Raw genomic sequence first — 115,343 nt, forward strand, 5'->3', positions numbered from 1 at the left:
TGCTGCGGAGCGTTGTGTCCGTCAGCGAAGAAGAAAGAGTATGAAGCGTTTAGACCGTTTCGTCAACCCCTACTTTTCCAGCTCCCCGCTCTTCTCTGCATTTGCATGCACCGTTTTGCGGGGAGGCGAACTATATCAAAGACCGTCGAAGTTAGGCAAGCGCTTTTCGAGGAAAGCATGCATGCCTTCTTTCTGCGCAGGCGTACCAAAGGCAGACTGGAACAGACGGCGTTCATAATTGACACCTTCCGTCAGCGTGGTCTCGAAGGCGCGGTTGACGGAGTCCTTGATCATCATCGCGACCGAAGTCGGCATCGATGCGATCTGCTTCGCCGCGGTCAGCACTTCATCGATCAGCTTGTCAGCCGGGACGACGCGCGACACCAGGCCGATGCGCTCAGCTTCCGCCGCGTCGATGGTGCGCGCGGTCAGCAGCATATCCATCGCCTTGGCCTTACCGATGGTGCGCGGCAGGCGCTGCGTGCCGCCCGCGCCCGGCGTGACGCCAACCTTGATTTCCGGCTGGCCGAACTTGGCGGTATCGGCCGCGATCAGGAAATCGCACATCATCGCCAGCTCGCAGCCGCCGCCCAGCACGTAGCCGGCCACAGCGCCCACCACCGGCTTGCGGATGCGCAGGATGTGCTCCCAGTTGCGGGTAATGTAGTTGTCCCGATAAGTATCCACATAAGTGTAGTCCGCCATGGCGGCGATGTCGGCGCCGGCGGCGAAGGCTTTCTCGCTGCCGGTCAGCACGATGCAGCCGATGACAGGATCGGCGTCGAACTTATATAAGGCATCGCCCAGCTCGTTCATCATGCGGTCGTTCAGCGCATTCAGCGCCTTCGGACGGTTCAGGCGGATCAGGGCAACTTTGTCGTGCACTTCAACGATCAGATCTTCATATTGCATAAGGTGTCTCCTTCATAGTGAAATATTCCTGAAGGATTGTAGCGCCTAACTCCCGCGCTGGTATCATTGATGCATAGCAACCTGCTTTAAAGAGCCTCCTATTTTTACCGCCTTACGCCGCCACCTGAGCAACAAGCTGAGCAACAAGCTCAACGACGACGCCCTGCTGCGCAACGGCGACTTCATGCGCTACTGGTCCAGCTCCATCCTCAACGGCTTCGGCAGCTATATCAGTGCGCTGGCCCTGCCGCTGTGTTCCGTCCTGCTGCTGCACGCGACGCCGGCGCAGATGGGCATGCTGGGCGCGTCGGCGGCGATTCCGTTTGCGCTGCTGGCCCTGCCGGCCGGCGTTTTCCTCGACCGCAACCGCAAACTGCCGGTACTACTGGGCAGCAAGGCGGTCATGGCCGTGACGCTGGGCAGCATCCCGCTGGCCTACTGGCTGGGCCTGCTGTCCATCGAATGGATGTATGTGGTCTCCTTTATCAGCGGCGCCTGCTCGGTGGTGGGCGGCGGCGCGGAGCAGATCTTCCTCACCAACCTGATCGGGCGCGACCGCCTGACCGACGCGCAATCCAAGTTCGCCGCTACCGATTCGGCCGCGCGGCTGATCGCGCCCGGCATCGCGGGCATCCTGATCCAGTGGCTGACCGCCCCCTTCGCGGTGCTGCTCAACGCCGTCGGCTTTGTCGTCTCCATCCTGCTGCTGCGCAACCTGAAAGCCACCGATCCCAAGCCGGCGCCGTCCCACAAGCACCCGCTGCGCGACATCCACGACGGCCTGCTGTTCATCTGGGGCCAGCCGCTGCTGCGCACGCTGGCCTGGGGAGCGGGCGTCTGGCACATGTTGTTCTACGGCTTTAGCGCCCTCAGCGTGCTGTTCGCCACGCGCGAGCTGGGCATGACGGCCGGCATGCTGGGCGTGGCCCAGATGGTCGGCGGTATCGGCGTGCTGATGAGCTCCCTGTTGCTGAAACCGCTGAACACGCGCTTCGGCGCCGGTGTCACCATGCAGATCGGCCTGGGCCTGACCGCGTTCGCGTTCGCCGCCATGCCGATGATCCCGGCCAATCTGTTCGGCAGCCCGACCGCCAGCGCGGTGGTGTGCGGCGGCCTGTCGCTATTCCTCGATTGCGGCGTGATGCTGTTCTTTATGCCTTACATGACGATGCGCCAGAAGGTCACGCCCGATGCCTACCTGGGCCGCATGGTGTCGACCATGCGCTTCCTGACGGTGGCGACGGCGCCGCTCGGCGCGCTGACGGCCGGCTATATCGGCGAGCACTTCAGCATCCGCACCGGCATGGCCTGCGTGGCGGTGGGCGGCATCGCGCTGTCGGTGGCGATGGCGATGTCCTCGGCGATGCGCAACGCGCAGCATCAGACGGCGCCGGCCACCTCCTAACGTGCGCCGCCGATTCGGCTAAATCATTAGGCTGGATTCAGTGTCCCATCATTGGAGTGCGCCATGTTCAAGTCCATCCTGCTGCCCACCGACGGCTCGGAGCTGTCGGACAAAGCGACCGCGATGGCGGTCCAGTTTGCCAAACTCAATCACGCCCGCATCGTCGCCATCACGGTCATCACGCCGTTGCCGTTTACGTCCATGGGCGACAGCGGCGCGGTGATCGACTCCGGCCAGTTCGCCACGCAGATGCAGAACGCCGCGCGCCACCATATCGACAAGGCGGCCGCCGCCGCGCATGCGGCCGAAATTCCGTTCGAGGGAGTAATCACGATGTCGCCCAGCCCCTACGAAGAGATCGTCGAGGCGGCGAAGAAGTTTGAATGCGACATCATCATGATGGCGTCGCATGGACGGCGCGGCCTGAACCGGCTGTTTTTGGGCAGCGAGACACAGAAGGTGCTCGCCCATACCACGCTGCCCGTGATGGTGCTGCGTTAAAGCGGCTGCTTCGGCAGCAGCACCCAGACATTGCCGCGCTGCTTCATGCGGCCGGCGTTCTCCGAAGCCTCGGTGCCGAAGCCGAAGAAGTAGTCGACGCGGATCGCGCCACGGATCGCGCCGCCGGTATCCTGCGCCATGACCAGGCGCTGCAAGGGGATGTCGCTGTTCGGCATCGTGGTCGACAGGAACACCGGCGCGCCCAGCGGCAGCTGCGACGCGTCGATCGCCACCGACCGCGACGGCGTCAACGGCACGCCCAGCGCGCCCTTCGGCCCCACCTTCGGATCCGGCAGCCGCTCCTCCTTGAAGAACACATAGCTCGGATTCACATTGAACAGCTCCTGCATGCGAGTCGGGTGGCCGGCGATCCACGCCTTGATGCCCTGCGCCGATGCCTGCTCCAGCGTCAGCTCGCCCTTCTCCACCAGGTATTTGCCGATCGACTTATAAGGATGGCCGTTCTGGTCCGCATACGCCACGCGCACGGTTTCCTGGCTGTCGGTCAGCTGCACGCGGCCCGACCCCTGCACTTGCAGGAAGAAGGACTCCACCGGATCATCCACCCACAGCAGTTCCTTGCCGCCGAAATCGGCCTTCTCGATATCGGCGCGGGTAGCATACGGCACCACTTTCTTGCCAACCAGCTTGCCGCGCAGGCGCATGCCCTTCAGCTCCGGATACACGCTGGCCAGATCGACGGTGAGCATATCGTCCGGCACCTTATAGAGAGGGGTCTGATACGGACCGCCCTTTTTGCGCGCGCCGCGCAGCAGCGGCTCGTAGTAGCCGGTGACCAGGCCGTCGGTGGCGCCGTCCGGCGCGATCACCTGGTTCGGCTCCATGAAGGCCTCGAAGAAGGTACGGATCGCCTGCTCGTCGCTGCTGTTGACGGTTCGCGCGATACTGCACGACTCCTTCCAGCTCGGCTGCTTGACCAGCACCGAGCACGAGGACATGAACGCCGGCCAGGCCGCGCGCACATCATCCTTGTCCCAGCCCGGCAGCGACGCGAAGGTGGTCGGCACCATTTGCAGCGCGGTCGGCTTGGGCGGGACCGGTGTCGGCGTTGGCGTCGGCGGAACCGGCGGCACCACCGGCGCCGGCGGCGTCACGGTCGGCGCCGGCGTTTTATCGGGTGGCAGCGGCGTGGTGGTGCAGGCGGCCAGCGAAACCGCGACGACGGTCAGCGGAACGAGTAGACTACGGCGTGTTAATGACATAAGGATGGCTATGTGGGTATTGATGATAGAAGCATGCGTGGCGTTTTTCCTGTTGGTGTTCATCGTCTGGTGGACCATGTACCAAGGCAAGGGCAAAGCTAAGAAGCTGCCCCCGCCGGCCAAGGAAAACGAACAAGAGTAATCAATGCAGCGTGCGCGGCAGCGACAGCACGAACTCCGGGATCTTGGTTTCGAACTGGTGGCCGTCCTCGGCCACGCAGAAGTACTCCCCGACCATCGAGCCCTGCTGGGTTTGCATCGCCGTGCCGCTGGTGTATTCGAAATGCTCGCCGGGTTGCAGCAGCGGCTGATGGCCGACCACGCCCAGTCCGCGCACTTCTTCCACATGATTGTTGGCGTCGGTGATCACCCAGTGGCGCGAGATCAGCTGCGCCGCCACCGTGCCGGTGTTCTTGATCGTGATTGAATAGGTAAACACAAAGTTGGTGCGTTCCGGGTCCGACTGATCCGGCAGGTACTGAGTTCTGACCGACACAGTAAATTCGTAAGTGGCCATCGAGATTCCTTAAAGCTTGGTAAAAGCGTAATCGCTCTATGCAAAATTGGCGATTGTATATCGTCAGACCCTCATTGCACCGCAAATCCGCCCCGCATGCAAGGACGGCGCGGCTGAAAACCACCGCAAAACCGGTACAGTCGCGCCGGGCAGCGTAAAATAGCGCATCTTTTTCTTGCCAGCCCACAGCCATGACCACTTTCCGCATCGCTCCCAGCATTCTGTCCGCCGATTTCGCCCGCCTGGGTGAAGAGGTCCGCAACGTCGTCACCGCCGGTGCAGACATCATTCACTTTGACGTGATGGACAACCATTACGTTCCCAACCTGACCATCGGCCCGCTGGTGTGCGAAGCGATCCGCCCGCACGTGCAAGTGCCGATCGACGTGCACCTGATGGTCAAGCCGGTCGACCGCATCATCCCGGACTTCGCCAAGGCTGGCGCCAACATCATCACCTTCCACCCGGAAGCGTCGGACCACATCGACCGTTCACTGCAACTGATCCGCGACCACGGCTGCAAGGCCGGCCTGGTGTTCAACCCGGGCACGCCGCTGAGCTACCTGGAACACGTGATGGACAAGATCGACATGATCCTGATTATGTCGGTCAATCCAGGCTTCGGCGGCCAGTCCTTCATCCCGCAGGCGCTGAAGAAGATCGCCGAAGCGCGCCGCCTGATCAACGAATCCGGCCGCGACATCCTGCTGGAAGTGGACGGCGGCATCAAGATCGACAACATCGCCGCCGCCGCGGCGGCAGGCGCGGACACCTTCGTGGCCGGCTCCGCCATCTTCGGCAAGCCGGACTACAAGGCCGTCATCGACGCCATGCGCGCCCAACTGGCGACGGTGTAAATATGAGCGTGCTGGCAGGCGTACGCGCCGCAATCATCGATCTCGACGGCACCATGCTGGATACGATTCCCGACTTCCACGTCGCCCTCAACGGCATGCGCGCGGAACTGGACCTGCAACCGATCTCGCAAGAGCAGATCGCGCTGATGGTCGGTAAGGGCTCAGAAAACCTGGTCCGCTCCGTGCTGGGGCTGGACTGGGACGCAGCCCGCGTGGAAGCGCATTTCGAGGCCGCGATGGACGCCTACCAGCGCCACTACCTGAGCATCAACGGCAATTACAGCGCCCTGTATCCGGACGTGATCGAAGGCCTGACGGCGATGAAAGCGCAGGGCCTGCGCCTGGCCTGTGTAACCAACAAGCCAATTTCCTTCACCACGCCGCTGCTCAAGCTCAAAGGCCTGGACGGTTTCTTCGAGGTGGTCTACGGCGGCGATTCGCTGCCGCGCAAGAAGCCCGATCCGCTGCCGCTGCAAACGGTGTGCGCCGATTTCGGCCTGGCGCCGGCGCAGGTGGTGGCCATCGGCGACTCCTCGAACGACGCGCAAGCCGCGCGGGCAGCGGGTTGCCCGGTGCTGACAGTGCCTTATGGTTACAATCACGGAGAGGCTATACACAAAACCGATTCCGATGGTATAGTAGCCACATTGCTAGAAGCGTCTAGCCTGATTCGTTCGCAAAACTAACCCTTAGCTGAACTAACCTGCCCAAAATGTCTCTCTCCAAAAAACACAATGTCAACCAAACCGGCTCGATTGAGGCCTGGCTTTGGCGACGCTGGCAATCCTGGCAAACTCAGCCAAACTGATTGCTGTCGTCGGTGCGCGCGCACCCGACAGGTTTTTTGACAACTCACCGCCAAACCCACACCCACAGCCTTGGCGGCATGGAGAGAAGACATGACCGAATTCGAATTCAAATCGTTGGCCACCGACGGCTACAACCGCGTTCCACTGATCGCTGAAGCCTTTGCCGATCTCGAAACCCCGCTCACGCTGTACCTGAAACTGGCCCAGACCCAGAACGGTGGCAAGAACACCTTCCTGCTTGAATCGGTGGTGGGCGGCGAACGTTTCGGCCGCTTCTCCTTCATCGGCCTGCCGGCGACGACCGTGCTGCGCAACTTCGGCACGCGCACCGAGATCGTCAAGAACGGCGCCGTGATCGAGACCCACGAAGGCAATCCGCTCGACTTCATCGAGGCTTACCAGAAGCGCTTCAAGGTCGCGCTGCGTCCCGGCATGCCGCGCTTCTGCGGCGGCCTGGCCGGCTACTTCGGCTACGACACCGTGCGCCACATCGAAAAAACGCTGGCCAACACCCAGCCCAAGGATGACCTGGGCCTGCCCGACATCCAGCTGATGGTGACCGAAGAACTGGCCGTCATCGATAACCTGAGCGGCAAGCTGTATCTGATCGTCTACGCCGACACCACGCAGCCGGAATCGTATTCCAAAGCGCGCCAGCGCCTGAAAGACCTGCGCATGATGCTGCGCCGCGGCGTCGACGCGCCGGTGACCAGCGCCTCGGTACGCACCGACATCACGCGCGACTTCCCGAAAGAGGAATACCTGAAGGCCGTCGCCAAGGCCCACGAATACGTGATGGCCGGCGACTTGATGCAGGTGCAGATCGGCCAGCGCCTGCGCAAGCCTTACGTCGATTCGCCGCTGACGCTGTACCGCGCGCTGCGTTCGCTGAACCCGTCGCCGTATATGTACTTCTACAATTTCGGCGACACGCAGATCGTCGGCGCCTCGCCGGAGATTTTGGTCCGCAACGAGACGCTGCCGGACGGCGAGAAGAAAGTCACGCTGCGCCCTATCGCCGGCACCCGCCCGCGCGGCGCCACGCCGGAGCGCGACGCAGAACTGGCCAAGGAACTACTGGCCGATCCGAAAGAGATCGCCGAACACGTGATGCTGATCGACCTGGCGCGCAATGACCTGGGCCGCATCTCCGAGATCGGCAGCGTCAAGGTCACCGACCGCCTGGTCATCGAAAAATACTCGCATGTGCAGCACATCGTCTCCAACGTCGAGGGCAAGCTGAAATCCGGCCTGTCCAACCTGGACGTGCTGCGCGCCACCTTCCCGGCCGGCACGCTGACCGGCGCGCCGAAAGTACGCGCGATGGAAGTCATCGACGAACTGGAAATCTCCAAACGCGGCATCTACGGCGGCGCCTGCGGCTACCTGTCCTTCGGCGGCGAGATGGACGTGGCGATCGCGATCCGCACCGGCGTGATCAAGGACGGCATGCTGTACGTGCAGGCCGCGGCCGGCATCGTCGCCGACTCGATACCGGAGATGGAATGGCAGGAAACTGAAAACAAGGCGCGCGCCGTGCTGCGCGCCGCTGAACAAGTGCAAGATGGCCTGGATGGGGAGTTCTGAGATGCTGCTAATGATCGACAACTACGACTCCTTCACCTACAACATCGTGCAGTACTTCGGCGAACTGGGTGAGGATGTACGCGTGTACCGCAACGATGAAATCACGATTGCGGAAATCGAAGCACTGAACCCGGACCACATCTGCATATCGCCAGGTCCGAAAGATCCGTCGCAAGCCGGTATCTCGATCGAAGTGCTCAAGCACTTCGCCGGCAAGAAGCCGATACTGGGCGTGTGCCTTGGCCACCAGGCCATCGGCGAAGCGTTCGGCGGCAAGGTCATACGCGCCAAGCAGGTCATGCATGGCAAAACTTCTTTAATCGCGCATACGGGCGTGGGCGTCTTCAAGGATCTGCCCTCCCCCTTCACAGTGATCCGTTATCACTCGTTGGCTATCGAGCGCAGCTCGCTGCCGTCCTGCCTGGAAGTGACGGCATGGACGGACGACGGTGAAATCATGGGCGTGCGCCACAAGGAATACGACATCGAGGGCGTGCAGTTCCACCCCGAGTCCATCCTGTCTGAGCACGGTCACGCACTGTTGAAGAACTTCCTGGTCCGCTAAAGACACCGGTGCGCCCTGCGCGCGCCTCCTTTAGCAGCGATCCGCGTCCAAATTGAAGAAGGAATTGCCATGCCTATCACCCATCAAGAAGCACTGCTGCGCTGCATCGAACACCGCGAGATCTTCCACGACGAGATGCTGCACCTGTTCCGCCAGATCATGTCCGGCGAAATGTCGCCGACCATGATCGCCGCCCTGACCATGGGCCTGCGCGTGAAAAAAGAAACCATCGGCGAAATCGCCGCCGCTGCGCAAGTAATGCGCGAGTTCTCCACCAAGGTGCCGATGGCCGACACCACCGGCCTGCTCGACATCGTCGGCACCGGCGGCGACGGCGCGCATACCTTCAACATCTCCACCGCTTCGATGTTTGTCGCCGCCGCCGCCGGCGCGCGCGTGGCCAAGCATGGCGGCCGCAGCGTGTCATCGTCGTCCGGCAGTGCCGACGTGATCGAATCGCTGGGCGCCAACATCAACCTGAAGCCGGAGCAGATCGCGCAATCGATCGCGCAGACCGGCATCGGCTTCATGTTCGCGCCTAACCACCACGCGGCGATGAAGCATGCGGCGCCGGTGCGCAAAGAACTCGGCGTGCGCACCATCTTCAACATCCTGGGACCGCTGACCAATCCGGCCGGCGCGCCGAATATTCTGATGGGCGTGTTCCACGGCGACTTGGTGGGTATCCAGGTGCGCGTGCTGCAACGCCTAGGCGCGCAGCATGCCATCGTGGTCTATGGCCGCGACAATATGGATGAAGTCTCGCTCGGCGCCGGCACCATGGTCGGCGAACTGGTGAACGGCGAGATCCGCGAATACGAAATCCATCCCGAAGACTTCGGCCTGCAGATGATCGCCAGCCGCAACCTGAAGGTGGCCGATGCGGCGGAATCGAAAGCCAAGATGATGGAAGCGCTGCGCGGAGAACCCGGCGCGCCCTACGACATCGTCGCGCTCAACGCCGGCACCGCGCTGTACGCGGCCGGCGTGGCCAGCTCGATCGAGGACGGCCTGGCGCGCGCGCGCGTGGCCATCACCTCCGGCGATGCGATGCGCAAGGTCGAGCAGTTCGTCGAGGTCACGCAAAGCCTCGGCAAAACCAATTAAGGGAGGCCAGCATGTTCGGCATCCACGATCTGACCTTGTTTGTAATCTCCGGGCTGCTGCTGAATATCATGCCCGGTCCCGATACGCTGCTGATCATGACGCGCAGCGCCACCCAGGGCTGGCGCGCCGGTTCGGCCGCCGCGTTGGGCATAGGCGCCGGCACCATGATCCACATCTTCGCTGCGGCGCTGGGCTTGTCGGCGCTGCTGGCGACGTCCGCCGCCGCGTTCACGGTCGTCAAGTGGGTCGGTGCTGCCTACATCGTCTACGTCGGCATCGGCATGCTGCGCGCGAAGCTGCGGGCGCAAGCCGATGACGCGGCGGCCGCCGAAACGGCTGCGCGCGCCGCGGCCCAACCGCTGGAGTATCGCAAAATCTTCTTCCAGGGCTTCCTGACCAATGTGCTGAATCCGAAGGTGGCCTTGTTCTTCCTGGCGTTCGTGCCGCAGTTTATTTCGGTCGATTCCACCAGCAAGCCGCTGGCCTTCATCGTCCTGGGCTGCATTTTCAATTTCAACGGTATGTTGTGGTGTAACGGCCTGGCCGTCTTCACCGCCTTTGCCAGCGCGCGCCTGAAGGTCAAGCCGCTGGTGGCGCTGTGGCTGAACCGCGTGACGGGCGGCCTGTTCCTGGCACTCGGCCTGCGCCTGGCGCTGGCCGAACAACATTCATCTTAGGCTTATCATGTCCGACATCCTGAACAAAATCCTCGCAGTCAAAGCCGACGAAGTCGCCGCCGCCAAAAAATACCGCGACCTGGCCAGCCTGCGCGCCGACGTGGAAAGCAACGCCGAACTGCGCGCCGGCCTGCGCGGCTTCGAAGCCAGCCTGCGCGGCAAGATCGCCGCCGGCCACGCCGGCGTGATCACCGAAGTGAAAAAGGCCTCGCCGTCGAAAGGCGTGCTGCGCGCCGACTTCCGCCCCGCCGACATCGCCGCCAGCTATGAGGCCAACGGCTCCGCCTGCCTGTCGGTGCTGACGGACGAGCAGTTCTTCCAGGGTTCGGTGGCGTATTTGCAGCAGGCGCGCGCCGCCTGCACGCTGCCGGTGCTGCGTAAAGATTTCATGATCGACATGTACCAGATCTACGAAGCGCGCGCGATGGGCGCCGACGCGATCCTGCTGATCGTCTCGGCGCTGGATCACGGCCTGATGGCGGAAATGGAAGCCTGCGCCCACGAACTGGGCATGGGCGTGCTGGTGGAAACCCACGACGGCGACGAACTGACCGCCGCGCTGCGCCTGAAAACCGCGCTGCTGGGCATCAATAACCGCAATTTGCGGACTTTCGAGGTCTCGCTGGAGAACACGCTGGTCCTGCTGGACCGCATTCCGGAGGAAAAACTGGTGATCACCGAATCCGGCATCATGGTGCCGGACGACGTCAAACGCATGCGCGAAGCCAATGTCCACGCCTTCCTGGTCGGCGAAGCCTTCATGCGCGCGGCCGATCCAGGCGCCGAACTGGCGCGCCTGTTCAACTAGGCCAGCACCGCCTGCAACGGCGGCACCGGCCCGGACGCGATCTCGATACGGTCGCGTCCACGTTCCTTGGCGCGATAAAGCGCCTCATCCGCCCGCATCAGAATGGCGTCCAGATCCTCGTCGGCACTTGCCTGGCAAGCAATGCCAATGCTGACGGTGTAAGCCGGCAACCCTGGTCGACCGGGGTCACGCACGGCGCTCAGGATGCGCTCCGCGATATGGTGCGCCCGGTCCAGCCCGGTAACTGGAAGCAAGACAATAAACTCTTCTCCACCGAATCGCGCCACGTGATCCGATACCCGCAGCGCTTTGCCGATCACGGCCGCCACGTCGATTAAAACCCGGTCGCCGGTGGCGTGGCCGTGGCAGTCGTTAATCTTCTTAAAATAATCCAGGTCGATGCTGAGCATGGTCATGGCGGTGGATTCACGCCGCATCAACGCATGCTCTTTGGCATAAATATCGGCGAAACCACGGCGGTTTAATACCTGGGTCAGCGGATCGAGTGTGGAGCGGCGTTCCAAGATAGTTTGCAAGCGGCGGGTGGCAACCGCCTTAAAACTTACCGCCAGCAGCAAGACCATGAAATGGCCGGCAGCCAGGTAAAGACTCTGGAACGGCCCCATGCTCATTAAATTCACCTGGGCGCCGCCATATAATACCGCCAGCAAGCCGCGCGTTAATACCACCAGCGCCTGCAACAACAGTAATACCCCGAAGAATTTAGTGGAAAAATGGCGTTCGCCATAACGCCATACCGTTACCACCTGGTTTATATAAAAAGTGGAAATCAGGAAAGAGAATACGGCGACACGGGCGGCGAAATGCGGCTGAATAATTAACCAATAGCCGACACCCAACATAGTCAGCGCCCAAATCAGGTGGAATAACCACCACGTCGGCGCCCGGCCATAAAATATCTGCGTGCCGATCATTCCGAAACCCACGCCCCAGATCAGGGTGGAATTGGCGCTGAGCAGGGCAAAGGTTTCACCCAGCGCGCTATATCTCAGGCTAAACAAGCCTGCTCCACATGCCAGCGATATCAATCCCGCCGCCCAATAATTCAGCCCTTTAATCTCCGTGGGGAAACTCAAATGGGCTGTATAGAGGACAACACTCATCGCGCCGGCCATCAGCGTCGACATCAGGATAATCGTGGTGGGATCAAGCAGTATCACTTGCGGGTCTATCCTCTGGCAGAAAACTCAGCCAAATTCTAAACCAGAACAAGAGCAGCGCGTAAATTTAAACCGCCGCCAACACCGCAGCGCCTCAATACATGCCGGAATCTGGTTAGTACATGCCAAAATCTGGCATGGACAGGGCAAAAAAATCCGGGGACTCACCCCGGACTCAGGAATTAACGCGCCGCGCTGGGGCGCAACGGGCCTGCGGACTTCTTGCCGGCCGGGTCCAGCGACAGGCTAATGCCGGGAACCCGGTCGCCTTGTAATGTCGCGGTGAATGTCATCAACTCGTCGCGGCGGAATGCGTGCACCTCTATTTCCGAACCAACGCCGTAACGCGAAAGCAGCGTTTCCAGATTGGTAGCCGTGACACGCAATCCATCTACCGCCATCAATATATCGCCGGCCGACAATCCAGCCTGGTGCGCGGCGCCGTTCTCATGCACGCTGGACAGTTTGCAATCATTACCGTCCTTGCCGAGATTAACATCCAGGCCCGGCTTGGTCGATTTACGCTCATCGCCATATTTAACGCCGAATGGTGCCAGCATTTTAGCCAGTGGCAAATCCTCGGTACCACGGATATATTTATCGAAGAACGGCTTGAATCGTCCGCCGCTGATTTCATCGAATAATGCTTCCACTTCGACCGGAGTAACTCCGCGTCCGCCGCCCTGATAAAAATCGCGGCCATAGCGTTGCCATAATGCGCGCATCACATCATCCAGCGATTTTTTACCGCCGGTTTTAGCGCGTATGCTCAAATCCAAAGCCAAAGCGATCAAAGAACCCTTGGTGTAATAGCTGATGATCGAATTCGGCGCATTTTCATCCTGGCGATAATATTTACCCCAGGCGTCGAAACTGGAATCTGCCACGCTTTGCTTGGTACGGCCACTGCCGCGCAATACGCTGCCTATGGTTTTACCCAGTAATTTGAAATAAGCCGGTTCGGCGATCACCCCGGCACGTACCAGCATCAAATCGTCGTAGTAACTGGTAAAGCCTTCAAACAACCACAGCAACGGCGAATAATTCTCGACTTGCAGGTTATACGGCGCGAATGCCGCCGGCTTGATGCGCTTCACATTCCACGTGTGGAAATATTCATGGCTGCACAGGCCGAGGTATTGCAGATAACCGTCGCTGATATCTTTACTGGCCGCCGCCGTACTCGGCAGGTCGGCGCGGGCGCAGATCAATGCCGTCGAGGCGCGGTGTTCCAGGCCGCCGTAACCGTCGCCGACGGCCAGCGTCATGAACACGTAGCGGTCCATCGGCGCTTTTTTGGCCTTCGGTTCGAAGAAGGCGATCTGGGTTTCACAGATCTTTTTCAGGTCGGCGCTCAGGCGTGGCAGGTCCAGGTTGGGCACCCGGCCGCTGATGACGATGTCGTGCGGGATGCCATGCGCCTTGAAGGTGGCCAGCGCGAAGTCGCCCTGCTCCACCGGGTGGTCAATCAACTCGTCGTAGTTGGACGCGATGTAGGTGCCAAAACCATAACGTTTCGCTTTCAGCTCCGGCAGCGAGGTCGCCACGCGCCAGGTCTTGGCCGCTTCGTCGTCCGGCCGCTGGATGTCCACCACGTGCGGCTGGTCTTCCTGCCCCAGCACGCGCAGGAACACGCTGGTGCCGTTGTAGAAGGCGTGATTCTGGTCCAGATGCGCGGCGCGCACCGACATATCCCAGGCATAGACTTCGTAATGCACCGTCAGCGATGCCGCGTGGTCCTTCAGCGGGGCGGCCTGCCACGAGTGTTTATCCAGCTTGGCCAGCGCCACCGGCTGGCCGTCCGACTCGGCGCGGATGCGCACAATATTGCGCGAAAACTCACGGATCATGTAACTGCCCGGTATCCAGGCCGGCAGCGCGAACACCTGGCCGCCTTCGGCCGGCGCGTCCACCGTCAGTGTGACGTGGAACAGGTGGGCGGCCAAATCGTGTCCGACGATGCTGTAGGCGATCGCCGGATTGTTCTTGTTCGATTTCTTCATCTCTATCCTTGTTTTACAAATCGCCCGGCGTATCGATATCGCGCACCACGCCGACATCGTCGACTATCAGCTCGCTCACCGCATGGCTTTTTAATATGTCGCGCGCACCCTGGTCGCCTTCCAGCGCCAGCAGCAACGGCAAATGATAACTGCTGAAGGCGACCGGATTGCCGCGTCGCCCTTCAAAAACGGGCGCCGCGATGCGCGCGCCCCGTTCGATCGTCGCGGCCAGGGAGCGCATGGTCTCCGGCTGCACATGGGGCATGTCGCCCAGGCCAACCAGCCAGCCCTCCGCACCTTTGGTGTAGTCGACCGCCGTCGTCAGCGAGGCGGCGATGCCCAGATCGGCATCCGCGCAGACCCGCACTTCACATCCCAGCTTGCCCAGCAGCGCCGCCACCTGGTCGTCGCCGGAGCGGACCACGGCAATGACGCGCGGCAGCACCGCCAGCATATTCCTGGCGCTGGCGGCGACCACGGCATCGCCGTCCTTCAACGGTTGCAGCAATTTGTTTTGTACGCCGGACGGGTCGAACCGCTTACCCCGCCCGGCTGCCAGCAATATCCCTACCAGTGCCATTCAGCTCAGGCGCTGGCCAGATCGAACGGCAGCTTGCGCAGACGCTTGCCGGTCAATTTGAACAGCGCGTTGGCGAAGGCCGGCGCCAGCGGCGGCAGGCCAGGTTCGCCCATGCCGGTCGGCGGATCGTTCGACGGCACGATGTGGACGTCGATCACCGGCATGTCCGTCATGCGCGCCACCGTGTAGTCGCTGAAGTTCTGCTGATCCACCACGCCGTCCTTGAGCGTGATGGCGGCGCCCGGCAGGGTCATGCCGAGGCCCATCAAGGCCGCGCCCTGGATCTGCGCTTCAATCGTCAGCGGGTTGACCGGCTGGTTGCAATGCACGCCGGCCGTGACCCGGTGCAGCTTGGGCGTGCCATTCTTCACGGACGCCACCACCACATACGCGATCACGGTGTTGAACGATTCATGCACCGCCACGCCCCAAGCCTGGCCTTTAGGTAAAGCCTTCTTGCCGTAGCCGGACTTGGCGACCGCCAGCTCCAGCGCGGCGATATGGCGCTTGCCCTTCTCGCCCAACAGCTTCTTGCGATAAGCGACCGGATCCATCTTGGCCGCATGCGCGGCTTCGTCGATCAGCGTCTCCATGACAAAAGCGGTGTGGGTGGAACCGACCGAACGCCACCACAGCACCGGCACGTTGGCCTTGACGGAGTGCGCGCTCAGGTTCAGCGGCACTTCGTACGGCTCGCCCATGCCTTCAACCATGGTCACGTCGATGCCGTTCTTGACCATCATCGGCTCGAACGCCGTGCCGGTGATAATGGACTGGCCGACGATGACGTGATCCCACGCCACGATATTGCCCTTGTCGTCGATGCCGATATCGGCGCGGTGCACATGCGACGGGCGATAGTAGCCGCCCTTGATGTCATCCTCGCGGCTCCAGACCACCTTGACCGGATCCTTCTTGCCGGTGGCCTGCCATACCTTGGCGATGTTGACCGCTTCGACCAGATAGTCGGAAGTCGGCACGGCGCGGCGGCCGAAACCGCCGCCGGCCATCATCGTGTTCAGCACCACCTGTTCCGGCTTCAGGCCGGCGGTGGCGGCGATGGCGCCTTGATCCATCGTCTGGAACTGCGAACCGGCCCACACCGTGCAGCCGTCCGCGCGCAGATCGACCACGCAGTTCAGCGGCTCCATCGGCGCGTGCGCCAGGTAAGGGAATTCATACACGGCGGAGATCTTCTTCGCCGCGCCGGCCAGCTTGGAGGTATCGGCTTTGTGCACCGGCAGGCCGGGCTTCTGCGACAGCGCCTTGTACTCGGCCAGCTGCTTGTCGCTGCTGACCTTTTCGACGCCGCTGGTATCCCAGTCGATGACCAACGCTTCGCGGCCCATCTTGGCGGGCCAGTAGCCGTCGGCCACCACCACCACGCCGCTGCCGCCGCGATCCGTCTTCACTTCCAGCACTTCGATCACGCCCTTGATCGCCTTGGCTTTCGAGGCGTCGAACTTGGCGACCTTGGCGCCGAACACCGGCGGCCGCGCCACTACAGCGACCTTGCTGTGCGGCGCCTTGTAGTCCATACCGAAGACCTGCTTGCCGGTCGATTTGAGTTTCGCGTCCAGGCGCTTGGTCGGCTTGCCGATGAAGTTGAAGTCCTTCGGATCCTTCAGCTTCACGCTGGCGGGCACCGGCTGCTTCATCGCCGCATCGGCCATGGCGCCGTAGGTGGCCTTCTGGCCGGTGGGTCCGATCAGCGTGCCTTTCGAGGTCTTGATCTGGTCCGGCGCCACCTTCCACTCCTGGGCCGCAGCACCGATCAGCATCGCGCGCGCCTTGGCGCCGATCTCACGGTACTGGGTGTAGGAGTGGGCGATACTGCCCGAGCCGCCGGTGATCTGGATGCCGAACGCCGGGTCCTTGTATTGGTCGCCGGCCGGCGCCAGCGCGCCGTTCACCTTCGACCAGTCCGCGTCCAGCTCTTCCGCGATCAGCATCGGCAGCGACGTCTGCACGCCCTGGCCGAACTCCAGCCGGTTGACCTGCACCGTCACGCTGTTGTCCGGCGCGATATGCAGGAAGGCGTTCGGTTCATACACCTTGGCCGGAGGCTGCTGCGCATTGGCGAAGCGTCCCGCGCCGGGCATGAAGAAGCCCAGCACCAAACCGCCGCCCGCCACCGCGCCAGCCTTCATGAAGCTGCGGCGCGACACGCCGCCGGAAGTCCCTACATCCGCCATCGATTCCTGATTAAGCCATTCGATACGCATGACGTTCTCCTTTAGGCGATGGTTTTGGCTGCGTCTTTGATGGCTGCGCGGATGCGCTGGTAGGTCCCGCATCGACAGATATTACCGCTCATGGCGTTGTCGATATCGGCGTCGGATGGGGCTTTGTTGGTGCGCAGCAGAGCGGTCGCGCTCATGATCTGGCCACTCTGGCAGTAGCCGCACTGCGGCACGTCCAGCTTGACCCACGCCTCCTGCACGGCCTTGCCGACTTTATCGGACTCCATCGCTTCGATGGTGGTGATCTTCTGGCCGGCGGCGGCCGAAATCGGCGTCACGCACGAGCGGATAGGCTGGCCGCCCAAGTGCACGGTGCAGGCGCCGCACAGCGCCGCGCCGCAACCGAACTTGGTGCCGGTCATATTCAGGTTGTCGCGCAAGGCCCACAGTATCGGCGTCGAAGGATCGGCGTCTACCTGCATGTCTTTACCGTTGATATTTAATGTAATCATTCAGTTCTCCCGTGGACGATGCGCTGGATTGGTACGACTTACTGCTTGATCTTGGCGAGCTTCTCTTCAAGCGCCTTGGTGTCGATCGCTCCCGGCACGCGGGTGCCGTCGGCGAAGAAGATGGCCGGGGTGCCGGAGACGCTCAGCTTGTGGCCCAGTTCCAGCACTTCCTGGTTCGGCGATTCGCACTTCTCCGCCGCGTCAGGCGCCGCCTTGTTGTTGACCATCCAGTCTTCCCAGGCCTTGCTGCGGTCCGGCGAACACCAGATGTTCTTCGACTTGGTGAACGAATCATCGGCCAGGATGTTGTACATGAAGGTGTAGACCGTGATGTTGTCGGTTTCCTTGAGCGTGGTCTGGCGGAAGCGTTTGCAGTAGCCGCAGTTCGGATCTTCGAACACCGCGATCACGCGCTTGCCGTCGCCCTTGACGGTCTTGATGGCTTTGTCCAGCGGCAGGTCGGAGAACTTGATCTTGTTGATCTCTTCCAGGCGTTCCTTGGTCAGGTCGGTGCTGGTGGTCAGGTTGAACACGTGGCCGGAGAACAGATAAGTGCCGGTCTTGTCGGTGTAGAGGATATCGTTGCCGACGCGGATTTCATACAGGCCGGCGTACGGCGTTTCCTTGATCGAATCGACCTTGACGTTCGATCCCAGGCGCGGCTCGACCAGCTTCTTGATCGCATCCGTGGACGGGGTTTCCGCGCCCACGCAGGACGCCATCAGCGCCGACAACAACAGCAAAACGGTCTTACTCATTCTCATAACATCTCCAATGACTACAGACGAACCGATAGACGCCAGCCTATTTTCCCATCGCGTGGGAGATCAGGCGGCGCTTCAGCACCGGTAATTTATCCAACAAGTTTAATCCCAAATTGCGAACCACGCGCAGCGGCTCCATATCCGCGCCGAACAGGCGCGCCAGGCCGTCGGTGGTGAGCTGCATCAGCAGCACGTCTTCCTTGCGGGCGCGCTCGTAGCGGGCCAGCACGCGGGTGTCGCCGATGCTGCGCTGTGCTTCGCGCTCGCCCAGGGTTTTGATCAGCTGCGCCACGTCGGCGAAGCCCAGGTTCATGCCGTGGCCCGCCAGCGGGTGCACCACGTGGGCGGCGTCGCCCACCAGCGCCACGCGCGGCGCGCTCATGGCGTGCGGGCGCAGCAAACGCAATGGGAAATCGCGCACCAGCTCCGGCTGCAAAGGCGTCAGCGCGCCCAGACGGTCGGCGGCGTAGACGGCCAGTCGGTCGGCGATCTGCTGCGCCGATTCGGCGCGCAGCGTATCGGCCAGCGCTTCCGGCGCCGACCACACCAGCGAAACCTGGTTGCCGGGCAGCGGCAGCAGCGCGACGATGCCTTCGGCGCCGGTGAACCATTGGCAGGCGGCGCCATGGTGCGGCTTTTCGCAGGCGAAGTTGGAAACCACCGCGCGCTGGTTGTAGCTGCGGTAATCGAGGCCGATGTCGCACTGGCCGCGCACCCAGGACTGGGCGCCGTCGGCGCCGACCACCAACTCGGACTTGATGCAGGTGCCGTCGTCCAGGTGCACGGTGGCGCTGTCGTCGGCGCGCAGCAAACCGGTGGCGCGGCCTTCGACGAAGCGCACGTTCTGCGCGAACTTGAGGGCGGCATCCAGCGCCTGCCCCAGGTTGCGGTCTTCCATGATCCAGGCCAGCGTGCCGGTGTGGGCGCCGTAGGCGTCGAAGGCCAGGCCGCCGGCGTTGGCGCCGTCGCCGTGGACGATCATCGCGTCCACCGGCGCCACGCGCGCCTGGTCCAGCGCATGCCATACCTTCAGCGAGGACAGCAGATTGTGGGCGGTGTGGTTCAGCGCGTAGACCCGCGCATCCCAGCCGAGATCGGCGGTATTGGCGGCCGGGCCGGCCGGATGCGACGGCGGACCGAGCAGGGTTACACTAAAACCGGCCTGGGCCAGGCCCAGCGCGGCGGTCTTGGCAATAGCGCCATTGCCAACAATGCAAATATCACTCTCGATAACGCGCAGCGCGGCGGGGGAGGATGGATTAGTCATCCGACCATTATAGCGTTTGTGCGCAGGAAAAATTGGCCCTGCGACAATTGTCCTGCGCGGCCCGCTAGGATCTACCTTGAGAAGAACAGCAGCCGGCCGTCGGCGGTGGCGGCGATCAGTTGGCCGTCGTGCCACAGCGGCGTGGCGATGAACGCCCCCAGCCGCTTCACATGCTCGATCGACGCCATCACCGTGTGGTCGCCTTCGAACAGGCGCTTGCTGTCAAATTTGCCAGTGGCGGCATCCAGCAGGCGGAATTCGTCCGCCATGCTTTCCGGCGTGCGCCATGACCATTGCGGCTTGCCGCCCACCGCGTCCAGCGCGAACAGTTCGCCGCGCATGGTCGCGCCGATGACGGCTCCCTCGGCCAGCACCGGCGTCGCGTAAGTCCACACCTTGGTATCGTGTTCGTACGCCACCTTGCCGGTGCGCTTGTCCAGCGCGACCAGCAGATTGGTGTCGGAGGTGCCGAAATACACCCGTTCGGCGTCCACCACGGCGCCGGAGATGATCCACGAACCACGGCCGGGATAACGCCATTTCAACTTGCCGCTTGCAAGCTCCAACGCATAGAAGTAAGCGTCGCGCGAGCCGATGAAGACCGTGTCGCCGTCGATCAAAGGCGGCGCCTGCACGCCGAACAGGGTGCTGGTCTTTTGCTCGGTCTCGGTCTGGTAGCGCCACAACTGGCTGCCGGTGGCCGTGTCCAGCGCATACACCGCGCCGTCCCAGCTGCCGAACACGATCGCCTTGCCGGCGACGGTGGGACGCGCATGGATCATGCCGCCGCTCTTGAAGGCCCAGACGACGGCGCCGGTCTTGGCGTCGAGCGCGTACAGCCGCTCGTCGCTGCTGCCGATGTACACCCTACCCTCGTGCACCAGCGGCGACGACAGCCAGAAGTCCCACGGATCGGCCGACGGCGCGGCGCCCTTCGCCATGCCATACAGCCCGTAGGCGGCAAAGCGCGCCTCGCCCTGGGTGGAGAAACTCCAGCGCTGCACGCCGGTGCGCGCATCGACCGCGTGCAGCCGGCCATCGCGCGCCAGGAAATAGACGACGCCGTCATCGACCGCCGGTGTCGACGCGATGCCGACGCCGGCATGATGCAGCCATGCCAGCTTGCGGGTCGCCACATCGAACGCATACAGATTGCCGTCCTCGGCGCCGATGAACAAACGCCCCTGCGCAACGACGGGGCTGGACACCGTTTGCGCATGCAGGTCTATCGTCGCCCGCAGGCGCAGGGACGAAAGGTCGGCGGCCGTCGCATGCAGCGCGGCCAGCAGGGCAAACATCGAAATCAGGAATCGCATCAATCGTACCTCCAGGTGGGCCAGCGGCGATTGTAGCGGCGCCGCGCCGGCCCAAGCTTCAGGCTTTCTATAGACCGCAGCAAAGCCGCCGCTGTTATACTTTCGGCATGAATATCCTGCTCGTGGAAGATGACCTGGAACTGGGCCGCGCACTGCGGGCGGTGCTGCATGACGACGGCTACGCGGCCACGTGGGTGCGGCTGGCGGCCGACGCCCAGCGCCAGCTGGACAGCGGTGCATACGCCGCCGTGGTGCTGGACCTGAACCTGCCGGACGGCGACGGCATGACGCTGATGCGCCAACTGCGCGCCGCCGGCCAGCAAATCCCGGTGGTGCTGATCACGGCGCGCGACAGCCTGGGCGACCGCCTGTCCGGCTTTGCGGACGGCGCCGACGACTACCTCGTCAAACCTTTCGACATGGCGGAACTGCTGGCGCGCCTGCGCGCGGTGCTGCGCCGCGCGCGCCCGGAGGCGGCCGGACAGGGCCTGTGGTCGCGCGCTGGCCTGTCGCTCGACGAGCGGCGCCAGGCCGTCAGCTGCGAAGGACGCCCACTGGCCTTGTCACCCACCGAATTCAACCTGCTGCTGGCGTTGATGCAGGACGCCGACCGCGTACTGACCCGCGGCGAACTGGAAGACCGCGCGCTGGCCGGCAGCGAAAGCGTGACGCTGGACGTGCACATGTCCAACCTGCGCAAGAAGATCGGCGAGCACCGCGTGCGCACCGTGCGCGGCGTCGGCTACATGATCGCGCCATGACGGCGCAGCGCTCGCTGTTTGGCCGCCTGCTGGGCGGCTTCCTCGCCGTGGTGATCCTGGTGTGGCTGGCCGTCGTCGCCATGGCGATCTACGAGAACACGGTGCTGCAGGCCCGCCACACGGCGGCCGAGAACCGGGGCTGGACGCGCCAGATCCTGCTGAACCTGCGCTCGGTGGCGCACGCCCCGACCGAAGTGGCACGGGTCGCCGCGCAAGTGGAAACGCTGCGCGCCGACATGCTGCGCGAAGTGAACTACTGGCCCAAGCCCGTGATGCTGCAAGTGTGGCTGCACGGGCAGCGCGTCTACCGTTCCGCTGGCGAGCTGCCGGGCGCGCGCGCCCTGCCGGCGCCGCACGATCCCGCGCTGGGCGCAAACTGGTCGAGCGCCACCGCCACCGACGCGGCGAGCGGTGTCGTCGTCCGGCGCGACGCCATGCACGACACAAGCTGGCTGCTGACCAGTTCCGGCGCGGCCTACTACCTGACGCCGCTGCTCTACAGCCTGCCCTTGCTGGCGCTGCCCGCGTGGCTCATCGTGCGGCGCGGCCTGCGTCCCGTGCAAACCATGGTGGCGGAGATCGAAAGGCGCTCCGGCAGCGACCTGCAACCCCTGCCGCCATCCGGCTATCGCGAACTGGCGCCGCTGGCCGCCTCCGTCAACGGCTTGATGCAGCGCCTGACGGAGCGCGTGGAACGCGACCGCGAATTCCTGTCCGACGCGGCGCACGCCTTGAAAACGCCGCTGTCCGTGATCAGCGCCAACGCCCACCTGCTGCTCAACCATCGCCACGACGCCGAGCAGCTGCGGGATGCGGACCACGGCTTGCGCCTGGGCGTGGACCGCGCCACGCACACGGTGCACCAGTTGCTTGCGCTGGAACGCGCCCGCAGCGACGACGCCGGCGTCGGCGACGATGAGCACTCGATCGAACTGCGTCACCTGCTGCGCGAACGCCTCGCCCATGCGGCGCCGTTGGCGATGCAGCGCGGCGTGGAGATCGAACTGGAGGCCGAGGCGCCCTGCGTCATGCCGCTGCACCGGGAAAGCCTGGTCGCCATGCTGGACAACTTGATCGACAACGCCATCAAATACTCGCCCGACGGCGGCCGGATCGCGGTAACGCTGGCGCGCATGGACGGTGCGACACAGTTGGCGATCGCCGACCAGGGGCCGGGCATCGCGCCGGAACTGCGCAACAAAGTGTTCGAACGCTTCTACCGGATTCCCGGCCAGGAGCAGCCGGGCAGCGGCCTGGGACTGGCGATCGCCGAACGCGCGGCGGCCCGCAACGGCGCGCGCATCGCTCTGGAAAACGGCGGCGCCGGCAGCGGTTTGAGGGTAAATGTTACGTTCACCGCCCCGCCCCCGCTATCCAGCGAAAAACCGGCCTGAAAAATACGCCCTTGCAATTCCACTCAAGCCTGCTATAATTCTGCTCCTTGGCCTGGTAGCTCAGTTGGTAGAGCAGAGGATTGAAAATCCTTGTGTCGGTGGTTCGATTCCGCCCCGGGCCACCAAGAACAGTGTCAAACAGAACGCCAACCCATGCAGGTTGGCGTTTTTGTTTGTGGAATTAAAATGGAAATCCAGCAAATACTGACCAGCATCAGCCTCTGCACCGCCGTGCTCGGCCTGTTTTTTTCCTTTCCGCTCTTGTCAATGGCAAGCAAGCGGCCCGGCAACGCCTGGCTGGCCCTGTTCCTGTTCGAATTTGCCTGGCTCGCCCTGGCCGACTTCGTCTTTTCCGACCCCGCGATGAGCGCGCACCCCGGCTGGGTCGTCGCCTTCCATTGGGCGATCGCCGGACTGGGACCTGCCTTCTATTGCTACGTACGCGCGCTCACTGGCCAGAGTAATGGTGTGCGCCAGCTGTGGCATTTCATCCCGCAACTTCTGCTGATCGCTTCGATGTTATGGGACCTGCTCGCCATGTCCGAAAGCGCCTGGCGGGTTTCCGCCAAGGGTTGCGTGCCTTGCTCAGGCGGTCCCAGTCTCTTGATTTTCCAGTTGCTGGCAGCGGTCTACGGTATTGCAGTGTCATATCGATTGCGCCGGTTCCGTGCCACGCTGCGCGAGAATTACTCGTCCCTGGCCGGACGCGACCTGCGCTGGCTATCGCAAAGCACGGCGCTCCTGCTACTGCTGCTGGCGCTTTGGATACCGGCGGTCGCACTGGGCGGATACTGGCAAGCGGTCCTGGCAGCCGGTCGCCTGGCCTTGCTCATCGCGCTGGGGTGGTATGGCCTGAGCCGGCCGGGACTGTTCATGCGCAAGCATGACGATGCCGAACTGTCCGCTGCGATCCCGGCAAGCGAAACACCCCCGATCGCTGAACCAACCGCCACCGATAGCGGCGAAAAATATGCCCGTTCGGGCATGAATACGGCGACCGAATCACTCATCGGCAAGCGGCTGGCGCAGCGCATGGAACAACAGCGCGACTACCTCGAACCCGACCTCAAGCTCGGCGAGCTGGCCGAGCGCATCGGCACTTCACCGCAACTACTGTCGCAGTACCTGAACGAGGCTCTCGGGCAGAGTTTCTTCGAATACATCAATGCGCAACGCTCGCTCGAAGTGCAAAGCCTGATGCGGGACCAGTCGCATGCCGGCGCCACGCTGCTCGAACTGGCCATCGCCGCCGGCTTCAACAGCAAGACCACTTTCAACGCCAGTTTCAAGAAATGCACGGGAATGGCGCCGTCCGCGTGGCGAAAACTGCAGGCGGAGACGTTCGCGCCGATCGGCTGAGGCGCTTTCAGCCCGGGAAATTCCGATAATCGCTGTCGATGGAGCCCAAGGCTGCCATCCAAACATCTCTTATAGGACTGCCCGCAATGAAAATAAGTTATCTGCTGTTTCCACTCGTGGCCACCTGCGCGCCACTCCACGCTGCCGCCGGCCCCATCGAACCGCCCATGGTCACGATCAAGGCCGGCACCTTTATCATGGGAAGCGACACCGACATCATGCAAGGCCGATTGGACCGCGAGTCGCCGATCAAGGACATCAAACCCGCACACAAGGTGAGCGTGCCCAGTTTCAAACTGGGGAAATATGAAGTCACGGTCAAGGAATTTGCCGAGTTCGTCCACGCGAGCGGATATCCGATGCCGACCAAATGCGTCCAAATGAATAGCAAGAAATGGTTCGACGATGTCCCCGGCACTTGGCAAAAGCATACGACTTCATCCAGCCAATTTGAACCCGTCAGCTGCATCGGATGGAACGAGGCGCACGCCTACGTGCAATGGCTGGCGAAGGCGACCGGAAAACCCTATCGCCTGCCCAGCGAGGCGGAATGGGAATATGCCGCGCGCGGCGGCACAAGCAGCACCCATTATTGGGGAGCCAAGCGCACCGATGCTTGCCGCTTCGCCAATGTGGCCGACCTTGCCGCCGAGGCGGCCATCAAACGCGACTATGACGGTCTGGAATCGAAAGACCATGTCGGCGTCATGCCTTGCGACGACCAGTCCGGCTATGCCAGCGTGGTCGGCATGTACGAAGCGAACGCCTATGGCTTGTATGACATGATCGGTAACATCAACGAATTCGTTCAGGATTGCTATCACGACAGCTATATTGGTGCGCCGACCGATGGCAGCGCCCGCAGCGATGGCGAATGCAAGGAACGCGTGCTGCGCGGTGGCCCCTGGCACTGGGCCGTGTTTTCATCGCTCGAACGCGGCAGTACGGAGGCCGACTTCACGGGCTCCCTTGAAGGCTTCCGCGTCGCCCTCAGCGTCGATGGGAAAAATGATGCGCCCTCGACGGCTACCACGGCATTCGAACGCGAGTTGCGCGCGGCACAGCTGACCGTGCGCGGGCAGCGTAAAAAAGCCCAATAAGTGTTGTGATGGCCGCCAAGCCGCGAGGCGGCCATCGCAGCAGTCAATCCACCAGCGAGCCACAGGTCAGGTTGGCAATGGCGCCAGTCATCGCGCTGGCGCGGTCGGAAGCCACGAACGCAGCATAGTCCGCCACCTCACTGAGTGTCGGAAAGCGCCGCAGCAACGTACCGGTAGCCGCGCGCTGCGCCAGCATGGCCTCGACGGTCGTGCCGGCACGTTGTGCAATTCCCTCGAACACCCCACGCGCATGTGAAACGGCCAGCGCTTCGGGAATGGCGTCAGGCCGAAGGCAAATGATACGGATGCCGCTTGAACCAAGCTCGCCCGCCAAGATGCGTGAAAAGGTCTCGATCGCCCCGCAAGTCACGCCATATCCCAGGAACCCTTGGCCGGACATGCGCGCCCCCGGCGTCGACAAGGTCAAGAGCACGCCAGAGCCTTGCCTGGCCATCGATCGCGCGGCCGCCCTTGCGGTGAGAAAATTGGCCCGAGTGTAGGCCGCGATGGGGTGGGTGTAATCCTGAACGGACAACTCCAGGAAGGGCGTTCCCTGGACATGGTGAATGCCGATGGCATTCAGCGCGATGTCGATGCGGCCAACGGCGCTCACCACCGCCTCGGCATGCGTATCGACAGCACTCTCATCCAGAGCATCGACTTGTGCGATCTCGGCCTTCCCGCCAGCCGCCGCGATCTCGCGGGCCACCTGCTCAAGTTTGGCGCGTGTACGCCCAGCAAGAAAGACGGTCGCCCCCTCGCGTGCAAAAGTGCGGGCGACTGCCCCGCCGATGGCCCCGCCGCCGCCATAAATCACAGCTACTTTGTTTTGGAGCAGCATACGATCACCTCCGCTTGCATAGTGCAATGGGTTTATAATAATCAAACCAAATGCAATGTGCAAGTGGTTTACTGAAGTCGCCAGGAATTTATGAAATGACAAATAACGAATATCGGTCGGGCTGTCCGATCAATCTGACGCTGGAGACCCTGGGCGACCGCTGGAGCCTCATCGTCATCCGTGACATCATGTTCGGCAACCATCGAAGTTTCGGGGCCCTGCTGACGCATTCCACTGAGAAAATCGCGTCCAACATCCTGGCCGACCGCCTCAAACGACTGGTGGACGAGGGGCTGCTGAGCAAAACGGATGACCCGACCCACAAGCAGAAATTTGTCTACAGCCTGACCGAAAAGGCCATCGACCTGGTGCCGCTGCTGGCCCACATGGGAGCTTGGGGGCGGCGGCATTTGCCCGCGTCCAGAGAGCTGTCGGTCCGCGCCGAGCTGTTGGAGGCCGGTGGCCCCCAGCTTTGGTCAGATTTTATGGACGAACTGAAAGCGCGCCACCTCGGCACGCCTTATGTGGCACACGGCCCGACAGTTGGTGAACGCCTGCAAGCAGCATACGAAGCGGTGCTCGCCTCAGAGAACGCTGACCACGCCCGCACGTAGCACGCTGGCGCATATTTTCGACACCGTGGAATCCATGGAAGGCGCGAAGTAAACCGATCCATCCGCGCCAGCGCTTGCACTCACATACTCTGCATGATAGAGTACTCTGAATTAAACGAGGTGAGCCTGATGACAATATCAAAAGAGCAGGCGGAAAGCGCGCTGCAAGATCTGGAGCACGCCGGTCATCGCAGCGCAACGCTGTACAAATACACGAAGATATCGCCCTACTTAATTCTCTGGGGTTGCGTGTGGATGGCGGCCTACGGTTTAAGCGATGTATGGCCCTCCGAAGCGGGACTCATATGGCTAATCGCGGACGGCATAGGCGCCGCCCTGTCGATCTGCATTGCGCGCGCCCATGGCCCGGCCGTCCGCAAAGAACATTGGCGCGTCGGCGCCATCATTCTCACGCTCCTGGCTTTCACGACGGCGACCTTTGCGATCTTGCCGCCGCATTCGGGCAAGCAGATGTCCGCCTTTGTTCCACTGGTCATCGCTACCGCCTATATTCTTGTGGGCATTTGGCACGGCAAACGACTCGTGATCCTGGGCGTACTAGTCGGCGCCCTCACCTTGCTCGGCTTCTTCCTCCTGCACAGCCACTTCAATTTATGGATGGCCTTAGTTGGCGGCGGCGCCCTGATACTGGCCGGCGCATGGCTGAAGCGGGTGTGACATGGCCCAATTCGACGACATCATCCATCAGCCTGTTCGGTTAAAAATCATGGCGACGCTCAAAGCTTTGCCGCACGGTGAACAGCTTGAGTTCGTGCGTTTACGCGCGATCGTGGAGGCCACGGAAGGCAACCTCGGCGCGCACATCGGCACATTGGAAAAGGCCGGCTACGTCGTGGTCGAGAAAGACTTTATGGGGAAAAAACCGCGCACGCGTATCGCCATTTCCGCCAGCGGAAGAGCCGCATTTGACCAGCATGTCGCCTATCTGCACGGCATTCTGGGCATATCGGGATGACGCTGCATTTGATGACTGCCACCTTCCTCAGGGACCATCCATGAAAAGTTTGAAATTAGCCGTGTTGTCTGCTGTGGCGACTCTAGCCATGACACTTTCCACCACGTGCGTCCATGCAGCTGGATTCCAGCACGGGTTTGCCGCCGATCCCAACGGCAAGCCGCTGGAGATCGGCATCTGGTATCCGAGCCAGGCAGCACCGAAGTCCATGTCCATGGGAGCAACAACGATGTCGGTGGCGTTCAACGGCGCAGTAGAAGGACACGCATTGCCGTTGGTGGTGATGTCGCACGGCACCGGAGGCTCGTTCCTGGAGCACTACGATACGGCCATTGCCTTGGCTGACGCGGGCTATGTCGTTGCGGCCGTCACCCACACGGGCGACAATTATGCCGATAAGAGCCGCAGCGTCTACATCATGGATCGCCCCAGGCAAATGAGCCGTGTGATTGACCATATGCTGTCAAGCTGGGACGGCCGCGCCACCATCGATTCAGCACGCGTCGGGATGTTCGGCTTTTCTGCCGGCGGCTTTACAACGCTGGCAAGCATCGGCGGGCTTGCAGATTTCTCCAAGGTGGGCCCGATGTGCCACGAACATCCAGCAGATTTTGTTTGCCAGTTGATGGCGAAGACCGGGCAGGCTGGTATTGCGCTGCCCGATACAAGCCTTGCGCAAGATCATCGCATCAAGGCTGCGGTTGTGGCGGCTCCGGCGCTGGGGTTCACGCTCTCGCCGGATGGGCTGAAAAACGTCAAGATACCGGTGCAGCTGTGGCGTGCCGGGGACGACACCATCCTGCCGCACCCTCGCTATGCCGAAGCAGTTCGGCAGGCTCTGCCGGAGGCACCAGACTACCAGGTGGTGTCGAAAGCTGGCCATTTTGACTTCCTGCCGCCTTGCAGTGCTGCACTCGCGAACATTGCCCCTGCCATTTGCAAAAGCGATCCCGGCTTTGACAGAGTGGCGTTTCACCAAACGTTCAACAGCTCGGTGGTTGATTTTTTTGGAAAAAATTTGAAACGTAACTGAGGTCCTCGCGCCGCGACAGCACAAAATATCAAAACCAAAGCGCCGCCTGGTCGCATCATGCATGCCTTGCCAATCAACCAGGAAGCCACCATGCAAATCGATCACCATCAAATTTGGGAAACCTACGCTTCCGCCTGGAAGGCGGAAAACGTCGACGACAAGCGCGCCCTGATCGGAGCCAGTCTGGCGCGCGAATGTTCTTATCAGGACCCACTGATCAAAGTCAGCGGCTGGGATGAACTGCTTGCCTACATGGCGAATTTCCATCAGCAAGTACCCGGCGGTCATTTTGTCACGCGCCGCTTCCGCACGCTCCACGGGCAGAGTGTCGCGCAGTGGGATATGCTGGACGCCCAAGGCAAGATCATTGGCGATGGCGTCAGCGTAGGCCACTACAATGACGCCGGCCGGCTCGTGACAGTGACGGGCTTCTTCGATACCTGAAACTGCAATGGAGCGCCAGTGAATTACCTGTATCAGATCTAGCAAGGCATCGACTTCATCGAAACCTATCTGGAGGAAGACATTCCACTGGCCAGCGTGGCGCGCGAAGCAGGTTTAAGCCAATGGCACTATCAGCGTATTTTCAAGGCGCTGACCAAGGAAACGCTCAAGGACTATATCCGCGCGCGCCGCCTCGCCAACGCCCTCGAAAAATTGCTGGAATCGCGTTTAGGCATACTCGATATCGCCCTCCTGGCCGGCTACCAGAGCCAGGAGGCGTTCACGCGGGCATTCAAGGAACGCTACGCGCTGACGCCCAATGAATTCCGCCGGCGCGGACGGCGCAATCTTATCGTGCGCAAGCTGAAGATGGACGGAGACTATCTACTCCATCTGCACCAAAACATGGAGCATGTTCCCGAGCTGGGCGCGCGGCCGGCGATGGTGCTGGTTGGCATGCACACGCGCTTTTACGGCAGCGACTCGGACAAGAACAATTTGGGCCAGCAATTGCCCCGCTTGTGGGAATGCTTCATCGCGCGACTCGGCGAGGTGGAACATACCGTGCCGGGATACTGCTATGGCGTGGTGTGGCCGGTATCAGGCGACTCCGACGAACTCGAGTACTACGCCGCCATCGAAGTGCGGCAAGCGGACTCGCTGCCAGCCGGCATGCAGCGTATCGAAATCCCGGCGGCGCAGTATGCGACGTTTCTGCACTGCGGCCTGGGCAAGCTGGTCGACCGTACTGTCGACTTCATTTATTCGAACTGGCTATGCCAATCCGGGCACCGCCATAGCGGCGGCCCCGACCTGGAAATCTACGATGCCAGCTTCGATCCGCTGTCCGAGCGCTCGCAGATGCGCTACGCCATTCCGGTTGTCTGACGCGGCACTTATTTCTTGTAGAGCTGGGCTATTCGCGGTATCAAGCGCTGGGGATTCGCTCCCGCGAGGTTGGTCAGCACAATGATGGCCAGGCCCTCGTCCGGATAGACGATAAACGCGGCACGGGCGCCGCCGATGCCTGCCACTTGCCGCTCGGGAGAGCTTTGCAGTACCGGCCATCCGGCCGCCCAGTCGCCGTCGGCTCCGCTGTTCAGTTTTTCCGGTATCCACATATTCCTGACATTGGCTTTGCTGATCAGCTTGCCCTTCGAGAGCGCGATCAGCCAGCGCGCGACTTCATCGGCGGTGGTCTGGATGCCGCCGCCTGCCCATAGGCCATACGGCATCTCGTACATCCAGCGGGACAACCGATGGTCGTCATCCTTGGCCAGGGTTCCCCGTGGCGAGTAGCTATAGATCGTCGCGGCATTGGGGATCAGGTCATAGCTGTCGCCGAACGTCGACAAGGGCATGTTGGCAGGGCCGAACTGATGCTTGGCCAGATACTGCTCGTACGGCACTTTTCCCTGCTTGGCAATGACCTGCGCCAGCAAACCGTAGTTGGTCTGGTTGTAGGAGAATTGAGCACCAACGGCCGCATCCATCGGCAGCCCCCTCACCAACTTCCACGCATCCCGCTCGCTGCCCCCTCCGATCATGCCTTTCTGGTCGACGACGTCGGGCAGTCCCGACGTATGGCCTAGCAATTGGCGGATGCGGATGCCGCGCCAAGCCTCGGGCAGGTCATCGAGGTAGCGGGAGACCGGGGCGTTGAGGTCGACCAGTCCAGCCTCGGCCAACTGCATCATGGCGACGCCGGTAAAGGTCTTGGTCGCGGAGTTAATGGGAAACAGCGTCGTGCTGGTGGCCGGCACATGGTTCTCCACATTCGACAGGCCATAAGTTTCGGACAGGACCACTTGCTCGTCTTTGATGACCACGAACTGCAAGCCAGGGATGCCTTGCTCCTTCATCGCCTGCTGGATCAATTGCCGGGCCGATTTGTTGGCGTCATCTGTATTCGCCAAGCCAGCAAGGCAAGGAAGCCAAAGCAAGGCGGCGAGATATTTCTTAAGCAGCATGGAACTTTCCTTCGTGGAGGCGAATAAGATTGCAAAAATAGTACCACACCTGACATCGCAGCCCATTTAAGCTAAATCGTTTATATCGATTGCAAACGCGTGAGCAGAAGCTCGGCCAACGCGTTCGCGCCGGCGTTTTCCCGCCGCGGAGCGCGATGCAGGGCGATCTCGAAGGACGGCAGCGGCGGCAGGCCATCGGCCTCGGTCAGGATGTCCAGGCCCTTCGCCTGGAATCCTGCTTTGCCCACCGTGATGGCCAGTCCCGCGTCGACCGCGCCGTCGATGGCGCCCAGGCTTTGCGACATGTAGGCCGGGCGCCAGCGCCGTCCGGCCTGGTCCAGCGCCGCCAAGGCCGCCGCCCTGAATTGGCAACCCGGCGGATGCAAAGCCAGCGGCAGCACGGCCTGCGCATGGCAGCCATGGAGGCGCGACCCCAGCCATACCGCGCGCTCGCTGCGCACCACCTCGCCGCGCGCCGCGCCTGCCGGGTGCATCGCCAGCACCATGTCGAATTCATCGCCCAAGCGATCGAGCAAGGCCCGGCTAAAACCGGTCTCGACCTCCACCGCGACGGTCGGATGGGTCGCCATGAACTGCGCCAGGATGCCCGGCAAGGCATGCACGGCGTAGTCTTCGATGGCCCCTACCCTGACCAGCCCGGTAAAGCACTCGTCGCGCATGCGGGCCAGCGTTTCGTCGTTGAGCGTAACCATGCGCCGGGCATGGCTGTGCAACAGCTCGCCGCGCCGGTTCAGGGTCACGTTGCGGGAATTGCGCTCGAACAGCGCGCCGCCGGCGATGTCTTCCAGACGCTTGATCTGCATGCTGACCGCCGACTGCGTCAGGTTCAGCCTGCGCGAAGCGGCCGTGAAGCTGCCGCCTTCGGCAATCGCGAGGAAAGCGCGCAGCAGCGCAATGTCGATATCGTTTTCCACGTCGGCACCCCATCAAGATAATTGATAGATTCTATCAAAATCATTCGCTTTGCTTATTCACCGCAGCTGCCTATCATTCCCGCACCACCCAAATTAAGGAGCCAGAAAATGATCGTTGTCGTCTTCAGATCGCGTTTGAACCCCGAGCACCAGGCCGAGTACCAGCAATGGGCGAACCGGATGAGCATGCTGGCCAAGGGCATCCCCGGCCACCTGTCGCACAAGGGATTTACCGCCCAGGATGGCGAGCGCGTCACCATCGTCGAGTTTGCAACCGAGCAGGCAATGCGCACGTGGGCGACTCACCCGGAACACGTGGCAGCCAAAAAGATGGGACGCGGCAGCTTTTTTTCCGAGTACAGCGTCAAGATTTGCCACTTGCAGCGCGAAAGCACGTTTCCGCCAACATGACTAAATTAATATCAAATTTAGCTTGCCTGACTTTCATATGTCAGATATTGTTGACACATGAAATCTCAACCTCACTCTAAAAAGGCAAGCGCATGAACACCCTCAGCAAAAACGCCAGGATCGCGGGTTTCTTCTATCTGCTGGTGATACTGATCGCGCCGCTGCGCCTGGTCTACATCCCGAGCAAGCTGTTCGTCAGCGGTGATGCCGCCGCCACCATCCACGCCATCGCCAGTAATGAACTGCTGTTCCGCCTGGGCATAGCCGGCGACCTGGTGACCGGCGCGGTCAGCCTGGTGCTGACCTTCACGCTGTATCGACTGTTCCGCGACGTGCACAAGAACACCGCCTTGCTGATGCTGATGCTGGGCTTCATGGACACGCCGCTGTACTTCTTCAACACGCTCAACGACATGGCCACGCTGATCCTGGTGCAAGGCCCCGACTTTTTGGCCGCGTTCGACCAGGCCCAGCGCGCCGGACTGGCGACGCTGTTCCTGCGGGTGCACAGCATGATGACGTTTGCGTCGGAAATCTTCTGGGGCCTGTGGCTGTTCCCGCTGGCGGCGCTGGTGTATCGCAGCGGTTTCCTGCCGCGCTTCCTGGCGGTATGGCTGACCATCAACGGTTTCGCCTACCTGGCGCTGAGCTACGCCGGCCTGCTGCAGCCGGAATACAACGACCTGGTCGCCGGCCTGGCCTTCCCTTGCCAATTGGGCGAAGTGGCGTTTGCCTTCTGGATCCTGGTGCTGGGGGCCAAGCAACGGCAAGCGGCCGCGCTGCGCAGCCCGGTCGCCGCATAGCGTAGACTTTGACTTGGATCAACGAAAAATTTGATTGAGCTCATTACACTCGATTCAAGTTATATTCGGTTCATCCTCGTCAACGCCAACCAAGGTCACGATGCTGCCAGCCTATATCTCGCACCCGGACTGCCTGAAACACGCCATGGGCGACCAGCATCCCGAATGCCCCGAGCGCATCGGCGCGATCAGCGATATGTTGCTGATCAAAGGCCTGCTGGACTTCATGCAGCCCTGCGAGGCGCCGCTGGCCACCGAACAGCAGCTGGCGCAGGCGCACACCACCCAGTACATCCACGACCTCGCCGCGCTCTCGCCGCTGGACGGCTCGGTGCAGGTCGACCCGGACACCAGCATGAACCCGCATACCTACCGGGCCGCGCTGCGGGCCGCCGGCGCGGCCGTGCTGGCCACCGACCTGGTGCTGACCGAAGGCGCCGGCACCGCCTTCTGCAATGTGCGCCCGCCCGGCCACCATGCCGAGCACGCGGCCGCCGGCGGCTTCTGCTTCTTCAACAATGTCGCCGTCGGCATCCGCCACGCGCTCAATGTGCACGGCCTGGAACGGGTGGCGCTGGTCGATTTCGACGTCCACCACGGCAACGGCAGCGAGGACATCCTGCGCGACGACGAGCGCGTGCTGATGTGCTCCATCTTCGAAGACCAGCTGTATCCCTTCTGCGGCAACACGCCGCGCGGCGCCAACATGGTCAACGTGGCGCTGCCGGCCCGCTCCGGCGGCGAGCTGATGCGCCGGGCCGTGAGCGAACGATGGCTGCCGGCGCTGGAGCGCTTCCGCCCGCAGCTGATCTTCATCTCGGCCGGCTTCGACGGCCACCGCGACGACGACATGGGCAATCTCGGCCTGGTCGAAGCCGACTACGCGTGGATCACCAAACAGATCGTCGCCGTCGCCGCGCGCCACAGCCAGGGCCGCATCGTCTCCTGCCTGGAGGGCGGCTACGAGCTGTCGTCGCTGGCGCGCAGCGCCGCCGCCCATGTCAAGGTCCTGCTGGGCATGGACGACTAAGCCCTTACGAAAGCATCCATGGAAACCCACTACCTGACGCCGCTGTTCTCGCCCAAGTCCATCGTGGTGTTCGCCGGCAAGGCCGAGCAGCCCGACAGCCAGACCTGCTACGGCCGCGGCATCCGCGCCCAGCTGGAGCAAGGCGGCTACACCGGGCCGGTGACCTACCTCGACGTCGGCATGAGCGGCACGTTGGCCGACCTGGCCCACTCGCGCGCCGACCTGGCCGTGATCGCCCTGCCCAACGATGAACTGAGCTTCGCGCTGGAAGTGGCCGGCCGCATCCAGTGCCGCGCCGCGCTGATCCTGTCGGCCGGCGTCGACGGCGCGCTGGCCAGGGAGCTGCACGGCATCGCCCGCAAGCACGGCATCCACCTGCTGGGGCCGAACTGCCTGGGCTATCAGCGGCCGCGCCTGCACCTCAACGCCAGCGTCGCCGGCCAGCTGGCGCAGCCGGGCAGCCTGGCGCTGATCTCGCAATCGGGCGCGCTGACCTCGGCCATCCTCGACTGGGGCAGCCAGAACGCGGTGGGCTTTTCCACCGTGGTCTCGCTGGGCGCCAACACCGCCGTCGACCTGGCGCAGACGCTGGACTTCCTGGCCACCGATCCGGCCACGCAAAGCATCGTCATCTACATGGAGGGCGTGACCGACGCCCGCCGCTTCCTGTCGGCGCTGCGCGGCGCCGCCAACACCAAGCCGGTGGTGGTGCTCAAGGCCGGCAAGGTGGCGGCCGCCTCGCAGGCGGCGCTGACCCACTCCGGCGCCATCGTCGCCAGCGACGAGGTGTTCGACGCCGCGCTGCGCCGCACCGGCGCGGTGCGGGTAAAAACTTTCGTGCAACTGTTCTCGGCCGCCAAATGCCTGGCCTCGCGCTACCGTCCGGTCGGCCCGCGCCTTGCCGTGGTCACCAACGGCGGCGGCCCCGGCGTGCTGGCGGCCGACTGGATCGCCGAGCTGGGCCTGCAACTGGCGACGCTGTCCGAGGCCGGCGCGCAGGCGCTGGCGCCCTCGCTGCCGCCGCACGCCACGCTGGCCAACCTGCTCGACCTGTCCGAAGAGGCCGACGCCGCCGCCTTCAGCGCGGCGGTCCAGGCCTGCGGCCACGACAGCCAGGTGGACGGCATCCTGGTGATTTATTCGCCCAAGCTGAGCGGCGATCCGGCGGCGGTGGCGCAGGCGGTCGGCGCCCTCAACGCCGGCCTCGGCAAGCCGCTCTTGACATGCTGGATGGGCGACCGCCAGGTGGCCGAGGCGCGCCAGCTGCTCAACGCCGCCGGCGTGGCGACCTTCCGCACGCCGGAAGCGGCGGTCGACGGCTTTTCCAACATCGCCTCGTTCTACCAGAACCAGCAGCTGCTGCACCAGACGCCGCCGCCGCTGTCGCAACTGGCCCAGCCGGACCTGGACGGCGCCCGCCTGCTGATCGAGGGCGTGCTGGCCGAGCGCCGCAAGGTGCTCACCGAAATGGAATCGAAGGCGCTGCTGGCGGCCTTCCACATCCCGATCACGCAAACGATTTTGGCGCGCAGCGCCGGCGAGGCGATGCTGATCTCCAGCCAGCTGGGCTACCCGGTGGCGCTGAAGATCGACTCGCCCGACATCGCCCACAAGTCCGACGTGCAGGGCGTGGTGCTCAACCTGCTCAACGCCGCCGCCGTGCGCGACGCCTACGGCGACATGGTGGCCACCGTGCGCCGCCTGCTGCCGGAGGCGCAGATCAACGGCGTCACGGTGCAGAAGATGGCCGGCAAGCGCAACGGCCGCGAACTGTATATCGGCGTCGTCACCGACCAATTGTTCGGGCCGGCGATCACCTTCGGCGCGGGCGGCACGATGATCGAGCTGATCAACGACCGCGCGGTCGAGCTGCCGCCGCTGAACCTGTTCCTGGCGCAGCGCCTGATCGGCCGGGTGCGCTCGGCCGGGATGCTGGGCGAATGGCGCGGCGCGCCGCCGGTGCAGCGCGAGGCGGTCGAGCAGATGCTGCTGCGGGTGTCGGAAATGGTGTGCGCGCTGCAGCAGCTGCGCGAGATGGACATCAACCCGCTGATCGTCGACGAGCACGGCGCGCTGGCGGTCGACGCCCGCATCGTGATCGACGCCGCGCCGCCGTCGGCGCACGACTACGGCCACCTGGCGATCCTGCCCTACCCGTCCAGCTACACCCAGGAATGGCCGATGCGCGGCGGCGGCCAGTACACGCTGCGCCCGGTGCAGCCGGACGACGCCTCGATGCTGCAGGAGCTGGTGCGCGGCCTGTCGGAGAAGTCGCGCTACTACCGCTTCGCCTCATCGCTGCGCGAGCTGTCGGTGCCGATGCTGGCGCGCTACACGCTGATCGACTACGACCGCGAGATGGCGCTGGTGGCGGTGCTGACCCAGCGCGCGCCGGGCCCGGACGGCGACTTCGTCGAGACCGACAGCATCATCGGCGTCTCGCGCTACATCGCCAACCCCGACCTCAGCAGCTGCGAATTCTCGCTGCTGGTGGACGACCGCTACAGCGGCCAGGGCCTGGGCACGCGCCTGATGCTGGGCATCATGGACGTGGCGCGCGACAAGGGCCTGAGCGAGATCGACGGCCTGGTGCTGTGCAAGAACAGCGGCATGCTCAAGCTGATGGCCAGCCTGGATTTCCAGATCCGTCCCTACGAGGACGACCCCGACTTCCGGCTGTGCAGCAAGACGCTGTGAGCCGCCGGCCTAGTTCGCCATCACGTAGGGCCAGCCGTCGCTGGTGAAGCCGAGCGGGTTGATGCCCAGCGTGGGCCGGCCGTTGTTGTTGCCGTCGTAGTAGTGATAGACCAGGGTCGGCCGGTTGTTGTGGCCGGCGTCGGTGAACACGCTACCGCCGCCCGGCCCGATGATGTTGCCGTGGGTGCTGAGCAGTATCGTGCCGCCGCCGGCGGTCAGGGCGACGCCGCCGCGGTCCACATAAGGCCCGGTCACGCTGGTCGAGCGGCCGACGATGGTACGGTAAGGCGACGTGCTGCTGCAGCAGGCGTTGATCGGCGCAAAATAATAGTAGAAACCGTTGTAGTAGTAGATGAACGGGCCCTCCTCGGCCGACGTCGGCGAGCCGCGCCGCGCGATCGTATAGACCGTGGTGTTGGTGGTGGACTTCAGGCCGGTGGCGGGATTGAGCTGCATCAGGTGGGTGCCGTCGGTCCACGAGCCCCAGGCCATCCACCAGTTGCCGCTGGCGTCCGTGAACGGCGCCGGATCGATGGCGTTGTCGGTGGTCGTCGTGAAGCCCGACGGCGGCGTGGTCGTGCTGGTCCAGGATTTGGTGACGAAGCCGCGGTCGGTCCACGGCCCTTGCGGCGCGCTGCCGGTGGCGACGCCGATCACCGCCTCGGCGCCCGAACTCGGCAGATAGGGAATCGAGTAGTACTGGTAATACGTGCCGTTCGCGACCAGCAGGCTGGGCGCCCAGATGTCGGTGTTGGCGCCGCTGTTCCATCCCTTCGGCGTCTGCAAGCCGCTCCAGGAGCTGAAGTCCGGTCCGATCGACGGGCAGTTCGGCGCATAACCGCCCATCTGCGTGGTGGTGCAGTTGGTGTACGGCGTGAAGGTATTCAGGTCGGTCGAGGTGGCCAGCGTCTGGTGGCTGCCGTACAGCCAGTACTTGCCGCTGGCATCCCGCAACATATAGGGGTCGTGGACGAAGATGCCGTCGCCGCTGACGGTGCGCGGCGCCGGGTAGGGGCTGGTCTTGGTGTTCACCAGCTGCCATTCCTGGCAGGTGCAGCCGGTCAACGCCCATTGGTCGATGGTGGCGGTGTTCAGGTTGCTGGCCTGGAACACCTCCAGGTACTTGCCGCTGTTGACGTTCTGGATCAGGAAGTTGCCGCTGGCGGCCTGGGTGACGGTCCACAGGTGGTCCGTGGTGCCGTTGTCGGCCCACTGGACGATTTGCGCGCCGTCGGCGGTGCCGGCGCTGGCCACGCCCAGCACCTGGTGCGTCAGCATATTCTCGATGTTGTACTGGCCATTCCCCATCGGCATGAAGTGCCACAGGTGGTCGGCGGTGCCGTTGTCGGCCCACTGGACCACCTTGGAACCGGCCGCCTGGCTGGCGCCGTCTATCCCCAGCACCAGGCCGCTGTTGACGTTCTTGATCTGGTATTGCACGCTGGTGTTCATGGTGATGGCGGCGTGCGCGGAAAAGGCTGAACAGGCCATGCTGAACAGCATGGCCATGCATGACAGTAGACGCTTCATGGTTGTCTCCAGTGCGATTGAGGGGCGCTTCTCGTTATATTTTCATCGCATGCTACGGGGCGAATGAAAATCCCTCCAATCACATTTTGAGCGCCGCCGATACGCGCTTCGGTATCGGCTTAGCGTCCGTGCCAGTTCAGGCGGCGCTGCTGGTAGGCGGCCAGCCAGCCGGCGTTTTCATCCAGCACGGCCTTGCCCAGTGCGAACGCGAGGTCGCGGGCCTGGTGTTCTTTTTCCGCGTTCGAACACGGCGCCGTCTCGCTGCGCACCAGTTCCGCGTCGGCGCGGCCATACAGCTTGTGCAGCTGCTCGGCCTGGGCCGCCGTTTCGCCGTGGCCCATCTTGGTGGCCAGCGACAGCCAGGCGGCGCCGATGCCGGTCGCCAGCTTCATGCCCGCCAGCAGCAGGATCAGCGGCAGCATCAGGCGGTGGCCGAACACCAGCGCCACCGCCAGCGCCGTCACCGACATCATCAAGCCGCTGAGCAGCATGTTGTTGCCGAACGCGACAGCGCGCGCATGCTGGCGCCGCCGCCAGCGGTTGCCGGCGCCGCTCAGGTAGGCGCGCTGGTCGTCGATCCAGCCGCGCAGCACGCCGCGCGCCGCCAGGCCCGGCACCGGCGGCGCCACCAGGCAGGCGTCCAGCGCCTGGCGCACCCAGCCCATGCCGCCGCCGGCGCGCTGCGCGCAGTGGTCGGTCACCAGCGACGGCTCGCCGGCGCACAGCCAGTACATCTGGCAGCGCAAGCCTTCGGCCAGCGCGCGGTAGTCCAGATAGGCATTGCGCCGGCGCGACAGCGCCACCCACAGATAGGTGCCGACCGCGCAGATCGCGCCCGAGGTGTACACCACCGACTCCACCAGTTCGCCGTGGATGGCGCTGGTCAAGCGCAGCGTCGGCGCGGCCGAAGCCATGATCACCGCCAGCGCCATGAAGCGCCAGCGATAGCGCCACCAGCGCTTGGCGCGCTCGGCCTGCACGTCGGCCACGCGGAAGGCTTGCAGCAGCGGCGTCAGGGCCGGGCTCAAGGCGGCAGTCCCCTGCTCCGCCCCGCCCTGTCCCAGACTGGCCAGGAAAGCGCCGCCGCTGGCTTCCAGGCTGGCGGCGTAGCGGCGCGCGGTGTCGCCGTCGTGTGCCAGCAGCGCTTGCCGGTGCAGGCGATTCAGCAGATCGATCTCGCGGCCGGCGGCATGCGCGCGGTACAGCACCGCCAGCGTCGGCGCATCGAGCGCGCGTTCCAGCCGGCGTTCGGTGTGGGCGACGGCGTCGCGCCAGGCGCGGTATTCGGCCCAGCGTTCGCAGGCGCGGATCGGCGCGCGCAGCCATGAGCGCAGCGGTGGCGCCAGCACGCCGGGCCACTCCGGCTGCGGCGCAGCCCAATGCGCCACTGCCTCGCCGTCCCGCGCGCCCGCGCGCAGCAGCCGCGCGCCGTCCGCCGCCGACGCTGCAGGCAAACCGTCCGACGAAGCCTGGGCGCGGCGGCTGTAGATATGCAGCAGATTGCCGCGCGCCGGTTCGGCGAAACGGCGGCGGCTGCGCCGGTGCGGATCGCGTTCGACGCCGTGCAACAGCGCATGCACCAGGTCCAGCGTGCCGCCCGGCAGGCGCGGAAACTGCTCGCCGCCGCTCTGTCCATCCCACACCGCCAGCAGCAGCTGGGCGTGGATGCCGAGGTAGCGCGACAGCTGCGCATAGGCCGCTTCTGCGTGCGTCGTCGGCGTCATCGGCGTGCCGGGCAGCGCGTCCGGCGGCGCCGGCGGTATCACGAACACCTTGCCGGCGCAGGCGCTGTAGCGCTGGAAGCGCGCACTAAACGCCAGCCGGCCGGCCTCGAACCCGGCCGGATCGCGCTGCGCCTCGGCCGCGCCGCCGGCCTGCTCGCGGCAGTAGTCGTCGAACGGCATAGGCAAGGCCACCACCAGCTCGATGCGGCGGCCGCCATCGCCCTCGCGCGCGGCGCAGGCGCGCTGCAAGGCCAGTACCTGTTCGGCGAACAGCTGGTCGGCGCCGTCGGCCAGGGCCGTCAGAAAATGGATGGGCGTGTGCGGCAGCGCCGCCGCGATCAGTTCGATAGCCTGGTACAGCTGGGCGGCCACCACCGGCACGTCGTCCGGATGCAGGTCGCGATGGCCGGAGATCGCCACCACGAAGGGCAGCGCGGATGGCGAGAGTGCTTCGTCAGCCGGCTGCATGGCAGCGGGTAAGGAAGCGCTGGCGTTCGGCGGCGTCGTCGATTTCCTGCGCCAGCGCCGCCACCAGCTGGTTGCGCGACGGCGCGGCCAGCATCGCCCGCCGCACCAGCAGGCTGGCGATCGGCCCCAGCTCCAGCGCCAGCGCGCGCTCGATCGCCTCCAGCGCGGCCGGTGTGATGGCTGCAATGGCGGCAGTGGCGGCCGGCGCCGCCGCCGTGTCGGACGCCGCCGGCGATGACGACGCCGCAGGCGGCAAGCGCTCCAGCAGCATCGCCACGCAGTGGCACAATTCGTCCAGGTGTTGTTCCAGGTCGCCGGTGATGGCGTCGAGCCAGTGCTGGGTGCTGATGAAGTATTCCAGGCTCTTCGACAGCGGCACGTTCTCGATGCGGAACGGCAGCACCATCAAGCCCTTGTTGACCGCGCGCTCGACCTCGCGCCGCACCTGCGGCGAATTGTTGGCGCTGGCCGAAAAGATCAACACCAGCATCTTGGCCTGGTCCATCGCGTCGATGATGGACTCGGCCCAGTCGTCGCCGGGACGGATGTCGCGCGGCGCCACCCAGCAGCGGATGTCGGCCGCCTCCAGCCGATGGCAGATGGCGTCGGCAAACACCTTGTCGACATGAGAGTGGCTAAGGAAAACGTCGACGCCCATCGCGCGCCTCAGGCCAGCAAGGCCATGGCTTTTTCCAGGCTGCGGCGCAGGCGGTTGAAGGCCTGGCCCAGCACGGCGATCTCGTCCCTGCCACCGGCCGGGAACGGTTCGACATCCATCCGGCCGGCGCTGACGGCGTCGGCGATGTGGCTGATGCGCCGCACCGGCCGCAGCACCAGCAGGTAGAACATGAGGTTGAGCGCCAGCAGCAGCGCGCCGAAGGTCAGCGCCATGCCGCCCATGATCAGCGTGTAGGCGCGCTCGGCTTCGCGCTGCGGCACCGCCAGCGGCACCGATACGATCTGGCTGCCGATGGTCTCGCCCAGCTTCCAACCGAAGCCGTTGTTGACGCCGTACAGCGCCTTCATGGTTTGCGGCGCGGCGGCCGGCGTGCTGTGGCAGGCCAGGCAGCGACCGTCGCTGATGCGGATCGGCCGCGCCAGGTAGAGCGACGGGCCGGACGGCGTCTGGCGGTCGCCGATCACTTCCTTCAGTTCGCTGTGGTCGCGGAATTGCCGCACCACGTCGGCCTCCCAGTCGGCCACCCGGTCGCGCGGATTGGTGGGGTTGAGCGCCGCTTCCTTGTAGCTGAAATCCGGGTGCGTCTGGTGCAGCTTGTTGAAGCTTTGCGTGGCCGCGTAGGACGGCACCGACTGCGGCAGGAATGCCGTCAGCATGCCCTCGGCCAGCAGCGGCTTGACTTCGTTGGTGGTGTATTCGCGGGCGGCCATGGCGGCGTCCATCATCAGGCTGGCGTGGGAGACCACCTCGCGCCGGGCATTGTCGCGCAGCACATCGCGGGTCATGGCGCCGGTGGCCAGCCAGCCCAGTCCAAATATCAGCAGCAGCAACAGGTTGAATTTGTACAGCAGCTTCATGGCTCATCTACCCGTGCGCAAAAGAATGACTAAATACTATCATGAAATTATGACAACACTTTCATCTTTTACTACACGGCCATAAAAAAAACCCGCCGGCGCAACGCCGGCGGGGTTTTCCTGTGCTGCGGTTCAGGCTAGCTGGTCCGGCGCGCGCGTTGGCGGCGGGCCGCCACTCCCAGCAGGCCGAGACCGGCCACCAGCATCGCGTAGGTGCCTGGTTCCGGCACGGCGGCGGTGACCGCGACATTGTCGACGAAGGCGGTGGCGTCGTACTGGGTCTGGCCGGCAAAGCTCAGCGTGGTGGCGCCGGCGGCGCTGAAGGTCAACGACTTGGCCGTCCAGCCCGCGCCGTAGTTGACCGACTCGACGCTCATCACGTTGCCGCCGACGGAGACCTCATAGACTTCGGTCGGGCCGCCGTAATTGCCGCGGCCGGCGTCCATCCAGGACAGCGTGTAGGTGCCGGGGGCCAGGTTCAGCGTCTGCTGGATAAAGCTGGTGCCCTGGATGCCGATCAGCACATTGCCGTCAGGCGTGTTCGGATTGCCCCATGGGCCGCTATTCGTCAGCATCAGCGGGAAGCCGCCGGTCCAGCCGTTGACGCTGCCGCAATCGTAAGGGCCGCCCAGGTAGCAGTAGGATCCAGCCGGCAGGCTGAAGCCGGGATCTTCAAAACTGCCGTTGACCACCAGGTTGGCCGCCGCCTGCGCGACGCCCCCCATGCTCAATGCCGCCGAGGCCGCGACCAGAGCGGCGAGGATCTTCTTGTTCATAACTGGTGCTCCTTGCAAAGTGGGAGAAGAGATTCAAGTAGATCACATTCGATGCATTCTGTACATTAAAATTATCAAAATACAACGTAAGTTGCAACAAAGGAAATGTTCCGCTGCATCCGCGCCACAAAAAAAATCCCCGCACAAGGCGGGGATTCAGACAGGAATTTAAAACTTACTGGACCGGCTTGCCGTCGGCGTCGATCTTGCGCACTTCGCCCAGGTTCAGGGCCCTCACGCCGGCTTCCACCTTGCTCAGGTCACCCACCACCAGCCAGGTCAGCTTGCCGGGCGTGATGGTGCGCGCCGCCAGCGCGTTGGCCTGCGCCGGCGTCATCGCCAGCACGGTACCGGTGAAGGTGTTGAAGTAGTCGGCCGGCAGCTTGTATTGCAGGATGGTGCCGTAGGCGCCGGCCAGCTGGCCGGCCGTCTCGAACGAACCCGGCAGGCGCAGGGTTTCGTTTTCCTGCGCGCTGCTCAGCTCGGCCGCGGTGATCGGCTTGGCGCCGGCGATGTTGGCGTATTCCTGCACCAGTTCCTGCAGGGCCGCGCCGGTCTTGTCGGTCTGCACCGGCGAGGTGCTCAGGTACAGGCGCTGGCCCACCGCCGGCTGCAGGCCGGCGTTCACGCCATACGACCAGTGCTTGTCTTCGCGCAGGTTCATATTGATGCGCGAGCTGAAGCTGCCGCCGAAGATGTTGTTGACCACTTGCAGCGGCACGGCTTCCGGCGCGTTGCGCGGCGGCGCCAGTTGCGCGGCGTAGATCACGCTTTGCAGCGCGCCCGGCTTGTCCATCAGGTACACCACCGGCTTGTCGGCCGGCGCGACCTGGGCCACGTTCTTCTTGGGCACCGCGCCGGCCTTCCAGCCGCCGAAGGTTTTTTCCAGCAGCGGCGTGATCTCCGCCAGCGTGGTGTCGCCCACCACCAGCAGCGTGGCGTTGTTGGGCTTGAACCAGGTCTGGTGGTACTTGACCAGGTCGTCGCGGCTGATGCGCGCCACGGCGGCCTCGGTGCCGGAGCCGGTCAGCGGCAGGCCGTAGGCATGGCCCTGGCCATAGATCAGGCCCGGCATCACGCGCAGCGCCATCAATTGCGGATTGCTCTTCTCGCGCGCGATCGCCGCCAGCCGGTCCTTCTTCAGGCGGTCCAGCTCGTTCTGGGCGTAGGCCGGATGCAGCAGCACGTCGGCGTAGATGTCCAGCGCTTTCGGCAGCGTGGCCTTGAGCGCGTTGAGCTGCACGAAGGCGCCGTCCAGGTTGCTGTTGGCGGAGTACTCGGCGCCCAGCGCCTCGAACTCTTCGCTGATCTTCAGCGAGCCGCGCGTCGGCGTGCCCTCTTCCAGCATGCGCAGCGACAGGCTGGCCAGGCCGGGCAGGTCCTGCGCGTCGGAGGCGTAGCCGGCGTCGATCATCATCGACAGGTTGACCACCGGCGCGCTGTGGCGCTCGGCCAGCACCACCTTCAGGCCGTTCGACAAGGTCGCGCTCTGCATGGCCGGCAGCTTCAGCGATTCAGGCTGGCCCAGCGTCGGCGGCGCGCTGCGGTCCAGCTTGGCGCCGGCCGACAGGTTGGTCGGGAAAGGCTGCACGTCCAGCACGTAGTCGCCGTCGCTCAGCCATTCGTTCATGGCCTGCTTGATGGCGGCCGGCGTGGCCGCCTTGATGGCCTTCAGGTAGTCCTTGTAGCAGTCCGGGTTGCCGGTGTAGGTGCTGCAGGAAGCCAGCAGGTCGCTCTTGCCGCCGAAGCCGCCGACGCGCTCGACGATGCGGGTGTAGCGCGCCAGCAGCGCGGTCTTGGCGATCTCCAGCTCGGCCGCGGTGGGGCCGGACTTCATCAGCGCGCGCAGCTCTTCGTCGGCGGCCTGCTCCAGCTTGCGGGTGTCGACGCCGGGACGGGCGGTCAGGGTCAGGTCGAACTGGCCGGCGATTTCCGACGAGTCGTTGCTGGCGTTGGCACTGGTGGCCAGCTGGTCCTTGTACACCAGGCGCTTGTAGAAGCGCGAGGTCTTGCCGCCGCCCAGCACGTGCGCGGCCAGGTCCAGCAGCGGCTCGGTCGCGGTGTTCGCGCCCGGCACGTTCCACACGCGGTAGATGCGCGCCTGCGGCACGCGGTCCTGCACGGTGCCGCGATGGGTGCCGGTGCGCTTGGCGATCCACGCCTCATGCTTGGCCAGCGGCGGGCCGGCCGGGATCTCGCCGTAGTATTTCTCGACCTTCTCGCGCGCCTGTTCCGGCGTGATGTCGCCGGCCAGCACCAGGGTCACATTGTTCGGGCCGTAGTTGGTCTTGAACCATTCCTGCACGTCCGTCATCGAGGCCGCGTCCAGGTCCTTCATCGAGCCGATCACGGTCCACGAATACGGGTGGCCGGCCGGCCAGGTGTTTTCCGTCAGCAGCTGGTAGGCCACGCCGTAAGGCTGGTTCTCGCCCTGGCGCTTTTCGTTCTGCACCACGCCGCGCTGCAGGTCCAGCTTCTTCTGGTCCAGCACGCCGAGCAGGTGGCCCATGCGGTCGCTCTCGGCGAACAGGGTGTAGTCCAGCATCGAGGTCGGCACGTTCTCGAAATAGTTGGTGCGGTCGGTGTTGGTGGTGCCGTTCAGGTTGGTCGCGCCGATGCGCTCCATGGCGTTGATGAAGGTGCCCTGGTTGAAGTGGTCGCTGCCGCTGAACATCAGGTGTTCGAACAGGTGGGCGAAGCCGGTCTTGCCGGCCTTCTCGTTCTTGGAACCGACGTGGTACCAGGTGTTGACCGCCACCACCGGCGTCTTGTGGTCTTCATGGACCAGCACGGTGAGGCCGTTCTTCAGCACGAACTTGGTGTACGGGATATCGGGGATGGCGATATCGGATTTGACGGACTTGGCCGGCTCGGCGGCGTGCAGCGCGCCGCTGGCGGACAACAGGGCAATCGAAGCCGCCAGGATGGTGCGGCGTAAGGACAGGGTCATGCGGAATCTCCTCGGTAGGAAAGGCAGGCTGCAAAAAAAAAGCGCACCGGCATTGAAGCGGGTGCGCAAGTATTCTATTGCTTTTTAGTTAAATTGGCGACTATTTGCGCTTGCCCGAGCTGGCGTCGCGGGTGGCGCGGAATTCGGCGTCCTGCGCCCAGTTCGGCCAGGCGCTGGAATCGGCCAGGTCGCGGCCCAGTCCATACAACAGGCCGAGGTCGTGCGCCATGCCGGTGAACGACCAGGCGGCGCTCCACTCGTCCGACGGCTGGTGGTAGTTGTTGGTGTTGTAGTCCTCTTCCGCCTTGTGGCCGGCCGCCAGGCCGCCGTCGATCCAGTCGTCGCCGGAGCCGAAGGAAATCGCCGGCACGCCGCGCTTGGCGAACGGGAAGTGGTCGGAACGGAAGAAGTGGCCCGCTTCAGGTTTCGGATCGGGCGCGTACGCCATGTCCATCTGCTTGGCCTTGGCGATCAACTGGTCCAGCAGGTCCAGCTTGGCGCTGCCGGAGATGGTGAAGTTGCGCGCCGGGCCGTAAGGGCTGAGCGCATCCATATTGATCACGCCGGCCGTTTCGGCCAGCGGATACAGCGGATAGGCGGCGTAGTACTCGGAGCCGAGCAAGCCCTTCTCCTCGGCCGTCACCGCCAGGAACACCACGCTGCGTTGCGGCGCCGGCGCCTTGCCGTAGGCGCGCGCCAGTTCCAGCAAGGCGGCGATGCCGGTGGCGTTGTCGACCGCGCCGTTGTAGATCTTGTCGCCCTTGGCGTCCGGCAGGCCGACGCCCAAGTGGTCCCAGTGCGCGCTGTACATCACCGTCTGTTCCGGCGCGCTGCTGCCGATCACGCGGCCGGCCACGTTCTTCGACACGATGGTCTGGGCGTCGACCGCGTAGCTGGCGCTCAGGTTCACGCCCTTCAGCTGCACCGGCTTGAAGTTGCGGGTTTGCGCCTGCTTCTTCAGCGCCTCGAAGTCCTGGCCGCCGCGCCTGAACAGGTCGATGGCGAGATCGCGCTGGATCCAGGCTTCCATCGGCGCGTGCGCCATGGCCGGCTGCTTGCGCACGATGTCGTACATGACGTTGGTGTTGGAGTTCTTCACCGTGGCCCAGCCGTAGGAAGCCGGCGCGGTCTCGTGCACGATGATGGTGCCCAGCGCGCCGCGCCGAGCCATCTCTTCGAACTTGTAGGTCCAGCGGCCGTAGTAGGTCATGGCCTTGCCGCCGAAGTCGCCGCTGCCGGTCTCGAAATCGGGATCGTTGATCAGCACCACCGCCAGCTTGCCGCGCAGGTCGAAGCCCTTGAAGTCGTCCCACTTGCGCTCGGGCGCATTGACGCCGTAGCCGACAAACACCAGCGGCGCGTTGCGGAAGTCGACCTGCTTGCTGCCGTTCATGGCGGCGCGCACGGCCATGTCGTCGCCCTGCTTGAGTTCCTGGCGGGTGGCGCCGTCGCTGACCACCAGCTTGACCGGGCCCTTGATTTCAAAGCGGCCCAGCGGCACATCCTGGGTCCAGCTGCGCTGGGTCTTCTGGCCTTTGAGCAGGTCGCCGGCCGGCTGCAAGCCGGCGGCCTTGAATTGCTCGATCAGGTAGTTGACGGTCTTGGTTTCGCCGGCCGTATTCGGGCCGCGGCCTTCGTATTCATCCGACGCCAGCACTTTGACGTCTTGCGACAAATGCCTGGCATCGAACTCCGGAACGCTGCTGGCTGCCTGGGCGGTAGCGGCGGCGACCAGCGAACAAATGAGCATGGTGTTTTTCAAATCTGTCTCCGAAATTATTTTAATTAAACTGCGCGGCAATACTGACATGAAATCCACTCACCGGCAATCATGCAGGCGCATGCGGGGCGTACCGTTTTATCCACACCGCGCACGACTTCAAGTAATTACCAAATACGCAATACTTTCCTGTAGGATATGACTTTTCTAACAAGGAGTGACGATGCGCCGTGTCCTGACCGCCCTGTTGTGCCTGATCCTGTGCGCACCATTGCTGGCCGGCGCCGTCGACACGCCGGAGCAGTTACTGGCTGGACTACATTTCCAGACCGGCAGGGTCACGCTGCCGGGCGGCATCGCCACGCTGGACTTGCCGCCGCACTTCCGCTACCTGAATCCGGAAGGCAGCAACAAGCTGCTGGTCGACGGCTGGGGCAATCCGCCGGGCGCGCCGACCTTGGGCATGATCTTGCCGACCAATGTGGATCCGCTGGGCGCGGCCGGCTGGGGCGTGATCGTCAGCTACGACCGGGGCGGCCACGTGCGCGACGACGACGCCGGCGGCATCGACTACGCCGAGCTGCTGGCGCAGCTGAAGGACGCGGTCGCCGACAACAACAGCGCGCGCCGCGAACAGGGTTATGCGGCGATGACCTTGATCGGCTGGGCCGAGCAGCCCAGCTACGACGCCGCGCGGCACCAGCTGTTCTGGGCCAAGGAACTGCATACCGAAGGCAGCAACGAGAACGGCCTGAACTACCACATCCGGGTGCTGGGCCGCGAAGGCGTGCTGGTGCTCAACGCCGTGGCCGGCATGGACCAGATCGCGCAAGTCAGGAGCGAGATGAAGAACGTCACCGCCTTCACCGATTTCACGCCGGGCAACCGCTACGCCGACTTCGACGCCAAGACCGACAAGCTGGCCGACTACGGTCTGGCGGCGCTGGTGGCCGGCGGCGTCGCGGCCAAGCTGGGCCTGTTCGGCAAGCTGTCCGCGCTGCTGCTGGCGTTCAAGCAGGTGATCCTGGTCGCGCTGGCCGCCGGTGGCGCCTGGCTGTACCACGCGCTTGGTCGCCGGGCCGTGGCGCCGGCCGTCACACCAGCCCGGTCAGGTAGTACACCGCGATGACGAAGAACACCGCCGTGGTCTTGATCAGCGTGATGGCGAAGATCTCCCGGTAGGATTCGCGGTGGGTCAGCCCGGTGACCGCCAGCAGCGTGATGACGGCGCCGTTGTGCGGCAGCGTGTCCATGCCGCCGCTGGCCATCGCCACCACCCGGTGCAGCACCTCCAGCGGAATATTGGCCGCCTGCGCGCCCTTGACGAAGGCGTCCGCCATCGCCGCCAGCGCGATGCTCATGCCGCCCGAGGCCGAGCCGGTGATGCCGGCCAGCGAGCTGACCGACACCGCCGCGTTCACCAGCGGATTGGGCACGCTGCGCAAGGCGTCGCTGACCACCAGGAAGCCCGGCAGCGAGGCGATCACGCCGCCGAAGCCGTATTCGGAGGCGGTGTTCATCGCCGCCAGCAGCGCGCCGCCGACCGCCGCCTTGGTGCCCTCGGCGAAGGTGCTGCGGATGCGGCCGAAGGCGGTCGCCACCACCAGCAGGATGCCCAACAACAGCGCCCCCTCCACCGCCCAGATGCCGATCACGGTCTTGATCGGTACCGCCACCGGCGCGTGCAGGCCGGGCAAGGCTTCGATGGTCAGCGCGTAGCTGTCGCCGTACCAGCCGGGGATCAGCTTGGTGAGCATGAAGTTGGCCACGCCCACCAGCAGCAGCGGCGCCACCGACAGCAGCGGATGCGGCAGGCCGGTGCCGGCGGTGGCGGCACCGGCGGCGGTATCCTTGGCGGCGCTGGCGCCATAGCCTTCGCCCCTGGCCATGGCCGCGCGGCGGCGCCACTCCAGGAAGCTCAGGCCGACCACCAGGATGAACAGCGAGCCGATCACGCCCAGCCACGGCGCCGCCCAGCCGGTGGTCTTGAAGAAGGTGGTGGGGATGATGTTCTGGATCTGCGGCGTGCCCGGCAGCGAATCCATGGTGAACGAGAACGCGCCCAGCGCGATCGCGCCCGGCATCAGGCGCTTGGGGATATTGCTCTGGCGATACAGCTCGGCGGCAAACGGATAGACCGCGAACACCACCACGAACAGCGACACGCCGCCGTAGGTGAGCAAGGCGCACACGGCGACGATGACGGCGTTGGCGCGCGAACGGCCGATGTACTTGATCGCCGCCACCACGATGGCTTCGGAAAAGCCGGACAGCTCGATCAGCTTGCCGAACACCGCGCCCAGCAGGAACACCGGAAAGTACAGCTTGACGAAGCCGACCATTTTTTCCATGAAGATGCCGCTGAACACCGGCGCCACCGCGCCCGGATCGGTCAGCAGCACCGCCCCCAGCGCCGCCACCGGCGCGAACAAAATAACGCTGTAGCCGCGATACGCGGCCAGCATCAGAAACACCAGTGCGGCAAGCACGATCAGGAAGGACATGCGGACTCCATCGATTCAAATGAGATCGGCGAATTGTAGAGAAAAACCGGCGCCGGCGTAGCTGGACTGAAAGCAGACCCCGCATTGTCGCAGGCCGCCGCGCACGGTGCGGCGGTGCAGCATTGACGCTGATCAAGCGGACTGCGATACTGAATCATCGCCGCCTCTGTCTGATGCCATGACCGGACTCAAAGCCTCGCTCAAGAGCGGGGGCAAGTTCTCGCTCAACTGGAGTTATCTCAACGCGATTGCCAACGGTGTCTCGGCAATCGACTTGGGGGCGCTGGCGTTGCGCAACCTGCACGACGCCCACCAGTTCGTGCGCGAGTACGGCTTCGACCTGGACCAGCCGGCCGCGACCGCGCTGATCAAGCGCGCCCATCGCGAGGCCATCGATTTCATCACCGGCAGCTTCCTCACGCCCGACCAGGCGGCGCTGATCCCGGCCGACGTCACCCATCCCGACGACCCGCTGGAACTGCTGGTGTACGCCTCGCTGCGCGGCCAGCATGTCGACCTGCGGCGCATGTGGTCGTGCGCGGTGCTGAAGGTCATGCACGGCATCTTCTACATCGACAACAACCTCAAGCTGCGCCACTTTCATGCCATCCGCGCCCAGGTGTTCGGCACGCTGGACGAAGTGATACGCCACGACGGCGACCGCCACTACCTGACCGACGGCGAAGTCTGCCTGCCGATGCTGCACTACGACCGCAAGGACAACAAGGGCCGCAGCAGCATCCTGCTCAAGCTGCTGCAAAAAGCCGCCTACCTGGCGGCCGACATCTTCGACCACCTGGGCGTGCGGCTGGTGTTCGCCACCCGCTTCGAATGCCTGCTGGCGCTGCGCACGCTGCAGCGGGCGCACCTGCTGTCGGTCACCAACGTGGACGCCGAACGCACCCGCAACACCTTGCTGGACCTGGAGGCGGCCAAGCTGATCTTCAACAAATACCGCGCCCAGCTGGAGCACAGCGACGAATATCCGGCCGCGCTGCTGCAAGTCATGGACGCCGAACTGGCCGAGCTGGCGCAACCGCAAACCCGCTGCGACAATCCGCACAGCGGCAGCGGCTTCAACAGCATCCAGGTCACGGTGCGCAAGATGATCCACGTGCAGCAGCTCGACGCCGGACCGGAGCAGGACTACGACGTCGGCTTCTTCTTCGAGTACGAGATCCAGCTGATGGACGAAGCCAGCTACCAGCGCAGCCTGACCGGCCCGGCCAGCCACGACGCCTACAAGAAACGCCAGCTCGACACCGCCCGCACCCGTGTGTTCGGGCGTGAACTGCTGCGCTGGATCGAACAGCAGGTTGCAAACTAGACAATATACAGCCCAGCCCTTAAGATGATGTCCTTTCTGCAAAGGGCATTATGTTACGCACCATTTCCATCCTCAGTATCACCGCCTTGCTGGCCGCCTGCGGCGGCGGTGGCGGCTCCAGCACGGCGGCGCCAGGCACGCCCGCGCCCAACACGCCCGCACAAGCGAGCCTGACGCCGACCGTCGGCGATTTTTATTCCTACAAACAGCTCAATACCAATATCACGCCCGGCGCCGCCCAGCAAACGCTGCCACCCTCGTGGTACACCGACGTGGTCAATGAAGTGGAAGCGGACGGCTCATGGACCGATGTCACCGTCGGTGCCGATTCGTCATCGATGCGCGTCCTGTACCACTACCAGGCCAACGGCGACAACGACCGCTACGTCAACGGCGGCTGCATCCAGAACTATGGCGTGACCTACAGCGCCGCCAAGCACGATTTCGTCGTGGGCGCCGGCTGGACCAGCAGTACGGCCTACACGCGATCGGCAGGCTGCACCGCCAGCTACTCGATCTCCAACACGGCAAGCATCAACGTGCTCGCGCTGGAATCGGTGACGGTGCCGGCGGGTACCTTCAATACCGTGAAGGTGGCCGGCACCCGCAATTTCAAGTACGCAAGCGGCACGTCGGTCACCACCGAATACACGAGTTGGCTCGACGTCGGCACCCACCGCATCATCAAATACAGCGGACAGACGACGACACTTACCGGCGCGACCGGGAAGACTAGCGCTTACGCCAGCGCCGTCGAACTGCAAGGCTATTCGCAAGCCAAGACCGGCGCTTCCTTACCGAATGTCGAACGCTTCGCCGGCCCCTGGACCGCCTCGTACACGGGCGCTTACAACGGCCACTGCAGCGGCTACGTCACGACAGCTGGCGTGCTCACAGTGGGTTGCGACGGCGGCTTTAACATCCAGGGCAATATCGACGCCAAGGGGAATGCGACGCTTGCGCTCTATCAGGGCTCCACCGGCGGCCCGCAATTCAGCGGCAGCCTCGATACGGCGCTGAGTCTGCAGGGTACCTGGAAATTCCCCGACGGCACGGCTGGCAGTTGGACGCTGATCCACCTGTAAGCGGCTAACCGTGCGGCGCCAAAGCGCGCCACGCTTTACCATCGGGCTTTACGGCCTGATGGAGCGGCATGATGAACCTGCGGATCTCTGCCTGGCTGCTGGCCGCCGCGCTGCTGTCCAATGCCGCGCGCGGGCAGCAAGCCGCACCGCCGCGCGTGACGATCGCGGCCACCCGCGACCCGGTCGATAAATCCTACCGCAAGATGATCGCCGGCATGCAGCGCTTCGAACGCGAGCATGCCTTGGCGCCGCAGGCCACGCTGCGCTTCGAACTGCTGCCGCGCCTGCCCACCACCCGGCTCGACGGCATCACCCTGCGCGTGGCCGGCGACACGCTGTCGCTGCCGGTGACGGTGGCGCCGGACCATACCTTCACACTGGAACTCAACGCCCAGGCGCTGAAGGAAGACGCGGCCCTGGTCGCCAGCAGCAAGACCAGCACGCTGACCTGGCGCGCCCGGGTGCGCAGTCCCGGCGTGCCGGCCGGCATGCGGCGGCTGGGCGATTTGCGGCTGGAGTGCAAGGTCGGCGTGCAGGCCGGGCTGCTGTCCAACAACGATCAAATGTTCGCCTGGCTGGGCGAGCTGCTCACCGACGCCGACCGCGTCTGCGCTTCGCCGCAAGGCAACTACCTGTTCTTCAGCGAACGTCCCCTGTTCGCCGTCACGCTGCGCGACGGCGCCCGCAGCGAGACGCTGCCGTTCGACCTGCTGTACGCCGGCGGCACGCAGACGCCGGACACGCTGCCCTTCTGCGACTGCCAGGTGCTGCTGGACCGCAGCTTTTACGCGCCGCTGTGGGACCGCGGCTGGTCCGACGACACGCTGCTGGAATTGAGCTACCAGGACGATCCGCCCGGCGCCGCCGACACCGCCGTGGCCGACGACCACCGCAGCATGCGGCAGATGCAGGCCGCGCTGGGAGCAGCCAGCGTGATCCGCTTCGACAGCGGCTACCAGGTGTGGCGCTACCGCTATCCGTCGCTGGCTCCGGCCAAGAATGGCGAACCGCGCTACGCCGACTTCGTCATCCTGTTCGGCCCGGACGGCATGGCGCGCAAAGCGCGCCTGAGCGAACGCTTGTAAAGCCCGCCGGACAGGATCATGATGTGGCCATGAAAACCACATTCCGCCCCCTTCTCCTGGCCGCCGCCGGCGCTCTGATACTGATCACCACCGCCTGCCACAGCGCGCCACCCGCCGCCGCGAGCGCGGCCCCGCTGTGGCAAAAAATCCAGGCCCAGAACGCCGACACCGGCTGCGACCGCGACAGCCAATGCCACACCATCGCCGTCGGCGCCAAGGCTTGCGGCGGACCGGAGCGCTACATCGCCTGGTCCGAGCGCGCGCAGGACGGCGCCACGCTCAAACAGCTGGTCGCGCAACATGCCGCCGCCCGCGTCGAGGAAGACAAGCGCGGCCACGTGCTGTCGAACTGCATGCTGGCGGTGGATAGCGGCGCCGTCTGCCGCGCCGGCCGCTGCGTGCTGAACGTGGAGAGCGTCCAGCCATAAAAAAAACCACCAGCCTGAACGCGCTCAAGATCGCGTTCGGTGCAGGTGGTTTTTTTTCAGCTGACGAGCTTAGTTGACGGTCATCGCCTTCTTGATGGAGACGCAACGCTCATCTTCCTGATGCGTCACCAGCAGCGCGCGCCGGGTGCCGGCCGACAGGTCCTTCAACTTGCCCACCGCCGCCTGCAAGCGCTGCACGCTGGCCGGCGTGCAGCTGGCCGGTATCATCATGTTGGCATAGGAGCGCATGAAGACCGGGCCGGCGGCCTTGTCGACCTGCCCCAGCTGGGCCAGGCGCTGATTGGCGCTCAGCTCGCTCAGAGCGCCCTGCTCGGCCGGATACAGGTTTTCCATCGCCCGGCGGATCTTCGAGAACGGCAGCTTGGTTTGCGGGTCGGTGATATGGGCCAGCCATTCGGCCTTGACCTTGGCGTCCGGCTGGACCACGGCGGCGCCCAGCGCGGCGGCCTGGCCGCTGTCGGACTTGTCGCGTTCCTGTTCCGCCGCCAGCAAGGCCGCCGCGCCCGGATAGGCGTAGCGGTTCAGGCGGTTGACGATGTCCCAGCGCACGTCCTGGCTGACGTTCAGGCCCGGCACCACCAGCTTGCCGCCGAGGATGTCGGCCAGCTGGGCCAGCGCGGCCGGGGTGCTGGCGATGTCCAAGTAGGTTGAGAACCAGCGGCGCTGGAAGTTGTTGTCGCCGCTGGCGGCCTGGGTGGCGGCGAACGCCATCTGCTCCAGCTGCGTCGCCATCTGGCCTTTATAGCCGGCCACCGACGGCCCCATCTCATCGAGGTAGGCCTTGGCGCTGCGGATCTTGCTGGTGACGTCGCCCAGCAGCGTGTAGTCCTTCTCGCCCGGCGCGTTGGCCAGCACGGTTTTCAGGAACTCGTTGAGCGGCAGCTTGGCGGCGCGCACGCCGTCCCACAGGCTTTGCCACAACATCGAGCGCAGCAGCGGATCGTCGACCTTGCCCAGGCTGGCCTGCGCGGTGGCGAAGGATTTCTTATCCAGCTGCACTTGCGCATAGCCCCAGTCCTGGTAATTCGGGTAGACCAGGTCAGGACAGGCGGCGCCCGCCAGTTCCGGCACGGCGGTGTTGGCGCCCTTGTAGGTGACGGCCACGTTCTTGCCCAGCTTCAGCCCGTCCGCGCCCAGGTTGAACAGGCCGATCTGCACGCGTTGTTCGCGCAGCGTCGGCATCGCCTTGCTTGGCGCGCTCTGGCGCAGATTGAAGCTGCTGATCTTGCCGCCGGCGCAGCTGAATTCCGCCGCGATGGTGTTGACGCCCGGCTCGTACAACCACTGCTTGGTCCAGCCGCTGAGGTCGCGGTGCGCGGCCTCGCCCAGGCTGCCGATGAAATCGTCCAGCTTCGCATTTTGATACGAGTACTTGACCAGGTAGTTGTGCACGCCCTGGCGGAACACTTCCTCGCCCAGCAGGTGGCGCAGCTGCTTCAAGGTCGACGCGCCCTTGGAATAGGTGATGGCGTCGATATTGTCGAAGGCGTTGGCGGTGGACGGCACCGGCGTTTCGATCGAGTGCGTGGTCACGCGCTGGTCCTGCACGTAGGCGCCCTGCTTGGCGCCCGAGTAGAAGCCCTGCCATGCGTTGCTGAACTCGGTCGACTCGGCCGTGGCCAGCGTGCCCATGAAGGAGGCGAAGCTTTCGTTCAGCCACAGGCCGTTCCACCACTTCATCGTCACCAGGTCGCCGAACCACTGGTGCGCCATCTCGTGCATGATGACGCCGGCCAGGCTTTGCTTCTGCGCCGCCGTCATCTCGTCCTTGTACAGGAAGCCGCGCTCGGCGAAGGTGATCGCGGCCGCGTTTTCCATCGCGCCGTACAGGAAGTCCGGCACCAGCAGCTGGTCGTATTTCTCGAACTGGTAAGGCACGCCGAAGTACTGGTCAAAAAACTTCAGGCCGCGCCGGGTGTAGTTGAACCAGTCCTGCGGCGACACCTGCGACGCCACCGACTGGCGCGCGAACAGGCGCATCGGGTACGGGCCGCCGTGGTCTTCCCACACCTTGTACGGGCCGGCGTGCATGGCGAAGTTGTACGAGCTCAGCTTCTTGGTGCGCGGGAAGGTCCAGCGCTTGGTGTTGCCGATGTCCTGGATGCCGGTCTCGCGCTTGGTCGACGACACCACCCAGTCGGCCGGCGCGGTGACGGTGATTTCATACGTGCCCTTCAGGTCGGGCTGGTCGAACACCGGGAACATCTGGTGCGCGGCGGCCGGCTCGAAGTGCGAATAGGTGTAGACGCGGTTGTCGACCGGGTCGACCATGCGGTGCAAGCCTTCGCCGTTGGTGCTGTGCAGGCGCGTGTAGCTGATGGTGACGCTGTTGCGGCCGGCCTTCAGCGCGGCCGCGCCGATGGTGATGAACCACTGGTTGTATTGCGGCGTGACTTCCTTGCCGTTGACGGTCAGGCTGAGGATGGTGGCCTTGTCGAGGTCGATGGTCAGCGGCTGGCCGGCGTCGCTCAGGTCGAAGCTCAGCGTGGTGGTGCCGGAGAAGGTTTCCTTGCCGGTCAGCGTGAAGTCCAGCGTGTAGTCGACATTGGCCACGCGCGCCGAACGGGCGGCGGCGTCGGCTTGCGACAGGAAGGCGTTCTCGGCGCGCTGGGTGGTGGCTGGGGCGGCGGCCGGAGCGGCGGCCTGCGCGGCGCCATAGGCCAGCGCGACGGCGACGGCGGTTAAGGTCTTTTTCATGTGTTGTCCTGGAATGGGGGAGGTGCTTGCGGGGATCGCGGCTCGTGAGTGCGGACTTGCACCCCGCACGGCAAACCGGGGTCGGACCCCTCGGGGTCCGACCCCAGCGGTGGGGTTACTTTTTCAGGTAGGTATCGAGCCAGTCGATCACCGTGTGGTGCCACAGCAGCGAGTTGGCCGGCTTCAGCACCCAGTGGTTTTCGTCCGGGAACATCAGCAGCTTGCTCGGGATGCCGCGGCGTTGCAGCGCGGTGAAGGTGCCCAGGCCCTGCGTGGTCGGGATGCGGAAGTCCAGGTCGCCCTGCACCACCAGCATCGGGGTTTTCCAGTTCTTCACTTTCAGCGCGGGGTTGAACTTCTCGTGCAGTTCCGGCACGTCGTAGTAGGCGCCGCCGTTTTCCCATTCGGTGAACCAGATCTCTTCGGTGGCGTACGCCATGCCGCGCGTGTCGAACACGCCGTCATGGTTGACGATGCACTTGAAGCCGTCCGACCAGTTGCCCTCGATCCAGTTCATCATGAAGCCGCCGTAGGACGCGCCCAGCGCGCAGCTGCGCTCGCGGTCCAGCCACGGGAATTTCTGCACCGCTGCGGCCAGGCCTTTTTGCAAGTCTTCCAGAGGCTTGCCGCCCCAGTCGCCGCTGATCGAATCGGTGAACTTCTGGCCGTAGCCGGTCGAACCGTGGAAGTCGATGAACACGGTGGCGTAGCCGGCGCCGGCGTACACCTGCGGATTCCAGCGATAGCTCCACGAGTTGCCGAAGCTGCCCTGCGGGCCGCCGTGCACCAGGAAGGCGATCGGGTATTTGACGCCGGGCTGGGCGTTCCATGGCTTCATCACGTGGCCGTAGACGGTCTCGCCGTTGGCGCCGGTGAAGGAGAACTGCTCGTACTCGCCGAACTTGACGTCGGCCAGCGCCTGCGCGTTCAGCGTGGTCAGCTGCTGCAGCTTATCGGCCGAATTTGCCATACTGCCGAGCTTGAACTTGAACAGCTGCGCGCCGGAGGCCAGGTTGGCCTGCGCCATGACGACGGTGTCGCGCGCGACGTCGAAGCCGCTGACGTAGCCGTTGCCGGTCAGCGCCGTCACCTTGCCGCTGGCGGCGTCGATCGAGAACAGGCGGTGCTGGCCGATATCGTCGGCGTTGGCCAGCAGGGTCTTGCTGTCCGGAGTCCAGCGGTAGTCGGCGATCGAGCGGTCCCAGCTGTCGGCGACGGTGCGCTTCTTGCCGGTGGCGACGTCGAGCAGCACCAGGTGGAAGCGGTCGGCCTCGAAGGTCGGCTTGTCCATGGCCAGGTAGGCCAGGGTCTTGCCGTCCGGCGAGTAGATCGCCTTGGTGTCCCAGGCCGGGTTGTCGGCGGTCAGGTTCTTGACCGCGCCGCCTTCGGCCGCCACGGTGTAGACGTCGAAGTTGGTCGACCAGGCTTCGGTCCGGCCGGCGATGCGGGCCGAGAACACCACGGTCTTGCCGTCCGGGCTGAAATGGTATTCGTCGTGGTCGCCGAACGGCTTGGACGGCACGTCGCCGTCGAGCATGCCGGACAGGCTGACCGGCTGCGCGCTGACCTTGCCGCTGGCGTCGATCGGCGCCGCGTACAGCACGTTGGTGCGGCCGTCGGCCCAGGTGTCCCAGTGGCGCACGAACAGCTTGTCGTAGACCTTGCCGCTGGCCTTGTTCTTGCCCTGCGCGTCCAGGCGCGACTTGGTGCAGGCCAGGTCGGCGCAATCGCGGAACACGGCCAGGCTCAGCGCCAGGCGGTCGCCCTGCGGCGACAGGCGGAAGTTTTCCACGTCCAGCGCCAGGTCGGTCACGCGCGCCGCCTCGCCGCCGGCCAGCGGCAAGCGCCACACCTGCTGCGAGCCGGAACGGGCCGACAGGAAGTAGACCGCGTCGCCGGCCGGCGACCATTCGGGATCGCTGCTGCTGGCGTCGGCCTGGGTCAGGCGCACCGGCGCGGCCTTGGGCGCGCGCAGGTCCAGCATCCACAACTGGGTGTTGCCACGGTTCTTGTCCAGGTTGGTGGAACGCACCGTGTAGACGACACGGGTGGCGTCCGGCGACAGCACTGGGCTGCCGACGCGCTCCATCTTGACCATGTCTTCAACGGTAAAGCCGCGCGGCGCGGCCCAGGCGTTGGAAACCGCGACGGCGGTTCCCAACAGCAGCAGTGATAGTCTCATTCGGTGATCTCCGACGTTATAAGAAAAATACCGGCTGGTGGCCGGCTGTCGGCATGATACCAAGATCGCAGTGCAGCAAGCAAAACAGTTACTTGGCTGTTACTTACCAGTTACTTGCCGCCGACGTTGGTGCTTTCGCGACGGTACTCGCGCAAATCGTCCTGGGTGACGGTTTGCACACCGTCGTTGGAGCATTCGCGGCGGCGGATCGAGGTGCCGGTGGCGGGTTCGGACGAGCGGCACGACTTGCCGGCCGAGGCTTGCGCCGGCACCGCGCTATCGGTATCGGCGGTGGTGGCACAGCCCGCCAGCAGCACTGCGCACAGACCAGCCAGCAAGGAAAGCAGTTTGGAAGACATAGTCAAAACCCTTATCAAGAACTTATGGTTAGTGTATTGATATCATATATTGACAACAAAAATAATTCTTGACTATTTTGAGACGACCGGTCATATTTAGCGCATGGCTAAACCACACGTCAAAGAGCAAATCGTCACCGCCGGCTTGAACCTGCTTCACAGCAAGGGCTTCAACGCCACCAGCGTCCAGGACATCACGGAAGCTGCCGCTGTGCCGAAGGGCTCGTTCTACAACCACTTCGCCAGCAAGGAAGCGCTGGGACTGGAAGTGTTGCAGCGCTACCGCGCGGCGGCGGCCGGCTATCTCGACGTGCTGGACGACGCCGGCCTGTCGCCCAAGGCCAGGCTGCGGGCGTATTTCGACCTGCTGATCGGCGCCAACACCGCCACCGACTACAACTGCGGCTGCCTGCTGGGCAACTTCAGCAGCGAGCTGTCGACCCAGATCCCGGCCATGCGCGACGCGCTGCGCCTGGCCTACGATGAATGGGCGACCGGCCTGGCGGTGGTGATCGCCGAAGGCCAGCGCGACGGCAGCATCGGCGCGCCGCAGCCGGCGCTGGAACTGGCCCATTTCGTCATCGACGCCTGGCAAGGCGCGGTGCTGCACGCGAAAGCGGCCCACGGCCGCGCGCCGCTGGACCGCTACGCCGACATGGTGCTGAACCGTATTTTGCTGTGATGCTTTTTTTTTCGCCGGTTTTTAAGATGACCGGTCATATTGTTTTGCATCGATTTTAACCACTGAAAGGAACTACCATGAACATCAAAGATGCCGTCGTCCTCATCACCGGCGCCAACCGCGGCCTGGGCAAAGCCCTGGCGCAAGCCGTCCTCGCCGCCGGCGCCCGCAACGTGTACGGCGGCGCCCGCGATCCCGCCAGCGTCACCCTGGCCGGCGTCACGCCGATCAAGCTCGACGTCACCAACGCGGCCGACATCGCCGCCGCCGCGCAGGCCATCCCCGACCTGACCATCCTGATCAATAACGCCGGCATCTACACCGGCAGTGACGTCTCCACGCCGGACGCCGCCGCCTCGGCGCGCGCCGAGCTGGAAACCAACCTGTTCGGCCCGATGGCGCTGAGCCAGGCCTTCGCCCCCACGCTCAAGCGCAACGGCGGCGGCGCCATCGTCAACATCCTGTCCGCACTGAGCTGGATCACCATCCCGACCAGCGGCACCTACAGCGTGTCCAAGGCGGCCGCCTGGGCCATGACCAACGGCCTGCGCGCCGAACTGCTGACGCAAAACACCCAGGTGCTGGGCGCCCACATGGGCTTTATGGACACCGACATGACCGATGGCGTGGACGCGCCCAAATCGGCCCCGGCCGAAGTCGCCCGCCTCATCGTCTCGGCGCTGGAAGCGGGCCAGGACGAAGTGCTGACCGACGACACCGCGCGCCAGGTCAAGCAGGGCTTCACCGCGCCGCGCAGCGCCTACCTGGGCCAGCCGCGCCCAGCCTGATCGCTACCGCAGCGCAGCAATCTGGCCGCGGCGAAACATCGACGCGGCCAGATACAAAATATTTTTGATCGACGCAATAAATCACGTATTTTCATCCGCAAAATAGGCGCATAATTTCCTACTCAGTCAGGAAGAGTACGCACGTTCACGACCGGCATGGCGTGTAGTCAACTCGTTTTCCCCGCCGGTAATCTTCGCGATTTTATTTCGATAATGTTATTGCCACACGACCAGTTGTGAACAATTGTAAATCGACGTTGAATGAGTCCGACACAGCGCTAAGGTAGCGGTCTTCACCTCGGGCGCGTCCGCCATCCAACGCTTGCCGCGCAGCCGAAGTCAGACGAAATACGGGAAACGTTATGCTCACTGCCACCTATGTCTTATTGACACTATCCATCGAACAAAAAAAAGAACGCCACTTCATCGCCCGCCTGCTGCAATACGTGCAGTCGATCGCGCGTCGCCCGCAGGAAATCGATCCTGTGTTCATCGAATCCCAGCTCAAGGAACTGACCACTTTTGCCGAGTCGCGCCACCAGCGCAAAGTCGAGGTCTGCCTGATGCCGGCCGTGCGCGCGGCCGACGCCAATTGCGGCGCGCTGATGAACGATCTCGAATCGCTGAGCCGGCTCGGCGGCGCCATGCTCAACGCCGTGCACAAATGCCTGCGCCGCGCCATGCGCCGCAGCGCTTCGCAGGGCAAGTTCCTGTGCCGCACGGTGGACCTGTATTGCCAGAACCTGCTCAAGCGCCTCGACAAGGAAGAGCAGGAGTTGTTGCCGCTGGCGCAGAAGGTGATCTCCAGCGAAGAATGGTTCGAGATCGGCAGCCAGTTCCTGGCGCAGGAAGACAACGGCGCCGCCACCCAGCCGGAGCTGCGGCCGCGCCGCGCCCGCATCTATGACGCCGGTCCCGGCGCAGCGGCGGCCTGACCTGGCGCAAGCGCGGTGCGGGAACACTGCGGAACACTGTTGTTTTGAGTTCCGCCGCGCGCCGCTAAAGCTTGCCTAAGCAAAATCGTGCAGATAATATCGTCTGCATGCAGACCCATACCGCCACCGTACTGCACCTCCGCGGCGCCGCCGGCATGGACGCCATTTACCGCAAAATCAGCTGGCGCCTGCTGCCGCTGCTGATGCTGTGCTACGCGGTCGCCTGCCTGAACCGCATCAACCTCGGCTACGCGCAACAGCAGATGCAGGCCAGCCTGGCCTTCGACGACCAGGTCTACGCCTGGGGCGCCGGCCTGTTCTTCGCCGGCTGCTGCCTGTTCGCCCTGCCCGCCAACCTGCTGCTGGAAAAAACCGGCGCCCGCCGCGCGCTGCTGCGCCTGATGCTGTGCTGGGGCGTGGCGTCGGCCGCCGCCGCCTTCGTCCGCACGCCGTTCCAGTTGTACGCGCTGCGCTTCGCGCTGGGCGCGTTCGAAGCCGGCTTCTTCCCCGGCGTGATCCTCTACCTGTGCTGGTGGTACCCGGCGCCGCGCCGCGCGCGCGCGTTCGCGGTGTTCGCCTCGGCCGCGCTGCTGGCCGGCGTCGCCGCCGGTCCGCTGTGCGATGCCACGCTGGCCGCCCTGCATGGCGCGGCCGGCCTGCAAGGCTGGCAATGGCTGCTGCTGACGCAAGGCCTGCCGGCCGTGCTGCTGGGCGCCGTCGTCTACGGCTACCTGGATGAGCGCCCCGACGACGCCGACTGGCTGTCGCCGTTCGAACAACTGATGATCGAACAGGACCTGGAACGCGACGAGGCGCAACTGCTGGCGGCATTCACTGCCGGCCAGCCGGCGCCGGACGACGCCGCGTCGCCGTCGACCGCCGACATCATCGCCTCGTTGTTGAGCGACCGCGCCCTGTGCCTGCTGGCCGCCGCCAACCTGCTGCTGATCGGCGCCAGCTACGCGCTGCTGTCCTGGGCGCCGGCGCTGATGCAGCGCTGGGCCGAAGCAAGCCATATGCAGCCTGGCCTGCTGGCCGCGGTCCCCAGCCTGGCGGGGGTGATCGGCATGATCGCCATCGGCTACGACTCCGACCGCCGGCGCGAACGGCGCGGCCACTTCGTCGCCTGCATGGTGCTGGCCGCCGGCGGCCTGGCGCTGGCCCTGGCCGCCAACGACGGCATGGCCTGGTCGCTGGCCGGGCTGGCGCTGGCGTCGCTGGGCATCGCCTCGGCGGCGCCGCTGCTGATCGCCATCGTCACCGACCTGCTGTCGCGCCGGCGCGCGCCGGCCGGCATCGCGCTGGTGCTCAGCGTCGGCCTGCTGGGCGGGGCCTTCGCCCCGGTACTGAGCGCGCGCCTGCTGGCGTGGGGCGGCAGCGCCGCCATGCTGGCCGTGCTGATCGCCATGTACCTGGCGGCCGGCGCCATCCTGCTGCTGGCCTTGCGGCTGGCGCCACGCCACGGCGGCCCGGACGCGCGCCATGGCAGCAGCGACAAGATGGCCCGCAACTGAAGACGCAACTGAACATATAAGCATTACAGCACACTGGAGCCTGGGCTAGAATCGTGGACGCGCCGTGATCCGGCGCTCCCGTTCACCCAACCTCAAAGCGACCTTACCGATGCGTTTTGTCTTGCCCCTTTTAGCCGCCGCCATGGCCGGCCCGTTCACCGCCAGCGCCGGCGCAGCCGCCATCACTAGCGCAACCCCGATCACGCTGGACCAGGCGATGGCCAATCCCGACTGGATCGGCAATCCGGTGGAAGCCGCATGGTGGGGCTGGGACAGCCGCCAGGTCTACTACAAGCAAAAGCGCGCCGGCTCGCCGCTGCGCGACACCTTCCAGATCGCCAACGCCACCTTGGGCGCCGCGAAACCGGTCGACGACAAGCAGCTGGCCAACCTTGACGTCGCCGCTCCCGTCTACAACCGCGACCACACCCGCGCCCTGCTGCCGCGCAACGGCGACCTGTTCGAGCGCGACCTGAAGACCGGCGCGCTGACCCAGATCCTGCGCGGCACCACGCCGGCCGTCGATCCGCAATATGCCGCCGACGGCGCCCACGTGCAGTTCCGCGTCGGCGCCGACTGGTTCAGCTGGAGCCGCGCCGAGCGCCTGGTGTCGCCGGTGGCGCTGCTGCGCACCGCCAAGGACCCGGACGCCGCGCCGGACGCCGACAGCCGCCGCGACCTGCAACTGCGCCTGATGTCCACGCTGGCGCGCCTGAAGGAAGAGAAGGACGCCACCCGCGACCGCCGCAACGAAGAGCGCAGCGCCGACGCCACCCGCGCGCCGCTGCCGGTCTACCTCGGCGAGAAGGTCGTCATCGACACCAGCGCGCTGTCGCCGGACGGCCGCTACCTGCTGGTGGTCACCAGCGCCAAGGACGGCGACAAGCGCCGCGTCGGCAAGCTGGCCAAGTACGTGACCGAATCGGGCTACGAAGAAAGCGACGACCAGCGCAAGCGCGTCAGCGACACCGGCCCGTTGCCGCAGCAACTGAAACTGGTTGAACTGTCGACCCGCAAAGTGACCGAGCTGTCGTTCGACGCCCTGCCCGGCATCGCCGTCGATCCGCTGGCCGAGCTGCGCGCCGCGCACAAGCTCGATCCGCTCAAAGGCAATCGCGGCCTGCGCTTCGAAAACCGCGAAGACTCGATCCGCTGGAGCGCCAACGGCGCGCAGGTGGCCGTGATGGTGCAGGCGATCGACAACAAGGACCGCTGGATCGCCACCGTCGACCTGGCCGGCGCCAAACTGAAACCGGTGCACCGCCTGAGCGACGCCGCCTGGGTCAACAACCGCGGCAACGATTTCGGCTGGCAGCCGGACAACAGCACGCTGTGGTACCAGTCCGAGGAAAGCGGCTACTCCCACCTGTACACGCAAACGGCGGACGGCAAGTCGCGCGCGCTGACCTCCGGCAAATGGGAAACCAGCGAGATCGAATGGAACGCCGACGGCAGCATCGCCTACTTCCTGTGCAATCCAAAACTGCCGGGCACCTACGAGGTGTGCTCCGCCGCCACCAAGGACGGCGCCTTGCGCGAGCTGACGTCGCTGGGCGGCGTGGAGAGCTTCGCGCTGTCGCCGGACGGCCGCAAGCTGCTGGTGCGCTACTCCAGCGCCTACATGCCGACCCAGATCGCCACCGTCGCCAGCAGCGGCGGCGCCGCCACCCAGCTGACCGACACCCGCAGCGCCGACTTCAAGGCGCGCGAGTGGATCACGCCGCAGATCGTCGCCGTGCCGTCCACCCATGGCGCCGATCCGGTGTGGGCCAAGCTGTATCGCCCGGCCACGCTGGAAGCGGGCAAAAAATATCCGGTGGTGATGTTCGTGCACGGCGCCGGCTACCTGCAAAACGTCAGCAAGCGTTACCCGGTCTACTTCCGCGAGCAGATGTTCCACAACCTGCTGGTGGAAAAAGGCTACATCGTGCTGGACATGGACTACCGCGCCTCGCTCGGCTACGGCAGCAAATGGCGCACCGCGATCTACCGCCAGATGGGCCACCCGGAACTGGAGGACTACATCGACGGCTTGAACTGGATGGTGGCCAACCAGCAGGGCGACGCCAAGAACGTCGGCATCTACGGCGGCAGCTACGGCGGCTTCATGACCTTCATGGCGCTGCTGCGCGCACCGGAGCAGTTCAAGTCCGGCGCGGCGCTGCGTCCCGTGACCGACTGGACCACCTACAACCACGAGTACACCGCCAACATCCTCAACACGCCGGAGCTGGACCCGGACGCGTACAAGATCTCGTCGCCGATCGAATACGCCGACAAGCTGAAAGGCAATCTGCTGATCGCCCACGGCATGATCGACGATAACGTGTTCTTCCAGGATTCGGTGCGCATGGCGCAGCGCTTCATCGAACTGAAAAAAGATAACTGGGAACTGGCGCCGTATCCGCTGGAGCGTCACGGCTTCGTGCATCCGGAAAGCTGGTACGACGAATACCGCCGCATCTATCAGCTGTTTGAACGCACGCTGAAACCATAAGGAGCTCCATGAAAAAGCTTGCCGCCCTGCTGCCACTGGTAGCACTGATGTCTGGACCGCTCGCGGTCCATGCCGAAACCGCCGTCGTGAAACACCCGGCCTGGTCCCGCACTTCCAACATCTACGAAGTCAATCTTCGCCAGTACAGCAAGGAAGGCACGCTGAACGCCTTCGCCGCCACACTGCCGCGCCTGAAGCAGATGGGCGTGGACATCGTCTGGCTGATGCCGGTGCATCCGATCGGCCGCAAGAACCACAAGGGCACGCTGGGCAGCTACTACGCGGTACAGGACTACACCGCCGTCAATCCGGACTACGGCAGCATGGACGACCTGCGCAAGCTGGTGAAGCAGGCGCACGCGCTGGGCATGCACGTGATCCTGGACTGGGTGGGCAACCACACGGCCTGGGACCATCCATGGGCCACCCAGCATCCGGACTGGTACAAGAAGAACGACAAGGGCGAAATCTACTCCGTCACCTTCAAGAACGAAGCGGGCGAAATGGAGGAATGGACCGACGTGATCGGCCTCGATTACGGCAACAAGGACCTGTGGAAGGGCATGACGGACGCGATGGCGTTCTGGGTGCGCGAGGCCGGCATCGACGGCTTCCGCTGCGACGCCGCCGGCCTGGTGCCGACCGAATTCTGGAACCAGGCGCGCGCGCAGCTGGACAAGATCAAGCCGGTGTTCATGCTGGCCGAATGGAACGAGCCGGCGCTGCACGAAAAGGCGTTCGACGCCAGCTACGACTGGCCGCTGAGCGAGATCATGAAAAAGATCGCCAAGGGCCAGGCCGGCGCGGCGGAACTGAAAGCCTATCTGGCCAATCCGCCGAAAGCCTATCCGCGCGACGCCTACCGCCTGCAGTTCACCAACAACCATGACCTCAATTCCTGGCAGGGCACGGACAAGGACTTGTACGGCCCGGCCTACGGCGCGATGGCGGTGCTGAGCTACACCCTGCCCGGCATTCCGCTGATCTACAACGGCCAGGAAGCGCGGCTGGAGAAGAAGCTGGAGTTCTTCGAAAAAGACCCGATCGATTGGAAGAGCTACGAGCTGGAAGGCTTCTACGCCGGCCTGAATCAGCTGAAGAAGGAAAACCAGGCGCTGTGGAACGGCACCAGCGGCGGTGCGGTGCAGCTGCTCGACGTCGGCAACGAGCAGCTGTTTGCGTTCAAGCGCGCGCAGGGCAAGAACACTGTTCGGGTGATCGTCAACCCCACCGCCACGCTGCAGAAGTACAAGCTGGCCGGCGACGAAGGCCAGGCCGTGCTCAAGCCTTGGCGCTGGCGCATCGTCGTGCCGGAATAAGCACTACTCGGTGGCCAGCCGCTTACCCAGGCGGTACAGGTACTCCTGGCCATCGTACAGCGACTTCACGCGGATATGTTCGTTCAAGCCGTGCGCGCCGCTGCCTTCCGGGCCGCCGAACATGCCGCTGATACCGTAGGTCCAGATGCCGCCGCTGTTGAGGAAGCGGCCGTCGGTGCCGCCGGTCGACATGGTCGGGATCACCGGCACGCCCGGCCACATATCGTTGCTGATCTCTTCCACTGCCTTCATCAAGGCCGGCGTCAGCGGCGGCATCGGCGCGCTCAGGCCTTCGCCGATGCGGGTGATCTTGATCTGGTCGTCGGCCACCACGCGTTGCAGCGTCGCCTGCACGTCATCGACCTTCTCGTCCGGCAGGATGCGGCAGTTGACGGTCGCGCGGGCGCGCTGCGGCAGCGCGTTGTCGGCATGGCCGGCATCGACCTTGGTCGCCACGCAGGTGGTGCGCACGGTGGCGTTGTGCACCGGGCTGACCGCGTACAGTCGCTCCAGCGCGGCAGCATCGGGCGGATCGCTGAGGATGGCCTTCATGTCGGCGGCGACCTGGCCCTGCTCCACGGTGGCCATGCGTTCGTAGTAGGTGCGCGTGACGGCCGACAACTTGAACGGGAAGGCGAACTGCCCCAGCCGCGACAGGCCGTCGGCCAGGTGGTAGATGGCGTTGTCGCGCGACGGCACCGAGCTGTGGCCGCCGGGATTGGTCACCTCCAGCTGGAAGGTCTGGTAGATTTTTTCGCCGGCCTGGATGCCGTGGCGTACCGGCTTGCCCTGCTTGTCCAGCAGGCCGCCGCCGCCTTCGTTCAACGCGATTTCGGCATCGATCAGCGCGCGGTGGTGGTTGAACAGGTATTCGGCGCCGTCGAATTTGCTGGGCACGATTTCCTCGTCACAGGTCAGCGCCATCACGACGTCGCGCTTGGGCGCCAGCTTTTCCTTTTTGTAGCGGATCATGTTGGCGACGAAGGATGCGGCCATGGCCTTGTCGTCGGACGCGCCACGCGCGTAGAACATGCCGTCTTCCTCGATCAACTTGAACGGGTCGCGCACCCAGTCGGCGCGGTTGGCTTCGACCACGTCGATGTGGGCCAGCAGCAGCAGCGGCTTCTTGCTGCCGTCGCCCTTGATGCGCGCCACCAGGTTGCCCTTGGCCGGGCCGCCCGGCGGCACGATCAGGTGCAGGTCGGCGTCCTTGTAGCCGGCCGCTTTCAGGCGCTTGGCCATCTTGTTGGCCGCCAACGTGCAGGAGCCGGTCGAATTGGTGGTATTGGTTTCCACCAGTTCCTGGTAAATCTCGCGCATCTGCTTTTGCACCGGCGTCAGATCGGCGCCATGCACCGCGCCCGCCACCGTCAATCCCGCCACCAACCAAGTCGCCCGCTTCATAATGTCCCTATCGAGGTCATGCCAAAGCGACTAAATTTATACCCAGCAATTGTTACTGTCAATAAAAGTTATGGAGGGGCCTTGCCAAACCCCGGGGAGGGTCGCTATAATTGCGGCCCTTGGCCTGGTAGCTCAGTTGGTAGAGCAGAGGATTGAAAATCCTTGTGTCGGTGGTTCGATTCCGCCCCGGGCCACCAAGGACATTCTTAGCGAAACGCCGATCCATGCAGATCGGCGTTTTTGTTTCTGGAACGGGAAGTCCCCGTGTCCGGTTGGCGACTCAATGCAGGGCTACAAGCGCGCCATCAACCAAAAGTGAAGGCAAACGCGCCGACGCCGGCATCGAGAAAACGAATTTCGAACGTGCATTCCTTCACCTTCGCGGACTGGCGCACGAGCTGGTAAAGGCGTGCCTCGGTGACGGTGCCGTTACCTTCCACATCGGTATCCGAACCGTGATCCGCGTCAGGTGCATGACCATCGATCCTGACTTGGTAACGTACCGGCATGCCGTCGGCGCGTGGAGCTAGAACCAGATGCAAATCGCGCGCGTTGAAGCGATACGTAATAGCGCCGCCTGCACGGTTCAATGTCGCACGTTCCGCACCGACGGTCCAGTTGCCTGCGAGACTCCACTCGTTCAAATCCGGCGTTTTGATCGCATAGTCGTAGGGGGTGTCGCTTTTCAAGCCGCCGCGCGCGGCAAAATTCGACGCTTGCTCGTAACCGACATAGGTTTCGCCGGAGCGCAGATGCGCCATATCGGGCGCCGCCTGTTCGGCGCTGGCCTGGGGTGTTGTCAGCGCGCCCGTGGCCTCGGGCTTGCCGGCTTCGGCCAATAGCGACTGGATGATCGTTTCCGCCTCTTCGTAGTTGCCTTCGCCGGCGAGGCGCGCCCTCACCCGGCCCTGCGCGTCGGCGAAGTAGAAGACCGGCCACGCGTTGTTATGAAAAGCGTTCCAGATACGCTGTTCGCTGTCGACGGCAATCGGGTAATCGATCTTGAAGCGCGCTATCGCTTTCCCGATATTCGCGCGGTCTTTCTCGAAGCCAAATTCAGGCGTGTGCACGCCGATCACGACCAAGCCCTGATCGCGGTATTTCTCTGCCCAAGCGCGCACATGCGGAAGCGTGCGGATACAGTTGATGCAGGAATAGGTCCAGAAATCGACCAGCACCACCTTGCCGCGTAACTGCGTGGCGTCCAGCGGCGGCGAATTCAGCCACGCGGATGCGCCGCCGAGAGAAGGAAGATTTCCAAGCACCGGTAAATCGCTACCGTAGGATTTCATTGCCGGGTTGGCCGTCGTGCCTTGCATCGCGGTGATGGCGGCTTCGGCATGTACCGCCGGCAGCGTGGCGGCAAATGCGAGTGATGTGGCGATGGAGATCAATAATTTCTTGGCATTCACGGTGGATTTCTTATTCGGGTTCGTTGTAGTGACGGCTTATGCCAGGGAGATAGCCACGTCGATGTTGCCTCGACTCATCTTCGAATAGGGGCAGATCTGATGGGCCGCTTCGATCAGGCCTTGCGCCGCATCGCGCGGCAAACCAGGCAGACTCACGTTGAGGCGCGCTTGCAGCAGGAAGCCGCCGTCCGCGGTACCGAGGTCGACTTCGGCATCGACAGCGACATCGGCTGGCAGCGCAAGATTCCTTTCCTTCGCGGCACGCCCCATCGCGCCGATGAAGCAAGCCGACCAGCCAGCGGCAAACAGCTGCTCCGGGTTGCTGCCTGCGCCGTGGCTGCCGGGAGGAGACAATGTGATGTCGAGACGGCCGTCGTCGCTGCGGGCGGCGCCGTCGCGGCCGCCGATGGTGCGTGTCTTGGCGGTGTAGAGAACTTTTTCGATTTTGCTCATGATGTCAGCTTTCAAGTGATTGAGTGCCATAGATGTCATACAGGGGTGCGATCAGGCGCCGCTCCACGCGCCATCACAGATGGTCGACTTCGATCACCGCATCGGCGAACGCGCGCGGCGCTTCCTGCGGCAGGTTGTGGCCGGTACCACCGGTGATGAGTTCATGCTTGTATTTCCCGGTGAAACGTTTGGCGTAGGCGGCAGGCTCGGGATGCGGCGCACCGTTGGCGTCGCCTTCCATCGTGATGGTCGGCACGGCGATGGACGGCAGCTTTGCCAGGCGTGCTTCCAGCGCCTCGTATTTTGCTTCGCCGTTCACCAGGCCGAGGCGCCAGCGATAGTTGTGGACTGTAATGGCAACGTGGTCGGGATTCTCCAGATTCGCGGCGCTGCGATCGAAAGTAGCATCGTCGAACTGCCATTGCGGCGACGCGGTTTTCCAGATCAGCTTGGCAAAATCGTGGTGGTTTTTTTCGTAGCCGGCGCGGCCGCGCTCAGTGGCGAAGTAGAACTGATACCACCATTGCTGTTCAGCGGCCGGCGGCAAGGCTTGCTTGCCGGCCTCCTGGCTGCCGATCAGATAGCCGCTGACGGAAACCAGTCCTTTGACACGCTGCGGCCACAGCGCGGCAACGATATCGGCGGTACGGGCACCCCAGTCGTAGCCGGCGAGGATGGCCTTGTCTATCTTCAACGCATCCATCAGCGCGACCACGTCGGAGGCAAGCGCCGCCGGCTCGCCGTTGCGCACGGCATTGGGGTCGAGGAAACGCGTCGTGCCGTAACCGCGCAGGTGCGGCACGATCACGCGATAGCCGGCCTTGGTCAGCGTGGGCACCACGTCGATGAAGCTGTTGATGTCATACGGCCAGCCGTGCAGCAGGATGACCACCTGGCCGTTGACCGGGCCTTCGTCCACGTAGCCGACGTTGAGGTCGCCGGCATCGATCTGCTTGATGGACTTGAAGCTGGCCAGAGCCTGGCTTCCCGGGGCAGCCACGTTCGGCAGCGCGCTTGCCGATTGCGCCAGCGCTGGTGCGGGGAGTGCAAGCTGTGCACCGGCAAGGACGAACGCGGCGGCGGCAAAGACGAGACGGCGATGGGTGTTGATGGTTTTGCTCATTTGCTGACTCCAGTGATGGTGAGGTGGTTTTCAAGTTCCTGCCGCAATCGATACAACACGATGCGTAGCGCTATTTACTTATCGTGATAATCATTATGAAGCTAAATATAATCGAGCCTGCGGAGATTTTCAAGTACGATAATCATTATTTCGATAAATACTTTCAAAGGAGTGCCAAATGAGCAATAAATCAGACGCCAAGCAGAACGTGGCCAGGCTCGGCGACTTCATGTGCTTTGCGGTCTACTCGACCAACCTCGCTTATTCGCGCGTCTACAAACCCGTGCTGGAAAAGCTCGGGCTCACCTATCCGCAATACGTCACCATCATTTGCCTGTGGGAAGAGGACAACCAGACCGTCAAGGCGCTGAGCGAAAAGTTGTTTCTGGAGCCGAGCACGATGACACCCATGCTGAAACGCCTGGAAGCGATGGCTTATGTACGCCGAGAGCGCGACAGCGAGGACGAGCGCAGCGTGCGCGTGTCGCTCACCGACGCGGGGCGGGAACTGAGGGAGAAAGCCTTCGCCTTCCGCGCGGTGACGGCCAAGGCATCCGGCTTGGAACCCGAGGAGTTCCGCGTGCTGCAAAAAGCCATCGTCAAGCTGCGCACCAGTCTGATACATGCCTCCAGCCAGAGCGCCGTCAAGGCTGAATGACGAGGCTACGGTATGACCCCGGCTCTGTCTTCACGGCAGCAGCAGCAACTTGCCGGTGCTGGTTCGGCTAGCCATGTCGGCATGGGCCTGGGCCGCATCCGCCAGCGCATACACGCCGCCAACATGCACTTTCAGCTTGCCTGCGCTGATCCAGTCGAACAATTGCGCCGAACGCGCGCGCAACAGCGCCGGGGAATGGATGTGATCGAAGAACACCGCATAGCCCAGCTTGATGCTCCTGGGCAGGCTCATGATGTCGAGCGGCCCCGGTCCGCCCAGCACCGGGCCGTACCAGCAAAACGTTCCCGAGCGGCGCAGCACGTCCAGCGATCCCTGAAAGGTGGACGGGCCGGAACCATCAAACACCACATGGACGCCGTCGCCGCCCGACAGCCGGCGCGCTTGCCCGGCGAACTGTCCTTCGCGATCGACGATCACATGGTCCGCGCCGGCGGCCTTGGCCACCGCGACCTTGTCAGCCGACGACACGCGGCCGATCACCTGTCCGCCGCGCAGCTTGATGATCTGCGTCAGCAGCAGTCCCAGGCCGCCGGCCGCGGCGTGCACGAAAGCGATGTCGCCCGCTTGAATGGGATAGAAGTCGGTGGCGAAATGGCTGGCGGTCAAGCCCTGCATCATCACTGACGCGGCGGTCTGGTCGTCGATGTGATCCGGGATGGGCACCAGCGACGTGGCCGGGATCGCCATTTTTTCCGCGTAGCTGCCGGGCGCATAGACCCAAGCCACGCGCTGGCCGATCTCGACACCCGTGACCCCTTCGCCCAGCGCGATCACGCGGCCCGCGCCTTCCACGCCGAGTATCTTCGGATTGGGCATCTCGTTCCAGGCCATGCCCTCGCGCACGCCGATATCCATGAAATTGACGCCGGCGACAGCGATCCGCACCAGCACTTCACCGGCGCCGGGAACGGGGTCCGGCCGCTCCACCTGGGCCAGCACGCCGATATCGCCGGTTTGATTCATCACAATTGCTTTCATCGCATTCCTTTTTATTGAGGGGTGATTTCAAGAGGTATCGTGCGGCCGGAGTACTTGGTTCATCCCGTTGCAAACGATTCATGTCATCTATAATATGGATGCCAATTAAGACTAACAATCGCCATTAGTCCATATACATTGCCCATACGTCCAAATCATCAAAACAATGGATCCTTTAACCGATATCCTTGCCGGCCTGCGCATCCGCAGCGCCAATTTCACCCGGATGGACGCCAGCGCGCCGTGGGGTGTGACATCGCCTGGCGCGCCCGGCCTCAATTTCGTGCTGCTGGTGCGCGGCTCGGCGATCCTGACCACGCCCGGCGGCCCTCAGCCCATCGCCTTGCGCAGCGGCGATGTGTTTTTCAAGTTGGACGACACGCCTTACCGCCTGTACGACCATGAGGACTCCACGCTGATCGATTGCGCGGATGTGGAGAAGCTACGGGTCGGAAACCATATCCAGATTGGCGGCGGCGGCGCGCTCAGCACGTTTGTCAGCGGCTGGTTCGAACTGGACGCGCTGCAAGCCCGGCCATTGCTGCGGGTGCTGCCGTCGCTGCTGCACCTGAAGCTGGACCAGCACCGCAGCCTGGCCTTCCAATCGGTGCTGGAAATGCTGGCGCTGGAAACCGAGTCGCCCGGGATGGGGTCGGAGGCGGTGCTCAGTCGTTTGTTCGAACTGCTGTTCGTGCATTCGATCCGCGCCTATTCGCTGCAGCCGGGTGGTCCGACGCACGGCTGGCTGGGCGCCATCGCCGACCGCCACCTGGCGCGGGCGCTGCAAGCGATGCACGGCAACCCAGCGGAGGACTGGACGGTGGAATCGCTGGCGCGCATGGCAGGCATGTCGCGCTCCGGTTTTGCGGCCCGCTTCAAGACCATCGTCGGCCAAGCGCCGCTGGAATATTTGACCCAATGGCGCATGTACTGCGCGACTCGACTATTGCAGCGTGGGGATGTCGCCCTATCGGAAGTGTCGCGCCAGGTCGGCTACGAATCGGTGGCTGCCTTCAATCGCGTATTCCGCCGCGAAACGGCAATGACACCAGGCGCGTTCCGCAAGAGGCGATGAGCCATCGCCGGCTCGCCTAAAAGCGGTATTAACAGCGTTAGCGGCAAGGGCCTGACAACGGCGATTTCCGCGCCAAGGTCGCACAGGAAGAAGTGATTAAGGCTTCCGGCATTCCTTACACTCTGGGCGAAGCGCGCCTCGGCCATATCGGGCTTGACGCATGGTTGCACCGCTCCAAATCCGCAAGCTAGCTACCGGAGGCCCTAATTTCCTTCTGGCGCTTGTGGTAGAGCCTTGTTTTGAAAATCCTTGCCACCTGACATGTGCGGTTATCGATACTCACTTCGATATCTGGCAGGGAAGAAATTTGATTGGACCGGCATGCCGCATCGGCCTACTGTCGTGGAGCCCCCGGCTTCCCGAGAATAAATAATGAAGAGACTCCTTACCTCCCTGTGCCTGGCGGCCAGTGCGCAACTATGCCTTGCCGCCACCCCCGTCCCTGCGCCGGTCAAACTGTCCATCGACGCCACCCAGGTCCAGGGGCCGATGACGCCGATCTGGGCCTGGTTCGGCTACGACGAACCCAATTACACCACCGCCCCCAACGGCCAGAAGCTGCTGACCGATATCGCAGCCCTCAGCCCGGTCCCGGTGTACGTGCGCGCCCACAATCTGATGACCTCCGGCGACGGCAGCTATGCGCTCAAGTGGGGATCGACCGGCATGTACAGCGAAGACCAGGACGGCAAGCCGGTCTACAACTGGACCATCGTCGACCAGATCTTCGACACCTATGTGGAACGCAAGATGAAGCCGCTGGCGCAGATCGGCTTCATGCCGCAGGCGCTGTCGCAGCGCCCGCAACCCTATCAGCATCACTGGAAGCCGGGCACGCCTTACCAGGACATCATGACCGGCTGGGCCACGCCCCCCAATGACTACGACAAATGGGCCGAGCTGATTTACCAGTGGGTCAAGCACAGCGTGGCGCGCTACGGCCAGCAGGAAGTAGAAAGCTGGTACTGGGAAGTATGGAATGAGCCGGACGGTTTCTATCTGATCGCGCCCGATACCAAGCTTGAGTACTTCAAGATGTACGACTACGCCGCCGATGCCGTCAAGCGCGCGCTGCCGACCGCGCGCATGGGCGGCCCGCACACCGCGGTGGCCGGACGCTTCATGGACGAGTTCCTGCAGCACAGCCTGCACGGGAAGAATTTCGCGACCGGCAAGACCGGCTCGCCATTGGACTTCGTCGCCTTCCACGCCAAGGGTGCGCCCAAGGTCGTCGATGGGCGGGTGCGGATGGGCATGAACACCCATTTCCAGCGCCTCGACGATGGCTTCGCGCTGATTCAGAAATATCCGGAACTCAAAGGCATTCCGGTGATCATCGGCGAATCCGATCCCGAAGGATGCGCCGCCTGCGGCATGCAGACCAATCCGGAAAACGCCTACCGCAACGGCACCCTGTATTCGAGCTACACGGCGGCCTCGATCGCGCGCGAGTTCGATCTGGCGGCGCGGCGCGGCGTGAATCTGATCGGCGCGGTGAACTGGTCGTTCGAGTTCGAGGACCAGCCCTGGTACGCCGGCTTCCGCGATCTGGCGACCAACGGCATCAACAAGCCGGTACTGAACGTGTTCCGCATGTTCGGCATGATGCGCGGCGAGCGCGTGGCGGTAAGCGGCGACCAGGCCTACGATGCCACGCGCATCATGACCGATGGCGTGCGCGGCGCGCAGACCGACATCAACGCCTTGGCGACCAGGGACAAGCACAGCATTGCCGTGATGGTCTGGAACTACCACGATGACGACGTCATCGACGCCGGTTCGCCGGTGGAACTGCGTATCGCGGGCATTCCCGCCAAGCAGGTGACACTGCGTCATTTCCGGGTGGACGACCACACCAGCAACTCCTACGGCGCATGGCAGCGTATGGGCGCGCCGGTCAATCCGACGGCTGCGCAAATCGTCGCATTGCAACAGGCCAGCGAACTTGCCCAACTGAGCGCCGCGACCACGTTGAAAACGCGCAATGGCAAGGCGACATTGAAAATGCAATTGCCACGCCAGGCCGTATCGCTGGTCATCCTAAGCTACTAAAAGAACCACACACTGCCTCCCTTCATTTCGAGCGCCTGTGCTTGCGTGAGCGCGTATCGGCTTCCTATCATGAAGTACGCGCCGCCCAATCGTGTCAGCACCGGCTTGCGCGTTCAAACATGATCGCAAGCCGCCACCGGGAGATGCGCTATGAATACTGCAACAGATGATCAACTCAATGGACTTCGAACCTCGCTAAGAGGGCAATTACTACAAGCCGGCGATGCCGGCTATGACGCCACGCGCGCGATCTGGAACGGGATGATAGACCGGCGCCCGGCCCTGATCGTGCGCTGCGCCGGCACGGCCGACGTCCGCACCGCGCTGGCCTATGCGCGCGACCATGGCCTCCGCCTTGCCGTGCGCGGCGGCGGCCACAACATCGCCGGCAGCGCGCTGTGCGACGATGGACTGGTGATCGATCTGTCGGCCATGAAGTCGGTCCAGATCGATCCGGAGCAGCGCCGCGCCTACGTCGAAGCCGGCGCCACGCTGCACGACTTCGATCACGAAGCGCAGGCGTACGGGCTGGCCACGCCCTTGGGCATCAACTCGACCACCGGCGTCGCCGGGCTGACGCTGGGCGGTGGCTTCGGTTGGCTCAGCCGGACACTGGGCCTGGCGGCGGACAACCTGCTGGCGGCCGACCTGATCACGGCCGACGGCCAGCGCCTGCACGTCAGCGCCACCGAACACCCCGACCTGTTCTGGGCGATACGTGGCGGCGGCGGCAACTTCGGCGTGGTCACCCGGTTTGAATTTCAACTGCATCCGGTCGGGCCCGACGTCACGGCCGGGCTGATCGTTTTCCCTGCGGCCCAGGCCAAAACCGTGCTGGCGCAGTACCGCGCCTTGGTCGACGAGATGCCGGACGAACTCACGCTCTGGGCCGTCTTGCGCAAGGCGCCGCCGCTGCCCTTCCTGCCGCCGGAAGCACATGGACAGGACGTGCTGGTGCTGCCCATCTTCTCGCGTTTGTCGCCCGATGCCGTGCAGCCTGCGATCGATCGCATCACTCATTTCGGCGAGCCGCTGGGCAAGCATGTCGGCGCCATGCCCTACGTCGCCTGGCAACAGGCCTTCGATCCGCTGCTGACGCCGGGGGCGCGCAACTACTGGAAATCGCATAATTTCACGCAGCTCAGCGATGAGGCCATCGACACCGTCATCCGCTACGCCGGCCAACTGCCGACGCCGCAATGCGAGATATTCCTTGGACTGCTGGGCGGACAGGCGGGCCGGCCGGCGCCGGGCGACACGGCCTACCCGCACCGCGACGCGCTGTATGTGATGAACGTGCACACGCGCTGGGAAGACCCGGCCGACGACGCCCGCTGCATAGACTGGGCGCGCGACTTTTTCAGCGCCTCCGCGCCGTACGCGACCGGCGGCGTCTATGTCAATTTCCTGACCCAGGACGAGAGCGAGCGCAGCGCCGACGCGTATGGCGAAAACTATCAGCGCCTGGCGCAGATCAAGCAGCAATATGATCCCGACAATCTGTTCCGCACCAACCAGAACATTCGCCCGGCTTCGTCCGCGACGGTGGTCGGCGAGTCGATACCATCAGGAGGCATCATGAACGCACAGGAAAACAAGCAAGTGGTGATAGAGGGCTATCAGGACTACAAAAACGGCGACATCCAGAATTTGCTGACCCGTTATCACGAAAACGCCGAATGGAGCACGCCGGAATCGGAGCTGATACCTTTCTCCGGCAACTTCCACGGCAAGTCGGGCATCGCGCAGTTCTTCGCCAAGCTCGACGCCTCGGTACAGACCGTCCGGTTTGAGCCGAAACAGTTCATCGCCGAGGGCGACCAGGTGGTCGTCATCGGCGATGCGAGTTGGATAGCCAAGCCAACCGGCCGCGCCTACGATAGTTCCTGGGTTCATGTGTTCACTTTGCGCGACGGCAAAGTGGCCCGGTTTGAAGCGCTTTACGACACGGCGGCAAGCGAGCGGGCGTTCCAGCCCGGGCCAACGGGTCAGCCATCGGTCGGCACTGGACTGCATCACTAAAGCGGCAAGCCAGCGCCGGCACTATCAGCATAGGCAAGCTTGATCAAGGCCTGCGGGAGGTCGCGGCTACACGCCCTCCCGGGGAAAATGGACTGTAAAGACAGTGCCCTCGTCGACGCTGGACGTCACCGAAATCGTGCCGTTGTGAGCCGCGGTTGTCTCATGCGCGATGAAAAGGCCGAGACCCAGGCTGGTTTTCGGCCTGGCGTCATCGCCACTATCCGGATCCAGCTGGACCAGAGGCTGGAAGATGGTTTTAAGCGACTCCTCCGGTATTACCGGCCCAAAATTGCATACCTTGAAGGCTATGGCGTCCTCGTCGCCGGCTGCCAGCAGCGTAATGTCCTGGCCTTTTGCGCTGTACTGGGCAGCATTGATCAACAGGTTGGTCAACAATTGCTGCAAGCGAATGGCGTCAAACGCGCCTGTCAAATTACCGCGGGGCTGAAAAACGATGGCGCTGCCGGGGTACATCGCATGTGCATCGGCCACCGCCGCTTTACACACCTCCTGCGCGTCGATCATCAACCGCGTAGTCGGCATGCCCGCCCCCATTTGCAAACAGGTAAATCCCAGCAGATCGGTGACCATCGAGCTCATCAACATCGCGCTGCGCTTGGCCTTCTGCCCCAGCGGAGCGACCTGGTCTGGGGGAAGCGCGGTTCGCGTGAGCAGCTCGGCGACCAATGTAACGGTGGCAAGCGGCGCCCGCAAATCATGCCCCAGCACGGCAAGGAACAAATCCCTCGTGCGGTCCGCCCGGGAAGAGAAGGTAACTATCGATTCCGCCAGCGCCTGATCGATCGCCTCGTTGAACCGGATCATTTCCTGTATCGTCGTTTCCGACATTTGATGGACGCGAGACAACCAAAGACGCAAGACGGTCGCCCTCAGCGCTCGAAACTCCGAACTGAGTTGCAAGAGCGAAAAATTACTCGCCTGTCGTAGCCGTCCGTGTATAGCCGCTGCGCTCTCCTCGCCGCTGAAGTCCGCCTCGTCTCCTTGCGACTTGTCGTATTGCTGTTGTGTGCTCTGATGCGTCTCGATATCGCTGGCGATTGCACAAAGGATGGCCTCGGCATGATCGGTCAATGCCAGGTCGGACATCCCTCCACCAGTAGGCGCGGCCTTCCTCGCGAAGGCCGTCCACTCGGCAAGAATCTCCGTCATATCGGAGCGTATAAAAGCCGGGAGGCTCATATTGACTTTCTTTCACAGCAAGAAATCGGACCATATCTGCGAAAACCATCTCGCAGAACACGGTAACACAGTAGTGCCCAAGCCGCCGCCTCGCTGATCGTCCAGCTGAGCAAACGGGTCAGCGCAAGGTGCTCGGTGTTACGCCAAACTCGCGCTTGATCAGTTTGCGCAAGGCGGTACTGTCCTGGTACCCGACCCGCGCCGCGACCACTTCGATCGACAGCGCCGTGGTTTCCAGCAAATGCGCCGCGTGCGACAAGCGCCGCCGTTGAATGAATTTGATCGGCGAGACGCCGGTTGCCGCCTCGATGCGCCGCGCCAGCGTCTTGGGCGACAGCGCCAGTTCGGACGACAGCGCAGTCACCGTCATCGGCTGCGCCAGATGGGCATCGATCCAGCGCTCCGCCGCGATCACCGCCGGGTCTTCATGCTCCAGATGGTCGCGCATCATGTAACGCGCCTGCGACGAGCGCTGATCGATCAGCAAATAGCGCGAACACCAATGCGCCACCGACTCGCCAAATACCTCGGACACGATGGCCAGCATCAAATCCAGCTGCGACAAGGCCGCGCCCGCAGTCAGGTACGGTCCGTCGCGCACCACGATGCGCGCGTCGTCGAGCAGCACCGCCGGATAGCGCGCGCGAAACGCCGGCGCCAGCCACCATGCCGTGGTCGCCTTGCGGCCGTCGAGCAAGCCGGCTTGCGCCAGCAGAAACACCGCGCTGCATGACGCCGCAATCTTTGCCTTGCCCGCTCCCGCCGCAGCCAGCCAGCGCATCGCCTGCCTGGTATCGCCGCGCGCAAAACCCTCGCTGAGATCCTGATCCGACCGGTGGCCCAGGCCTGGAACAATGATCCAGTCCGACACCTCCTGTTTGGCCGCCTTGAGCTGCAGGTCGGCCTTCATCCGCATGCCGGCGCCGCTGGTAATGGTCGCCTTGGCGGCGATGGTCCTGACCTGTACTTGCGGTACACCGCCGCGCGCCGCAAGTATGGACTGCGCCGCATGCAAGGTATCCAGCGTAATCGACAAGCTGCTGTCGAATACGCCATCCAACACCAGAACCGTGATGATTTTCATTTGTCTATTTTGACATAAAAAATGTCAAATATGATACTTCACCGGCAAGCCGCGAGACGCCAGACTGTGGCCTTCTATCCAAGGAGGCGATCTTGCAAATTAAACACCTGAAACTGTACCATTACCCGGCCAGCCGCAGCACCCGCACCAAATGGATGTTGCATGAGGTCGTTGGCGATGCCTTCGAAGTCGAGAAGATAGACCTATACAGCGCCGTGCAGTATTCCGCCGAGTTCATGCGCCTGAACCCCAACCACAACGTGCCCGTGCTTGAAATTACCTGGGACAACGGCGCAACGCAGCACATGCTCGAAAGCGCCGCCATGGTCGCCTTTCTTGCCGACGCCTTCCCCGAAGCCGGCCTGGCGCCTGCTCCGGATGTATCGCCAGAGCGCGCCGACTACCTGCAAATGCTGCACTTCGGATCAACCTGGATGGACATGATGCTGTGGCAAATTCGCGCCCACGAGCATGTGCTGCCTGAATCGGAGCGCGACCCGCGCACGGTGGCGCGCTACCGCAAGAAGTTTCGCGAGGAAATCGAACCCCAGCTGGCCGCGCGGCTGGAGCAGACGCCCTTCGTCTGCGGGCAGCAATTTACCGCAGCCGATTGCATCGTCGGGCACGCTGTTTTCTGGGCGAGCGGCTATGGCCTGTGTAGCGGCGAGATATTCCAGCGCTACATCGCACGCATCGCGAAGCGGCCGGCATTTGGCGCCGCCTTCGTGGACGTGCGCGATTTTGTGCTCGACGCTACCGAGCACCCCATCTCCGCACGCTTCACAGGGTGATTGAACCGTCAGGCGTTGGCAGCGTTCTCGCTACCTTCGCTGACGTCCGCCAGCGCCAGGGCCGCCATGGCGCGTATCCCCTCGTACGACTTGGCTGATGCGATAAACCTGCCGTTGTGGCAGAAACCCGCATCCGCCACGCCGGTGACCGCCGCCAGTTCGGCATCGCGCAGCCCCGCCCATGCTTCAGGCAAGTCGGCCCGCGCGTCGAAGCTTTCCGGGCTGACCGAGACGGTGTGCAACATGTGGCGTTGCTCGGCGAGGTTGTGGCTGATGACGAACAGCACCTTCGGCATTTCCTTGCGGACCACCTGGCCCCACGGCAGCGCGCCGTTTTTCAGGAACAGGACTTTGCCGCCTTCGAGCACCTCCCCTTGCCGCACTTGCTCCAGCGCGAGCAAGGTGCCCAGCCGGTATCTGACGGCGTTGAGCATGACGTCGGTCAGCACGGCCATCGCGCGGCGGAACTGGGACAGGCGGTACGCATCGGCCGCCTCGCCGTAGCCCAGTCTTTGCTCGTCGAGCCAGTTGGTGTTGTAGCCCGAGATCACGGCCGAGAGGCCATAACCGCCCGGCGCGCTCTTCGCCGCCCCGACGTCCGACAAATCGAGGTACTGCACCACGTCGGCATCGATGCCGTAGGCCATTTCCCGCGCCTTGTCGTCCGACAGCTGGTGCCCGCAATGCGCCAGGGCCAGCGCCGCGACGCAGCGCGCGCCATACTCGCGCCATACCAGGCCGGCGCTGGCATACGGCACGCCGCTCTGCCGTGCACCGCTGAAACCTTTTTGATGATGGTCGAAGCGGCCGGTGGCCGGGTCCCAGATGCCGCCGACGTCGACGGCAAAGTCGGCCGCTGCTATGGCCGCCGGCTCGCGCGTCCGGATAATGTCCGCGTCGGGGAATAAAACCTTCAGTACGGCGACCGCCCACGCGTCGTCCGCGTGAAATTTGCCGCTGTGTGTCGCTATGATCATGCCTGGTCCTATCGTTGAAACAACCGCCATGATATACCGTCGCGGCCGCAGCACTGATGACACGCCTATGTATTGAAACGCACGGACCACAACGGCACAGCGGCGCATGCTGCATTCAGAGCACCAAGGTCCGCCCGCCTGTTTCGTCCAAGACGCGATGGCGGCGGCCACTTGATCACAGTCTCGTCCGCCACACCGCCACGCGAAACTCGCGCCCGACGCCGTCGAGCCGTTCCGCATGCCGCGGCGCAGTCACTGCCAAAGGATTCATCATGAAACATACCCTGATCTTACTCGCCCTCGCCTCGACCTTCGCCTTGACCGCGTGCCAACGCCAGGCACCGCCACCGGTGGTACAAGTAGTCGCCGGCCCCGCCGGCGCGCCCGGCGCTACCGGTGCGACTGGCGCCACCGGCGCTGAAGCCCCCCCTGGCGCTACCGGCGCCACCGGCCAGACCGGCAACAGCGGCGCACCTGGCTTCGACGGCGCCAAGGGTGACGCCGGCGCCAAGGGCGAGGTCGGCGCTCCCGGCTACGACGGCGTCAAAGGCGACACCGGCGCCAAAGGCAAAACCGGCGACACCGTGATCGTTGTCCCGCAGCGCTAATCGCGCTGGCGGCGTCGTTCAATCGGCGCTGTCTCAAACAGGGCTGGCAAGTGCAAACTTGCCGCCCTTTTTTTACGCCCATCGAAAAACCACTGCCAAAAACGCAACATTCCTCGATATTCAAGCATATTCACCTTCTCATTCATGGGTGAATCCTCAAGAATGTGCCCACACAATTTGAAAAAGGCACCCCGGCGATGAATTTTGGCGAGCGACTCAAGCAAATCAGAACGGAAAGAAATCTCACGCAACCGCAGATGTCGGCCGCCATCGGCATCGAGCAGTCCTACTTGTCCAAGCTGGAAAACGATAAATCGCAGCCCTCCGCCGACATGTTCAGCGCCATCGTCACGGCGCTGGAACTCGACGCCAGGGAATTCCTGAGCGGGATCAACAAGAACGTGCTGCACACCTCGCTGCGCCATATCCCCGAGGTCAGCCAGTTCCTGAACGGCGCCGTCACCCAGCGCGTGCACGACGCCAGGAAATGGCTGTTCGGCGCAGCCGCCGCCGGCGCCTTGGGTTTTGCGCTGATGCTGGCCGCCAACGACGGCATTTTCTCGTCCAACCATCGCTACAAGTACGTCTCAAAAGGCGTGCTGCTCAAGAACGAATCGGACACCATTTTTGACCAGTTCGAAAAGATCCAGGACCTGAGGGTCATCGCAAACACCATCAGCCGCGAAGAACGCGCCAGATTGCTGGCGGAGTTCGAATCCGACCGGGTCAAGCTGGCGACGGTCGAAACCCGGGAAAGCCGCGGCAGCGTGTTCTTCGAGAGCGCCGGCAATGGCCAGCGCAAATTCGAGTTGGCCGACGTGCGCTACGAGCATTCGCCTCTCAACCGGGTTTTGCAATATCTGGGCGGGCTGCTGGCCTTCTGCGGCGCGCTGACCGTGGTGCTGGAATGGCGGATGCGCAAAGCCAGCGCGGCAATTAAAAACGATTTGAAATAACGTTGAAAATAAAAGTAGAAATAAAAAAAGGAGAAGCATAGTGTCGCAAATCAGAACATTCCTGGCGGGTGCAACCACGATGGCCAGCGCGCTGGCGGCGGTATTTTTCCTGGCCGGCGCCAGGGAACCGATCAGGCACGAGAAGTTCGACGAGATCACGGTCGGCCGTATCAACATCGTTGAACCGGACGGCACCAAGCGCATCGTCATTTCCAACAAGGCGCAGTTCCCCGGCGATTTCGTGCAGGGCAAGGAAGGCGCCCGGCCCGATCGCAACAGCTTTGCGGGCATGCTGTTCATCAACGAGGAAGGCACCGAGAACGGCGGCTTGATCCAGAAAGGCAGCATCGCCGCCGACGGCAAGATCTCTTCCGGCTTGTCGCTGACCTTCGACCGCTTCCGCCAAGACCAGGCCCTGCAATTGATGAACAACGACAGCACGACCCATCAGCAAACCGCCATCAAGATCAACGACGTTCCCCTTTATACGGTCACCTCGCTGGAGGACAACAACCGCTTTCACGAAGCCGCCAGCAAGTTGCCGCCATCTGAGCAGCGCGCCTATTGGCAGAAACTAAACGAGCAGGGTCGCCTGGGAAACAACCGCATCTGGCTGGGCAACACCGGCGACAAAGGCGCGTCCTTGCAGTTGAAGGACGCTCAAGGCCGGGTTCGCATGAGACTGATGGTCAGCGCCGACGGCAAGGCCGAAATCCAGATGCTGGACGACGCAGGCAAAGTCAGCAAGACGATCTCGCCGACCTCCAAGGAATAGCGCCCCGGCCTACCCGGCCACACCCAGGCCGGAAGCCGCCCGCACTTCCCGGTCGATGATGTTCGAATGGACGCGGTTGCGCCCCAGGGACTTGGCCCGGTACAGGGCCTGGTCGGCAGCCTTGACCAGGTCGACCGGCTCGGTCTCGAAGCGCACCGGCGCGAAAGCTTCGACCCCGGCGCTGACCGTCACGTGCCCGGTGGCGTTGCCGGGATGCTTGATGTTCAGCTCTTCGATCGCCGCCCGGATATGTTCGGCGACCGCCAGCGCCCCCGCCACATCCGTCCCCGGCAGTAGCACCGCCAGTTCCTCGCCGCCGTAGCGCGCGGCGATGTCGCCCGGCCGGTGCTTGTTGTCGGCAACCACCTTGCTGATCGCCTTCAGGCACTCGTCGCCGGCGGCGTGGCCGAAGATGTCGTTGTATTGCTTGAAGCAATCGACATCGATCATGATCAGCGCCAGCGAGCTGGCGCCGCGCATTGCCCGGCTGAATTCGTTATTCAAGCTCGCGTCAAAGTGCCGGCGATTGGACAGGCCGGTCATGCCATCCTGCATGGCCAGCCGCTCCAGCGTTTGATTCAAGGTCACCAGCGAATTGCGCGCACGCACCAGCTCAGCTTCCGCCTGTATCCGCAGATTAATCTGCCGCACCAGCCGTATTCCCAGCAAGCCTATCCCCAACACCAGGATGACGACGCCGCCGCTGGAGAGATACGCATCGGCCCGCCATTGGGCCAGCACCTCGTCCTTGGACAGCGCGGCGGAAACCACCAGCGGATATTGTTCCAAGCGGCGGTAGCTATTGATCCGTGTCACGCCGTCTTGCGCCGACGTAAAAATGACGGTATCGACCGGCGCCTTGGGCAAGTAATCGTGGAACAGGGGAAGCTTGGAAATATCCCGGCCCAGCGATTTTTCGTTGAACGGCCGGCGCACGAGCATGATGCCCTCATCCAGCGCCAGCTGAATTGCGCCGTCCTCGCCGATTTTGAAGCGCTGAAAAAACTTTTGGAAGTAATCCATATTGATGGTCGCCAGCACCACCCCGCCAAAGGCGCCGTCCGGCAGATTGAAGCGGCGCGACACCGTGATAATCCAATCGCCGGTTGATTTGCTGCGCAAGGGCGGGCCGATGTGCACGCCCCGATCCGCATGTTCACGGTGGTAGATGAAATACTCGCGATCCGAGTTATTTTTCCCCTTCAGCAGCACCTGTTGGGAATTGACCAGCCAGCGGCCATCGTCGCCGTAGACAAATATGCCGTGCAGCTGCGGCAACTCCGCGACGCGTTGCACCAGCAGCTTATGGAAGCGGTCGAGCTCAAGCTCCAGCTTGCCGTCGTTTTCGAGTCGTTCCACCAGCCCGACCAGGACCGTATCGGCTTCCTTGATCGTGTCATAAGCATGCTGCCCCACGGCCTCCGCAAGGTTGGCGGCGGCGATTTTCGATTCGCTCAGTTGCACGCTGCGGGCGTGCGCAGTCAGCCATACCTGTACGCCGATCAGCGAGCTGCACACCAGGACCACAAAGAAGATGGCCAGGTACATGACAGGTAATCGTGGAGGGAGGCGGGCGAACGGCAACCCAAAGCGGCGTTCCGACATGTTGCTGAACATCATTGGTGTCACCTCGAAGAATGATCTACCGGGCAAGACGTTAAGTATGTGCGTTTTCTGCGCAGTAAAAACTCTCAAATAATCACACCACTTGCGCCATATCAGGTCGGAGCCATCAGGTACCTAAACTACATTTAAAAATCATTGAAATTCATGAATCATAAGGAAAATTATTTACATAAATACATTTTTGTAGTTGAATAACAAAATGCATATCCAATTCGAGACTTCCGCCGAACAACTCCCCCAGCGCTGCACACAAGGCATACGCTTTCGTTACCAGGGCGCGCCAGGGCTGCGCAGCGTCGCGCTGGCAGGCACTTTCAATTGCTGGGTGGGCGACGCCTGCCAGTTCGAGCAAGTAGCGCCCGGCCTTTGGGAAGGCACGCTGCCGATCGCCGCCGGCCGCCACCTGTACAAATTCGTCGTCGACGACACGCACTGGATACCGGATCCGGCCAATCCCTGGATCTCCGAGGACGGCCAGAACAATTCCTGCCTGACGGTCGACGAGCATGGGGACGTGCTGATGCGCCAGCGCGGGCTGGACGCCGACGCGGCCGGCGCGATGTACCGCCGCCATCAGGCGCTGGCCAGTCCCGCGTGGTTGCACGAGGCGGTGATCTACCAGCTGTCGGTGCCCGCATTCGGCGGCGATTTCGACGGCGTGCGCGCCCGCCTCGACTATCTGGAGCAACTGGGCGTCAGCGTGATCTGGATGATGCCCATCCACCCGATCGGCCATCGCGGACGGCGCGGCACGCTGGGCGATCCCTACGCCGTGCTAGATTTCGACGCGATCGATCCGGCACTGGGCGACGAGGCCGCCCTGCACGCGCTGGTCGACGCCATCCACGCGCGCGGCATGCGCATGGTGTTCGACTGGACGCTGAACCGCAGCAGCGCCGACCATCCCTGGACCGCCGCCCATCCCGACTGGTACACCCGCGACGCCGACGGCCAGGTCTACTACGCGGTGCCGCAGCGCGAGTACTTCGCCGGCTTCGATTTCAACAACCGCGAACTGCGCGGCAACCTGCTCGCTTCGATGCAGCGCTGGGTCGGTCGCTACGGCTTCGACGGCTTGCGCTTCGACGATTCCGACATCACGCCCGTCGATTTCCTGGCCGAGATCCGCATCGCGCTGGCGGCGCTGAGGCCCGACATCGCGCTGATCTCGCAGTCCTACGACGAATTCCATCACCTGCACAGTTGCGACCTGACCTATGAAGGCGGCACGCGCGAAATGCTGCGCCGCGTGGCCTGCGGAGAGGCCGACGCGCACGCCTTTGCCCAGTACTGGAAGGAATCGACCTACAGCTTCCCGCGCGGCGCGCTGCGCATGCGCTGGCTGGAAGACAAGGAACAGCCGCGCGCCAGCAAGATGCTCGGCGCCGGCGCCCATCGCGCGGCGGCGGCGCTGCTGCTGACCATGGATGGCGTGCCGCACATCCTGATGGGCCAGGAGTTCGACGAACCCAGCTGGCGCGACTGGACGGTGCTGTTCGACCGCTACCGGCTCGACTGGAGCGCCTTCAACCCCGACATGCACAGCCACTACCGCGCCTTGCTGGCCTTGCGGCGCGCGCATCCGGCCTTGCGCCAGGGCACCACCGCGTTCATCGGGGAGCTACCGCCAGGCGTGATCGGCATGCGGCGCGGCGATGGCGACGGCGCCGTCACCGCGCTGGCCAATCTGTCGGACCAGCCGGTGACGCTGGCGACTTCGGCCGGCCCGATCCTGTACGCCGATGGCTGGGACCAGGCGCACGGCAAGCTGGCCGCACATGGCTGCCTGATCCGCGCCTGCTGAAGGGTTGTTTTCTACAATACGACGATGCACGCGCCGCGTATCGTCGCTCCGGCATGATTCATTCTTACCGGAGACCCACAATTATGAGCATCCTGATTTCCATGGCAGCCTTCGCCCTGGCTTCGTCAATCACCCCCGGCCCGGTCAACATCGTCGCCCTCAGCAGCGGCGCGCAGCATGGCTTTCGCGCCAGCATGCGCCACGTCACCGGCGCCACCGTCGGCTTCACCGCATTGCTGCTGCTGACCGGCCTGGGCCTGCATGAATTGCTGATCCAGCTGCCGGCCTTGACGCGGGCGATACAACTGGCCGGCGTGGCCTTCCTGCTGTTCATGGCGTGGAAGCTGGCGCGCGACGACGGCGCACTGTCGCCAGCCGGCGACGCCAAAGGCCCCTCGCTGGCGGCCGGCGCGGCCATGCAATGGCTCAATCCCAAAGCGTGGGTGGCGTCGGTGGCGGGCATGGGCGCGTTTGCCGCCGACGGCGACGCGGTGCTGGTGTGGCAGTTCGCGGCGCTGTATTTCGTGATCTGCTACCTGTCGATCGCCTGCTGGGCCTATGCCGGCACCTTCCTGCGCCGGCGCCTGAGCGATCCCGCCGTCATGCGCTGGTTTAACCGCGCCATGGCGCTGCTGCTGGCGGCCAGCGCCGCCTACCTGCTGCTCAGCGCAGGTACTGTCCCGGTGTCGCCGCCAGCAATTGCTTGAAGATGCGCTGGAAATGCGCCTGGTCGACAAAGCCCGTCTCCAGTGCGACCTCGGCAATCGCCCTGCCCTCCTTGAGCAAGCCGCGCGCCAATTGTATGCGGCGGTTCAGCAGGTAGGCGTGCGGCGTCATGCCGTAGCGCTTCCTGAAGGCGCGGATCAGGTATGAGGGTGAGAGTCCGGACGCGCCGCAAATATCCTCCAGCTTCAGCGCCGCCGCGCAATTGTCGTTGATGTAGTCGGCCGCGCGTTCGAGCTTGCGGTTGGCCTCGTGCTCGACCATGGCGGCCGGATCGAGGCTGGACTGGACCTGCTCGAAGAAGGTCACGGCCGCGCACTGCCGCAGCAGATGGTCGGAGCCGCCGGCCGTCAACACCTCATAAAACTGGTTGAATCCCGCATACAGCGCAGGCGCCGTGCTCATGGTCGCCGCGAAAGGGCGGAAGTCGCAATTGGCGCTGAAGCCCCACTCCTGCTGCAAACCGGCCAGCCAGCCGCGGTCGACATACAGCATGCGATACGACCAGGTCTCGTCGCCCGCCGGGTTGCAGGCATGGACGTCGCCCGGATTCATCAGCACGACGGCGCCCGGCCCCACCTGCTGGCGCGACGCCTGGTTGAGGTAGTTGGTGTGTCCGTCGCGGATCACGCCGATCGAAAAAGTCTCGTGCGAGTGCCGGGCGTAGCCAAGCTTGCGCCCGTCGCCGACCGCCCGCGCCTCGATGTAGGGCAGGTTGGCGTCCCGCCAGAAACGGGGACCAGGCTTGGAGTTCGGACGCGGCATTCAGCCAGCATACCCCATTCCAAAAATTAATTCATTTCAATGTTGACATCTTAAACAGTGCCGGCGTTATACTTCACTACAACACCTAATCACAAAGGAGATAACCATGAAAAACCCTACCCGCCTGTCCCTGCTGCTGTCCGCCCTGGTCATGGCCAATGCCGCCGTCGCCGCCACGCCCGCCGAGCAGACCGCTGCCCTGTTCGCCCCTTATGCCAAGGCCGATGCGCCGGGTTGCGCCGTCTCCGCCTGGCGCGACGGCAAGCCGCTGCTGGCACAAGGCTACGGCGCCGCCAGCCTTGAGCACGGCGTCGCCATCGACGCCCAGCGCACCGTCTTCGACATCGGCTCGACCTCGAAGCAATTCACCGCCGCCGCCATCCTGCTGCTGGTGCAAGACGGCAAGGTCAAACTGGGCGACGACATCCGCCGCTACCTGCCTCAGCTGCCGGACTACGGCACCCCGATCACCGTCGACCACCTGCTGCACCACACCAGCGGCCTGCGCGACTACTTGATACTGCTGAACCTGCGAGGCGTGGCCCTGGGCGACGTCAGCAGCAATGCCGAGGCCGTGGCCGACGTCGCGCGCCAGCAGGGCCTCAACTTCCAGCCCGGCACCGCCTACTCCTACAGCAACACCGGTTATATGCTGCTGGCCCAGATCGTCGAGAAGGTCAGCGGCGGTAGCCTGGCCGCCTTCGCCAAGGCGCGCATCTTCGATCCGCTGGGCATGAACGATACCCGCATCCACGACGACCACGACGCAGTGGTGCCGCACCGCGCCAGCGCCTACCGTCCAAACGGACCCGCCAGCTTTGCGCTGCTGATGTCGAACTGGGAACATACCGGCGACGGCGCGGTCCAGTCCACGCTGGTCGACCTGGCCAAGTGGGACGCCAATTTCTACCAGCCTAAAGTAGGCGGCGCCCAGCTGGTCGAGCAGATGCAGGCCGTAGGCAAGCTCAACGACGGCACCGTGCTGAACTATGGACGCGGCCTGATGCTGGACAGCTATCGCGGCCTGGACGTGGCCTCCCATTCCGGCTCCTTCGCCGGCTACAAGGCGGAACTGCTGCGTCTGCCCAAACTGAAGCTGGGCGTGGCCGTGCTGTGCAACCGTCCCGACCTGGACCCGAGCAGCCTGGCACGCCGGGTGGCCGACATCTACGCCGCCGGCGAGTTCCCGGTAGCGGCGGCGGACACCGAGCTCAAGCCTGTGGAACTGGCCGATCCGGCCCGCTACGCCGGCGTGTACTGGAACCAGCGCGAAGGCATGCTGCGCCGCGTCGAGGCACTGGACGGCAAGCTGTGGTACACCGGACCGGGCATGAAGCAGGAACTGCTGCCGGTCGGCGAAGGCAGCTTCATGCGCGACCCTCAACGCACGGCCAAGCCGGCCGTCATCACCGAGCGCACGCTGGTGGTGGAGCGTCCGGGCGAACCGGCGGCCCGCTTCGAACGGGTCACCGCCGGCAGCATGACGCCGGAGCAGCTGGCCGCCGTCGCCGGCACCTACGACAGCGCCGAACTGAACGCGACCTTCGTGCTGAAACTCAAGGACGGCAAGCTGTGGATGACGACGCCGCGCTTCGGTGAGCAGCCGATGAACAATGTGTTCGCCGACGCCTTCGGCGCCAGCGGCATCGTGGTCCGGCTGCAACGCGACAAGGCCGGCAAGGTGACCGGCATGGTGGCCTACGTCGGCCGCGCCAACGGCATGAAACTGGTGCGCCGGGGCTAAGCAGTCAGGCGAACATGGCCTGCACCTGCTTGAGATACCGCGCGCTGACCCGCACGGTATCTCCCTGCGTCAGGCGCACCGCGTCATAGCCGTCGCTGTCGCTGCGCAGGCCGGCGATGGCGCTGCGTCGCACCACGGCGGTCCGGTGCACCCGCACCCACTCCTGCTCCGGCAAGCGTTCGACGATGGCGGTGATGGTGCCGCGGTGCAGGACCACCCGCCCGGCCAGATGCAGTTCGACATAATTTCCGGCCGCGCCTAGCCACATCACATCGTCGATGGCGATGCGTTCCAGGCCGGCGGCGGTGCGCACCACCACCTGCTGCAAAGCCGGCGCGCTGTAGCCGGCCTCGTCGGCCGCGCGGTCGCGCAGATAGGCCTGCACCGCGCTGTTCATCGCCGCCTGCTGGTTCAGCTCCAGCATCAGGGCCGCGCGCCGCAGCATCAGGTCGAAGCGCTCGTCGTCGCAGGGCTTGAGCATATAATCCAGCGCGAAGATATCGAAGGCGCCCAGCACCTGCTCGTCGTAGGCGGTGACGAACACGATCAGCGGCGCGCCCGGCCGCTGGCACAGCTCGCGCGCGAACGCCAGCCCGGACTGCCCCTTCATCTGGATGTCGATCAGGATCAGGTCTACCGGCCCGGCCCGCAAGCGCGCCCGGGCCTGCTCGCTGGAACGGCACGATTCCAGCAAGCGCCATTGCGGCCGCCGGGCCAGCAGCCATTCCAGGTTGGCGATGGCCGGCTGTTCATCGTCGACGATCAAGACCGTCTTCGGCCGGGCCGTCGACGGAGAAGCGTGGTTCGATAGCATGGTGGTGTTCATCGGCGTCCATGTGTAGATTCCTGCTGCGATGGCATAAACTTAATCTTAATTCAATTATTTTAATTGTTTTCCTACCGTTGTCGATGTAACATTTTTTCCTCTTTTACCGCCACTTAATCTGAGGAAGTCATGATTTTTGTCAAACGCCTATCCATAGCCATCGCCCTGTGCGCCACCGTCGGCGCCGTCCAGGCGGCGCAAGTCGACGCGCCGGTCGCCAGCAACGCCTACATCACCCGCAACAATCTGGATTGGGCATGGGCGTCGCCGCTGCCCGCCTCGAGCGGCCTGGACCTGTCCTACCAATCGCAATTCGGCTGGCGCCTGCCGACCGCTGCGGAGCTGGCCAACGCCCCGCTGGCCACCGACTTCATTTTCGCCGGCGCCAACGTGCCGCTGGGCGGCACGGATCCCATGACCGGCGCCAACTTCTCCGCGATCAACGGCCAGCTGACCGGCGCCGCCGCCTGCGCCTCGCCCTACTTCAGCAACAGCTACAGCCACTGCGACTGGCAGGACGGCCTGGGCCAGCCATACGGCCCGTGGGCCGGCACACCGGGCGCCCCTTCCTTCGGCGATCAGCTGGTGGTGCGCGCCGTGCCGGAAGCGGACACCTACGCCATGCTGCTGGCCGGCCTGGGCGTGGTCGGCGTGGTGGCCCGCCGCCGCCGGCCGACAGGCGCGCAAATGCAAAACTAGACGACTGGTCTAATTGTGTTATGATGCGTCCACCATGACCACAGAACACAACAACGTCCGCCAACACATCCTGGATACGGGCAAGACCATCATCACCGGCAAAGGCTTTGCCGGCGTGGGCTTGAACGAGATCCTGACGGCGGCGGGCGTGCCCAAGGGCTCCTTCTACCACTACTTCAAGTCCAAGGAGTTGTTCGGCGAGGCGCTGCTGGACGACTACATCGAGCAATACCTGGCGCAGATGGAAGCCGTGCTGAGCCAGCCCGACCGGAGCGCCGCGCGCGCGCTGATGGACTACTGGGCCAGCTGGAACGACCTCGACGCGGACAGTTGCGACTGCCGCTGCCTGGTGGTCAAGCTCAGCGGGGAAGTGGCGGACATGTCGGAAGCCATGCGCGTCACCCTGCTGGAGGGCACCAACCGCATCGTCGCCCGCCTGGCGGTCTGCGTCGAACAGGCGCAGGCCGACGGTTCGCTGCGCCAGGTCGCCGACGCCAAGCTCACGGCGCTGGCCTTGTACCAGCTGTGGCTGGGCGCGGCCCTGCTGACCAAGCTGCGGCGCGAGCCCAGCGCACTGCACGCCGCCTGGCAAACCACGCTGGCCATGCTGCACCTGCCAGCCCACACCCAAGGGGGTCAAGTCTGACAATCGGACACGTGCCCAACCGTAGCAGCCACTAAGGCTGAGCACGTGTCCGAATGTCAGACTTGACCCTTGTTTTTTACCGCATCACTAGACGACCAGTCTAATAACAGGAGCTAGCATGAAGAATTTTGAATTCCACAACCCGACCAAGATCGTCTTCGGCGCCGACACCGTCGCCCAGTTGTCCAAGCTGGTGCCGGACGGCGCCCGCGTGCTGATCCTGTACGGCGGCGCCAGCGCCGAAAAGACCGGCACCCTGGCCGAAGTGCGCAGCGCGCTGGGCGCCCGCGCCGTCCGCGAGTTCGGCGGCATCGAACCCAACCCCAGCTACGAAACGCTGATGCGCGCGGTCGAACAGGTGCGCCGCGATGAGATCGACTTCCTGCTGGCCGTCGGCGGCGGCTCGGTCATCGACGGCACCAAGTTCGTCGCCGCCGCCGCGCTGTACGACGGCGAGCCGTGGGAGATCGCCCAGAGCGGCGGCGCCAAGGTGCGCCGCGCCCTGCCCTTCGGCGCCGTGCTGACCTTGCCGGCCACCGGCTCGGAAATGAACAACGGCGCCGTGGTCACCCACAAGGCCAGCCACACCAAGCTGCCGTTCCGCAGCCCGCTGCTGTTCCCGCAATTCTCGGTGCTCGATCCGTCCAAGACCTTCACGCTGCCGACCAGGCAAGTGGCCAACGGCCTGGTCGACGCCTTCGTCCACACGGTCGAACAATACCTGACCTATCCGGTGCAGGCGCTGGCGCAGGACCGCTTTGCCGAAGGCTTGCTGCAAACGCTGGTCGAGATCGCGCCGCAAGCGCTGGCCGCGCCCGACGACTACGCCACCCGCGCCAACCTGATGTGGACCGCCACCCTGGCGCTGAACGGCCTGATCGGCGCCGGCGTGCCGCAGGACTGGGCCACCCACATGATCGGCCACGAGCTGACCGCGCTGTACGACATCGACCACGCGCGCACGCTGGCGCTGGTGCTGCCGTCGCTGCTGGACGTGCAGCGCGCCACCAAGCGCGAGAAGCTGCTGCAATACGGTGAGCGCGTGTGGGGCATCCGCGACGGCAGCGACGAGCAACGCATAACCGCCGCCATCGCCCAGACCCGCGCGTTCTTCGAAGGCCTCGGCATCCCGACCCGCTTGTCGGCCTACCAGCTGGGACAGGAAGCGGTGGAAGCCGTGCTGGCGCAGCTGGCCGCGCACGGCATGACCAGCCTGGGCGAACACCGCGACATCGACCTGGCGCGCAGCCGCCGCATTCTTGAAGCTGCACTGTAAGCCCTCAACCTCACACACAAGGACACACCATGAACATCCTGATGGTACTCACCTCGCACGACCAACTGGGCGACACCGGCCACAAAACCGGCTTCTGGCTGGAAGAATTCGCCGCGCCCTACTACGCGCTGAAAGAAGCCGGCGCGCAACTGACGGTGGTCTCGCCGCTGGGCGGCCAGCCGCCGCTGGACCCGAAAAGCGATGCGCCGGAATCGCAAACCCCGGCCACCATCCGCTTCAAGGCCGACGCCGACGCGCAAGCCGTGCTGGCCCACACCGGCAAGCTGGCCGAGGTCTCGGCGGCCGACTTCGACGCCGTGTTTTATCCGGGCGGCCACGGCCCGCTGTGGGACCTGGCCGAAGACCGCGCCTCGATCGCGCTGATCGAAGCCATGCTGGCGGCCGGCAAGCCGGTGGCGGCGGTGTGCCACGCGCCCGGCGTGCTGCGCCACGTGAAGGCGGCCGACGGCAGCCCGCTGGTGCGCGGCAAGCAGGTGACCGGCTTCACCAACACCGAGGAGGAAGCGGTCGGCCTGACCAAGGTCGTGCCCTTCCTGGTCGAGGACATGCTGAAGGAACACGGCGGCATCTACTCCAAAGTCGCCGACTGGCAAGCCTACGCCGTCACCGACGGCCTGCTGGTCACCGGCCAGAATCCGGCCTCGTCGGAAGCGGCTGCGGCGGCCCTGCTCAAGCTGCTGGCCTGACGCGACCAGCATGCTGCACCGCCGCAAAAGTCGCTTGCCGCAGCGTTGATTCGGTGCAAAAATGATATCTCCATTGCCTTACCCCACCGGAGAACATGATGAGCTTACTGGATCAACTGGCAGGACAAGTACTGGGATCGCTGGGCGGCGGCCAGCAAGGCGAAGCGCAGCAAGGGAACTTGCTGTCGGGTGTGATGGCGATGATAGATAACGCCGGCGGCGTGCCGGCCGTACTGGAAAAACTCAAGCAAAGCGGCCTGGCCGACCAGGTCATGTCGTGGGTGGGCACCGGCGCCAACCAGGCCATTTCCGGCGGCCAGCTGGAGGATGCGTTGGGTTCGGACCAGCTGCAACAGATCGCCGGCCAGGCCGGCATCGATCCGCAGCAGGTGTCGTCCGGCCTGGCCAGCCTGCTGCCGCAGATTATCGATCAGCTGACGCCGCACGGCGAAGTGCCGGCCGACGGCCTGCTGGCGCAAGGCCTTAACCTGCTGAAGGCGCGCCTGAGCGCCTGATCACCACATCAGATCGTCTGGGATCTGGAAGGCGGCGTACGGATCGTCTTCCTCCACCGCGGTGGTGCTCTTGTTGACGCGCACCACCAGCGTGGCGTCGCGCTCGGCGATCTTGTCGGCGATCACGCGCGGCACCAGCTCGGCCACGCCGTTCAGCACCACGATCACCAGGCGGCCGGCCACCAGATGCTCGCGCACCGCCGCCGTCACGAACATGCGCTCGATCTTGCTGCCGTGCGTGTAGTTGTAGGCGATGTCGCCGTTGCGGCCCTTGTCCTGGCGGTTCTGCTGCACCATCTGCGCGATCTGCGCCAGGATGGCTTTCTGCTGCGCCGCCGCGTCGCGCTGCGCGTTCAGTTCGCGGTTGCGCTCGGCCAGCTTGCGCTGCGCCTCCTGCGCGGCCAGCTTGGCTTCGTCGACGCTCTGGGTGCCGGAGCGGCGCTCTTCCTTCTTCTGCTTGCTCTTTTCCTGATTGGCGACCTTGACCTTGTTCTTGGCCACCAGGCCGGCCTTCAGCAATTGATCTTGTAACGAAACCATGTGTACCACTCCATAAAAAAAGGTCCGCCGCCCCTTGCGGAGCCGCGGACCTCATTATAGCTGCGGCGTGCCGCTTAGAAGCGATAGTTCAGCGAGGCGGCGAAGGTGCGGCCCAGCTGGCTGAACTGCGAACCATCGTAGGTCACCATCGAGTAGCGGCCGTCGAAGGTGATCGAGTTGTATTGCAGCTCGTACGGAGTCATGCCAGTGACGGCATCTTTGACCTTGCTGTCCAACAGGGCTTGTCCGGCCGAGTTGAGCGCCTTCATGTTCCACTTCGGCGTGACGTTCAGGATGTTGTTGACATTGAACGACAGGGTGACGTTCTTGGCCACGTTGTAGTTGAACGCGAAGTCGGTGACCACCTTGGTCTTGAACTCCACTTCCAGGTTGCTGTCCAGGCCGGCGTTGCGGAAACGGGTAGGACCGAACATGGTGTTATTCAGCGAGAAGTTGAAGTCGCGGTAGTCAAGATCCGCGCCGAAGATGGTCTTGAACTTCGGACGCGACGTGAACATCAACGCTTCCTGGGTCGGATCGAGCACGGACTGGTTCGCCGCCGCCACCGTCGATGGATTGTTGACGTTGCCCTCACGCTCGTTTTTCAACGACAGGTTGCCCGACAGGTTCAGCGTCACTTTGCCTTCGCCCAACGGCAAGTTCTTGCGCGACATCACATAGTCGATGCCCGAAGTACGGCTGGTCAATGCATTGGCGAAGAAGCTCACCGACACGATGCCGTTGGCGTTCAACACCTGATCGAGCGGGCTGGCCTTCACGCAAGCGTCTTGCTTGACCGGATCGGTTTCGTTACAGGCCGGCACAATTTCCTTGCCGAGCACGATACGGTTCTTCACCTTGATGTTGTAGTAATCGACCGTGATGCTGGTGTTGTTGTCAGGCTTCAGACCCAGGCCCAGCGTGATGTTGTTCGACTTTTCGGCCTGCAGTTTCGGCACGCCCAGCGCCGCAGCTTCCTTGGACACATTGTTGACCAGGCCGGAGACCTGAATGCCCTTGCCCGGCACGAAAGAGTACTGCGCTTTCTGCGTGTAGATCTGCGCCAGCGATGGCGCGCGGAAGCCGGTCGATGCCGACGCGCGCAGGGTCAGCTGCTCGCTGACTTTCAGGCGCGACGACAGCTTCCAGACGAACGCGCTGCCGAAGTCGCTGTATTTCTCGTAGCGGCCGGTGCCGTCGACCAGCAGGCTGTCGCTGATATCCCAGGTCGCGCCGCCGTACACGCCGTAGTTCGAGCGCGAGGTCGGGAAGGAATTGCGCGGATCGTTGCCGGCGAAGGAATCGGCACCGGTGCCGACATACGACGCTTCTTCGCCAGCGATCGTCTTGAATTTTTCATGACGGATTTCGGTACCGGCATACGCGCTGACGGTCGACGCCACCTGCTTGGATACGTCGCCATTGAACACGAAATGTTCGAACTTCACGCCGCCGGCGTTGAAGTGCGTCGGCGAGGCAGCGCCCAGGCTGCGATTGACCGAGTTGCCGACTTCATAGCTTTGCTCATTGCCGCCGTAGGTCAGGCTCAGGTCCGTGCCCCAGCCGCCCAACAGGAATTTCATGCCGCCGGTGGCGTTGTAGTCATCGAGCTTGCCGATAAAGGTCGGCACGTAACCGAGGTAAGGGCTGCCGGCCGGATGCAGCAGTCCGTAGTCGGTCGGACGCCAGTACGGCGTGCGATAGTTGGCATAGCTGTCGACCTGCTTGTGCACATACGCCGCGTTGCCGTAGACCGACACGTCGTCGCTCAATTCGTAGCGGCTGTTGACCAGGGCTTTTTGCGCGGACGTGGCAGGCGAGCCGTTGATGTTGCCAGCATCGGGTTTGATCTTCAGGAACGCTTGCGCCTCGGCCAGCGTGCCGCCCAGCGTATCGGGCTCGGCCCGGGCATCCACCAGGCCAGGGCGGTTGGACAGCCCTACCCGGGAAAGGTCGAGCGTGTAGTTGACAAAGCCCCGATCGCCCAGCGCTACGCCCTGGTTCAGGCTCAGGCCGCCCATCTTGCCGTCGCTCTCATGGGTGATGCCGGCGCGCGCGGTGAGCGAACCGCCCTCGGCGTTATCCTTGAGGATGATATTGACCACGCCGGCGATGGCGTCGGAACCGTACTGGGCCGAGGCGCCGTCGCGCAGTACTTCAATGCGCTTGATCGCGTCTTGCGGAATGGCGGAAATGTCGGAGCCGCTTTCACCACGGCCCGGCGAGGTCTGCGTGTAGACCAGCGAGCTGGCGTTCTTGCGTTTGCCGTTGATCAGGATCAGCACACGGCTCGGTCCCATATTGCGGATTTCATACGGGTCGAGCAGCGACGTGGCGTCGTTGACCGGAGTTTGCACCGTATTGAAAGAAGGCACGCGGAATTGAAGCGCTTTATCGAGCGACGCCTGGCCGGTCTTGCTGAGCTCGCGCGAGCCGATGATATCGACTGGCACTGGCGTATCGACCATGGTGCGCTGGGCGCCGCGGCTACCGGTGGAAACAATCACCACTTTCTGGATATCGTCCGGCGTCGCATCGGCCGCGGCGGCAGTTTGCGCGGCGGCGGCTGGGGCGACGGCGGTCGCCTGGGCTTGGGCCTGGGCCAGGACGTATGGGCTGGCGGACAACAACAACGCTGCAAATGGGAAATTCTTCTTCATGTGCGATCTCTTTTATTTTCGTAATGTTGAGTAGCTGTTGATAGCAACGTGGAAGTTATCCGACGATTGTTGCTACGGCTGAATGTATAGACATCATTACTAACCGTCTATTGTTTCCACTAAACTTCGCCATGAATCCAGATTCATGCGGCAAATTAACAACTATGAAAACGTTTTCCCATTGGCATTTAAACATTGTTTCCAGGTGCGGGAGCGGCGCTCAGGCCGGCTTGCGGCGGCGCGCCGGCTTGGCCGCCGCCGGCGGTGCCGCCAGCGATGCCAGCGAGGCCCGCAAGGTCATCGTCACCGGGTAGCCGCGCGTGACGGGGCGCTGCAGGTCGTAGCAGCTGTTGAGCAGCGCGTTGATGCCGTTCTGGGTCATCTCGCGCCACGGCATGTGCACCGTGGTCAGGCGCGGCGCCGAGAATTCCGCGCTGGGCGTATCGTCGTAGCCGATCACCGACAGCTCGTGCGGCACGCGGATGCCGGCCTCCTGGAAGTACGACAGCGCGCCCACCGCCATCTCGTCGTTGGCGCAGAACAGCGCGCTGCACGGGTGCCTGGAGTCCATCAATTCCTTGGCCGCCGACCAGCCGCCGGCCGGCGAAAAGTCGCGCTCGGTCAGCCACAGCTTGGCGGTGTCGACGCCGTTGGCCTGCAGCTCGGCGAGGAAGGCGTTGACCCGCACCACGTTGTCGGGCAGGCTGGCCGGTCCGGCCACCACGGCGATCTGCCGGTGTCCATGGTCGAGCAAGGCGCGCGCCGCCATCCGTCCGCCCAGCGTGTGGTCGACCGTGAAGCACTGGCCGGCGATGTTGTCGAAGCTGTGGTTGAGCACCACCATGCGGTTGTGCTTGAAGCGCAGCGCGGCGATGTCTTCCTCTTGCAGCACATTGGTCATCAGGATCAGGCCGTCGCAGCCGCGTTCGATCAGGAAGGCGATGCCCTCGATCGCCTGCTGGCGCGCGCCGCCCAGGCCGGCGCCGAAGGCCACCACCATGTGCAGGCCGGCGGTGCGCAGTTCGTTGTCGATGATCTGCAGGATGGGCGTGTAGAAGGTGCCGCTCAGCACCGGGATGTACACGCCTATCATCTGGCTGGAGCCCGACAGCAGCGTGCGCGCCGCGTGCGAGGGCCGGAAGTCCAGCTGCTCGATGGCCGCCTTGACCTTCGCCAGCGTGGCCGGCGATACCGAACCCTTGCCGCTGACGACGCGCGAAGCGGTTCCCAGTCCTACACCCGCGAGGCGGGCTACGTCTTTGATGGTGGCCACGGCTGGTGCATTTTCACGTAGGTCATGATGGTTAGAAAAGTGTCGGTCCAGTACAGCCGGCGGTGCGCCGCCAGGTAGCGCACCAGCTCCTCGTGCGCGGCGTTCGAAGTGCTCAGGTAGTCGCCGCCGATGCCGTGGAAAGTGAAGTTGACCATGGTCCCCTGCCGCCCCGCCCGCTCGACGATGGCGATCAATTCCTTGCCGCTGAGGCCGACCGGCGCCAGCACCGTCACCGCATGCGGATCGAGCGCCGCCATCGACGCCGTCACCCCATCGCCGCCGCCCACCTTGATCGCCACGAAGGCCGGCGCGATCAGCGGCAGGTAGTTCACGCCGTTGGCCTGCGTGTCGCCGCAGGGCACGGTGTAGGTGCGCGGGCGCTTGCCGTCGATGGCGTACAGCATGGTGTTGGCGGCCAGCACCTGGTCGCGCATCTGCTCGGCGCTGGTGGTGTCGAGGTTGCGCTGCGGCTGCACCCAGTCGTGGCCCGGCGCCGCCAGCGAACACTGGTGGAACAGGCTGTGGTTGCCCAGCTCATGGCCGTGCCTGGCCGCGCTGCGCCACGCTGCCATGCGCCGGTCGACCGTGGGATTGGACAGTTGCAAATAGAAGCTGCCCTTCAGGCCGTACTTGTCCAGCGTCGGGATGGCGTGGTCGAGCTGCGAATCGAGGGCGTCGTCGTAGGCCAGGCTGACGGCCGCGCGGGCGCCGTGCGGCCAGGCCGAAGCCGGGGCCGCCGTCACCGCCGTCGCCACGCTCAGGCAGACCATGCCCAGCGCAAGAAAATGGAGTCTATGCATGCAAAGTGTCTCTTTTTGGAAACGTTCCCAGACATGGTGCACGGGTTGATTTCCTCTGTCAACGAAAACCGGGGCCTGCTTATGCGGCATTGCAAATTGACTTTGAAATTCGTTCGGTGCTATATTTGCCACACGAAATGGAAACCTTTCCAAATCTGGGTCGGGGAAAGTGGCAAAGCGAGCTGTTTATAAAAACACAGGAGATAACATGCATTATCCAAAGGCACGACAGAAACTAATGAGCCTGGCGGTGGCCAGTGCCTGCGCGACGGCGGCCGGGCAGGCACTGGCGCAGGAAGCATCCGTCAAGGCAGCTGAACCGGAAGTCCAGAGCGTGGTCGTTACCGGCCTTCGCCAGAGCTTGCTGTCCTCGATGAACCTGAAGCGCAATTCCGACGGCATTGTCGACGGCATCGTGGCCGAGGACATCGGCAAGTTCCCCGACACCAACCTGGCCGAATCGCTGCAGCGCATTTCCGGCGTGTCGATCGACCGCTCGATCGGCGAAGGCTCGAAGATCACCGTGCGCGGCGTCGGCCCCGACTTCAACCTGGTGCTGCTGAACGGCCGCCAGATGCCGACCTCCAACCTGGGCGACCTCAACGGCCGCGCCTTCGACTTCGCCAACCTGGCGTCGGAAGCGATCTCCCAGCTGCAAGTGTACAAAACCAGCCGCGCCGAAAACGCGACCGGCGGCATCGGCGCCACCGTCAACGTGATGACGGCGCGGCCGTTCGACCGTCCCGGCATGCATTCGAGCGTGGGCGTCAAGGGCGTGTACGACAGCACCAACGGCAACCTGCCGGGCGACGTCAAGGCCAGCCGCTCGACCACGCCGGAGCTCTCCGGCCTGTACTCGAACACCTTCGACAACAACAAGTTCGGCGTGGCGCTGACCGGCAGCTACCAGGAACGCAACCTGGGCTACAACACCGCGGCCGTCTCCAACGGCTGGAAGGGCCCGTTCCGCGGCGATGAAAACACTTGGGGCACGATCCCTCAGGACGGCGCGATCAACCGCCCGACCGGCGCCAACCTGTACTCGGTGCCGCAAAACCTGAACTACAACTTCAACGGCGTCAAGCGCCAGCGCACCAACGCCCAGCTGACCTTGCAATACAAGCCGACCGACAAGCTGGTCACCACGCTGGACTACACCTACTCCGAAAACAAGATCCAGACCAAGCGCAACGATCTGTCGGCCTGGTTCAACTTCGGCCCGTCGACCAGCTCGTGGACCAGCGGCCCCGTCTCCAGCCCGCTGATCTACAAGGAAATCATCGCCCCCGGCAAGGACGGCATCGCCACGTCCGACATCGCCATGGGCGCGGCCGACTTCGCCACCAAGACGCAGAACAAGTCGCTGGGCTTCAACGCCGTCTGGAAGCCGACCACCGACCTGCGCTTCGAGCTGGACACCCACCACTCGACCGCCGAGTCCAAGGCCGACAGCCCCTTCGGTTCGAGCAACACGCTCGGCACGGCCAGCTTCAGCCGCGGCGACACCACGGCCGACTTCAGCCACGATTTCCCGGTGCTGAGCATCGTCGGCGCCGACTTCACCAAAGCGCCGCAGCAGGTCACCGGCTCGGTGTTCACCAACGGCTACATGAAGGGCGAAGTCGACCAGACCCAGGTCAAGGGCGCATGGAAAGTGCTGGAAGCGTCCGAGCTGAAATTCGGCGCCACCGCGTCCGAGGTCAAGAACCGCTCGGCCTTCTCCAACCAGCAGCGCGACACCTGGGGCGGCGCCACCAAGCCGTCCGACTATCCGGCCAGCGTGTTCCATCCGGCGTCGGTGGCCCAGTACTTCGACCATATCGACGGCAGCGGCAGCCCCAACCTGTTCAACCAGTTCTACACCTTCAACTTCGCCCAGGTGCGCCAGCTGGCGGCCAACGCCTCCGGCCTGCCGGCGCTGTACCTGCCGAAGACCACCTTCGACAACGACGCCCGCACCGCCGAGAAATCGAAGGCGGCCTACATCCAGTTCAACACCGACTGGGACACCAAACTGCCGATCCGTACCGCCATCGGCCTGCGCTACGAAACCACCGACGTCATCTCGACCGCGCTGGTGCCGGCCGCGGTCGGCATCAGCTGGGTGTCGCAGAACGAGTTGCCGATCACCTTCGGCGACCCGACCTTCACCACGCTGACCGGCAAGTACCACAACCTGCTGCCAAGCTTTGACTCCGACATCGAGATCACGCCGGACCAGAAGATCCGTTTGAGCCTGGGCGAAACCATCGGCCGTCCGCGCTACGACCAGATCCAGGGCGGCACCACGCTGAACTCGCTGACCCGCGCCGACGGCGGCACCGGCAACCAGGGCAATCCGGCGCTGAAGCCGGTCAAGTCCAAGAACCTGGACCTGTCCTACGAGTGGTACTACGGCAAGCAGAACTTCTTCTCGCTGGGCTACTTCCGCAAGAACCTGGAAAACTACGCCGGCCAGTCGCAGTTCAACGCCACGCCGTTCAACCTGCACACCCCGGTGGGCGGCCAGTATTGGAACGAAGCGCTGGCCAGTGGTTGCACCGGCGCCGACACCACCTGCATCCGCGACTTCATCTTCAAAAACCACAACGGCGCGCCGGGTGTGACGCGCGGCGCCGATGCCAACGGCCACGCCACCGGCACCATCGTCGGCCAGCCGAGCGATCCGATCGCCAACTTCAAGATCAACTCCTTCTCCAACCAGAAGGCGGCCAGCCTGAACGGCCTGGAGGTGAACTTGCAGCACATGTTCGGCAACAGTGGCTTCGGCGTGTCGACCAACTACACCTATGTGCACTCGGGCCTGAAGTACGACAACGCCAAGCTGGGCGAGCAGTTCGCGCTGGTCGGCCTGTCGAACTCGTCGAACGTGGTCGGCATCTACGAGGACAAGAACTTCACCGCCCGCCTGGCCTACAACTGGCGCGGCGAGTTCCTGTCGTCGACGTTTGACGGCTCCGGCCCGAATCCTCAGTACGTCGAGGCATACGGCCAGGTCGACATCAGCATCGGCTACAACTTCAACGACAAGCTGAGCTTCCAGTTCGAGGGCATCAACGTCGGCAACTCGATCCAGCGCACGCACAGCCGTACCCAGCAGCAGCTGGAATCGGTGACGCAGCAAGGTCCGCGTTACATGATAGGCGCCCGCTACAAGTTCTAACCGGTAGTTGATCGTTCCGGGGCCGCTGCCTGGCAGCGGCCCTTTTCGGTTAGACTTTAAGCCATCTCATCCTCAAATCAAGGCGAGTAATATGGTCCGACGCATTGTGATTGTGGGTGGCGGTTCCGCCGGCTGGCTCACCGCCGGCCTGATCGCCGCCGACCACCAGGGCTCGTCCCTGCACGTCACCCTGATCGAATCGCCCGATATCGCGCCCATCGGCGTGGGCGAAGGCACCTGGCCCAGCATGCGCGATACGCTGCGCCGCATCGGCGTGTCCGAAGCCGATTTCTTCCGCGAGTGCGACGCCTCGTTCAAGCAGGGTTCGCGCTTCAACCGCTGGGTCAATGGTGCAGACAACGACTACTACTTCCATCCCTTCGTGCTGCCGCAAGGCTACGGCGAAGTGAACCTGCCGGAGCAATGGCAAGCGCAACACCCGAACATCCCGTTCGCCGACCTGGTCAGCTACCAGCCGCACCTGTGCGTCAACGGCCGCGCGCCCAAGCAGGTGGTGACGCCGGAATTTTCCTCGGTGGCCAACTACGGCTACCACCTCGACGCCGGCAAGTTCGGCGCCTTCCTGCGCAAGCACTGCCTGGAAAAACTGGGAGTGCACTACGTGCCGGACAACGTCGTCGGCATCGCCAGCCACGACAACGGCGACATCGCCGCGCTGCAAACGCAGACGCACGGCGCGCTTGAGGGCGAGCTGTTCATCGACTGCACCGGCATGCAATCGCTGCTGCTGGGCAAGCACTACGAGGTGCCTTTCATCTCGCAGAAGCATGTGCTGTACAACGACTCGGCGCTGGCGGTGCAGATCCCCTACCCCGACGACAACTACCCGATCGCCTCGCAGACTTCTTCCACCGCGCAAAGCGCCGGCTGGATCTGGGACATCGGCCTGCCGACCCGGCGCGGCGTCGGCCACGTGTATTCCAGCGCCCACATCGGCGATGACCAGGCCGAGGCCGAGCTGCGCCGCTACATCACCGCCACCAGCGGCCCGCAGGACATTCCGCAACCGCGCAAGCTCAGCTTCAACCCCGGCTACCGCGAGCGCTTCTGGCACCGCAACTGCGTGGCCATCGGCCTGTCGGCCGGCTTCATCGAGCCGCTGGAAGCATCCGCCCTGGCGCTGGTGGAAATGTCGGCCGCCATGGTCAGCGACGAGCTGCCGGCCACGCGCGCGGCGATGGACATCGTCGCCCAACGCTTCAACGAAGCCTTCAGCTACCGCTGGGAACGCGTAATCGATTTCCTCAAGCTGCACTACGTGCTGAGCCAGCGCCGCGACAGCGACTACTGGCGCGACAACACCGCCACCGTCCCCGAGCGGCTGAACGACTTGCTGACCTTGTGGCGCCACCGCGCACCGTCGCGCAACGACTTCAACCGCATCGAGGAAGTGTTCCCATCGGCCAGCTACCAGTACGTGTTGTACGGCATGGGCTTCCGCAGCGAATTCATGAACCCGCAGCCACGGCAAGCAGCGCTGGCCGACGGCTATTTCCGCGAGGCGGCCGCGCTGACCCACAAGATGCTGGGCGCGCTGCCGGACAACCGCGAACTGATCAACCACATCAAGCGCCACGGCTTGCAGAAAATCTAAAACATGAGAGACCACATGTCGAACACCGTATTGCTCAACAATGTAGACCACAAGGATCTGCGCGTCATCACCCGCCACGGCGCGCAGTTCGGCGACCGCCAGATGTCGGCCGTCACCTTCCCGTCCGAATTCCGCGACGTGCAAGCCTGCTACCCCATCGTCTTCCGCAAGACCACGGACGGCCTGGGCTTCGAGCCGATCGCGCTGTTCGGTTTCCAGGAAGAGGAAAACCTGTTCCTCAATGGTGAACGCTGGGACGCGCCCTACGTGCCGATGATGATAGCGCGCCAGCCCTTCATGATAGGCGTCAACGGCAGCGAGCTGATGGTGCACATCGACGTCAACAACCCGCGCATCAGCCGCACCGAAGGCGAGCAAGTGTTCATGCCGCACGGCGGCAACAGCGAGTTCCTGGAAAGGTCCAGCTCGATGCTGCTGGCCATCCACCAGGGCCTGCAGGAAACGCCTGCCCTGCTGGCCGCGCTGCTGCAGCACGAGCTGCTGGAAAGCTTCGTGCTCGACGTCGAACTGAACGACGGCTCGCAGAACCGCCTGGTCGGCTTCTACACCATCAACGAAGACAAGCTGTCGGCGCTGGGCGCGGACGCCGTGGCCGCGCTGCACCAGGCCGGCCACCTGCACAGCATCTACATGGTGCTGGCCTCGCTGTCCAACTTCCGCATGCTGATCGACCGCAAGAACGCCGCCCATGCCTGAAGCCCTGCGCGAGATCAACGGCCTGGGCGTCAACGACCTGGGCGACGACATCCTCAATTCCACCGAACCAGTGGTGCTGCGCGGCCTGGCCGCCAGCTGGCCGATGGTACGCGCCACGCTGGCATCCGAACGCGGCGGCGACGCCTACCTGCGCAGCCACTACCGCGACGCCACGGTCGGCGCCATGCTGGGACCGCCGGAAGCGGGCGGCCGCTTCTTCTACAACGCCGACATGAGCGGCTTCAACTTCTACCCGGTGCACGCCAAGCTGACCGCCGTGCTGGACGAGATCGAGGCCAAGCGCCACCATGCCACGCCGGCCACCGTCTACGTCGGCTCGACCACGGTGGACACCTGCCTGCCCGGCTTCCGCGAACAGAACGACATCAACCTCGGCGGCCGCGACGCGCTGGCCAGCATCTGGATCGGCAACCGCAGCCGCATCGCCGCCCACTACGACGTGCCGGACAACCTGGCCGTGGTGGCGGCCGGCCACCGCCGCTTCACCCTGTTCCCGCCGGCGCAGCTGAAGAATCTGTACGTCGGCCCACTGGACTTCACGCCGGCCGGCCAGGCCGTCAGCCTGGTGGACCTGCTGAACCCGGACTTCGACACGTATCCGAAATTCGCCGAGGCGCTGGCTCACGCGCGCACCGCCGAACTGGAACCGGGCGACGCCATCTTCATCCCCAGCATGTGGTGGCACCACATCGAGGCGCTGGACCCGTTCAACGTGCTGGTCAACTACTGGTGGCGCCAGTCGCCCGACTACATGGACACGCCGACCAGCGCGCTGATGCTGGCTTTCCTCACCATGCGCGACCTGCCGGCGGCGCAGCGCAAGGCCTGGCAGGAGATCTTCCGCCACTACATCTTTGAAGCCGACGAGACCACGGCCGCCCATATTCCCGAGCACGCCCGCCATGTGCTGGCGCCGCTCAACGACGAGGCCGCGCGCGTGCTGCGCGCCCAGACACTTAAAAAAATGAACCGCTAAGGAGACCACGATGAACCCTGCCACCCGAGATCCCAACAAGCGCCGGCCGGTGCACCGCGTCGTCATCGTCGGCGGCGGCACCGCCGGCTGGATGGCGGCCGCCGGCATCGCCAAGGTGCTGGGCAAGCGGCTCGACATCAAGCTGATCGAGTCCGACGAAATCGGCACGGTGGGCGTCGGCGAAGCCACCATCCCGACGCTGATGAATTTCCACAATCTGCTGGAAATCAACGAGCAGGAATTCATGGCCGAGACCCAGGCCACCTTCAAGCTGGGCATCAGCTTCGAAGGCTGGCGCAACGTCAAGGAAGACTACATCCACTCCTTCGGCATGACCGGCACCGACCACTGGACCGCCGGCTTCCAGCACTTCTGGCACAAGGGCGTCGAGCGCGGCCTGGCCGGCGACTACGGCGACTACTGCCTGGAGCTGAAGGCCTCGCTGGAAAACCGCTTCGCCCACCTGCCGGACAACGGCATGAACTACGCCTACCACCTGGACGCCAGCCGCTACGCCAAATACCTGCGCCGCCTGAGCGAGCCGCGCGGCGTGCAGCGCATCGAAGGCAAGATCGTGCGCTACACCAAGCACGAGGACAACGGCGACGTGCGCTCGGTGGTGCTGGAATCGGGCCAGGAAATCGAAGGCGACCTGTTTATCGACTGCACCGGCTTCCGCGGCCTGCTGATCGGCGACGCCATGCAGGAGCCGATGGAGGACTGGACGCAATGGCTGTTCTGCGACCGCGCCATCGCCGTGCAGACCGAGTCGGTGGGCGACGCCGTGCCGCTGACGCGCTCGATGGCGCACCAGGCCGGCTGGCAGTGGCGCATACCGCTGCAGCACCGGGTCGGCAACGGCATCGTCTATTCGAGCCGCCACCTGGACGAGGACGCGGCGATGAAGCAGCTGATGTCCAACGTCGAAGGCAAGGCGCTGATCACGCCGCGCGTGATCAAGTTCAAGCCTTGCCAGCGCAAGCACACGTGGAAAGGCAATGTGGTGGCGGTCGGCCTGGCCAGCGGTTTCCTGGAGCCGATCGAATCGACCAGCATCCACCTGATCCAGCGCGCCGTGGTGCGGCTGATGCAGACCTTCCCGACCGACGGCATCAGCCAGGCCGACATCGACGAATACAACCAGCAGTGCAACGACGAGATCGAGCACATCCGCGATTTCATCATCCTGCACTACCACGTCAACAACCGCACCGACTCGCAGTTCTGGATCGATGCGCGCGAGATGAGCATCCCCGCCTCGCTGCAGCACCGCATCAACCTGTTCCGCGAAACCGGCCGCGTGTTCCGCGTGCCGAACGAGCTGTTCGCGGAGAACTCGTGGATCCAGGTGATGCTGGGCCAGGGCATCATGCCGCGCTCGCACCACCAGACCGCCGACCTGATGGGCGACGCGGAACTCAAGCACTTCCTCGGCGGCATCAAGTCGCGGGTGGACCGCATCGTGGTGCAGTTGCCGACCCACCAGGCCTATGTGGAACGCTACTGCGGCCGCGCGGAATCGGCCAAGGCCGCCTGACCGCCAGGCCACCGCCATCGACGCCACCTTCGGGTGGCGTTTTTTTTGCCTGTCCACGGCCAACAACACCGCGATGAATATTTATCATTTCCACATTTTTTAAGTAGTAATATTACAGACCCATCCAGTCCGCAGACGATTGGAGGCAAATACCCATACAACACGGAGACCTACATGAAACTGCAATGTAGTTTAGTTTCACATCTGAAATTTATCACGGCCACGGGCGTGCTCGCCCTGCTGGCCGCCTGCGGTGGCAGCGACAGCGCCGGCAACGCCGCCACTAGCGCCAAACTGTTGGGCGGCAAGATGGTGTCGGGCCTGGTGGCGGCGCCGCCGGCCCCGGCCAACATCCGCATGCACTTCCACCGCGCCGCCGGCGACGCCAGCCAGTGGGGCGTGTACTCGTGGGACGGCCCGGTCAACCCCAGCCCCGGCTGGATCAGCGGCCGCTTCATGATGACCCAGAGCGACGACTTCGGCGGCTACGTCGACATCCCCGTCAACACCGCCAAGTCGGCGATCTGGTTCCTGGTGACCGACGGCAGCGGCAACAAGAACTGCGGCAACGACCAGTCGGCCAACTTCAGCCCCGACATCGCCGCCAACGGCCAGGAAGTCTGGATGCTGGAAGGCGATTGCACCGTCTACAGCGCGCCGCCGGCCATCAGCTACGGCAACCTCAACAACGCCAGCGCACATTGGCTGCAGGCCGCCACGCTGGCCTGGCCGGGCGCCCCGGCCGGCGGCAGCTACAAGCTGTACTACGCGGCCAACGGCGGCCTGGGCTCCAGCGCGGCCGGCGTCACCGGCGCCGACGGCAGCATCACGCTGAGCACCGGGACCTTGCCGGCCGCGCTGCAGCAGAAATATCCGCACCTGGCCGGCGCCACCGCGCTGACCATCGCGCGCGCCGACACCGCCGTCGCGCTCGCCAACGCCAGCAGCCAGTTCGCCGTGGCCCAGCTCGACGCCAGCGGCAAGCTGCTGCAGGTGACGTCGCTGCAGATGAGCGGCATGCTGGACCATGTGTTCGCGCCGACCGCCAGCCGCGCCACGCTGGGCCTGAGCTACGACCGCAACGGCGTGCCGACCTTCCGCGTGTGGGCGCCGACCGCCAAGTCGGTCAGCCTCAAGCTGTACCCGGACGCCACCAGCGCCAGCACGCTGACCCGCGCCATGAGCCGCGACGCCGCCAGCGGCGTCTGGAGCTACACCGCGCCGGACGCCAGCTGGGTCAACAGTTACTACTACACCTACCAGGTGCAGGTGTTGTCGCGCTGGGCCGGCAACACGCTGGTCGACAACAGCGTCACCGATCCGTATTCCTTCAGCCTGAACGCCAACAGCCAGCGCAGCTTCGTCGCCAACCTGGACAGCGCCGCGCTCAAGCCGGACGGCTGGGACCACCATAAGGTGCCGCGCCTCGACAGCCCGACCGACATCGCCCTGTACGAGCTGCACATCCGCGATTTCAGCGCCAGCGACGCCACCGTGCCGGCCGCGCACCGCGGCAAATACCTGGCCTTCACCGACCAGGACTCGGACGGCATGCGCCACCTGAGCCTGATGCAGAAATCCGGCCTGACCCACATCCACCTGCTGCCGTCGTTCGACTACGCCAGCGTCAACGAAGCCGGCTGCACCACGCCAACCATCCCCAACGCGGCCGCCAACGCCGGCGACCAGCAGGCCAAGGTGGAAGCCACGCGCGGCGGCGACTGCTTCAACTGGGGCTACGATCCGGTCCACTACACGGCGCCGGAAGGCAGCTACTCGACCAACGCCAACGACGGCGCGGTGCGCGTGCGCGAGTTCCGCGCCATGGTGCAGGGCCTGCACAAGCAAGGCCTGCGGGTGACGATGGACGTGGTCTACAACCACACCAGCGCTTCGCAGCAGGGACCGTTGTCGGTGCTGGATAAAATCGTGCCGGCCTACTATTACCGCCTCAACGCCGGCGGCGGCATCACCAACGACAGCTGCTGCGCCGACACCGCGTCCGAGAACGCCATGATGGCCAAGCTGATGATCGATTCGGTCAGCACCTGGGCGCGCGACTACCAGGTCGACAGCTTCCGCTTCGACATCATGGGCTTCACGCCGCTGTCCGTGATGAAGCAGCTGCAGACGGCCGTCAACAGCGCGGCCGGACGCGACATCTACCTGTACGGCGAAGCCTGGAACTTCGGCACGGTCGGCAACGACGCCCGCTTCGTGCAGGCGCGCCAGGCCAATATGTACGGCAGCGGCATCGGCTCGTTCAACGACCGCATCCGCGACACCGTGCGCGGCGGCGGCTGCTGCGACAGCGGCTCCAGCCTGATCAGCCAGCAAGGCTTCATCAACGGCGTCTACTACGATCCGAACGCGCAATCGACGCAGACCAAGGACGACTTGTTGCGCCTGGGCGACCTGGTCAAGGTGGGCCTGTCCGGCACGCTGCGCGACTACAGCTTCGTCGACCGCACCGGCACGCTGCGCAAGAATTCGCAGATCGACTACTTCGGCCAGCAGGCGGGCTTCGCCGCCAATCCGGCCGAGACCATCAACTACGTCGAGGCGCACGACAACCAGACGCTGTACGACCTGAACGCCTACAAGCTGCCGGTCGGCACCAGCATGGCCGACCGCGTCAAGGTGCAGACCTTGGGCGCGGCCATCAACGTGCTGGCACAGGGCGTGCCCTTCCTGCACGCAGGCCAGGAAATCCTGCGCTCGAAATCGATGGACCGCGACAGCTACGACGCCGGCGACTGGTTCAACAAGCTGGACTACAGCTACCAGTCGAACAACTTCGGCGTCGGCCTGCCGATGGCCGGCGTCAACCAGGACAACTGGCCGCTGATGTCGCCGCTGCTGGCCAATCCGCTGCTCAAGGCCGACAACGTCGCCATCGTCAGCGCCCGCAACGCCGTCAACGACTTGCTGGCGATCCGCCAGGACAGCAGCCTGTTCCGGCTGCGCACGGCGCAGGACGTGTCGGAGCGGCTGCGCTTCCATAACACCGGGCCGCAGCAGGTGCCGGGGCTGATCGTCATGAGCATCGACGGCCAGCAGCCGAGCCGCTATGACGGCGCCCGCTACAAGATGGTGGTGGTGCTGTTCAACGTCGACAAGGTGGGCAAGACCATCGCCGTACCGGAGCTGGCGGGCCGCAAGCTGAGCGTGCACCGCATCCAGCTGGGCGCCGACGGCGGCCGCAGCGCGCGCGTGGGCAACTACGTCAGCGACGGCGGCAAGTTCACCGTCGCCGCGCGCAGCACCGTGGTGTTCGTGGAGGAAGGCCAATAGGAATGGCCGGTGCTTGCCAACTCGGTTATAGTGGCCGCGTGGCAAGCAATCCGCCGCACCTACCGTCCATCGACCTTCGAGGAATTGAAAATGAAAACACTGTTCGTTGCCAGCCTGATCCTGTCACTGAGCGGCGCGGCTTTTGCCGCCGAGCCGACGGCGCAGCAAAGCAAGATGAAAACCTGCAACGCTGATGCGACCGGCAAAAAAGGCGATGACCGCAAAGCCTTCATGAAGGAATGCCTGAGCGCCAAGGCCGAAGCGCCGGCGCCGAAAGTGACCCAGCAGGAGAAGATGAAAAAATGTAACGCCGACGCCACCGGCAAAAAAGGCGACGAGCGCAAGGGCTTCATGAAGGAATGCCTGAGCAGCAAGTGAGCAACAAATAAGCCGCAGCGCGCAAAAAAAACGCCATCCCCGGATGGCGTTTTTTTACGCTTGAACGTAGCCATAATGCAACACATCCCCGGATTTTTACCGTTTATCGCAAAGTTGTCGGCAGCGGCGGCCAGCTTAAGTAAAATTCACATTGTTTAAATTAACAACTCATCGAGGAATTCCATGCGCCGTACCGCTGCCGCCGTCCTGATCCCTGCCCTGTTCGCCCTGAGCGCCCTCAGCCCCGCCGCGTCGGCCGCCGAATCGACCCGCCAGTTGGCGTCCTTCGTCGCCATCAACGCCAAGGGCGCCTTCGCCATGACGGTGGAGGTGGGCAAGACCCAGTCGGTGGTGGTCAGCGGCGACGACCAGTTCGTCGGCTCGCTCAAGACCGAGGTGGTGGGCAACGAATTGCTGATCACCATGCCGGACAAGAGCTTCAAGTCCAGCAAGAACGAGCCGCGCATCACCATCACCGTGCCTGCGCTGAGCCGGGTCAAGGTGGAAGGCGCGGGCGAAACCATCCTCAACAAGGTCAACACCGACCGCCTCGACATCGGCTACCTGGGCGCCGGCCACCTGGTGGCCAACGGCAAGGTCAAGTACCTGCGCGTCAACGCCAAGGGCGTCGGCGAAGTCGATACCAAATCGCTAGTCGCCGAGCGGGTCGACGTCAATTTCGAAGGCGTGGGCCACGTCAGCGTGCATGCCACCGAGCTGCTCAACGCGGTCGCCAAGGGCATGGGCGAGCTGGACTATTACGGCCATCCGAAGACCGTCAACAAATCGGTGGCCGGCATCGGCAGCGTCAACGCCCGGGACTGACCTGAGCAAGTAACTTGCCCAGCTGACACGCCGGGCGATTGCGGGTACTATCGACGATAGGGTATCGCAAACGCACCTCGGAGGCTCACACGGTGGCTGTGCCGAACGACATCGCGCACTGGCGCGCGCAAATCTTTGCGAAGCTGCTGCTGGTCGTCTTCCTGCTGGGCACGGCCACGGCCATCCCCAGCATCTTGCTGGCGGCCAGCGAAGGCATGTGGTCCATCGTCGTCATCGACATCATCGCGCTGCTGTGGCTGGCCGGCATCTGGCGCCTGCGCCGCCTGCCCTACACCCTGCGCGTCGTTAATTTCCTGATGGTCGCCTTCGTGGTCGGCATCGGCCTGCTGCTCAAGGTCGGGCCGGTCAGCCAGATCTACCTGATGGCCATCCCGGTGCTGGCGGCGCTGCTGCTGGGCCTGCGGCCGGCGCTGTGGACCCTGGGCGTGGCCGGGCTGGCGGTGATGGTGGTCGGCTTCGAGCAGAATTCCCAGCTGCATATCGAGGGCATGCCGGACTACGGCTTCCTCAAGGCCGCCATCATCACGCTCAACTTCATGTTCATGACGGCGGTGCTGACCCTGTCCTGCGCCGTGCTGCTGCAGCACCTGGCGCGCTCCTTCAACGAACTGCAAGACCACCAGCACGAACTGTCGGCGTTGAACGCCGAACTGCGCCTGACCTCGGCCGCGGTGTCGCGCCTGAACGACATGGTGCTGATCGCCCAGGTCGACCCGGACGGCGCCGGCGGCGAGGCGGGCCAGCACATCATCTTCGTCAACGAGGCCTTCGAGCGCCGCACCGGCTACCGGCGCGGCGAAGTGCTGGGCCGCAGCCTGCGCCTGCTGCAGGGGCCGGACACCGAGGCGGCGGTGCTGGAGCACATCCAGCGGGCCATGGCGCGCAGCGAGGCGGTGCGCGCCGAGCTGCTGAACTACACCAAGGCCGGCGAGCCGTACTGGGTGGAGACCGAGCTGGTGCCGTTCGCCGACGAGGGCGGCGTCAACACCCACTGGGTGGCGGTCGAGCGCGACATCACCGAGCGCAAGAAATCGCAGGACGATATCCACCGCCTGGCCTTCTTCGACGTGCTGACCGGCCTGCCCAACCGCCGCCTGCTGATGGACCGCATCGACAAGCTGCTGGCCAGCTCCGAGCGCGGCGCCACCTACAGCGCCGTGATGTTCATCGACCTGGACCGCTTCAAGACCATCAACGACGCGCGCGGCCACGCCATCGGCGACGCCCTGCTGCGCAACGCCGCCGCCCGCCTGTCGCAGCTGATGCGCAAGGCCGACACCGTGGCCCGCATCGGCGGCGACGAATTCGTGGTGCTGCTGGGCCACCTGGCGCAC

General features: G+C 64.0%; 99 protein-coding genes, 2 tRNA genes and 2 pseudogenes (1 of these 103 running past the window's edge). 62 read left to right on the plus strand and 41 right to left on the minus strand.

What is annotated here, in order from left to right; genetic code table 11:
- Positions 1–135: 135 nt before the first annotated feature.
- Positions 136–912, minus strand: a complete 777-nt coding sequence (locus V6M89_RS20445) for an enoyl-CoA hydratase (RefSeq protein ID WP_332854896.1) — start codon at positions 910–912, stop codon at positions 136–138.
- Between the two features lie 166 nt (positions 913–1,078).
- Here V6M89_RS20445 and V6M89_RS20450 point away from each other — a divergent pair, with 166 nt between their 5' ends.
- Together V6M89_RS20450 and V6M89_RS20455 are read left to right on the plus strand one after the other, a co-directional pair.
- Positions 1,079–2,317 carry an MFS transporter gene (locus tag V6M89_RS20450; protein ID WP_332854990.1) on the plus strand — a complete coding sequence of 413 codons (1,239 nt, stop codon included), beginning with the start codon at positions 1,079–1,081 and terminating at the stop codon, positions 2,315–2,317.
- Positions 2,318–2,380: 63 nt separating this feature from the next.
- Positions 2,381–2,818: a universal stress protein gene (locus V6M89_RS20455; protein ID WP_332854897.1), complete on the plus strand. Its 438-nt coding sequence runs from the start codon at positions 2,381–2,383 to the stop codon at positions 2,816–2,818.
- Here V6M89_RS20455 and mltA read toward each other — a convergent pair.
- Both mltA and apaG read right to left on the minus strand, forming a co-directional pair.
- Complete coding sequence (gene mltA, locus V6M89_RS20460) at positions 2,815–4,041, minus strand: murein transglycosylase A (protein WP_332854898.1); 1,227 nt, start codon at positions 4,039–4,041, stop codon at positions 2,815–2,817. The two genes, V6M89_RS20455 and mltA, sit on opposite strands and share 4 nt — an antisense overlap.
- A 142-nt stretch (positions 4,042–4,183) precedes the next feature.
- Positions 4,184–4,558, minus strand: a complete 375-nt coding sequence (apaG, locus tag V6M89_RS20465) for a Co2+/Mg2+ efflux protein ApaG (RefSeq protein ID WP_116992548.1) — start codon at positions 4,556–4,558, stop codon at positions 4,184–4,186.
- Positions 4,559–4,749: 191 nt separating this feature from the next.
- Here apaG and rpe point away from each other — a divergent pair, with 191 nt between their 5' ends.
- From rpe to trpC, 7 genes are all read left to right on the plus strand, one after another.
- On the plus strand, positions 4,750–5,415 hold the full coding sequence (rpe, locus tag V6M89_RS20470) for a ribulose-phosphate 3-epimerase (protein ID WP_020704684.1): 666 nt from the start codon (positions 4,750–4,752) through the stop codon (positions 5,413–5,415).
- A 2-nt stretch (positions 5,416–5,417) separates the two neighbouring features.
- A complete protein-coding gene (locus V6M89_RS20475; protein ID WP_332854899.1) occupies positions 5,418–6,101 on the plus strand; it encodes a phosphoglycolate phosphatase in 684 nt (227 codons plus the stop codon).
- 213 nt (positions 6,102–6,314) lie between these two features.
- Positions 6,315–7,811 carry an anthranilate synthase component I gene (gene trpE, locus V6M89_RS20480; RefSeq protein WP_332854900.1) on the plus strand — a complete coding sequence of 499 codons (1,497 nt, stop codon included), beginning with the start codon at positions 6,315–6,317 and terminating at the stop codon, positions 7,809–7,811.
- A 1-nt stretch (position 7,812) separates the two neighbouring features.
- Entirely contained in the window at positions 7,813–8,376 is a 564-nt protein-coding gene (locus V6M89_RS20485; RefSeq protein WP_332854901.1) for an anthranilate synthase component II, read from the plus strand.
- Between the two features lie 69 nt (positions 8,377–8,445).
- Positions 8,446–9,483 carry an anthranilate phosphoribosyltransferase gene (gene trpD, locus V6M89_RS20490; protein WP_332854902.1) on the plus strand — a complete coding sequence of 346 codons (1,038 nt, stop codon included), beginning with the start codon at positions 8,446–8,448 and terminating at the stop codon, positions 9,481–9,483.
- An 11-nt stretch (positions 9,484–9,494) separates the two neighbouring features.
- Entirely contained in the window at positions 9,495–10,160 is a 666-nt protein-coding gene (locus V6M89_RS20495; protein ID WP_332854903.1) for a LysE family translocator, read from the plus strand.
- Positions 10,161–10,167: 7 nt separating this feature from the next.
- Positions 10,168–10,968 carry an indole-3-glycerol phosphate synthase TrpC gene (gene trpC / locus V6M89_RS20500; RefSeq protein WP_332854904.1) on the plus strand — a complete coding sequence of 267 codons (801 nt, stop codon included), beginning with the start codon at positions 10,168–10,170 and terminating at the stop codon, positions 10,966–10,968.
- Here the strand turns inward: trpC and V6M89_RS20505 are convergent.
- The 8 genes from V6M89_RS20505 to V6M89_RS20540 form a co-directional block, all read right to left on the minus strand.
- Complete coding sequence (locus tag V6M89_RS20505; RefSeq protein ID WP_332854905.1) at positions 10,965–12,116, minus strand: GGDEF domain-containing protein; 1,152 nt, start codon at positions 12,114–12,116, stop codon at positions 10,965–10,967. The genes trpC and V6M89_RS20505 overlap by 4 nt on opposite strands.
- A 215-nt stretch (positions 12,117–12,331) precedes the next feature.
- On the minus strand, positions 12,332–14,152 hold the full coding sequence (locus tag V6M89_RS20510) for a M61 family metallopeptidase (protein WP_332854906.1): 1,821 nt from the start codon (positions 14,150–14,152) through the stop codon (positions 12,332–12,334).
- A 13-nt stretch (positions 14,153–14,165) separates the two neighbouring features.
- Entirely contained in the window at positions 14,166–14,732 is a 567-nt protein-coding gene (locus V6M89_RS20515) for a nucleotidyltransferase family protein (RefSeq protein ID WP_332854907.1), read from the minus strand.
- Positions 14,733–14,737: 5 nt separating this feature from the next.
- Positions 14,738–16,957 carry a xanthine dehydrogenase family protein molybdopterin-binding subunit gene (locus V6M89_RS20520; RefSeq protein WP_332854908.1) on the minus strand — a complete coding sequence of 740 codons (2,220 nt, stop codon included), beginning with the start codon at positions 16,955–16,957 and terminating at the stop codon, positions 14,738–14,740.
- Positions 16,958–16,968: 11 nt separating this feature from the next.
- Positions 16,969–17,427: a (2Fe-2S)-binding protein gene (locus V6M89_RS20525; protein ID WP_116992558.1), complete on the minus strand. Its 459-nt coding sequence runs from the start codon at positions 17,425–17,427 to the stop codon at positions 16,969–16,971.
- 38 nt (positions 17,428–17,465) lie between these two features.
- Positions 17,466–18,191: a DsbC family protein gene (locus tag V6M89_RS20530; protein WP_332854909.1), complete on the minus strand. Its 726-nt coding sequence runs from the start codon at positions 18,189–18,191 to the stop codon at positions 17,466–17,468.
- Positions 18,192–18,231: 40 nt separating this feature from the next.
- Entirely contained in the window at positions 18,232–19,458 is a 1,227-nt protein-coding gene (locus V6M89_RS20535) for an FAD-dependent monooxygenase (protein WP_332854910.1), read from the minus strand.
- Positions 19,459–19,529: 71 nt separating this feature from the next.
- Positions 19,530–20,774: a PQQ-binding-like beta-propeller repeat protein gene (locus tag V6M89_RS20540; RefSeq protein WP_332854911.1), complete on the minus strand. Its 1,245-nt coding sequence runs from the start codon at positions 20,772–20,774 to the stop codon at positions 19,530–19,532.
- Positions 20,775–20,881: 107 nt separating this feature from the next.
- Between V6M89_RS20540 and V6M89_RS20545 the strand changes: the two genes are divergently transcribed.
- The 5 genes from V6M89_RS20545 (at position 20,882) to V6M89_RS20565 (ending at position 25,388) form a co-directional block, all read left to right on the plus strand.
- A complete protein-coding gene (locus tag V6M89_RS20545) occupies positions 20,882–21,535 on the plus strand; it encodes a response regulator transcription factor (protein ID WP_332854912.1) in 654 nt (217 codons plus the stop codon).
- Complete coding sequence (locus V6M89_RS20550) at positions 21,532–22,929, plus strand: ATP-binding protein (RefSeq protein ID WP_332854913.1); 1,398 nt, start codon at positions 21,532–21,534, stop codon at positions 22,927–22,929. Before V6M89_RS20545 ends, V6M89_RS20550 begins: the two co-directional genes overlap by 4 nt.
- Positions 22,930–22,978: 49 nt before the next feature.
- Positions 22,979–23,054 (plus strand) — tRNA-Phe (locus tag V6M89_RS20555).
- A 61-nt stretch (positions 23,055–23,115) separates the two neighbouring features.
- Positions 23,116–24,288 carry a helix-turn-helix domain-containing protein gene (locus V6M89_RS20560; protein ID WP_332854914.1) on the plus strand — a complete coding sequence of 391 codons (1,173 nt, stop codon included), beginning with the start codon at positions 23,116–23,118 and terminating at the stop codon, positions 24,286–24,288.
- A gap of 86 nt (positions 24,289–24,374) precedes the next feature.
- Positions 24,375–25,388 (plus strand): formylglycine-generating enzyme family protein, encoded by a 1,014-nt coding sequence (locus V6M89_RS20565; RefSeq protein ID WP_332854915.1) that lies wholly within the window; start codon positions 24,375–24,377, stop codon positions 25,386–25,388.
- Positions 25,389–25,431: 43 nt separating this feature from the next.
- Here V6M89_RS20565 and V6M89_RS20570 read toward each other — a convergent pair whose 3' ends face one another.
- Positions 25,432–26,229, minus strand: coding sequence for an SDR family NAD(P)-dependent oxidoreductase (locus tag V6M89_RS20570; RefSeq protein WP_332854916.1), 798 nt, complete (start codon positions 26,227–26,229; stop codon positions 25,432–25,434).
- Between the two features lie 95 nt (positions 26,230–26,324).
- Here V6M89_RS20570 and V6M89_RS20575 point away from each other — a divergent pair, with 95 nt between their 5' ends.
- From V6M89_RS20575 to V6M89_RS20600, 6 genes are all read left to right on the plus strand, one after another.
- Positions 26,325–26,843, plus strand: coding sequence for a winged helix-turn-helix transcriptional regulator (locus V6M89_RS20575; protein WP_332854917.1), 519 nt, complete (start codon positions 26,325–26,327; stop codon positions 26,841–26,843).
- 129 nt (positions 26,844–26,972) lie between these two features.
- Positions 26,973–27,521 carry a hypothetical protein gene (locus tag V6M89_RS20580; RefSeq protein WP_332854918.1) on the plus strand — a complete coding sequence of 183 codons (549 nt, stop codon included), beginning with the start codon at positions 26,973–26,975 and terminating at the stop codon, positions 27,519–27,521.
- A gap of 1 nt (position 27,522) precedes the next feature.
- Complete coding sequence (locus V6M89_RS20585) at positions 27,523–27,819, plus strand: winged helix-turn-helix domain-containing protein (RefSeq protein WP_332854919.1); 297 nt, start codon at positions 27,523–27,525, stop codon at positions 27,817–27,819.
- A gap of 40 nt (positions 27,820–27,859) precedes the next feature.
- Positions 27,860–28,852 carry an alpha/beta hydrolase family protein gene (locus V6M89_RS20590; RefSeq protein WP_332854920.1) on the plus strand — a complete coding sequence of 331 codons (993 nt, stop codon included), beginning with the start codon at positions 27,860–27,862 and terminating at the stop codon, positions 28,850–28,852.
- 90 nt (positions 28,853–28,942) lie between these two features.
- Entirely contained in the window at positions 28,943–29,296 is a 354-nt protein-coding gene (locus tag V6M89_RS20595) for a nuclear transport factor 2 family protein (protein WP_332854921.1), read from the plus strand.
- Between the two features lie 96 nt (positions 29,297–29,392).
- Positions 29,393–30,184: an AraC family transcriptional regulator gene (locus tag V6M89_RS20600; RefSeq protein WP_332854922.1), complete on the plus strand. Its 792-nt coding sequence runs from the start codon at positions 29,393–29,395 to the stop codon at positions 30,182–30,184.
- Between the two features lie 8 nt (positions 30,185–30,192).
- Here V6M89_RS20600 and V6M89_RS20605 read toward each other — a convergent pair whose 3' ends face one another.
- Together V6M89_RS20605 and V6M89_RS20610 are read right to left on the minus strand one after the other, a co-directional pair.
- Positions 30,193–31,266: a serine hydrolase domain-containing protein gene (locus V6M89_RS20605; protein ID WP_332854923.1), complete on the minus strand. Its 1,074-nt coding sequence runs from the start codon at positions 31,264–31,266 to the stop codon at positions 30,193–30,195.
- A gap of 80 nt (positions 31,267–31,346) precedes the next feature.
- On the minus strand, positions 31,347–32,201 hold the full coding sequence (locus tag V6M89_RS20610; protein WP_332854924.1) for a LysR family transcriptional regulator: 855 nt from the start codon (positions 32,199–32,201) through the stop codon (positions 31,347–31,349).
- A gap of 108 nt (positions 32,202–32,309) precedes the next feature.
- Between V6M89_RS20610 and V6M89_RS20615 the strand changes: the two genes are divergently transcribed.
- The 4 genes from V6M89_RS20615 (at position 32,310) to V6M89_RS20630 (ending at position 37,142) form a co-directional block, all read left to right on the plus strand.
- The gene (locus tag V6M89_RS20615; RefSeq protein WP_332854925.1) at positions 32,310–32,612 is read left to right on the plus strand and encodes an antibiotic biosynthesis monooxygenase family protein; all 303 of its coding nucleotides are present in this window, start codon (positions 32,310–32,312) and stop codon (positions 32,610–32,612) included.
- A gap of 92 nt (positions 32,613–32,704) precedes the next feature.
- Positions 32,705–33,415, plus strand: a complete 711-nt coding sequence (locus V6M89_RS20620) for a DUF4386 domain-containing protein (protein ID WP_332854926.1) — start codon at positions 32,705–32,707, stop codon at positions 33,413–33,415.
- Positions 33,416–33,515: 100 nt separating this feature from the next.
- Positions 33,516–34,445: a histone deacetylase family protein gene (locus tag V6M89_RS20625; protein ID WP_332854927.1), complete on the plus strand. Its 930-nt coding sequence runs from the start codon at positions 33,516–33,518 to the stop codon at positions 34,443–34,445.
- Between the two features lie 18 nt (positions 34,446–34,463).
- Complete coding sequence (locus V6M89_RS20630; RefSeq protein ID WP_332854928.1) at positions 34,464–37,142, plus strand: bifunctional acetate--CoA ligase family protein/GNAT family N-acetyltransferase; 2,679 nt, start codon at positions 34,464–34,466, stop codon at positions 37,140–37,142.
- 9 nt (positions 37,143–37,151) lie between these two features.
- On the opposite strand, the gene V6M89_RS20635 is transcribed toward V6M89_RS20630, so the two are convergent.
- The 7 genes from V6M89_RS20635 to V6M89_RS20665 form a co-directional block, all read right to left on the minus strand.
- Positions 37,152–38,672: a family 43 glycosylhydrolase gene (locus V6M89_RS20635; RefSeq protein WP_332854929.1), complete on the minus strand. Its 1,521-nt coding sequence runs from the start codon at positions 38,670–38,672 to the stop codon at positions 37,152–37,154.
- Positions 38,673–38,791: 119 nt separating this feature from the next.
- Entirely contained in the window at positions 38,792–40,864 is a 2,073-nt protein-coding gene (locus tag V6M89_RS20640; RefSeq protein ID WP_332854930.1) for a hypothetical protein, read from the minus strand.
- Positions 40,851–41,522 carry a toll/interleukin-1 receptor domain-containing protein gene (locus V6M89_RS20645; protein ID WP_332854931.1) on the minus strand — a complete coding sequence of 224 codons (672 nt, stop codon included), beginning with the start codon at positions 41,520–41,522 and terminating at the stop codon, positions 40,851–40,853. Before V6M89_RS20645 ends, V6M89_RS20640 begins: the two co-directional genes overlap by 14 nt.
- An 8-nt stretch (positions 41,523–41,530) precedes the next feature.
- A complete protein-coding gene (locus V6M89_RS20650) occupies positions 41,531–42,400 on the minus strand; it encodes a Tll0287-like domain-containing protein (protein WP_332854932.1) in 870 nt (289 codons plus the stop codon).
- 137 nt (positions 42,401–42,537) lie between these two features.
- On the minus strand, positions 42,538–43,176 hold the full coding sequence (locus V6M89_RS20655; protein WP_332854933.1) for an FxDxF family PEP-CTERM protein: 639 nt from the start codon (positions 43,174–43,176) through the stop codon (positions 42,538–42,540).
- 175 nt (positions 43,177–43,351) lie between these two features.
- Positions 43,352–46,126, minus strand: a complete 2,775-nt coding sequence (locus V6M89_RS20660) for a M16 family metallopeptidase (RefSeq protein WP_332854934.1) — start codon at positions 46,124–46,126, stop codon at positions 43,352–43,354.
- A gap of 100 nt (positions 46,127–46,226) precedes the next feature.
- Positions 46,227–47,876: a M28 family metallopeptidase gene (locus V6M89_RS20665; RefSeq protein ID WP_332854991.1), complete on the minus strand. Its 1,650-nt coding sequence runs from the start codon at positions 47,874–47,876 to the stop codon at positions 46,227–46,229.
- Positions 47,877–48,069: 193 nt separating this feature from the next.
- Here V6M89_RS20665 and V6M89_RS20670 point away from each other — a divergent pair, with 193 nt between their 5' ends.
- A complete protein-coding gene (locus V6M89_RS20670) occupies positions 48,070–48,975 on the plus strand; it encodes a DUF2167 domain-containing protein (RefSeq protein ID WP_332854935.1) in 906 nt (301 codons plus the stop codon).
- Here the strand turns inward: V6M89_RS20670 and V6M89_RS20675 are convergent.
- Complete coding sequence (locus V6M89_RS20675) at positions 48,941–50,350, minus strand: GntP family permease (RefSeq protein ID WP_332854936.1); 1,410 nt, start codon at positions 50,348–50,350, stop codon at positions 48,941–48,943. The two genes, V6M89_RS20670 and V6M89_RS20675, sit on opposite strands and share 35 nt — an antisense overlap.
- A 178-nt stretch (positions 50,351–50,528) precedes the next feature.
- Here V6M89_RS20675 and V6M89_RS20680 point away from each other — a divergent pair, with 178 nt between their 5' ends.
- The 4 genes from V6M89_RS20680 to V6M89_RS20695 all read left to right on the plus strand — a co-directional run bounded on the left by V6M89_RS20680 (position 50,529) and on the right by V6M89_RS20695 (position 54,275).
- Complete coding sequence (locus tag V6M89_RS20680) at positions 50,529–51,677, plus strand: TIGR04552 family protein (RefSeq protein ID WP_332854937.1); 1,149 nt, start codon at positions 50,529–50,531, stop codon at positions 51,675–51,677.
- A 50-nt stretch (positions 51,678–51,727) separates the two neighbouring features.
- On the plus strand, positions 51,728–52,762 hold the full coding sequence (locus tag V6M89_RS20685) for a hypothetical protein (RefSeq protein ID WP_332854938.1): 1,035 nt from the start codon (positions 51,728–51,730) through the stop codon (positions 52,760–52,762).
- A gap of 68 nt (positions 52,763–52,830) precedes the next feature.
- Entirely contained in the window at positions 52,831–53,847 is a 1,017-nt protein-coding gene (locus tag V6M89_RS20690) for a hypothetical protein (protein ID WP_332854939.1), read from the plus strand.
- Positions 53,848–53,876: 29 nt separating this feature from the next.
- The gene (locus V6M89_RS20695) at positions 53,877–54,275 is read left to right on the plus strand and encodes a hypothetical protein (RefSeq protein ID WP_332854940.1); all 399 of its coding nucleotides are present in this window, start codon (positions 53,877–53,879) and stop codon (positions 54,273–54,275) included.
- A gap of 69 nt (positions 54,276–54,344) precedes the next feature.
- On the opposite strand, the gene pepN is transcribed toward V6M89_RS20695, so the two are convergent.
- The 3 genes from pepN to V6M89_RS20710 form a co-directional block, all read right to left on the minus strand.
- On the minus strand, positions 54,345–56,993 hold the full coding sequence (gene pepN / locus V6M89_RS20700) for an aminopeptidase N (protein ID WP_332854941.1): 2,649 nt from the start codon (positions 56,991–56,993) through the stop codon (positions 54,345–54,347).
- 115 nt (positions 56,994–57,108) lie between these two features.
- On the minus strand, positions 57,109–59,175 hold the full coding sequence (locus V6M89_RS20705; RefSeq protein ID WP_332854942.1) for a S9 family peptidase: 2,067 nt from the start codon (positions 59,173–59,175) through the stop codon (positions 57,109–57,111).
- Between the two features lie 110 nt (positions 59,176–59,285).
- The gene (locus tag V6M89_RS20710) at positions 59,286–59,534 is read right to left on the minus strand and encodes a hypothetical protein (RefSeq protein WP_332854943.1); all 249 of its coding nucleotides are present in this window, start codon (positions 59,532–59,534) and stop codon (positions 59,286–59,288) included.
- Between the two features lie 103 nt (positions 59,535–59,637).
- Between V6M89_RS20710 and V6M89_RS20715 the strand changes: the two genes are divergently transcribed.
- From V6M89_RS20715 to V6M89_RS20740, 6 genes are all read left to right on the plus strand, one after another.
- A complete protein-coding gene (locus V6M89_RS20715) occupies positions 59,638–60,216 on the plus strand; it encodes a TetR/AcrR family transcriptional regulator (protein WP_332854944.1) in 579 nt (192 codons plus the stop codon).
- Positions 60,217–60,293: 77 nt separating this feature from the next.
- On the plus strand, positions 60,294–61,004 hold the full coding sequence (locus V6M89_RS20720; RefSeq protein WP_332854945.1) for an SDR family oxidoreductase: 711 nt from the start codon (positions 60,294–60,296) through the stop codon (positions 61,002–61,004).
- A gap of 362 nt (positions 61,005–61,366) precedes the next feature.
- A complete protein-coding gene (locus V6M89_RS20725) occupies positions 61,367–61,939 on the plus strand; it encodes a hemerythrin domain-containing protein (protein ID WP_116992590.1) in 573 nt (190 codons plus the stop codon).
- 107 nt (positions 61,940–62,046) lie between these two features.
- Positions 62,047–63,453 (plus strand): MFS transporter, encoded by a 1,407-nt coding sequence (locus tag V6M89_RS20730; protein ID WP_332854946.1) that lies wholly within the window; start codon positions 62,047–62,049, stop codon positions 63,451–63,453.
- A 142-nt stretch (positions 63,454–63,595) separates the two neighbouring features.
- Positions 63,596–65,950 carry a S9 family peptidase gene (locus tag V6M89_RS20735; protein ID WP_332854992.1) on the plus strand — a complete coding sequence of 785 codons (2,355 nt, stop codon included), beginning with the start codon at positions 63,596–63,598 and terminating at the stop codon, positions 65,948–65,950.
- 8 nt (positions 65,951–65,958) lie between these two features.
- Entirely contained in the window at positions 65,959–67,269 is a 1,311-nt protein-coding gene (locus tag V6M89_RS20740; protein ID WP_332854947.1) for an alpha-amylase family glycosyl hydrolase, read from the plus strand.
- 3 nt (positions 67,270–67,272) lie between these two features.
- Here V6M89_RS20740 and V6M89_RS20745 read toward each other — a convergent pair whose 3' ends face one another.
- Positions 67,273–68,673 (minus strand): M20/M25/M40 family metallo-hydrolase, encoded by a 1,401-nt coding sequence (locus V6M89_RS20745; protein WP_332854948.1) that lies wholly within the window; start codon positions 68,671–68,673, stop codon positions 67,273–67,275.
- A 121-nt stretch (positions 68,674–68,794) separates the two neighbouring features.
- On the opposite strand from V6M89_RS20745, the gene V6M89_RS20750 reads away from it, so the two are divergent.
- Positions 68,795–68,870: transfer RNA gene (locus tag V6M89_RS20750), tRNA-Phe, on the plus strand.
- A 108-nt stretch (positions 68,871–68,978) separates the two neighbouring features.
- Here V6M89_RS20750 and V6M89_RS20755 read toward each other — a convergent pair.
- The 3 genes from V6M89_RS20755 to V6M89_RS20765 form a co-directional block, all read right to left on the minus strand.
- Entirely contained in the window at positions 68,979–70,085 is a 1,107-nt protein-coding gene (locus V6M89_RS20755) for a thioredoxin family protein (protein WP_332854949.1), read from the minus strand.
- Positions 70,086–70,121: 36 nt separating this feature from the next.
- The gene (locus V6M89_RS20760; RefSeq protein ID WP_332854993.1) at positions 70,122–70,538 is read right to left on the minus strand and encodes an organic hydroperoxide resistance protein; all 417 of its coding nucleotides are present in this window, start codon (positions 70,536–70,538) and stop codon (positions 70,122–70,124) included.
- A 73-nt stretch (positions 70,539–70,611) separates the two neighbouring features.
- A complete protein-coding gene (locus tag V6M89_RS20765; protein WP_332854950.1) occupies positions 70,612–71,661 on the minus strand; it encodes an alpha/beta fold hydrolase in 1,050 nt (349 codons plus the stop codon).
- A 178-nt stretch (positions 71,662–71,839) separates the two neighbouring features.
- On the opposite strand from V6M89_RS20765, the gene V6M89_RS20770 reads away from it, so the two are divergent.
- Complete coding sequence (locus V6M89_RS20770; RefSeq protein WP_332854951.1) at positions 71,840–72,319, plus strand: MarR family winged helix-turn-helix transcriptional regulator; 480 nt, start codon at positions 71,840–71,842, stop codon at positions 72,317–72,319.
- 30 nt (positions 72,320–72,349) lie between these two features.
- Here the strand turns inward: V6M89_RS20770 and V6M89_RS20775 are convergent, their stop codons facing one another.
- Entirely contained in the window at positions 72,350–73,318 is a 969-nt protein-coding gene (locus tag V6M89_RS20775; protein ID WP_332854952.1) for a quinone oxidoreductase family protein, read from the minus strand.
- A gap of 166 nt (positions 73,319–73,484) precedes the next feature.
- Between V6M89_RS20775 and V6M89_RS20780 the strand changes: the two genes are divergently transcribed.
- The 4 genes and pseudogenes from V6M89_RS20780 to V6M89_RS20795 all read left to right on the plus strand — a co-directional run.
- Positions 73,485–74,393, plus strand: a complete 909-nt coding sequence (locus V6M89_RS20780; RefSeq protein ID WP_332854953.1) for an AraC family transcriptional regulator — start codon at positions 73,485–73,487, stop codon at positions 74,391–74,393.
- Positions 74,394–74,765: 372 nt separating this feature from the next.
- Positions 74,766–76,445, plus strand: coding sequence for a GH39 family glycosyl hydrolase (locus V6M89_RS20785; protein WP_332854954.1), 1,680 nt, complete (start codon positions 74,766–74,768; stop codon positions 76,443–76,445).
- Between the two features lie 150 nt (positions 76,446–76,595).
- A pseudogene (locus V6M89_RS20790) lies at positions 76,596–77,978 on the plus strand (FAD-binding oxidoreductase); the annotation flags it as partial.
- Between the two features lie 96 nt (positions 77,979–78,074).
- Positions 78,075–78,467: pseudogene (locus V6M89_RS20795) on the plus strand (nuclear transport factor 2 family protein); the annotation flags it as partial.
- Between the two features lie 66 nt (positions 78,468–78,533).
- Here V6M89_RS20795 and V6M89_RS20800 read toward each other — a convergent pair.
- Positions 78,534–79,574: a sensor histidine kinase gene (locus tag V6M89_RS20800; protein ID WP_332854955.1), complete on the minus strand. Its 1,041-nt coding sequence runs from the start codon at positions 79,572–79,574 to the stop codon at positions 78,534–78,536.
- Between the two features lie 211 nt (positions 79,575–79,785).
- Positions 79,786–80,751 carry a GlxA family transcriptional regulator gene (locus tag V6M89_RS20805; protein ID WP_332854956.1) on the minus strand — a complete coding sequence of 322 codons (966 nt, stop codon included), beginning with the start codon at positions 80,749–80,751 and terminating at the stop codon, positions 79,786–79,788.
- Positions 80,752–80,843: 92 nt separating this feature from the next.
- Between V6M89_RS20805 and V6M89_RS20810 the strand changes: the two genes are divergently transcribed.
- Positions 80,844–81,542, plus strand: a complete 699-nt coding sequence (locus V6M89_RS20810) for a glutathione S-transferase family protein (RefSeq protein WP_332854957.1) — start codon at positions 80,844–80,846, stop codon at positions 81,540–81,542.
- An 8-nt stretch (positions 81,543–81,550) separates the two neighbouring features.
- On the opposite strand, the gene V6M89_RS20815 is transcribed toward V6M89_RS20810, so the two are convergent.
- Positions 81,551–82,519, minus strand: coding sequence for an MYG1 family protein (locus tag V6M89_RS20815; protein ID WP_332854958.1), 969 nt, complete (start codon positions 82,517–82,519; stop codon positions 81,551–81,553).
- A gap of 272 nt (positions 82,520–82,791) precedes the next feature.
- Between V6M89_RS20815 and V6M89_RS20820 the strand changes: the two genes are divergently transcribed.
- The gene (locus V6M89_RS20820) at positions 82,792–83,127 is read left to right on the plus strand and encodes a collagen-like triple helix repeat-containing protein (protein ID WP_332854959.1); all 336 of its coding nucleotides are present in this window, start codon (positions 82,792–82,794) and stop codon (positions 83,125–83,127) included.
- Here the strand turns inward: V6M89_RS20820 and V6M89_RS20825 are convergent.
- Complete coding sequence (locus V6M89_RS20825; RefSeq protein ID WP_332854960.1) at positions 83,124–83,273, minus strand: hypothetical protein; 150 nt, start codon at positions 83,271–83,273, stop codon at positions 83,124–83,126. The genes V6M89_RS20820 and V6M89_RS20825 overlap by 4 nt on opposite strands.
- Before the next feature lie 51 nt (positions 83,274–83,324).
- Here V6M89_RS20825 and V6M89_RS20830 point away from each other — a divergent pair, with 51 nt between their 5' ends.
- Both V6M89_RS20830 and V6M89_RS20835 read left to right on the plus strand, forming a co-directional pair.
- Positions 83,325–84,083 carry a helix-turn-helix domain-containing protein gene (locus tag V6M89_RS20830; protein WP_332854995.1) on the plus strand — a complete coding sequence of 253 codons (759 nt, stop codon included), beginning with the start codon at positions 83,325–83,327 and terminating at the stop codon, positions 84,081–84,083.
- Between the two features lie 40 nt (positions 84,084–84,123).
- Positions 84,124–84,858 (plus strand): hypothetical protein, encoded by a 735-nt coding sequence (locus V6M89_RS20835; protein WP_332854961.1) that lies wholly within the window; start codon positions 84,124–84,126, stop codon positions 84,856–84,858.
- Between the two features lie 9 nt (positions 84,859–84,867).
- On the opposite strand, the gene V6M89_RS20840 is transcribed toward V6M89_RS20835, so the two are convergent.
- Positions 84,868–86,463 (minus strand): sensor domain-containing diguanylate cyclase, encoded by a 1,596-nt coding sequence (locus V6M89_RS20840; RefSeq protein ID WP_332854962.1) that lies wholly within the window; start codon positions 86,461–86,463, stop codon positions 84,868–84,870.
- Positions 86,464–86,683: 220 nt separating this feature from the next.
- Here V6M89_RS20840 and V6M89_RS20845 point away from each other — a divergent pair, with 220 nt between their 5' ends.
- Positions 86,684–88,288: an alpha-amylase family glycosyl hydrolase gene (locus tag V6M89_RS20845; RefSeq protein ID WP_332854963.1), complete on the plus strand. Its 1,605-nt coding sequence runs from the start codon at positions 86,684–86,686 to the stop codon at positions 88,286–88,288.
- Positions 88,289–88,371: 83 nt separating this feature from the next.
- Entirely contained in the window at positions 88,372–88,995 is a 624-nt protein-coding gene (locus V6M89_RS20850) for a LysE family translocator (protein WP_332854964.1), read from the plus strand.
- Here the strand turns inward: V6M89_RS20850 and V6M89_RS20855 are convergent.
- The gene (locus tag V6M89_RS20855; RefSeq protein ID WP_332854965.1) at positions 88,952–89,776 is read right to left on the minus strand and encodes an AraC family transcriptional regulator; all 825 of its coding nucleotides are present in this window, start codon (positions 89,774–89,776) and stop codon (positions 88,952–88,954) included. The genes V6M89_RS20850 and V6M89_RS20855 overlap by 44 nt on opposite strands.
- Positions 89,777–89,882: 106 nt before the next feature.
- On the opposite strand from V6M89_RS20855, the gene V6M89_RS20860 reads away from it, so the two are divergent.
- Positions 89,883–91,520 (plus strand): serine hydrolase domain-containing protein, encoded by a 1,638-nt coding sequence (locus tag V6M89_RS20860; protein ID WP_332854966.1) that lies wholly within the window; start codon positions 89,883–89,885, stop codon positions 91,518–91,520.
- Between the two features lie 4 nt (positions 91,521–91,524).
- On the opposite strand, the gene V6M89_RS20865 is transcribed toward V6M89_RS20860, so the two are convergent.
- Entirely contained in the window at positions 91,525–92,346 is an 822-nt protein-coding gene (locus V6M89_RS20865) for a LytR/AlgR family response regulator transcription factor (protein ID WP_332854967.1), read from the minus strand.
- Positions 92,347–92,475: 129 nt separating this feature from the next.
- Between V6M89_RS20865 and V6M89_RS20870 the strand changes: the two genes are divergently transcribed.
- The 5 genes from V6M89_RS20870 to V6M89_RS20890 all read left to right on the plus strand — a co-directional run bounded on the left by V6M89_RS20870 (position 92,476) and on the right by V6M89_RS20890 (position 96,189).
- Positions 92,476–93,045, plus strand: coding sequence for an FxDxF family PEP-CTERM protein (locus tag V6M89_RS20870; protein WP_332854968.1), 570 nt, complete (start codon positions 92,476–92,478; stop codon positions 93,043–93,045).
- A 34-nt stretch (positions 93,046–93,079) separates the two neighbouring features.
- Positions 93,080–93,691 carry a TetR/AcrR family transcriptional regulator gene (locus tag V6M89_RS20875; RefSeq protein WP_332854969.1) on the plus strand — a complete coding sequence of 204 codons (612 nt, stop codon included), beginning with the start codon at positions 93,080–93,082 and terminating at the stop codon, positions 93,689–93,691.
- A 118-nt stretch (positions 93,692–93,809) separates the two neighbouring features.
- Complete coding sequence (locus tag V6M89_RS20880; RefSeq protein ID WP_332854970.1) at positions 93,810–94,967, plus strand: iron-containing alcohol dehydrogenase; 1,158 nt, start codon at positions 93,810–93,812, stop codon at positions 94,965–94,967.
- A 29-nt stretch (positions 94,968–94,996) separates the two neighbouring features.
- A complete protein-coding gene (locus V6M89_RS20885) occupies positions 94,997–95,674 on the plus strand; it encodes a type 1 glutamine amidotransferase domain-containing protein (protein WP_332854971.1) in 678 nt (225 codons plus the stop codon).
- 95 nt (positions 95,675–95,769) lie between these two features.
- On the plus strand, positions 95,770–96,189 hold the full coding sequence (locus tag V6M89_RS20890; protein WP_332854972.1) for a YidB family protein: 420 nt from the start codon (positions 95,770–95,772) through the stop codon (positions 96,187–96,189).
- Here the strand turns inward: V6M89_RS20890 and V6M89_RS20895 are convergent, their stop codons facing one another.
- The 4 genes from V6M89_RS20895 to V6M89_RS20910 all read right to left on the minus strand — a co-directional run bounded on the left by V6M89_RS20895 (position 96,190) and on the right by V6M89_RS20910 (position 101,462).
- On the minus strand, positions 96,190–96,729 hold the full coding sequence (locus tag V6M89_RS20895) for a DUF2058 domain-containing protein (RefSeq protein ID WP_116992614.1): 540 nt from the start codon (positions 96,727–96,729) through the stop codon (positions 96,190–96,192).
- Positions 96,730–96,803: 74 nt separating this feature from the next.
- Entirely contained in the window at positions 96,804–99,389 is a 2,586-nt protein-coding gene (locus tag V6M89_RS20900; protein WP_332854973.1) for a TonB-dependent receptor plug domain-containing protein, read from the minus strand.
- A gap of 220 nt (positions 99,390–99,609) precedes the next feature.
- Positions 99,610–100,662, minus strand: a complete 1,053-nt coding sequence (locus V6M89_RS20905) for a LacI family DNA-binding transcriptional regulator (RefSeq protein ID WP_332854974.1) — start codon at positions 100,660–100,662, stop codon at positions 99,610–99,612.
- Entirely contained in the window at positions 100,641–101,462 is an 822-nt protein-coding gene (locus tag V6M89_RS20910; RefSeq protein WP_332854975.1) for a polysaccharide deacetylase family protein, read from the minus strand. Before V6M89_RS20910 ends, V6M89_RS20905 begins: the two co-directional genes overlap by 22 nt.
- Positions 101,463–101,670: 208 nt before the next feature.
- Here V6M89_RS20910 and V6M89_RS20915 point away from each other — a divergent pair, with 208 nt between their 5' ends.
- The 9 genes from V6M89_RS20915 to V6M89_RS20955 all read left to right on the plus strand — a co-directional run.
- Complete coding sequence (locus V6M89_RS20915; RefSeq protein ID WP_332854976.1) at positions 101,671–104,625, plus strand: TonB-dependent receptor; 2,955 nt, start codon at positions 101,671–101,673, stop codon at positions 104,623–104,625.
- 91 nt (positions 104,626–104,716) lie between these two features.
- The gene (locus V6M89_RS20920; RefSeq protein ID WP_332854977.1) at positions 104,717–106,240 is read left to right on the plus strand and encodes a tryptophan halogenase family protein; all 1,524 of its coding nucleotides are present in this window, start codon (positions 104,717–104,719) and stop codon (positions 106,238–106,240) included.
- Between the two features lie 15 nt (positions 106,241–106,255).
- Entirely contained in the window at positions 106,256–106,957 is a 702-nt protein-coding gene (locus V6M89_RS20925) for a SapC family protein (RefSeq protein WP_332854978.1), read from the plus strand.
- Positions 106,950–107,954 carry a cupin-like domain-containing protein gene (locus tag V6M89_RS20930; protein ID WP_332854979.1) on the plus strand — a complete coding sequence of 335 codons (1,005 nt, stop codon included), beginning with the start codon at positions 106,950–106,952 and terminating at the stop codon, positions 107,952–107,954. Before V6M89_RS20925 ends, V6M89_RS20930 begins: the two co-directional genes overlap by 8 nt.
- 10 nt (positions 107,955–107,964) lie before the next feature.
- Positions 107,965–109,491 carry a tryptophan halogenase family protein gene (locus V6M89_RS20935; protein ID WP_332854980.1) on the plus strand — a complete coding sequence of 509 codons (1,527 nt, stop codon included), beginning with the start codon at positions 107,965–107,967 and terminating at the stop codon, positions 109,489–109,491.
- A 174-nt stretch (positions 109,492–109,665) separates the two neighbouring features.
- The gene (locus tag V6M89_RS20940) at positions 109,666–112,785 is read left to right on the plus strand and encodes an alpha-1,6-glucosidase domain-containing protein (RefSeq protein WP_332854981.1); all 3,120 of its coding nucleotides are present in this window, start codon (positions 109,666–109,668) and stop codon (positions 112,783–112,785) included.
- Positions 112,786–112,875: 90 nt separating this feature from the next.
- Positions 112,876–113,163, plus strand: coding sequence for a PsiF family protein (locus V6M89_RS20945; protein WP_332854982.1), 288 nt, complete (start codon positions 112,876–112,878; stop codon positions 113,161–113,163).
- Between the two features lie 183 nt (positions 113,164–113,346).
- Complete coding sequence (locus V6M89_RS20950) at positions 113,347–113,988, plus strand: GIN domain-containing protein (RefSeq protein ID WP_332854983.1); 642 nt, start codon at positions 113,347–113,349, stop codon at positions 113,986–113,988.
- Positions 113,989–114,080: 92 nt separating this feature from the next.
- On the plus strand, positions 114,081–115,343 hold the 5' portion of the coding sequence (locus V6M89_RS20955) for a putative bifunctional diguanylate cyclase/phosphodiesterase (protein ID WP_332854984.1). The gene runs 1,029 nt beyond the window's last position; the window shows 1,263 of its 2,292 coding nt (coding positions 1–1,263); its start codon is at positions 114,081–114,083; its stop codon lies off the right edge, out of view.

It is taken from the genome of Duganella sp. S19_KUP01_CR8, assembly GCF_036688705.1.
Lineage (GTDB): Bacteria > Pseudomonadota > Gammaproteobacteria > Burkholderiales > Burkholderiaceae_D > Rugamonas.

Bases quoted from the DNA above. Each gene is read 5' to 3' on its own strand.
- V6M89_RS20945 (WP_332854982.1), top strand. From the start codon at position 112,876: ATGAAAACACTGTTCGTTGCCAGCCTGATCCTGTCACTGAGCGGCGCG.
- pepN (WP_332854941.1), bottom strand. From the start codon at position 56,993: ATGAAAAAGACCTTAACCGCCGTCGCCGTCGCGCTGGCCTATGGCGCC.
- V6M89_RS20645 (WP_332854931.1), bottom strand. From the start codon at position 41,522: ATGGGCGTCGACGTTTTCCTTAGCCACTCTCATGTCGACAAGGTGTTT.
- V6M89_RS20825 (WP_332854960.1), bottom strand. From the start codon at position 83,273: ATGAATGAGAAGGTGAATATGCTTGAATATCGAGGAATGTTGCGTTTT.
- V6M89_RS20545 (WP_332854912.1), top strand. From the start codon at position 20,882: ATGAATATCCTGCTCGTGGAAGATGACCTGGAACTGGGCCGCGCACTG.
- V6M89_RS20935 (WP_332854980.1), top strand. From the start codon at position 107,965: ATGAACCCTGCCACCCGAGATCCCAACAAGCGCCGGCCGGTGCACCGC.
- V6M89_RS20575 (WP_332854917.1), top strand. From the start codon at position 26,325: ATGACAAATAACGAATATCGGTCGGGCTGTCCGATCAATCTGACGCTG.
- rpe (WP_020704684.1), top strand. From the start codon at position 4,750: ATGACCACTTTCCGCATCGCTCCCAGCATTCTGTCCGCCGATTTCGCC.
- V6M89_RS20800 (WP_332854955.1), bottom strand. From the start codon at position 79,574: ATGTCCGACCTGGCATTGACCGATCATGCCGAGGCCATCCTTTGTGCA.
- V6M89_RS20510 (WP_332854906.1), bottom strand. From the start codon at position 14,152: ATGAAGAAATCGAACAAGAACAATCCGGCGATCGCCTACAGCATCGTC.
- V6M89_RS20520 (WP_332854908.1), bottom strand. From the start codon at position 16,957: ATGCGTATCGAATGGCTTAATCAGGAATCGATGGCGGATGTAGGGACT.
- V6M89_RS20560 (WP_332854914.1), top strand. From the start codon at position 23,116: ATGGAAATCCAGCAAATACTGACCAGCATCAGCCTCTGCACCGCCGTG.
- V6M89_RS20720 (WP_332854945.1), top strand. From the start codon at position 60,294: ATGAACATCAAAGATGCCGTCGTCCTCATCACCGGCGCCAACCGCGGC.
- V6M89_RS20855 (WP_332854965.1), bottom strand. From the start codon at position 89,776: ATGCCGCGTCCGAACTCCAAGCCTGGTCCCCGTTTCTGGCGGGACGCC.
- V6M89_RS20495 (WP_332854903.1), top strand. From the start codon at position 9,495: ATGTTCGGCATCCACGATCTGACCTTGTTTGTAATCTCCGGGCTGCTG.
- V6M89_RS20880 (WP_332854970.1), top strand. From the start codon at position 93,810: ATGAAGAATTTTGAATTCCACAACCCGACCAAGATCGTCTTCGGCGCC.
- V6M89_RS20590 (WP_332854920.1), top strand. From the start codon at position 27,860: ATGAAAAGTTTGAAATTAGCCGTGTTGTCTGCTGTGGCGACTCTAGCC.
- V6M89_RS20655 (WP_332854933.1), bottom strand. From the start codon at position 43,176: ATGAACAAGAAGATCCTCGCCGCTCTGGTCGCGGCCTCGGCGGCATTG.
- V6M89_RS20595 (WP_332854921.1), top strand. From the start codon at position 28,943: ATGCAAATCGATCACCATCAAATTTGGGAAACCTACGCTTCCGCCTGG.
- V6M89_RS20665 (WP_332854991.1), bottom strand. From the start codon at position 47,876: ATGCTCATTTGTTCGCTGGTCGCCGCCGCTACCGCCCAGGCAGCCAGC.
- V6M89_RS20530 (WP_332854909.1), bottom strand. From the start codon at position 18,191: ATGAGAATGAGTAAGACCGTTTTGCTGTTGTTGTCGGCGCTGATGGCG.
- V6M89_RS20475 (WP_332854899.1), top strand. From the start codon at position 5,418: ATGAGCGTGCTGGCAGGCGTACGCGCCGCAATCATCGATCTCGACGGC.
- V6M89_RS20640 (WP_332854930.1), bottom strand. From the start codon at position 40,864: ATGCAGCCGGCTGACGAAGCACTCTCGCCATCCGCGCTGCCCTTCGTG.
- V6M89_RS20630 (WP_332854928.1), top strand. From the start codon at position 34,464: ATGGAAACCCACTACCTGACGCCGCTGTTCTCGCCCAAGTCCATCGTG.
- V6M89_RS20860 (WP_332854966.1), top strand. From the start codon at position 89,883: ATGAAAAACCCTACCCGCCTGTCCCTGCTGCTGTCCGCCCTGGTCATG.
- V6M89_RS20925 (WP_332854978.1), top strand. From the start codon at position 106,256: ATGTCGAACACCGTATTGCTCAACAATGTAGACCACAAGGATCTGCGC.
- V6M89_RS20770 (WP_332854951.1), top strand. From the start codon at position 71,840: ATGAGCAATAAATCAGACGCCAAGCAGAACGTGGCCAGGCTCGGCGAC.
- V6M89_RS20455 (WP_332854897.1), top strand. From the start codon at position 2,381: ATGTTCAAGTCCATCCTGCTGCCCACCGACGGCTCGGAGCTGTCGGAC.
- V6M89_RS20570 (WP_332854916.1), bottom strand. From the start codon at position 26,229: ATGCTGCTCCAAAACAAAGTAGCTGTGATTTATGGCGGCGGCGGGGCC.
- V6M89_RS20535 (WP_332854910.1), bottom strand. From the start codon at position 19,458: ATGACTAATCCATCCTCCCCCGCCGCGCTGCGCGTTATCGAGAGTGAT.
- V6M89_RS20865 (WP_332854967.1), bottom strand. From the start codon at position 92,346: ATGAACACCACCATGCTATCGAACCACGCTTCTCCGTCGACGGCCCGG.
- V6M89_RS20920 (WP_332854977.1), top strand. From the start codon at position 104,717: ATGGTCCGACGCATTGTGATTGTGGGTGGCGGTTCCGCCGGCTGGCTC.
- V6M89_RS20515 (WP_332854907.1), bottom strand. From the start codon at position 14,732: ATGGCACTGGTAGGGATATTGCTGGCAGCCGGGCGGGGTAAGCGGTTC.
- V6M89_RS20730 (WP_332854946.1), top strand. From the start codon at position 62,047: ATGCAGACCCATACCGCCACCGTACTGCACCTCCGCGGCGCCGCCGGC.
- V6M89_RS20685 (WP_332854938.1), top strand. From the start codon at position 51,728: ATGTTACGCACCATTTCCATCCTCAGTATCACCGCCTTGCTGGCCGCC.
- trpC (WP_332854904.1), top strand. From the start codon at position 10,168: ATGTCCGACATCCTGAACAAAATCCTCGCAGTCAAAGCCGACGAAGTC.
- V6M89_RS20775 (WP_332854952.1), bottom strand. From the start codon at position 73,318: ATGAAAGCAATTGTGATGAATCAAACCGGCGATATCGGCGTGCTGGCC.
- trpE (WP_332854900.1), top strand. From the start codon at position 6,315: ATGACCGAATTCGAATTCAAATCGTTGGCCACCGACGGCTACAACCGC.
- V6M89_RS20950 (WP_332854983.1), top strand. From the start codon at position 113,347: ATGCGCCGTACCGCTGCCGCCGTCCTGATCCCTGCCCTGTTCGCCCTG.
- V6M89_RS20875 (WP_332854969.1), top strand. From the start codon at position 93,080: ATGACCACAGAACACAACAACGTCCGCCAACACATCCTGGATACGGGC.
- V6M89_RS20660 (WP_332854934.1), bottom strand. From the start codon at position 46,126: ATGACCCTGTCCTTACGCCGCACCATCCTGGCGGCTTCGATTGCCCTG.
- V6M89_RS20820 (WP_332854959.1), top strand. From the start codon at position 82,792: ATGAAACATACCCTGATCTTACTCGCCCTCGCCTCGACCTTCGCCTTG.
- V6M89_RS20625 (WP_332854927.1), top strand. From the start codon at position 33,516: ATGCTGCCAGCCTATATCTCGCACCCGGACTGCCTGAAACACGCCATG.
- V6M89_RS20805 (WP_332854956.1), bottom strand. From the start codon at position 80,751: ATGAAAATCATCACGGTTCTGGTGTTGGATGGCGTATTCGACAGCAGC.
- trpD (WP_332854902.1), top strand. From the start codon at position 8,446: ATGCCTATCACCCATCAAGAAGCACTGCTGCGCTGCATCGAACACCGC.
- V6M89_RS20620 (WP_332854926.1), top strand. From the start codon at position 32,705: ATGAACACCCTCAGCAAAAACGCCAGGATCGCGGGTTTCTTCTATCTG.
- V6M89_RS20445 (WP_332854896.1), bottom strand. From the start codon at position 912: ATGCAATATGAAGATCTGATCGTTGAAGTGCACGACAAAGTTGCCCTG.
- V6M89_RS20740 (WP_332854947.1), top strand. From the start codon at position 65,959: ATGAAAAAGCTTGCCGCCCTGCTGCCACTGGTAGCACTGATGTCTGGA.
- V6M89_RS20915 (WP_332854976.1), top strand. From the start codon at position 101,671: ATGCATTATCCAAAGGCACGACAGAAACTAATGAGCCTGGCGGTGGCC.
- V6M89_RS20715 (WP_332854944.1), top strand. From the start codon at position 59,638: ATGGCTAAACCACACGTCAAAGAGCAAATCGTCACCGCCGGCTTGAAC.
- V6M89_RS20910 (WP_332854975.1), bottom strand. From the start codon at position 101,462: ATGCATAGACTCCATTTTCTTGCGCTGGGCATGGTCTGCCTGAGCGTG.
- V6M89_RS20565 (WP_332854915.1), top strand. From the start codon at position 24,375: ATGAAAATAAGTTATCTGCTGTTTCCACTCGTGGCCACCTGCGCGCCA.
- V6M89_RS20550 (WP_332854913.1), top strand. From the start codon at position 21,532: ATGACGGCGCAGCGCTCGCTGTTTGGCCGCCTGCTGGGCGGCTTCCTC.
- V6M89_RS20675 (WP_332854936.1), bottom strand. From the start codon at position 50,350: ATGTCCTTCCTGATCGTGCTTGCCGCACTGGTGTTTCTGATGCTGGCC.
- V6M89_RS20900 (WP_332854973.1), bottom strand. From the start codon at position 99,389: ATGAAGAAGAATTTCCCATTTGCAGCGTTGTTGTTGTCCGCCAGCCCA.
- V6M89_RS20670 (WP_332854935.1), top strand. From the start codon at position 48,070: ATGCGCCGTGTCCTGACCGCCCTGTTGTGCCTGATCCTGTGCGCACCA.
- V6M89_RS20870 (WP_332854968.1), top strand. From the start codon at position 92,476: ATGATTTTTGTCAAACGCCTATCCATAGCCATCGCCCTGTGCGCCACC.
- V6M89_RS20615 (WP_332854925.1), top strand. From the start codon at position 32,310: ATGATCGTTGTCGTCTTCAGATCGCGTTTGAACCCCGAGCACCAGGCC.
- V6M89_RS20725 (WP_116992590.1), top strand. From the start codon at position 61,367: ATGCTCACTGCCACCTATGTCTTATTGACACTATCCATCGAACAAAAA.
- V6M89_RS20840 (WP_332854962.1), bottom strand. From the start codon at position 86,463: ATGTCGGAACGCCGCTTTGGGTTGCCGTTCGCCCGCCTCCCTCCACGA.
- V6M89_RS20605 (WP_332854923.1), bottom strand. From the start codon at position 31,266: ATGCTGCTTAAGAAATATCTCGCCGCCTTGCTTTGGCTTCCTTGCCTT.
- V6M89_RS20745 (WP_332854948.1), bottom strand. From the start codon at position 68,673: ATGAAGCGGGCGACTTGGTTGGTGGCGGGATTGACGGTGGCGGGCGCG.
- V6M89_RS20695 (WP_332854940.1), top strand. From the start codon at position 53,877: ATGAAAACCACATTCCGCCCCCTTCTCCTGGCCGCCGCCGGCGCTCTG.
- V6M89_RS20785 (WP_332854954.1), top strand. From the start codon at position 74,766: ATGAAGAGACTCCTTACCTCCCTGTGCCTGGCGGCCAGTGCGCAACTA.
- V6M89_RS20540 (WP_332854911.1), bottom strand. From the start codon at position 20,774: ATGCGATTCCTGATTTCGATGTTTGCCCTGCTGGCCGCGCTGCATGCG.
- V6M89_RS20890 (WP_332854972.1), top strand. From the start codon at position 95,770: ATGATGAGCTTACTGGATCAACTGGCAGGACAAGTACTGGGATCGCTG.
- V6M89_RS20895 (WP_116992614.1), bottom strand. From the start codon at position 96,729: ATGGTTTCGTTACAAGATCAATTGCTGAAGGCCGGCCTGGTGGCCAAG.
- V6M89_RS20760 (WP_332854993.1), bottom strand. From the start codon at position 70,538: ATGAGCAAAATCGAAAAAGTTCTCTACACCGCCAAGACACGCACCATC.
- V6M89_RS20585 (WP_332854919.1), top strand. From the start codon at position 27,523: ATGGCCCAATTCGACGACATCATCCATCAGCCTGTTCGGTTAAAAATC.
- V6M89_RS20765 (WP_332854950.1), bottom strand. From the start codon at position 71,661: ATGAGCAAAACCATCAACACCCATCGCCGTCTCGTCTTTGCCGCCGCC.
- V6M89_RS20845 (WP_332854963.1), top strand. From the start codon at position 86,684: ATGCATATCCAATTCGAGACTTCCGCCGAACAACTCCCCCAGCGCTGC.
- V6M89_RS20940 (WP_332854981.1), top strand. From the start codon at position 109,666: ATGAAACTGCAATGTAGTTTAGTTTCACATCTGAAATTTATCACGGCC.
- V6M89_RS20505 (WP_332854905.1), bottom strand. From the start codon at position 12,116: ATGTCGACGCTGATGGCCGGCGCGATGAGTGTTGTCCTCTATACAGCC.
- V6M89_RS20705 (WP_332854942.1), bottom strand. From the start codon at position 59,175: ATGAGACTATCACTGCTGCTGTTGGGAACCGCCGTCGCGGTTTCCAAC.
- V6M89_RS20635 (WP_332854929.1), bottom strand. From the start codon at position 38,672: ATGAAGCGTCTACTGTCATGCATGGCCATGCTGTTCAGCATGGCCTGT.
- V6M89_RS20930 (WP_332854979.1), top strand. From the start codon at position 106,950: ATGCCTGAAGCCCTGCGCGAGATCAACGGCCTGGGCGTCAACGACCTG.
- V6M89_RS20710 (WP_332854943.1), bottom strand. From the start codon at position 59,534: ATGTCTTCCAAACTGCTTTCCTTGCTGGCTGGTCTGTGCGCAGTGCTG.
- V6M89_RS20525 (WP_116992558.1), bottom strand. From the start codon at position 17,427: ATGATTACATTAAATATCAACGGTAAAGACATGCAGGTAGACGCCGAT.
- V6M89_RS20650 (WP_332854932.1), bottom strand. From the start codon at position 42,400: ATGAAGCTGCTGTACAAATTCAACCTGTTGCTGCTGCTGATATTTGGA.
- V6M89_RS20885 (WP_332854971.1), top strand. From the start codon at position 94,997: ATGAACATCCTGATGGTACTCACCTCGCACGACCAACTGGGCGACACC.
- V6M89_RS20690 (WP_332854939.1), top strand. From the start codon at position 52,831: ATGATGAACCTGCGGATCTCTGCCTGGCTGCTGGCCGCCGCGCTGCTG.
- V6M89_RS20830 (WP_332854995.1), top strand. From the start codon at position 83,325: ATGAATTTTGGCGAGCGACTCAAGCAAATCAGAACGGAAAGAAATCTC.
- mltA (WP_332854898.1), bottom strand. From the start codon at position 4,041: ATGTCATTAACACGCCGTAGTCTACTCGTTCCGCTGACCGTCGTCGCG.
- apaG (WP_116992548.1), bottom strand. From the start codon at position 4,558: ATGGCCACTTACGAATTTACTGTGTCGGTCAGAACTCAGTACCTGCCG.
- V6M89_RS20485 (WP_332854901.1), top strand. From the start codon at position 7,813: ATGCTGCTAATGATCGACAACTACGACTCCTTCACCTACAACATCGTG.
- V6M89_RS20735 (WP_332854992.1), top strand. From the start codon at position 63,596: ATGGCCGGCCCGTTCACCGCCAGCGCCGGCGCAGCCGCCATCACTAGC.
- V6M89_RS20780 (WP_332854953.1), top strand. From the start codon at position 73,485: ATGGATCCTTTAACCGATATCCTTGCCGGCCTGCGCATCCGCAGCGCC.
- V6M89_RS20680 (WP_332854937.1), top strand. From the start codon at position 50,529: ATGACCGGACTCAAAGCCTCGCTCAAGAGCGGGGGCAAGTTCTCGCTC.
- V6M89_RS20850 (WP_332854964.1), top strand. From the start codon at position 88,372: ATGAGCATCCTGATTTCCATGGCAGCCTTCGCCCTGGCTTCGTCAATC.
- V6M89_RS20580 (WP_332854918.1), top strand. From the start codon at position 26,973: ATGACAATATCAAAAGAGCAGGCGGAAAGCGCGCTGCAAGATCTGGAG.
- V6M89_RS20815 (WP_332854958.1), bottom strand. From the start codon at position 82,519: ATGATCATAGCGACACACAGCGGCAAATTTCACGCGGACGACGCGTGG.